The organism is Streptomyces sp. NPDC008092 (assembly GCF_042957285.1).
GTDB lineage: Bacteria > Actinomycetota > Actinomycetes > Streptomycetales > Streptomycetaceae > Streptomyces.
In genome coordinates, this window is sequence record NZ_JBIBHY010000001.1 from 557,864 (window position 1) to 665,905 (window position 108,042).

81 protein-coding genes and 4 pseudogenes (1 of these 85 running past the window's edge) are annotated in these 108,042 nt (G+C 71.5%); 53 read left to right on the forward strand and 32 right to left on the reverse strand.

Annotation, left to right across the window (positions count from 1 at the left end; translation table 11 throughout):
- The 3 genes from ACFZB3_RS02280 to ACFZB3_RS02290 form a co-directional block, all read left to right on the forward strand.
- Positions 1-796 carry the 3' portion of an AIM24 family protein gene (locus ACFZB3_RS02280; RefSeq protein ID WP_391368314.1) on the forward strand. Its footprint begins 17 nt before the window's first position, so the window shows 796 of its 813 coding nt (coding positions 18-813); the start codon falls outside the window, past its left edge; it ends in the stop codon at positions 794-796.
- Between the two features lie 104 nt (positions 797-900).
- The gene (locus ACFZB3_RS02285; protein ID WP_391368317.1) at positions 901-1,527 is read left to right on the forward strand and encodes a dihydrofolate reductase family protein; all 627 of its coding nucleotides are present in this window, start codon (positions 901-903) and stop codon (positions 1,525-1,527) included.
- A 106-nt stretch (positions 1,528-1,633) separates the two neighbouring features.
- Positions 1,634-2,029: a ribonuclease domain-containing protein gene (locus ACFZB3_RS02290; protein ID WP_391368320.1), complete on the forward strand. Its 396-nt coding sequence runs from the start codon at positions 1,634-1,636 to the stop codon at positions 2,027-2,029.
- A 245-nt stretch (positions 2,030-2,274) separates the two neighbouring features.
- Here ACFZB3_RS02290 and ACFZB3_RS02295 read toward each other — a convergent pair whose 3' ends face one another.
- The 3 genes from ACFZB3_RS02295 to ACFZB3_RS02305 all read right to left on the reverse strand — a co-directional run bounded on the left by ACFZB3_RS02295 (position 2,275) and on the right by ACFZB3_RS02305 (position 4,861).
- On the reverse strand, positions 2,275-3,183 hold the full coding sequence (locus tag ACFZB3_RS02295) for a DMT family transporter (RefSeq protein ID WP_391368323.1): 909 nt from the start codon (positions 3,181-3,183) through the stop codon (positions 2,275-2,277).
- Between the two features lie 224 nt (positions 3,184-3,407).
- Positions 3,408-4,508 (reverse strand): NADH:flavin oxidoreductase/NADH oxidase, encoded by a 1,101-nt coding sequence (locus ACFZB3_RS02300; RefSeq protein ID WP_391368326.1) that lies wholly within the window; start codon positions 4,506-4,508, stop codon positions 3,408-3,410.
- A gap of 152 nt (positions 4,509-4,660) precedes the next feature.
- Entirely contained in the window at positions 4,661-4,861 is a 201-nt protein-coding gene (locus tag ACFZB3_RS02305; protein ID WP_391368329.1) for a hypothetical protein, read from the reverse strand.
- A gap of 171 nt (positions 4,862-5,032) precedes the next feature.
- On the opposite strand from ACFZB3_RS02305, the gene ACFZB3_RS02310 reads away from it, so the two are divergent.
- The 3 genes from ACFZB3_RS02310 (at position 5,033) to ACFZB3_RS02320 (ending at position 8,279) form a co-directional block, all read left to right on the forward strand.
- Positions 5,033-6,304 carry a histidine kinase gene (locus ACFZB3_RS02310; protein WP_391368332.1) on the forward strand — a complete coding sequence of 424 codons (1,272 nt, stop codon included), beginning with the start codon at positions 5,033-5,035 and terminating at the stop codon, positions 6,302-6,304.
- 45 nt (positions 6,305-6,349) lie between these two features.
- On the forward strand, positions 6,350-7,012 hold the full coding sequence (locus ACFZB3_RS02315; protein WP_391368335.1) for a response regulator: 663 nt from the start codon (positions 6,350-6,352) through the stop codon (positions 7,010-7,012).
- Positions 7,013-7,097: 85 nt separating this feature from the next.
- Positions 7,098-8,279, forward strand: a complete 1,182-nt coding sequence (locus tag ACFZB3_RS02320) for a cytochrome P450 (RefSeq protein WP_391368338.1) — start codon at positions 7,098-7,100, stop codon at positions 8,277-8,279.
- A 78-nt stretch (positions 8,280-8,357) separates the two neighbouring features.
- On the opposite strand, the gene ACFZB3_RS02325 is transcribed toward ACFZB3_RS02320, so the two are convergent.
- Positions 8,358-9,368, reverse strand: a complete 1,011-nt coding sequence (locus ACFZB3_RS02325; RefSeq protein ID WP_391368341.1) for a Gfo/Idh/MocA family oxidoreductase — start codon at positions 9,366-9,368, stop codon at positions 8,358-8,360.
- A gap of 130 nt (positions 9,369-9,498) precedes the next feature.
- Here ACFZB3_RS02325 and ACFZB3_RS02330 point away from each other — a divergent pair, with 130 nt between their 5' ends.
- The 5 genes from ACFZB3_RS02330 to ACFZB3_RS02350 all read left to right on the forward strand — a co-directional run bounded on the left by ACFZB3_RS02330 (position 9,499) and on the right by ACFZB3_RS02350 (position 17,063).
- Positions 9,499-10,236, forward strand: a complete 738-nt coding sequence (locus ACFZB3_RS02330) for a UTRA domain-containing protein (protein ID WP_391369706.1) — start codon at positions 9,499-9,501, stop codon at positions 10,234-10,236.
- A gap of 247 nt (positions 10,237-10,483) precedes the next feature.
- Entirely contained in the window at positions 10,484-11,629 is a 1,146-nt protein-coding gene (locus ACFZB3_RS02335) for an ROK family glucokinase (protein ID WP_351707931.1), read from the forward strand.
- Entirely contained in the window at positions 11,626-12,207 is a 582-nt protein-coding gene (locus ACFZB3_RS02340) for a sugar kinase (protein ID WP_391368344.1), read from the forward strand. The genes ACFZB3_RS02335 and ACFZB3_RS02340 overlap by 4 nt, the downstream gene beginning before the upstream one ends.
- A 96-nt stretch (positions 12,208-12,303) precedes the next feature.
- Positions 12,304-15,114 carry an SNF2-related protein gene (locus ACFZB3_RS02345; RefSeq protein ID WP_391368346.1) on the forward strand — a complete coding sequence of 937 codons (2,811 nt, stop codon included), beginning with the start codon at positions 12,304-12,306 and terminating at the stop codon, positions 15,112-15,114.
- Positions 15,111-17,063 carry an SWIM zinc finger family protein gene (locus ACFZB3_RS02350; RefSeq protein ID WP_391368349.1) on the forward strand — a complete coding sequence of 651 codons (1,953 nt, stop codon included), beginning with the start codon at positions 15,111-15,113 and terminating at the stop codon, positions 17,061-17,063. The genes ACFZB3_RS02345 and ACFZB3_RS02350 overlap by 4 nt, the downstream gene beginning before the upstream one ends.
- Positions 17,064-17,109: 46 nt before the next feature.
- On the opposite strand, the gene ACFZB3_RS02355 is transcribed toward ACFZB3_RS02350, so the two are convergent.
- The 8 genes from ACFZB3_RS02355 to ACFZB3_RS02390 form a co-directional block, all read right to left on the reverse strand.
- Positions 17,110-19,212 carry an ABC transporter substrate-binding protein gene (locus ACFZB3_RS02355; protein WP_391368351.1) on the reverse strand — a complete coding sequence of 701 codons (2,103 nt, stop codon included), beginning with the start codon at positions 19,210-19,212 and terminating at the stop codon, positions 17,110-17,112.
- Positions 19,213-19,217: 5 nt separating this feature from the next.
- Positions 19,218-21,413 (reverse strand): ABC transporter substrate-binding protein, encoded by a 2,196-nt coding sequence (locus ACFZB3_RS02360; protein ID WP_391368353.1) that lies wholly within the window; start codon positions 21,411-21,413, stop codon positions 19,218-19,220.
- Complete coding sequence (locus ACFZB3_RS02365) at positions 21,406-22,284, reverse strand: hypothetical protein (RefSeq protein WP_391368356.1); 879 nt, start codon at positions 22,282-22,284, stop codon at positions 21,406-21,408. Before ACFZB3_RS02365 ends, ACFZB3_RS02360 begins: the two co-directional genes overlap by 8 nt.
- A 155-nt stretch (positions 22,285-22,439) precedes the next feature.
- The gene (locus ACFZB3_RS02370) at positions 22,440-22,865 is read right to left on the reverse strand and encodes an OsmC family protein (protein ID WP_391368359.1); all 426 of its coding nucleotides are present in this window, start codon (positions 22,863-22,865) and stop codon (positions 22,440-22,442) included.
- A gap of 45 nt (positions 22,866-22,910) precedes the next feature.
- Positions 22,911-23,645, reverse strand: coding sequence for a hypothetical protein (locus tag ACFZB3_RS02375; RefSeq protein WP_391368362.1), 735 nt, complete (start codon positions 23,643-23,645; stop codon positions 22,911-22,913).
- A 154-nt stretch (positions 23,646-23,799) separates the two neighbouring features.
- On the reverse strand, positions 23,800-24,468 hold the full coding sequence (locus ACFZB3_RS02380) for a dihydrofolate reductase family protein (RefSeq protein ID WP_391368365.1): 669 nt from the start codon (positions 24,466-24,468) through the stop codon (positions 23,800-23,802).
- Positions 24,468-24,974 (reverse strand): SRPBCC domain-containing protein, encoded by a 507-nt coding sequence (locus ACFZB3_RS02385; protein WP_391368368.1) that lies wholly within the window; start codon positions 24,972-24,974, stop codon positions 24,468-24,470. Before ACFZB3_RS02385 ends, ACFZB3_RS02380 begins: the two co-directional genes overlap by 1 nt.
- 3 nt (positions 24,975-24,977) lie before the next feature.
- Positions 24,978-25,319 carry a metalloregulator ArsR/SmtB family transcription factor gene (locus ACFZB3_RS02390; protein ID WP_391368371.1) on the reverse strand — a complete coding sequence of 114 codons (342 nt, stop codon included), beginning with the start codon at positions 25,317-25,319 and terminating at the stop codon, positions 24,978-24,980.
- A 592-nt stretch (positions 25,320-25,911) separates the two neighbouring features.
- On the opposite strand from ACFZB3_RS02390, the gene ACFZB3_RS02395 reads away from it, so the two are divergent.
- The gene (locus ACFZB3_RS02395; protein ID WP_391368374.1) at positions 25,912-26,346 is read left to right on the forward strand and encodes a GNAT family N-acetyltransferase; all 435 of its coding nucleotides are present in this window, start codon (positions 25,912-25,914) and stop codon (positions 26,344-26,346) included.
- Positions 26,347-26,599: 253 nt separating this feature from the next.
- Positions 26,600-27,844 carry an exo-alpha-sialidase gene (locus ACFZB3_RS02400; protein ID WP_391368377.1) on the forward strand — a complete coding sequence of 415 codons (1,245 nt, stop codon included), beginning with the start codon at positions 26,600-26,602 and terminating at the stop codon, positions 27,842-27,844.
- Between the two features lie 44 nt (positions 27,845-27,888).
- Here ACFZB3_RS02400 and ACFZB3_RS02405 read toward each other — a convergent pair whose 3' ends face one another.
- Positions 27,889-30,243: an MMPL family transporter gene (locus ACFZB3_RS02405; protein WP_391368379.1), complete on the reverse strand. Its 2,355-nt coding sequence runs from the start codon at positions 30,241-30,243 to the stop codon at positions 27,889-27,891.
- 149 nt (positions 30,244-30,392) lie between these two features.
- Between ACFZB3_RS02405 and ACFZB3_RS02410 the strand changes: the two genes are divergently transcribed.
- Positions 30,393-31,031, forward strand: coding sequence for a TetR family transcriptional regulator (locus tag ACFZB3_RS02410; protein WP_391368382.1), 639 nt, complete (start codon positions 30,393-30,395; stop codon positions 31,029-31,031).
- Positions 31,032-31,091: 60 nt separating this feature from the next.
- Here the strand turns inward: ACFZB3_RS02410 and ACFZB3_RS02415 are convergent, their stop codons facing one another.
- Positions 31,092-32,096: an AsnC family transcriptional regulator gene (locus tag ACFZB3_RS02415; RefSeq protein WP_391368385.1), complete on the reverse strand. Its 1,005-nt coding sequence runs from the start codon at positions 32,094-32,096 to the stop codon at positions 31,092-31,094.
- 206 nt (positions 32,097-32,302) lie between these two features.
- Here ACFZB3_RS02415 and ACFZB3_RS02420 point away from each other — a divergent pair, with 206 nt between their 5' ends.
- Together ACFZB3_RS02420 and ACFZB3_RS02425 are read left to right on the forward strand one after the other, a co-directional pair.
- On the forward strand, positions 32,303-33,250 hold the full coding sequence (locus ACFZB3_RS02420; protein ID WP_391368388.1) for a zinc-binding dehydrogenase: 948 nt from the start codon (positions 32,303-32,305) through the stop codon (positions 33,248-33,250).
- A gap of 872 nt (positions 33,251-34,122) precedes the next feature.
- Entirely contained in the window at positions 34,123-35,049 is a 927-nt protein-coding gene (locus tag ACFZB3_RS02425) for a S8 family serine peptidase (protein ID WP_391368391.1), read from the forward strand.
- Between the two features lie 306 nt (positions 35,050-35,355).
- On the opposite strand, the gene ACFZB3_RS02430 is transcribed toward ACFZB3_RS02425, so the two are convergent.
- The 5 genes and pseudogenes from ACFZB3_RS02430 to ACFZB3_RS02450 form a co-directional block, all read right to left on the reverse strand.
- Entirely contained in the window at positions 35,356-37,110 is a 1,755-nt protein-coding gene (locus ACFZB3_RS02430) for a hypothetical protein (protein WP_391368394.1), read from the reverse strand.
- Positions 37,111-37,615: 505 nt separating this feature from the next.
- Positions 37,616-39,643, reverse strand: a complete 2,028-nt coding sequence (locus ACFZB3_RS02435; RefSeq protein WP_391368397.1) for a S8 family serine peptidase — start codon at positions 39,641-39,643, stop codon at positions 37,616-37,618.
- A 409-nt stretch (positions 39,644-40,052) separates the two neighbouring features.
- Positions 40,053-40,217 (reverse strand): annotated as a pseudogene (locus ACFZB3_RS02440) (transposase family protein); the annotation flags it as partial.
- 43 nt (positions 40,218-40,260) lie between these two features.
- Positions 40,261-40,933: pseudogene (locus ACFZB3_RS02445) on the reverse strand (transposase family protein); the annotation flags it as partial.
- 110 nt (positions 40,934-41,043) lie between these two features.
- On the reverse strand, positions 41,044-41,238 hold the full coding sequence (locus ACFZB3_RS02450; protein WP_391368400.1) for a hypothetical protein: 195 nt from the start codon (positions 41,236-41,238) through the stop codon (positions 41,044-41,046).
- 280 nt (positions 41,239-41,518) lie between these two features.
- Here ACFZB3_RS02450 and ACFZB3_RS02455 point away from each other — a divergent pair.
- A pseudogene (locus ACFZB3_RS02455) lies at positions 41,519-41,620 on the forward strand (3-oxoadipate enol-lactone hydrolase); the annotation flags it as partial.
- Between the two features lie 470 nt (positions 41,621-42,090).
- Here the strand turns inward: ACFZB3_RS02455 and ACFZB3_RS02460 are convergent.
- Positions 42,091-48,021, reverse strand: a complete 5,931-nt coding sequence (locus ACFZB3_RS02460) for a LamG-like jellyroll fold domain-containing protein (RefSeq protein ID WP_391368402.1) — start codon at positions 48,019-48,021, stop codon at positions 42,091-42,093.
- A gap of 864 nt (positions 48,022-48,885) precedes the next feature.
- Between ACFZB3_RS02460 and ACFZB3_RS02465 the strand changes: the two genes are divergently transcribed.
- Both ACFZB3_RS02465 and ACFZB3_RS02470 read left to right on the forward strand, forming a co-directional pair.
- Positions 48,886-55,755: an RHS repeat-associated core domain-containing protein gene (locus tag ACFZB3_RS02465; protein ID WP_391368405.1), complete on the forward strand. Its 6,870-nt coding sequence runs from the start codon at positions 48,886-48,888 to the stop codon at positions 55,753-55,755.
- Positions 55,756-55,810: 55 nt separating this feature from the next.
- Positions 55,811-56,323 (forward strand): DUF4265 domain-containing protein, encoded by a 513-nt coding sequence (locus ACFZB3_RS02470; RefSeq protein ID WP_391368408.1) that lies wholly within the window; start codon positions 55,811-55,813, stop codon positions 56,321-56,323.
- 17 nt (positions 56,324-56,340) lie between these two features.
- Here ACFZB3_RS02470 and ACFZB3_RS02475 read toward each other — a convergent pair.
- Positions 56,341-57,267, reverse strand: a pseudogene (locus ACFZB3_RS02475) (IS701 family transposase); the annotation flags it as partial.
- Positions 57,268-57,415: 148 nt separating this feature from the next.
- Between ACFZB3_RS02475 and ACFZB3_RS02480 the strand changes: the two are divergent.
- From ACFZB3_RS02480 to ACFZB3_RS02520, 9 genes are all read left to right on the forward strand, one after another.
- Complete coding sequence (locus ACFZB3_RS02480) at positions 57,416-57,964, forward strand: hypothetical protein (RefSeq protein ID WP_391368410.1); 549 nt, start codon at positions 57,416-57,418, stop codon at positions 57,962-57,964.
- Positions 57,965-58,361: 397 nt separating this feature from the next.
- Positions 58,362-59,681, forward strand: coding sequence for a 4-carboxymuconolactone decarboxylase (gene pcaC, locus ACFZB3_RS02485; RefSeq protein WP_391368413.1), 1,320 nt, complete (start codon positions 58,362-58,364; stop codon positions 59,679-59,681).
- 98 nt (positions 59,682-59,779) lie between these two features.
- On the forward strand, positions 59,780-60,415 hold the full coding sequence (locus ACFZB3_RS02490; protein WP_391368416.1) for an MBL fold metallo-hydrolase: 636 nt from the start codon (positions 59,780-59,782) through the stop codon (positions 60,413-60,415).
- 71 nt (positions 60,416-60,486) lie between these two features.
- Positions 60,487-61,266 (forward strand): exodeoxyribonuclease III, encoded by a 780-nt coding sequence (locus tag ACFZB3_RS02495; protein WP_391368418.1) that lies wholly within the window; start codon positions 60,487-60,489, stop codon positions 61,264-61,266.
- 16 nt (positions 61,267-61,282) lie between these two features.
- A complete protein-coding gene (locus ACFZB3_RS02500; RefSeq protein WP_391368420.1) occupies positions 61,283-61,690 on the forward strand; it encodes a DUF6278 family protein in 408 nt (135 codons plus the stop codon).
- A gap of 194 nt (positions 61,691-61,884) precedes the next feature.
- On the forward strand, positions 61,885-62,628 hold the full coding sequence (locus tag ACFZB3_RS02505; protein WP_391368423.1) for an ATP-binding cassette domain-containing protein: 744 nt from the start codon (positions 61,885-61,887) through the stop codon (positions 62,626-62,628).
- Positions 62,629-62,644: 16 nt separating this feature from the next.
- Positions 62,645-63,580, forward strand: a complete 936-nt coding sequence (locus ACFZB3_RS02510; RefSeq protein ID WP_391368426.1) for a transporter substrate-binding domain-containing protein — start codon at positions 62,645-62,647, stop codon at positions 63,578-63,580.
- Positions 63,581-63,591: 11 nt separating this feature from the next.
- Entirely contained in the window at positions 63,592-64,236 is a 645-nt protein-coding gene (locus ACFZB3_RS02515) for an ABC transporter permease subunit (protein WP_391368429.1), read from the forward strand.
- Positions 64,233-65,081, forward strand: a complete 849-nt coding sequence (locus tag ACFZB3_RS02520; protein WP_391368432.1) for an ABC transporter permease subunit — start codon at positions 64,233-64,235, stop codon at positions 65,079-65,081. Before ACFZB3_RS02515 ends, ACFZB3_RS02520 begins: the two co-directional genes overlap by 4 nt.
- 45 nt (positions 65,082-65,126) lie before the next feature.
- Here the strand turns inward: ACFZB3_RS02520 and ACFZB3_RS02525 are convergent, their stop codons facing one another.
- Positions 65,127-66,695, reverse strand: coding sequence for an alpha/beta fold hydrolase (locus ACFZB3_RS02525; protein WP_391368434.1), 1,569 nt, complete (start codon positions 66,693-66,695; stop codon positions 65,127-65,129).
- Positions 66,696-66,811: 116 nt separating this feature from the next.
- A complete protein-coding gene (locus tag ACFZB3_RS02530) occupies positions 66,812-67,576 on the reverse strand; it encodes a hypothetical protein (RefSeq protein ID WP_391368437.1) in 765 nt (254 codons plus the stop codon).
- A gap of 143 nt (positions 67,577-67,719) precedes the next feature.
- Here ACFZB3_RS02530 and ggt point away from each other — a divergent pair, with 143 nt between their 5' ends.
- A complete protein-coding gene (gene ggt / locus ACFZB3_RS02535; RefSeq protein WP_391368439.1) occupies positions 67,720-69,507 on the forward strand; it encodes a gamma-glutamyltransferase in 1,788 nt (595 codons plus the stop codon).
- Positions 69,508-69,587: 80 nt separating this feature from the next.
- Here the strand turns inward: ggt and ACFZB3_RS02540 are convergent, their stop codons facing one another.
- Together ACFZB3_RS02540 and map are read right to left on the reverse strand one after the other, a co-directional pair.
- Positions 69,588-72,137: an AAA family ATPase gene (locus tag ACFZB3_RS02540; protein WP_391368442.1), complete on the reverse strand. Its 2,550-nt coding sequence runs from the start codon at positions 72,135-72,137 to the stop codon at positions 69,588-69,590.
- A gap of 242 nt (positions 72,138-72,379) precedes the next feature.
- The gene (gene map, locus ACFZB3_RS02545) at positions 72,380-73,180 is read right to left on the reverse strand and encodes a type I methionyl aminopeptidase (RefSeq protein ID WP_391368445.1); all 801 of its coding nucleotides are present in this window, start codon (positions 73,178-73,180) and stop codon (positions 72,380-72,382) included.
- A gap of 44 nt (positions 73,181-73,224) precedes the next feature.
- On the opposite strand from map, the gene ACFZB3_RS02550 reads away from it, so the two are divergent.
- The 9 genes from ACFZB3_RS02550 (at position 73,225) to ACFZB3_RS02590 (ending at position 84,282) form a co-directional block, all read left to right on the forward strand.
- Positions 73,225-73,476, forward strand: a complete 252-nt coding sequence (locus tag ACFZB3_RS02550; protein ID WP_351707725.1) for a helix-turn-helix transcriptional regulator — start codon at positions 73,225-73,227, stop codon at positions 73,474-73,476.
- A gap of 126 nt (positions 73,477-73,602) precedes the next feature.
- Positions 73,603-74,961, forward strand: coding sequence for a hypothetical protein (locus ACFZB3_RS02555; protein ID WP_391368448.1), 1,359 nt, complete (start codon positions 73,603-73,605; stop codon positions 74,959-74,961).
- A 222-nt stretch (positions 74,962-75,183) separates the two neighbouring features.
- On the forward strand, positions 75,184-76,026 hold the full coding sequence (locus tag ACFZB3_RS02560; RefSeq protein ID WP_391368451.1) for a nitrilase-related carbon-nitrogen hydrolase: 843 nt from the start codon (positions 75,184-75,186) through the stop codon (positions 76,024-76,026).
- Positions 76,023-77,306, forward strand: a complete 1,284-nt coding sequence (locus ACFZB3_RS02565) for an aminotransferase class III-fold pyridoxal phosphate-dependent enzyme (protein WP_391368454.1) — start codon at positions 76,023-76,025, stop codon at positions 77,304-77,306. Before ACFZB3_RS02560 ends, ACFZB3_RS02565 begins: the two co-directional genes overlap by 4 nt.
- Positions 77,307-77,496: 190 nt before the next feature.
- Positions 77,497-79,077 (forward strand): PucR family transcriptional regulator ligand-binding domain-containing protein, encoded by a 1,581-nt coding sequence (locus ACFZB3_RS02570; protein WP_391368457.1) that lies wholly within the window; start codon positions 77,497-77,499, stop codon positions 79,075-79,077.
- Between the two features lie 155 nt (positions 79,078-79,232).
- Positions 79,233-80,075, forward strand: coding sequence for a nitrilase-related carbon-nitrogen hydrolase (locus ACFZB3_RS02575; RefSeq protein WP_391368459.1), 843 nt, complete (start codon positions 79,233-79,235; stop codon positions 80,073-80,075).
- Between the two features lie 121 nt (positions 80,076-80,196).
- Positions 80,197-81,600 carry a dihydropyrimidinase gene (gene hydA, locus ACFZB3_RS02580; RefSeq protein WP_391368461.1) on the forward strand — a complete coding sequence of 468 codons (1,404 nt, stop codon included), beginning with the start codon at positions 80,197-80,199 and terminating at the stop codon, positions 81,598-81,600.
- Positions 81,601-81,611: 11 nt separating this feature from the next.
- Positions 81,612-82,631, forward strand: a complete 1,020-nt coding sequence (locus ACFZB3_RS02585; RefSeq protein ID WP_391368464.1) for a TIGR03842 family LLM class F420-dependent oxidoreductase — start codon at positions 81,612-81,614, stop codon at positions 82,629-82,631.
- A gap of 130 nt (positions 82,632-82,761) precedes the next feature.
- On the forward strand, positions 82,762-84,282 hold the full coding sequence (locus ACFZB3_RS02590) for an NCS1 family nucleobase:cation symporter (RefSeq protein ID WP_391368467.1): 1,521 nt from the start codon (positions 82,762-82,764) through the stop codon (positions 84,280-84,282).
- Between the two features lie 40 nt (positions 84,283-84,322).
- On the opposite strand, the gene ACFZB3_RS02595 is transcribed toward ACFZB3_RS02590, so the two are convergent.
- Complete coding sequence (locus ACFZB3_RS02595) at positions 84,323-85,006, reverse strand: hypothetical protein (RefSeq protein WP_391368469.1); 684 nt, start codon at positions 85,004-85,006, stop codon at positions 84,323-84,325.
- Between the two features lie 260 nt (positions 85,007-85,266).
- Complete coding sequence (locus tag ACFZB3_RS02600; protein ID WP_391369709.1) at positions 85,267-85,518, reverse strand: GlsB/YeaQ/YmgE family stress response membrane protein; 252 nt, start codon at positions 85,516-85,518, stop codon at positions 85,267-85,269.
- 276 nt (positions 85,519-85,794) lie between these two features.
- Here ACFZB3_RS02600 and ACFZB3_RS02605 point away from each other — a divergent pair, with 276 nt between their 5' ends.
- From ACFZB3_RS02605 to ACFZB3_RS02655, 11 genes are all read left to right on the forward strand, one after another.
- The gene (locus ACFZB3_RS02605) at positions 85,795-86,157 is read left to right on the forward strand and encodes a metalloregulator ArsR/SmtB family transcription factor (protein ID WP_391368472.1); all 363 of its coding nucleotides are present in this window, start codon (positions 85,795-85,797) and stop codon (positions 86,155-86,157) included.
- Between the two features lie 236 nt (positions 86,158-86,393).
- Entirely contained in the window at positions 86,394-88,097 is a 1,704-nt protein-coding gene (locus tag ACFZB3_RS02610) for an LCP family protein (RefSeq protein ID WP_391368475.1), read from the forward strand.
- A 114-nt stretch (positions 88,098-88,211) separates the two neighbouring features.
- Entirely contained in the window at positions 88,212-90,008 is a 1,797-nt protein-coding gene (locus ACFZB3_RS02615; protein ID WP_391368478.1) for a gamma-glutamyltransferase, read from the forward strand.
- 131 nt (positions 90,009-90,139) lie between these two features.
- Positions 90,140-90,988 (forward strand): inositol monophosphatase family protein, encoded by an 849-nt coding sequence (locus ACFZB3_RS02620; protein WP_391368480.1) that lies wholly within the window; start codon positions 90,140-90,142, stop codon positions 90,986-90,988.
- 84 nt (positions 90,989-91,072) lie between these two features.
- Positions 91,073-92,482, forward strand: coding sequence for an FAD-dependent oxidoreductase (locus tag ACFZB3_RS02625; protein WP_391368483.1), 1,410 nt, complete (start codon positions 91,073-91,075; stop codon positions 92,480-92,482).
- Positions 92,479-92,988 (forward strand): O-acetyl-ADP-ribose deacetylase, encoded by a 510-nt coding sequence (locus ACFZB3_RS02630; protein ID WP_391368486.1) that lies wholly within the window; start codon positions 92,479-92,481, stop codon positions 92,986-92,988. The genes ACFZB3_RS02625 and ACFZB3_RS02630 overlap by 4 nt, the downstream gene beginning before the upstream one ends.
- A 183-nt stretch (positions 92,989-93,171) precedes the next feature.
- A complete protein-coding gene (locus ACFZB3_RS02635; protein ID WP_391368488.1) occupies positions 93,172-94,248 on the forward strand; it encodes a YhjD/YihY/BrkB family envelope integrity protein in 1,077 nt (358 codons plus the stop codon).
- Between the two features lie 94 nt (positions 94,249-94,342).
- Positions 94,343-97,036, forward strand: a complete 2,694-nt coding sequence (locus ACFZB3_RS02640; RefSeq protein ID WP_391368490.1) for a LuxR C-terminal-related transcriptional regulator — start codon at positions 94,343-94,345, stop codon at positions 97,034-97,036.
- Between the two features lie 135 nt (positions 97,037-97,171).
- Complete coding sequence (locus ACFZB3_RS02645; protein ID WP_089107713.1) at positions 97,172-97,369, forward strand: hypothetical protein; 198 nt, start codon at positions 97,172-97,174, stop codon at positions 97,367-97,369.
- 125 nt (positions 97,370-97,494) lie between these two features.
- Entirely contained in the window at positions 97,495-97,971 is a 477-nt protein-coding gene (locus ACFZB3_RS02650) for an SHOCT domain-containing protein (RefSeq protein ID WP_391368493.1), read from the forward strand.
- Between the two features lie 33 nt (positions 97,972-98,004).
- The gene (locus ACFZB3_RS02655; protein ID WP_391368496.1) at positions 98,005-98,463 is read left to right on the forward strand and encodes a hypothetical protein; all 459 of its coding nucleotides are present in this window, start codon (positions 98,005-98,007) and stop codon (positions 98,461-98,463) included.
- Positions 98,464-98,634: 171 nt separating this feature from the next.
- Here ACFZB3_RS02655 and ACFZB3_RS02660 read toward each other — a convergent pair whose 3' ends face one another.
- Positions 98,635-99,558 (reverse strand): LysR substrate-binding domain-containing protein, encoded by a 924-nt coding sequence (locus ACFZB3_RS02660; protein ID WP_391368499.1) that lies wholly within the window; start codon positions 99,556-99,558, stop codon positions 98,635-98,637.
- Positions 99,559-99,718: 160 nt separating this feature from the next.
- Between ACFZB3_RS02660 and ACFZB3_RS02665 the strand changes: the two genes are divergently transcribed.
- The 3 genes from ACFZB3_RS02665 (at position 99,719) to ACFZB3_RS02675 (ending at position 102,688) form a co-directional block, all read left to right on the forward strand.
- Positions 99,719-100,609 (forward strand): NAD-dependent epimerase/dehydratase family protein, encoded by an 891-nt coding sequence (locus tag ACFZB3_RS02665; RefSeq protein ID WP_391368502.1) that lies wholly within the window; start codon positions 99,719-99,721, stop codon positions 100,607-100,609.
- A 109-nt stretch (positions 100,610-100,718) separates the two neighbouring features.
- A complete protein-coding gene (locus ACFZB3_RS02670; RefSeq protein ID WP_391369712.1) occupies positions 100,719-102,185 on the forward strand; it encodes an AlkA N-terminal domain-containing protein in 1,467 nt (488 codons plus the stop codon).
- A gap of 20 nt (positions 102,186-102,205) precedes the next feature.
- Positions 102,206-102,688, forward strand: a complete 483-nt coding sequence (locus ACFZB3_RS02675) for a methylated-DNA--[protein]-cysteine S-methyltransferase (protein ID WP_391368505.1) — start codon at positions 102,206-102,208, stop codon at positions 102,686-102,688.
- A gap of 7 nt (positions 102,689-102,695) precedes the next feature.
- On the opposite strand, the gene ACFZB3_RS02680 is transcribed toward ACFZB3_RS02675, so the two are convergent.
- The 3 genes from ACFZB3_RS02680 to ACFZB3_RS02690 form a co-directional block, all read right to left on the reverse strand.
- On the reverse strand, positions 102,696-103,424 hold the full coding sequence (locus ACFZB3_RS02680) for a Sir2 family NAD-dependent protein deacetylase (RefSeq protein ID WP_391368508.1): 729 nt from the start codon (positions 103,422-103,424) through the stop codon (positions 102,696-102,698).
- A 218-nt stretch (positions 103,425-103,642) separates the two neighbouring features.
- Entirely contained in the window at positions 103,643-104,137 is a 495-nt protein-coding gene (locus tag ACFZB3_RS02685) for an NUDIX domain-containing protein (protein ID WP_391368511.1), read from the reverse strand.
- Positions 104,134-105,228, reverse strand: a complete 1,095-nt coding sequence (locus ACFZB3_RS02690) for an ADP-ribosylglycohydrolase family protein (RefSeq protein ID WP_391368514.1) — start codon at positions 105,226-105,228, stop codon at positions 104,134-104,136. The genes ACFZB3_RS02685 and ACFZB3_RS02690 overlap by 4 nt, the downstream gene beginning before the upstream one ends.
- A gap of 159 nt (positions 105,229-105,387) precedes the next feature.
- On the opposite strand from ACFZB3_RS02690, the gene ACFZB3_RS02695 reads away from it, so the two are divergent.
- Positions 105,388-106,506 carry a glycerate kinase gene (locus ACFZB3_RS02695; protein WP_391369715.1) on the forward strand — a complete coding sequence of 373 codons (1,119 nt, stop codon included), beginning with the start codon at positions 105,388-105,390 and terminating at the stop codon, positions 106,504-106,506.
- 102 nt (positions 106,507-106,608) lie between these two features.
- Here ACFZB3_RS02695 and ACFZB3_RS02700 read toward each other — a convergent pair whose 3' ends face one another.
- The gene (locus ACFZB3_RS02700; RefSeq protein WP_391368518.1) at positions 106,609-107,700 is read right to left on the reverse strand and encodes an alpha/beta fold hydrolase; all 1,092 of its coding nucleotides are present in this window, start codon (positions 107,698-107,700) and stop codon (positions 106,609-106,611) included.
- Positions 107,701-108,042 lie beyond the last annotated feature (342 nt).

The following is a 108,042-nucleotide window of genomic DNA, read 5'->3' on the forward strand; positions in this document are numbered from 1 at the left end:
AATCGTCGGCAACGCCATGCAGATGGCGATCGTCAACCTGCACCCCGGCCAGACCGTGTACTGCGAGGCCGGCAAGTTCCTGTTCAAGACGACGAACGTGACCATGGAGACCCGGCTCGGCGGCCCGAACGGCGGCGGCCGGCAGCAGGGCGGCGGCGGTGGCGGCATGGGCGGCATGCTCCGCCAGGCCATGGGCACAGCCATGCAGGTCGGCCAGCGCATGCTCGCCGGCGAGTCGCTGGCGTTCCAGTACTTCACCTCCCAGGGCGGCGAGGGCACCGTCGGCTTCGCGGGCGTGCTCCCGGGCGAGATGCGCGCGCTGGAGCTGAACGGCACACGCGCGTGGTTCGCCGAGAAGGACGCCTTCGTCGCGGCCGAGTCCACCGTCGAGTTCGGCATCGCCTTCGCCGGCGGCCGTACCGGCATGAGCGGCGGCGAGGGCTTCATCCTGGAGAAGTTCACCGGCCACGGCACGGTGATCATCGCCGGCGCGGGCAACTTCATCGACCTGAACCCCGCCGACTTCGGCGGCCGCATCGAGGTCGACACGGGCTGCGTCGTCGCCTTCGAGGAGGGCATCCAGTACGGCGTCCAGCGCGTCGGCGGCCTCAACCGCCAGGGCCTCATGAACGCCGTCTTCGGCGGCGAGGGCCTCTCCCTGGCCACTCTGGAGGGCAACGGCCGGGTGATCCTGCAGTCCCTCACCATCGAGAGCCTCGCCAACGCGCTGAAGAAGGCGCAGGGCGGCGACAAGCAGGGCCCGACCGGCGGACTGTTCTCGACGCACGCGGGGTGAGGGCACACAGGGCACACCGGAGACCGGCCGACCGATGAGTTGCCGGTGCCCCAGGGGTCTGAGCCGATGACAACGGACCGCACCCCCGGGAAGCAGGCACCGCCATGGGCAAGCTCGTCTCCACCATGTTCGTCACCCTCGACGGCGTCTACCAGGCGCCCGGCGGCCCCGAGGAGGACCCCGGCGGGGGCTTCACCCACGGCGGCTGGAGCTTCACCTACGGCGACGAGGACTTCGGCCGGTTCGTCGCCGAGGTCTTCGAGCGGGCCGGCGCCTTCCTGCTCGGCCGCCGCACGTACGACATCTTCGCGTCCTACTGGCCGAGGATCACCGACCCCGGCAACCCGATCGCGGCCAGGCTCAACGCACTCCCCAAGTACGTCCCGTCCGCGACCCTGACCGACCCCGGCTGGTCCGGCACCACGGTCCTCGCCGGCGACCTCGCGAAGGAGGTCACCGCTCTCCGGGAGCGCACCGAGGGCGAGCTCCAGGTGCACGGCAGCGGTGCCCTGGTCCGCTCCCTGCTGGACCTCGGCCTCGTCGATACCCTCCACCTGGTGACCTTCCCGGTGGTGCTCGGCTCCGGCCGCCGGTTCTTCCAGGAAGGCGCCCTGCCGACGAAGTTCCGGCACACCGACGGGCGGATCACCACGGCGGGCGTCTCCATCCAGTCGTACGACAGCGCGGGCCGCCCCGACTACGGCTCGTACATCGCGGAGCAGAACGGCTAGCGGCGCGGCCGCCCAAGTTAACTCCCTGAAAACTCGGGGGACTCGGCGGCAAATTCTTCGAACTTGTCATTGACATGCCACACTCTACGCGCGTCATCATGGAGCCATGAGATTCCCCCCACGAATCACCCGCATCGGCGCCGCCGGCGCCCTGCTGTCCGCCCTCCTCGTGGGCGGCACCGTCTCCGCCGTCACGGCGGACGCCGCTGCCAGCTCGGTCGGCAGTATCTGCTACGGCGACCTGCCGTCGCAGGCGTACGACACGCTCGACCTGATCGCGTCGGGCGGTCCGTTCCCGTACTCGCAGGACGGGACCGTCTTCCGCAACCAGGAGGGCGTGCTGCCGAGCGAGCCCAGCGGCTATTACCACGAGTACACCGTGAAGACGCCCGGTTCCTCCACGCGCGGTGCACGGCGCATCGTGACCGGCGAGGAGTACCAGGAGGACTACTACACGGCGGACCACTACGTCACGTTCGACCTGATCGACTTCGACTGCTGAGCGGCTTCCCCACCTAGCCGGCAGGCCGAAGAGATCACGGTCCGCCGAGGAACGGCGCGACCCGCCGCAGGTCCGGTGCACGCTCGTCCGGACCTCCGGCCCCTGCCAGGGCCTCGTCCCGCGGTCACCCCCCCACGTTGTCGACCGCGGGACGAGGCCCCCTTCGCGCACCGGGTCGCCACGCGCGGTCCCGGCGCTCCACGCCATGCCGTGCTGCCCCGCCGCGCCGCTCCCGGCCGCATCGCCTACATCGCCGTCGCCGCCGGACGTGCCGCCTGCTGTTCCGCTTCCTCCGTGTCCCGGTCGACGCACTTCGCCAGGCAGCGGGTGCGGGAGAGCGTGACCACGCCGTACGAGAGCAGGGCGACCCCGAAGAGGGCCGGCAGCAGCCACATGCCGCGCCGCGGTGACTCCGCGTACAGGGTGACTCCGAGACAGAAGCTGACCACGGCGTCGCCCAGGGTGAGCGCCGGCTGGGAGGCGATGAGGGGGCCTCCTTGCATGGCGTAGCCCAGCAGGACGATGGAGCACGAGCCGACGAGTGCGAAGCCGTAGGTCTGCCACGCGAGGAAGAACGCGGTGGCTCCGTGCCGGGACAGGATCTGCATCGCGGACTTCACCAGCGCCGCCGTGAGCGCGTTGCCGACGGCGGCGGCCGCGGCCAGGCAGGCCGCGCGTGCCAGGCCGTGCGGGCGTCGCAGGCCGACGAGGACGAGCGCGGCACCGACCGCGCCGGTGGCGGCGATCGTGGGTATCCACCACATGCCGGGGACCTGGGCGCGTCCGCCGGCGGGAGCGGCCGAGAAGAGGCTGATCGCCAGCCCCGCGAAGATGGCGGCGACGCACCCCCAGGCCTTCCGGGAGACCTGGACCCGGAATACGAGGCTGCCGAAGACGAGTGCGAGCGGCAGTTCGAGAATGAAGACCGGCTGGACGGCGGCCAGGGTCCCGTAGTCGAGCGCGAGTGCCTGGAACAGCGCCGCGCCGACGACTCCGAGAATTCCGCCGAGCCAGACGGGGTTGCGCACCAGGTTCCCGACGAGGCCGAGGGGGGAGTGCGATTCGGGCGTGGTTGTGGCGGCACGTCGCTGCAGGACCGTGCCCCATGCGTTGCTGCAGGCGGCAAGCACGGCACAGGTGATCGCGACGATCATGTCGATCGCGTCGCTTCCGGACCGGCGGCCGCGTTCCGCGGGCGCGGCCGCCCGGCCCCGGAGCCGGCCCGGGGCCGGACGGTCCGGATGCGGTTGACGACCGGCAACGGCGAAGGCACGAGCGGCGCACTCACCTTTCAAGTGTCCGGCCCGGGCGCGGGGCGGGCGAACGGTGACGCCTCCTTCGCCGCCACCGCCGATGCTGCCGCCGGCCGGCGCCGGTGTCAGGCCCGGTGGTACTGGACGGGCGAGCCGACGCCGGCACCGAGCCGGTCGGCGGCGTGCCGGGCCCAGTAGGGGTTGCGCAGGAGTTCCCGGGCCAGCAGGACCGCGTCGGCGCTGCCGGAGGCGATGACCTCGTCGGCCTGCGCGGGCTCGGTGATCATGCCTACGGCGGCGACCGGCATGCCGGTCTCGTTGCGGACGCGGTCCGCGAAGGGGACCTGGTAGCCAGGACCGCTCGTGATCTTCGCGTCGGGGACGATACCGCCGGTGGAGATGTCCATCAGGTCGACGCCGTGCGCCAGCAGTTCCGCGGCGAGGCGGACGGTGTCGTCGGCGGTCCAGCCCGTCCGGCCGTCCTCGGGGTTCTCCGACAGCCAGTCGGTCGCGGAGATGCGGAAGAACACCGGCAGTTCCTCGGGCCACACCGCGCGTACGGCGTCGACGACCTCCAGGGCGAAGCGGGTCCGGCCCTCGAAGGAACCGCCGTACTCGTCGGTGCGCCGGTTGCTCTGCGGGGAGAGGAACTGGTGGATCAGGTAGCCGTGGGCGCCGTGGATCTCGGCGATCTGGAAACCGGCCGCGAGAGCGCGGACGGCGGCGTCGGCGAACTGCTGGACGATCTCGCGGATGCCGTCCGTGGTCAGTTCCTCGGGCACCGTCGACGTCGTGTCGAAGGCCACCGCGCTGGGGCCCACCGGCGTCCAGCCGTGCGGCTCGTGCGGGGCGATCGGGCGCCCGCGGTCGACCCAGGTGCGCTCGGTCGACGCCTTGCGCCCCGCGTGCGCCAGCTGGATCCCGGGGACCGTGCCCTGCGACTTGAGGAAGGCGGTGATGCGCCGGAAGGCGGCGACCTGCTCGTCGTTCCAGATGCCGAGGTCGTAGGGGGAGATCCGGCCCTCGGGGCTGACGGCCGTGGCCTCGGTGATGATCAGGCCGGTGCCGCCGGCGGCGCGTGCGGCGAGGTGGGTGAAGTGCCAGTCCGTCGGTACGCCGGCCGCTTCGCCGTCGGGCTCGGCGCTGTACTGGCACATCGCCGCCATCCAGATGCGGTTGGGGATCGACAGCGACTTGAGGTCGAGGGGGGTGAAGAGCGGGTTCAACGCGCGACTCCTTGCGAGGTCGGTAGGCGGGTGCCAGGCGTCCGGGCCACCGGAGGCGGGCCTTCGCGCACGGCACGGGAGTAATAATTGCATACGCGGGTATTTTATTTCCGCCCTCTATCGGCCCTCGCATATATCTTGCCCGGCTCCGCTCAGCCGGACCTCCGGCTCCCCGCGGCGGCGAACAGCGCGCCCGCCAGGGCGATCAGCGCGATGCTCGCGTAGACCCCGTAGCCGTCGAGGAAGCCGAGGCGTTGCAGGAGGCCCACCCGCCAGTGGGTGAACTCGTGCAGCAGTCCCAGCGCACCCTGCACAAGAGCGATGAATCCCAGCAGTTCCAGCAACTGTTTCACGGCACGACCCTCGCCCCGCGGCCGCCCGCCACACCATCGGCCGTGGGGCGCGCCGTGTCCGCCGGAAGGCTCGTCCGCACGCGCGCGTGGCGCACCGAAAGTCCACAGGGGCCCAACTTTGGTCGACGATCCCGTGCACGAGTAGGTGTCGCCGGCCGGTCCTGCGTAGATTTGTCGACCGTGAGCGGTGACATCTCTATACGGACGTTCGAGGGGCGGCGGTGGCTGTTCCCCTCCGCCGTGATCCATGAACTCGACCCCGACGCCGGTCCGGCCGGCCGGCGGCCCCGGCGCACCGCGCGGGACTGGCTCGTCGACTTCAGCTGCTTCCTGCTGGCCGTCCTCCTCGGGGTGGCGGCCGCCAACACGATGCGCCAGGACCCGAACGTCTCGCACGGCCTCGCCGTCGCCGACCAGCTCATCGGCGGACTGGCCTGTGCCGCGGTCTGGCTGCGCCGCCGCTGGCCGACGGGCCTGGCCATCGCCATGATCCCGGTCGGCTTCGTCTCCGACACCGCGGGCGGCGCCGCCATGGTCGCGCTGTTCACGCTCGCCGTGCACCGCCCGTTCCGGCACGTCGCCTGGATCGCCGGCATCAATCTCGCACTGGTCCCGCTCTTCTACTGGCTGCGCCCCGACCCCGACCTGCCCTACCTGGCCGTCGTCATCCTGGTCGTGCTCTTCAGTCTCCTGGTCGTCAGCCTCGGCATGTTCGTGCGCTCCAAGCGGCAGCTGATGGTCAGCCTGCGCGACCGGGCGCGACGGGCCGAGACCGAGGCCGGGCTGCGCGCCGAGCGGGCCCAGCGGCTGGCCCGGGAGGCCATCGCCCGCGAGATGCACGACGTCCTCGCCCACCGGCTCACCCTGCTCAGCGTGCACGCCGGGGCGCTGGAGTTCCGGCCCGACGCACCGCAGGCGGAGATCGCCCGGGCGGCCGGGGTCATCCGGGAGAGCGCCCACGAGGCACTCCAGGACCTGCGCGAGATCATCGGCGTGCTGCGCGCCGCCGACGGCGACGAGGCGGGCGGCCGCCCGCAGCCGACCCTGGCCGCGCTGGAGTCGCTGGTCGCCGAAGTACGGGAAGCCGGCATGAAGGTGGTGCTGGACAGCCACGTCGGCGACCCGGCCGCCGTTCCCGCCTCCGTCGGCCGCACCGCCTACCGGATCGCCCAGGAGGGTCTCACCAACGCCCGCAAGCACGCCCCCGGCGCCGAGGTCACCGTCCGCGTCACCGGCGCCCCGGGGGACGGCCTGGACATCACCGTGCACAACCCCGCCCCCGCGACCGAGGCCGCCCACGTCCCCGGCTCCGGCCAGGGCCTGATCGGCCTGACCGAACGCGCCACGCTGGCCGGCGGGCGGCTGGAGCACCGGGCCACCGGCGACGGCGGCTTCGAGGTGCGGGCCTGGCTGCCCTGGGCCGCCGCTTCGACCGTCGTCTGAACGACCGGCCACGTGACGTCGTACCCGCGTGATTACGTAGGAGCCATGACCGCGATCAGACTGCTGCTCGTCGACGACGATCCGCTGGTGCGGGCGGGGCTCGCCCTCATGATGGGCGGGGCCGGGGACATCGAGATCGTCGGGGAGGGCGCCGACGGCGACGAGGTCGAGGCGCTCGTGGACCGCACCCGCCCGGACGTCGTCCTGATGGACATCCGGATGCCGTCCGTGGACGGACTGACCGCCACCGAGCGGCTGCGCGCGCGTGCCGACGCCCCGCAGGTCGTCGTCCTGACCACCTTCCACGCCGACGAACAGGTGTTGCACGCCCTGCGCGCCGGAGCCGCCGGGTTCGTCCTCAAGGACACCCCGCCGGCCGAGATCGTGGCCGCGGTGCGCCGGGTCGCGGCCGGCGACCCCGTGCTGTCGCCCGCCGTCACGCGGCAGCTGATGGCGCACGCGGCCGGCGCCCGGGCCGACACCCGGCAGGTACGCGCGCGTGGCCGGCTCGCCGCCCTCAACGACCGCGAGCGCGAGGTCGCCGTCGCGGTCGGCCGGGGCCTCGCCAACGCCGAGATCGCCACCGGCCTCTTCATGAGCGTCGCCACCGTCAAGACCCACGTCTCCCGCATCCTCGCCAAGCTCGGCCTCAACAACCGCGTCCAGATCGCCCTGCTGGCGTACGACGCGGGACTGCTGGAGGAATAGCGCGCCTCCGGGGCACCTGTGGGGCGGCCCGTGCGTTCTCCGGACACGGGACGGCCTCGGGGACCTCCTGAAGGGGGAGCAGAGCATGCAGGTGACCGACCTCGGCGAGTACGGCGACGGTCTGCGCACGGACCCGCACACCGTGTACGCGCGGCTGCGCGAGCGGGGCCCGGTGCACCGGGTCCGGTGGCCCCTGCCCGACCAGTACCACGAGACCTGGCTGGTCGTCGGCTACGAGGAGGCGCGCGCGGCGCTCGCCGACCCCAGACTGGCCAAGGACACCGAGAAGATCGGCTTCCGGTTCCTCGACGAGGAGCTGATCGGCAAGTACCTGCTGGTCGCCGACCCGCCCCAGCACACCAGGCTGCGCGGTCTGATCACGCGCGCGTTCACCGCCCGCCGGGTGGCCGGCCTCGAACCGAGGATCCAGGAGATCACCGACCGGCTGCTCGACGAGATGCTCCCGCGCCGCCGCGCCGACCTCGTCGACGCCCTCGCCTATCCGCTGCCGATCACGGTGATCAGCGAACTGCTCGGCGTCCCCGAGCTGGACCGCGCGCGGTTCCGGAAGCTGTCCAACGAGGTGGTCGCGCCCAGCAGTCCGGGCAGCGAGTACGACGCCTTCGCCGCGCTCGCCGACTATCTGGCCGAGCTGATCGAGGACAAGCGGTGCACGGGCCCGAGCGACGACCTGCTCAGCGACCTGATCCGCACCACCGCCGAGGACGGCGACCGGCTCTCCGTCGGGGAACTGCGCGGCATGGCCTTCGTCCTGCTGATCGCCGGCCACGAGACCACCGTCAACCTCATCGGCAACGGCGTCCTCGCCCTGCTCACCCACCCCGACGAACTCGCCGCCCTGCGCGCCGACACGGGGCTTCTGGACGGCGCGGTCGAGGAGACCCTGCGCTGGGAGGGCCCGGTGGAGAACGCCACGTACCGGTACGCCGCCGAGCCCCTGGAGATCGCCGGCACCGCCATCGGCCGGGGCGACTCCGTGATGATCAGCCTCGCCGGCGCCGACCGCGACGCCGACCGCTATCCCGAGCCCGACCGGTTCGACATCCGCCGCGACCACCGCGGCCATCTCGCCTTCGGCCACGGCATCCACTACTGCCTGGGCGCACCCCTGGCCCGCCTGGAGGGCCGGATCGCCCTGCGCACCCTCCTGGAGCGCGCGCCCGGCCTCGCGCTGGACGGCCCGCACGGCGAGTGGCTGCCGGGCACCCTGATGAGAGGAGTGCGCAGCCTCCCGGTGCGCTGGTAGCCGCACGCCACGGCCGGGGCGGGTCCAGGCGGGCCGGACCGGTCAGGCGGGTCGGACGGGTCGGACGGGGCGGGCAGGTCAGACCAGGCGGTCCGGGACCTCCGCGAGCGCCACCGATCTGCGCTCGTGCCGGGAGATCTCGCAGGCCTCCGCGATCCGCAGCGCCTGCAGCGCCTCCCGCCCGTCGCAGGGGTTGGCCAGCTGACCCCGCACCACGTCCACGAAGGCGCACAGCTCGGCCTCGTAGGCGGGCCCGAACCGCTCCAGGAAGCCGGGCCACGGCTTGTCCGCGGGCGGCGGCCCGGTCGGCTCGGTCGAGGCCACCGGCGTCCGGTCGTCCAGGCCGACCACCACGGTGTCCCGCTCGCCGGCCAGCTCCATCCGCACGTCGTACCCGGCGCCGTTCAGCCGGGTCGCCGTCGCCGTGGCCAGCGTGCCGTCGTCCAGGGTGAGCACCGCCGCGGCCGTGTCGACGTCACCGGCCTCGCGGAACATCGCGGGGCCCGCGTCCGAACCGGTCGCGTACACGTCCACGACCTCGTGGCCGGTCACCCAGCGCAGCACGTCGAAGTCGTGGATCAGGGTGTCCCGGAACAGCCCGCCGGACAGCGGCAGCCACTCCGGCGGGGGCGGGGACTGGTCGGAGGTCAGCGCCCGCACGGTGTGCAGCCGCCCGAGCCGGCCCGAGCGCACCGCCTCCCGCGCACCGGCGTACCCCTTGTCGAAGCGCCGCTGGAAGCCCATCTGCAGCACCGTCCCGGCCTTCTCCACCTCCGCCAGGGCCTGAAGCGTGCCCGGCAGGTCGAGGGCGATCGGCTTCTCGCAGAAGACCGGCAGCCCGGAGCGGGCCGCCCGTCCGATCAGGTCGGCATGGGCGGAGGTGGCGGCGGTGATCACCACGGCGTCCACGCCCCACTGGAAGATCTCGTCCGTCCCGGGCGCCGCGGTCTCCCCGAGCCGGTGCGCCAGATCCTGGGCCCGCCGGGGATCCACGTCCGTGAGGATCAGCGATCCGACCTCGCGATTACGGCTGAGCGTGTTCGCGTGAATGGTGCCGATGCGGCCCGTCCCGATGACCCCGATGCGCATGGGAACAAGGTGCTGGTGTACCCCGCGCGCTGTCAATCCGTATGTCCGGACAATCGAACTACACAACTTCCCGTCAACCCGTCACGGGGATACGCTCGGCCCCGTGCCGAAACCAGATGTGGACCCGACCGTGACGCTCGACCTCAGTGTGGACCGGAGTTCCCCGGTGCCGTTGTACTTCCAGCTCGCCCAGCAGCTGGAAGCGGCCATCGAGCACGGCTCGCTCACCCCCGGCAGCCTGCTGGGCAACGAGATCGAGCTCGCCGCACGGCTCGGCCTGTCCCGCCCGACGGTCCGCCAGGCCATCCAGTCCCTGGTGGACAAGGGTCTGCTCGTCCGCCGCCGGGGTGTCGGCACCCAGGTCGTGCACAGTCAGGTCAAGCGCCCGCTGGAACTCAGCAGCCTCTACGACGACCTGGAGTCGGCCGGCCAGCGTCCCGCGACGAACGTCCTGGTCAACACCGCCGTCCCGGCGTCCGCGGAGGTCGCGGCCGCGCTCGGGGTGGCCGAGGGCAGCGAGGTGCACCGCATCGAACGGCTGCGGCTGGCGCACGGTGAGCCCATGGCGTACCTGACCAACTACCTGCCCCCCGGCCTGCTCGACCTGGACACCGCCCAGCTGGAGGCCACCGGCCTCTACCGCCTGATGCGGACCGCCGGGATCACCCTGCACAGCGCCCGCCAGTCCATCGGCGCCCGCGCCGCCACGGCCGCCGAGGCGGACCGGCTCACCGAGCCGGAGGGCGCCCCGCTGCTCACCATGCAGCGCACCACGTACGACGACACCGGCCGCGCCGTCGAGTTCGGCGACCACATCTACCGCCCGACCCGCTACTCCTTCGAGTTCCAGCTGCTGGTGCGGTCCTGAGGATGCCGACGTTCTGGTCCTAATGTCCGGACAATGTGACCGAAGTGTCCCGGCGGGCGGCGGCGACCCGGACTTTCCACACCACGAGCTGCAGCGCCCCGAAGGGGCGCTGGGGGTACCCCCGGCCGAAGGCTGGGGGAGGAACTGCGCGACCAGCCACGACGGACCGGCACCCGGCCGCGGTCCGCGCGCCTCCTTATCTCCCCCGAACGGCACCGCACGCGCGCGTACGGCAGAATCGAGCCCGATGAGCACCTACCGCGACCTCACCGCCCCCATCGGCTCCCGCCGAGCCCCGGTCCTGCGGACCGTCGGCACCCGGGAACGCCGCTCCCACCTGACGGCACCCCGGGTGCCCACGGTCGGCATCGACATCGGCGGCACCAAGGTCATGGCGGGCGTCGTGGACGCCGACGGCAACATCCTGGAGAAGCTCCGCACGGAGACCCCGGACAAGTCCAAGAGCCCGAAGGTCGTCGAGGACACGATCGTCGAACTGGTCCTGGACCTGTCCGACCGGCACGACGTGCACGCCGTCGGCATCGGCGCGGCCGGCTGGGTCGACGCCGACCGCAACCGCGTGCTGTTCGCCCCCCACCTGTCGTGGCGCAACGAACCGCTGCGCGACCGCCTGGCCGGCCGCCTCGCCGTGCCCGTCCTGGTCGACAACGACGCCAACGCCGCCGCCTGGGCCGAGTGGCGCTTCGGCGCCGGCCGCGGCGAGGACCACCTGGTCATGATCACGCTCGGCACCGGCATCGGCGGCGCGATCCTGGAGGACGGCCAGGTCAAGCGCGGCAAGTACGGCGTCGCCGGCGAGTTCGGCCACATGCAGGTGGTGCCCGGCGGCCACCGCTGTCCGTGCGGCAACCGCGGCTGCTGGGAGCAGTACAGCTCCGGCAACGCGCTGGTCCGCGAGGCCAAGGAGCTGGCCGCGGCAGACTCCCCGGTCGCGTACGGGATCATCGAGCACGTCAAGGGCAACATCAACGAGATCTCCGGCCCGATGATCACCGAGCTGGCCCGCGAGGGCGACGCGATGTGCATCGAGCTGCTCCAGGACATCGGCCAGTGGCTGGGAGTCGGCATCGCCAACCTCGCCGCCGCCCTCGACCCCTCCTGCTTCGTGATCGGCGGTGGTGTCAGCGCCGCCGACGACCTGCTGATCGGCCCCGCGCGCGACGCGTTCAAGCGCCAGCTGACCGGCCGCGGCTACCGCCCCGAGGCCCGGATCGCCCGCGCCCAGCTGGGCCCCGAGGCCGGCATGGTCGGCGCCGCCGACCTCGCCCGCCTGGTCGCCCGGCGCTTCCGCCGCGCCAAGCGGCGCCGGGTCGAAAGGTACGAGCGCTACGAGCGGTTCGCGGAGGCCCGCCGCACCCGGGACACCGCATGACCGCTGCACTGCCCCGTCAGGCCGCCTCCCCGGAGGAACCGCAGCGCCCGCCGGAGACCCCGGGCCACAAGGCAAAGCGCAGGGCGCTGACGCTGCTGATCATCGTGCTGCTCATCGGGGTACCGGCCGGGTATCTGGTCATCTCCGCCGCCCAGAGCCGCAACAGCGGCAAGGACAAGGAGTCCAAGTACTCGGCGACCGGCCTCTCCGAGGGCTGGCCGTCGAAGGTGCAGCGGCGCCTCTACCAGGTGCCGGTACCGCATCCGGCCGACCGGATCGCGTACTACGAGACGAACAACTGGAAGACCAGCCGTCTCTACGTCCAGTTCCGCACCAACACCGCCGGACTGGACAGCTTCCTGGAGGGCATGGGCGTCAACCGGGACGCGCTCGAGAAGGACGACATCAGCATCAGCTCCCGCGACCAGAAGATCACCGGCTGGAAGTTCAGCGGCCCCGGAACCTGGTCGGGCCTGACGCACAAGCAGAAGAACCCGGCGCCCACCCAGGACGTGGTCGTGAACACGGCCGACCCGAACTACCCGATGATCTACGTCGTCTCCCGCACCGTGCCGTAGCGGCGCCCCCGGCAGGCCGCCGGGGCCGGTTGTCAGACCCCGCCCGTACAGTCGAAGACGTCTGATCCGACAGGTGGGCGGGAGGTGGCAGAACGTATGAGCGGCACGACGGCCGAGGCCGGCGCGGACGTCCCGGTGCGCCTGGCGGCGGTCTACCTGCCCGCCGACCTCCCCCGCCACGGCCGCATCGCCTTCTGGGACCCCGAAGGCGACCCGCTGCCCGCCGCCGCGACCGAGGAGCTGACGGTCGTACGACGGCACGGCGCCGCCGGTGTCCGCCGCCGGCAGGTGCCCGCGCTCAGCCTGCCGCTCGCCGCGGCCCTCCCGCTGCTCGTCCGGGCCCGCCGCGACCCGGCCGCCCATCCCGCCACCGCCTGCTGGGGCGCGGCCGCCCTGCACGCGCTGCGGCTCGCCGCCCGCGGCCGGCTGCTGCCCGGCCTCACCCCGGCCGGTCACGACGCCTGGCGGGCCGGCCCGCTGGAGCCCGCCGACATCGCCCACCTGCGCGCGGTGGCCGCCGCGCTGCCCGCCGAAGGCCACGCCGTCCCGCTGCCCGGCCCCGGCCCGCTCCTGCTGCCCGAGCCGGAGGCACTGGTCCGCTCCTTCCTGGACGCGGTCGCCGACACCCTGCCCCGCACCCCGGCCGCCCCGCACACCGTGGGCAGGCCCTTCGCCGCCCGCGAGGCCCAGCGGCTGCCGGACGCCCAGGAGTGGGCCGCGGAGGTCGCGGCGGGCATGGACGCGGGCGTGCGGATCTCGCTGCGCCTGGACCTGTCGGCGTACGACCTGTTCGACGACGGCGAGGACGCGCGCCGCGCGGGCGCCGCGATCGTCCAGGTGCACAGCCTGGCCGACCCCACCCTGGTGACCGACGCGGCGGCGCTGTGGTCGGGGGCCTCCGACGCCGCCTTCGGCCCCCGCGCGCGCGTGGACGCGGCGCTGGCCGTGCGCCGGGCCGCGCGGGTGTGGCCGCCGCTGGACCGCCTGGCCGAGCAGGACGTACCGGACGTACTGGCCCTGTCCGAGGAGGAGCTGGGGGAGCTGCTCGGGGTGGCGGCGACCAGGCTCGCGGCGGCCGGGGTCGCCGTGCACTGGCCCCGGGACCTGGCCCAGGACCTGACCGCGGCCGCCGTGGTCCGGCCCGCGCCCGGCTCGGCCACCGACGGCACCGGCTTCTTCGAGAGCGAGGAACTGCTCCAGTTCCGCTGGCAGCTGGCCCTCGGCGGCGACCCGCTCAGCGACGCCGAGATGGACGCCCTCGCCGAGGCCCACCGCCCGGTCGTACGGCTGCGGGACCGCTGGGTGCTCGTCGACCCCGCCCTCGTCCGCAAGGCCCGCAGGCGCGAACTGGGCCTGCTCGACCCCGTCGACGCGCTCTCCGTGGCACTCACCGGCGAGGCCGAGGTGGACGGCGAGACCGTCGAGGCGGTCCCCGTCGGCCTCCTCGCGGCCCTGCGCGACCGCCTCACCGCCGGCATCCGCCCGGCCGAACCGCCCGCCGGCCTGCACGCCACCCTGCGCGACTACCAGCTCCGCGGCCTGGCCTGGCTCGACCTGATGACCTCCCTCGGCCTCGGCGGCTGCCTCGCCGACGACATGGGCCTCGGCAAGACGATCACCGTCATCGCCCTGCACCTCAAGCGGGCCCGCACCGAACCGACCCTGGTGGTCTGCCCGGCCTCGCTGCTCGGCAACTGGCAGCGCGAGATCGCCCGGTTCGCGCCCGGCGTCCCGGTCCGCCGCTTCCACGGCCCCGACCGCACCCTGGACGGCCTCGACGGCGGCTTCGTCCTCACCACGTACGGCACCATGCGCGCCACCGCGGCCAGGTTCGCCGAGCAGCCCTGGGGCATGGTCGTCGCCGACGAGGCACAGCACGTCAAGAACCCCTACTCGGCCACCGCCAAGGCCCTGCGCACCATTCCGACCCCCGCGCGGGTGGCCCTCACCGGCACCCCCGTGGAGAACAACCTCTCCGAACTCTGGGCCCTCCTCGACTGGACCACCCCCGGACTCCTCGGCCCCCTCAAGTCCTTCCGCGCCCGGCACGCGCGGGCCGTCGAGAACGGCGAGGACCAGGAAGCGGTGACCCGGCTGGCCCGGCTGGTCCGCCCGTTCCTCCTGCGCCGCAAGAAGTCCGACCCCGGGATCGTCCCCGAGCTTCCGCCGAAGACGGAGACCGACCACCCCGTCCCGCTCACCCGCGAACAGGCCGCGCTGTACGAGGCGGTGGTGCGCGAGTCGCTGCTCGCCATCGAGACGGCGGACGGCATCGCGCGCCGCGGCCTGGTGCTCAAGCTCCTCGGCGCCCTGAAGCAGATCTGCGACCACCCCGGGCTGTATCTCAAGGAAAAGTCCCGCATCGAGGGCCTGGCCGTCCGCTCCGGCAAACTCACCCTGCTCGACGAGCTGCTGGACACCGTGCTCGCCGAGGACGGTTCGGTGCTCGTCTTCACCCAGTACGTCGGCATGGCCCGCATGATCACCGCGCATCTCCAGGCCCGCGCGGTCCCGGTCGACCTGCTGCACGGCGGCACCCCGGTGCCGGAGCGGGAGCGCATGGTGGACCGCTTCCAGAGCGGCGCGACCCCGGTCCTCGTGCTGTCCCTGAAGGCCGCAGGCACCGGCCTCAACCTCACCCGGGCCGGTCATGTCGTCCACTTCGACCGCTGGTGGAACCCGGCGGTGGAGGAGCAGGCCACCGACCGCGCCTACCGCATCGGGCAGACCCAGCCGGTCCAGGTGCACCGCCTGGTCACCGAGGGCACCGTCGAGGACCGCATCGCCGAGATGCTGGAGGCGAAGCGGGCCCTCGCCGACGCGATCCTCGGCTCCGGCGAGGCCGCCCTGACCGAGCTGACGGACCGCGAGCTGTCCGACCTGGTGTCGTTGCGGAGGGCGTCATGAGCGGCGCGGGCGAGCAGCGGCCGGGGGACGCGGCACGGCGTGCGTTGCGGGCGGCGCGCGGGCACGGGGCGGAGCCCGGGGACGACGGGACCGTCCCGGACGGCCAGGAAGGTACGGCGGCCGGCTCGGGCGAGGCGCCGGGGGAGCGGACGGAGCGGGTGCGGCGGCCGGGGGACGCCGCGCGCCTGGCGCTGCGGGGGGCCGCCGCCGCGAAGGAGGCGGAGCAGCGGGACGCCGAGCCCGAGGGCGAGCCCGACGCCGGTACCGACCGGACCGAGCAGCCCGGCACCGGTACCGGCGCCGTTGCCGCCGTACCGCCGGGCAGCCGTCCCGGTGACGTCGCGCGGGCGGCGCTGCGGGCGGCGCGCGCGGAGGCGAGGCGGGCCGAGGAGGCCGCGGCGACGGAGGCCCCGGAGCGGCCCCCGGCCCGTGCGGTACGACGGCTGCCCGCGCCTTCGCCCTCGCAGGCCCCGGGCCCGGAGTCCGCGGCTCGCGGCCGCACCGCCCGTGACCTGAAGCAGTTCCTGACGACCGCGTTCCGGATGCCCAGCGACCAGGCAGAGCCGGAAACCCCCGACCCCGAGCCCGTGCCAGAGCCCGCCGCCGTGGCCGTCACCGACCACCTGGAGCCGGAGCCGGAGCCGGATCTCCCGGCTCCCGCACCCACCGCCACCCCTCACCTCCCGCGCACCATGGCCACCCCCCACCGCGACACCGAACTCCGCCGCACCTTCCCCTCCCTCCCGTCCCGCGCGTCCGCCGCAGCTTCCGGCTTCGCCGAGACCTGGTGGGGCAACGCCTGGGTGCGGGCGCTGGAGGAGGGCGCGCTGGACGCGAAGCGGCTCGCGCGCGGCCGGGGCTACGCCGAGCGCGGGCACGTGGACGCCATCACCGTGACCCCGGGGCTGGTCCTGGCGTACGTGCAGGGGAGCCGGCCCCGGCCGTACCGCGTGCAGCTGCGGCTGCGGACCTTCGGCGAGGACGAGTGGGAGCGGCTGCTGGAGGCCGCCGCCGACCGGCCCGCCGACATCGCCGCGCTGCTCGACAAGGAGCTGCCGCAGACCCTCGCGGACAGCGGGATCGCGCTGCTGCCAGGGCCCGGTGAACTCGAACCCCGGTGCAGCTGCCCGGACTTCGGCCACCCCTGCAAGCACGCGGCCGCCCTCTGCTACCAGACCGCGCGGCTGCTGGACGCCGACCCGTTCGTGCTGCTCCTGCTGCGCGGCCGCGGGGAGCGCGAGGTGCTGGACGCGCTGTCCCGGCGCAACGCCGCCCGCGCGGCCCGGGAGCGGCGCCCGGCCGCACTGCCGGGCGTCCGGGCCACCGAGGCCCTCGCCGCGCGCCGACTGCCCCCGCTGCCGCCCCCGTTGCCGGTTCCGGCCCACCCCGAGCAGCCCCCGGTGTATCCGGGGGTGCCCGGCGGCCCGGACCCGTTCGCGCTGGACCAGCTGGCCACCGACGCGGCGGCCCGCGCCCACGCCCTGCTCGCCACCGGACACGACCCGGTCGGCGGCCTGACCCTCTGGCAGGACGCGGTGCGGCTCGCCGCGGCCCGCCCCGGTTCCGGCCTCACCGCCTCCACCCGCGCCCTCTACGCCACCCTCGCCGACGCCGTCGGCCGCACCCCGGGCGACCTGGCGCGCGCGGTCGCCGCCTGGCGGCAGGGCGGCCCCGAGGGGCTGGCCGTGCTGGAGGAGCCCTGGGACCCGCCGGCCGGCCGCTTCGACCGGGCCCGGCCGCTGCTGCTCGCCGCCGACCTCCCGGCCTTCCGGCCGTGGCGCAACCACCTCACCCACCCCGGCGGCCATCTCCAGCTCCGCTTCGGCCGCGACGGCCTGTGGTACGCCTACGAGTCGGAGCCGGGCCACGACGACTGGTGGCCCAGAGGCACCCCCGACCTGGACCCGGTGGGCGCGCTGACCGGCCTGGGCGCGGCGGACGACCTCTAGACCGGCGGCTGCCCCGGACGCCCTGGCTCGCGGCCGCTCCGGACGTCTACGCCGTCTTCTTCCCGATGTCGTCGTACCGGGCCACGAACCGGGCCCTGCCGTCCTCGACGCGGTAGAGGAACCACCCGCCGTCCTGGCCGGTCTCCAGGTACTGGACCTGGCTCTCGTAGCTGTACCGGCGGGTGATGCCCTGCCAGGGCTTGCGCAGCAACTCCGCGCGCAGCGACTCACGTTGGTCGGAGCCGGGCGCGGCGAGGCCCTGGGCGGCGAAGCCGACGCCGTCGTACGCCTCGGCCGCCCACGGCGGCGGAGCCGTGCGGTAGCGGCTGCGGTAGGCGGCGGCGAACGCCCGGGTCTTCGGGTCGGTGGCCGCGTCGCAGTACCCCGTGCTGATCCACCAGCCGCCGCCCGCCTTCAGGAACGGCGTGCCGAGGATGTGCTCGTCGCCGCCGCGGAATCCGCGGTGCCCGGCGTCGGTGAGGGCCCGGGCGCAGGCGGCGGCGCGGGCCGGGAGGCCGCCCGCGAAGAGGACGGCCGTGTCCGGGCGGGCGGCGAGGCCGTGGGCCACGTCGGTGAAGGCGGCCCCCTTGGCGACCTCGGCCACCTCGACGGTTCCCACCGTCACGTTCCCGTACACGGTGGCGCCCCGGACGGTGGCCTCGCCCTCGTCGGCGTCGGTGAGGTCGTGCACGACGACGGTGCGGGCCGGCCGTGCCACCCGGTTGAGGTACCTCAGGACGGAGCCGGGCCCCGGGGTGCGGGTGGAGCGCAGGATCAGGGAGCTGGTGACGTTCGTGACGTCGAGCGCGTTCGTGTCGGCGCGGGTGATCAGCAGGCAGAGCCCGGCCTCGGTGCACACCGGCACGGCGGCGGGCACGGCCGTGTTGGTGCCGGCGCCGATCACCGCGTACACCTCGCGGGCGGCGACGAGGCGGGCGGCCGCGGCGGCGGAACCGGCCGCGGTGCCCTGGTCGTCGGCCGTCCGCAGGGTCAGGTCGAAGGCCCGGCCGGAACGGGCGTTGTGTTCGTCGACCGCCACCCGGGCACCGCGCGCCTGGGCCTGGACGACGGCGGTGGACAGGTCGCCGAGCAGCGCGATCGCACGGGTCGGCAGCGGGCTCCTGCCGGCCCCGGGCGTCCCGGGCCGCCCCCAGCGCCACCAGGCGCCGACGCCGCCCACCGCGGCGACGCCGGCCGCCGCCGACGCGATCAGCAGCCCCCGTCGTGCCGGGGTGCCGCCGAAGGGCGCCTCGGAGAGCGTGGTGGGCTCGGGCACCGGCAGGTCCAGGACGCGCGCGGCACGGTCCGCGACCAGCGCCGGCAGGCCCGCGGGCAGCCACGACTCCGGACTGAACTCGCCGAAGAAGAAGCGTAGTTGAGGCACCGTGGGCCGGTCGCCCGGTCTCTTCGCCAGGCAGGCGCGCAGGGTCGGTGCGAGGTCCTCCGGCAGGCCGTCCAGGTCCGGGTCCTCGCGCACCGTCCGGTACAGGACGGCCGCCGCGCCCCCGGTGCCGAACGGCGGCCGTCCGGTGGCGGTGTGGGCGAGTACGCAGCCCAGCGAGAAGACGTCGCTGGGCGGCCCCACGGTCCCGCCGCGGGCCTGTTCCGGTGACAGATAGCCGGGGGAGCCGATGACCGAGCCGTCCGTGGTGAGCGCCGTCGCGCCCACGGCGCGGGCGATCCCGAAGTCGATCAGGCGCGGTCCGTCGGCGGCGAGCAGGACGTTCGCCGGTTTCACGTCACGGTGGACGAGACCGGCCCGGTGCACGTCGTCCAGGGCCGCGGCGAGCGCGGCGCCGAGGGTCCGGAGCCGGTCGGCGGGCCACGGGCCGTGCAGCGCGAGGGCCTCGGACAGCGGCAGACCGGGCACGTAGGCGGTGGCCAGCCAGGGCGCGCGGGCATCCGCGTCGGCCGTGAGCACGGGTACCGTCCAGCGGCTGGTGAGCCGGGACGCCAGCTCCGTCTCCCGGCGGAACCGGGCCCGGAAGCCGGGGTCGCCCGCGTACTCCTCGCGGATCACCTTCAGCGCGACCCAGGCACCGTGCGGCGACCGGGCCAGGTACACCACGCCCATGCCGCCGGCCCCGAGCCGGCCCACCAGCCGGTGGCCGCCGACGGACGAGGGGTCGGCGGCCTGGAGCCGCTCCAAGTCCGCTACCCCTTCGTCTGCTTGGCCATGACCGGCCCGACCTGCCGGAACCGCCCGTCGTGCACCTGGTGGACATAGGTCTCGGGGCCCATGGTCCGCACGTCGATGTTGAACTGGTTGTAGGTGTTGAAGGTGTAGGTGCGCGCGATGCCCTGGTAGGTGGCCTTGTGGAGGCGCAGGGCGAGCGCGAGCCGGTTGGGGCGGCCACCGCCGGACGGTACGGTCCGGGCGAACTCGCGCAGCACCATCAGGACACTGTCGTACGCCTCGGCGCCGTACGGGTCGGGGACACCGCCGTACCGCTTCCGCCAGGCCGCCGTGAACTGCTCGGCCGCCTTGGTCCTCAGGGCGCTCGCGTCGACGGCGGGCGTCACCACGAACCAGCCCTCGCCCGCCGCCCCCGCGAGCTTCGGGAACTCGGAGCCGTACAGCAGATGGGACATCCAGCGCGGTCCGGTGAAGCCCGCCGCGGACAGCTGCCGCGCCGCCCGGACCGTCGCGTCCAGCGGGCCCAGGTACACGAAGTCGCGGACACCGCGGGCGAGGACGGAGGCCACCGCCGCCGGGGCGTCGTCGGTGTCCTCGGCGACGACGTCCGGGACCACCTGGGCGCCGAGATGCCGCCACTGGGTGACGAGGAGACCGCCCTGGTTGTACTCGACGGAGCCCCCGGAGCGGTCGATGACGATGCCCGCCGGGGCGGTCAGTCCGCTCGCCAGCGCGTGCAGGGCGATCGCGGTGCCCGACGCCTGGTCACCCGCCCCGGTCTGGAAGGTGACCGTCGGCGACCAGACGAAGTAGTCGTTCTGCCCGGTGGTGCTGGTGACATGGGTGAGCTTGGCCGACGCGTAGACGCGTGAGGCCGCCAGCAGCGTCAGCTCGGTGACCGGGCCGAGCACGGCCACGACGGCGCGGTCCGCGGCCAGTTCGTGGGCGGCCGAGGTGGCCCCGGCGAGGGTGCCGTGGTCGTCGACGACCCGTACGCCCAGGTCGAAGGCGCGGCCCGCGGTCGCGTTGTGCTGGGCGACGGCCAGCCGCGCGGCCCGTTCACAGGCCCGCGCCAGGGGCGCGGCCGCCCCGCTCCTCGTCACCTGCACACCGAGCACGTACGACGGCCGGGCCGGCGTCTTCCGTCCCGGACCGTCGTCGCGGCCGGCCGCCCAGAGCGCCGCCCCGGTACCGCCGCCCGCCAGCAGCAGCGCGCCCCCGGCCAGCAGCAGTCGCCGCCGGGCCTGGCGGGCCGGCTGTCCGGTGCCGGGGTCGTCGACCACCGTGGGTTCGATGTCCGGCAGGGCGAGGCTCTCCGCCGAGCGGGCCGCCACCATGCGGGCGACCGGGTCCGGCAGCCAGGCCGACGGCGGCTGAGCCGCGTCGGCGACCGGCCCCACCCGCGGGTCCCGGGCCGGCCGCAGTCGCACCCGCAGTCCGTCGGCGTCCGGCCGCTCGCCGGGGTCCTTGGCGAGGCAGGCGTCCAGTGCCGCGCGGAGTTCGCCGGTGACGCCGTCGAGGCCGGGCTCGTCGTGCACGGTCCGGTAGAGCAGCGCGTCCGGGGCGCCGGTGCCGAACGGCGGGCGGCCCGTGCTCGCGTACGCCAGCACACAGCCCAGCGCGAAGACGTCGCTCGCCGCGGTGGCCCCTTCGCCGCGCGCCTGCTCGGGGGCGAGGAAGCCCGGGGTGCCGACCACCATGCCGGAGGCGGTCAGGGCGGTGTCGTCGGCCGCCCGCGCGATGCCGAAGTCGATCAGCCGCGGGCCGTCGACGGCGAGCAGCACATTGCCCGGCTTCACGTCCCGGTGGACCAGTCCCGCCGCGTGCACGGCGGCCAGCGCCTCGCCGAGCAGCGAGCCCAGTACGCGTACGGCGGCCACCGGCAGCGGTCCGTGTGCGGCGACCGCCTCCGCGAGCGAGGGACCCGCCACGAAGCCGGTCGCCAGCCATGGTTCGCGGGCCGTGGCATCCGCGCCGAGCACCGGTACCACCCAGGGGTTGTCGACCCGGGCCGCCAGCTCCGCCTCCCGCGCGAACCGGGCCCGGAAGCCGTCGTCGGCGCCGCTCCCGGCCCGGATCACCTTCACGGCGGCCAGCGCACCCGTCTCGGAGCGGCCCAGGTAGACCACGCCCATACCGCCGGTGCCGAGCCGTCTCAGCAGCCGGAAGCCCCCGATCGCCGACGGGTCGGACGGCCGCAGCGCCTCACTCATCGCCCGCTCCCTTCACCTCGGCGGACGCGGTGCCGGACGGGGTGGCGGAGGCCCGGTTCCGGCCGTAGTTGTCCACGCTCGCCGTCACGTAGCCGACCCCCGACAGCGCGGCCTCGCTGAGGGACGTCTGCTCCTGTTCGCTCTCGCCGGCGGCGTGCCGCACGGTCGCGGCCACGGTCACCGGGCCGAGCCGGTGCTTGTACCAGTCGAAACCGCGCGGCTTCGCGTCGCCGTCGACGACGTACTCGCCGAACTCGGTGAGGTCGTCGTCGGTGGTGGCGTTGCGCTGCTCGCCGAACGGGTCGCCGCGTGAGGCCATGTCCTGCACGGTGTCGGTCGCGTTGAGCCGCTCCTGCGGGCAGCGCAGCGGCTCGTTCAGCGAGGACGCCATGTCCCGGCGGGCCTGGCGCGTCGAGACGTGCACGGTGACGGTGAGGGACACGTACACCGCGCCCTTGCCGTCGGTGCCCGGCCGGACGAACATTCTGGTCAGACTGGCCAGCACGGTGGACGGCAGCGCCTCGCGGCGCCACAGGCAGTCCTCGCCGAGCACGGCCCAGCTGGTCGGACCCAGTTCGTACGGGTCGCGTCTGCGGTACCCGGTGCCGAAGTAGTCGGGCTGCACGGTGAGCTCGCGGACGAACGCCACGGCCTCGGCCCGTGTCTTCGGTGCGACGGCCTCGGCCAGGGTGTACGGCTCGCTCGACGCAGACGGGGAGGCACTCGCGCCCCCCGAGGCGCTCGGACTCCCCCCGGCCGTCGTGCCCGCCGTGTCCTTCGGTGTCGCCCTGTCGTCGCCGTGCCCGCCGTTCGTGCAGCCCGCGAGCAGCAGTGCCACCGCCGCCGCGGACAGGGCCGCTCCCCGTTCCACCACGTTCACCCCAGCAGACCGCCCTACGGCCCTCTGGTGGGGGCCGCAGTTCGAACGCTAGCGCCATCCGGTGTCAACTGGGCCTGCTGGAAAGAGAGTTGATGCGAACGGTAACCCCTTGGCCATCAGCCGGTGACAGTTCGCCCCATGCGGTGTCATCCCCCGACCGACACGGCGACCGGGGTCCCCGCCTCGACCGTGCGGCTGACCGTGCACAGCCGGTCGTGGGAGACGGCGACCGCCCGGGGCAGGATCGCGCGGGCGCGGTCGCCGGCCGCGCCCTCCGGGAAGGCGACGGAGAAGGCGACCGCGAGGTCCGTCATCCGGTTGCCGTGCTCGTCGCCCACCTTGTGGCCGCTGACGGTGACGGTGAACGTGGCCGGCTCCACGTGACGGCTCGTGGACACGTCGACGTCCGCCGCCGTACAGCCCCCGATCGCGGCGAGCAGCAGCTCGACCGGGGTGAATTCGGCGCCGTCGCCGGTGCCGAAGGAGATCGTGCCGCCGCGGGCGTTGGTGGCGGTGAAACGGCCGGTGCCGGTGCGCTCGACCGTGACCAGGCGCAGGGAGTCTTCGCTCATGGAGACGAACCTAAGCCAGCCCGGCCGCCGGTGCCGTCACCGCCGTCACTGCAGGATGTTGACGGCCCGTGCCACCACCAGGACCACCGTCACCAGGGAGACCGAGGACTGCAGCATCATCAGCATCTTGGCCCAGTGCGACAACGGCATCACGTCGGTCGGGCTGAACGCGGTGGAGTTGGTGAAGGACAGGTACAGGTAGTCGAGGAAGCCCGGTTCCCAGTCCTGCGGTGCGGTCTCCGGGCTCTGCATCTGCACGAAGAGGAAGTCCGCGTACTGGTGCCGGCCGAGGACCCGGGCCATCGGTCCGCCGCGGTCCCACTCCCAGTACCAGAGAGCGAACACGATCACGTTCGTCAGCCAGATGCCCCCGCCGGTCAGCAGCAGCGGCCCGGCGTCACGGCCCTCGGTGCCGTTCACGAGCCCCGCCACCAGCCGCACCGCCGACCAGCCGTTGGCCAGGCTGATCACGCCCATCAGCACCAGTCCCAGCAGCCGCAGCCACCGGGTGCGGGGCTCGACCCGCCGGGGGTTGCCGGCGATGACGCCGGCCAGCAGCACCACCTCCAGGACCGGCAGGACCCAGTACGGCTGGAAGGCGAGCCGGTGCGGCAGCATCAACTGGAGGACGACCGCGACCAGGATCACGGCGGTCACCGCCCACCGCGGCTCGCCCTGCGTGGCCCTGCGCCATGCGGGCACCACGTCGTGCTCGCCGCTCTCCAGCAGCCCCTCGATCCTGGACAGCCGGTTCTCGGCATCGGACATTCGGTCGCTCATGCCCATGATTGTCCCGAGACCCGCCACCGATCCGGCGCCCGGCCCGGCCGTTGCCCCAGCCGTGATCCGCCCGGGAACGCGCGAGCCGGCTCGCGGCGGGCCCGACGGCCGGCTTCGACGGGAACCGGGCCGCCGGGGTGGAGCGGCTTCCCGGCTAGCGCGGGTGCACGGCGTAGGTCAGGTGGGTCACCCGCGAGGACGGCTCCGAGCGGACCGGCTCCAGCGCGACGGCGGACGCGTCCACGCCGTCGAACAGGCGGGTGCCGCTGCCGAAGAGCACCGGCGACAGCGTGATCGAGAACTCGTCGACCAGGCCGGCGTTCAGGTACTCCAGGATCGTCGCGCCGCCGCCCGCGATGCGGACGTCGCGGTCGCCGGCGGCCTGGCGGGCCCGGTCGAGGGCGTGCTCGATACCGTCGTCGACGAAGTGGAACGTGGTGCCGCCGGGCCGCTCCCACGGGGCGCGCCCGGTGTGCGTCACGACGAAGACCGGGGTGTGGAAGGGCGCCTCCTCCGGCCATGACCGCTCACCCAGGTCGAACATGCGCCTGCCCATGACGCTCGCGCCGGTGCGCTCGAAGGTCTCCCGCGCCACGTCGTTGTCGCGGCCCTCCTCGCCGCCCTCGCCCAGCTTCAGGTTCTCCCGGAAGAACCGCAGCGGGAAGACCCACTGCTGCAGCTCCGTCCACTGCGCCATCCAGCGCCGGACGTCCGGGTCGCCCTGTCTGCCGGGGGTGAACAGCTCGTCCTGGGCGGGCACGGGCTCGGGCGCGATGAAGCCGTCCAGCGACATCGACACGCTGAAGAACACCTTCCCGGCCATCAGCCCTCCACCTCCCTGCCCGCGAGGTCGGCGACGTAGGCCGCCAGGCTGCTCAGGGTCTGCCGGCCGCCCTCGACCGCGTGGTACTTCTCGACCGCCTCGTCGCGCAGCTCCCTGGTCGGGAACACCGTGCGCATCACGATCCGGGTCGCCGCGCCGGCCGGTGCGAAGGACAGGGCCGACTCGAAGGCATCCGGGTCGTCGCGGTGCTCACCGTGCAGCAGCTCGATCAGCTCCGGCGGGACGATGCGCGTCCAGCGGATCCACTCGGGGTAGTCGGTGCCGTCCGGCCCGTGCAGCACGAAGACCCACTCCCCGCCCTCGCGGAACTCGAAGGACCGCGTGGTGGTGCTGAACCCCTCCGGACCCCACCACCGCGACAGGTGCCGGACCTCGGTGAACGCCTCGAACACCAGCTCCCGGGGGGCGTCGATGACCCGGGAGATCACGATCTCCCGGTCGGCCGTCGCCGCCTCCGCCCGCGTCTCCTGCCCTGTCCCTGCCATGGGTCATCCCTCCTGCCGCGTCTGCTTGAGGTCCTGCACGTAGGTGTCCAGCCGGTCGAAACTCTCGTTCCAGAACCTCTCGAATCCGCCGACCCACTCGTGGACCGGCCGCAGCCCGCGGGCGTCCAGTCCGTAGAGGCGCTGCTTGCCCGCCTCGCGGACCCGCACCAGCCCCACCTCCCGGAGCACCCGCAGGTGCTTGGAGGCCCGCGGCTGGCTCATCCCCAGCTCCTGGGCCAGGTCGGTCACCGGCCACTCACCCGCCCGCAGCAGCGCCAGGATGTCCCGGCGCTGCGGCTCGGCGATCGCGTTGAACGCGTCCGACGTCGTCGCTGCTCGTGCCATGACAGCATCGTATGCCTATATCGGCATGCGTCAAGCCGACTGGGAACCGGGCGGTTCCTGCCGGATGACGACTGCCGTACCCCCGCTCGTGCCGCACCCCCACTCGGCCACGGCCGTCCGGGTCCGTTCCGCGGAAGTTCCGCCGGCGCAGTCGCGACGCCACGGGGACACCGGTCTGATTCACCGTCAATTCCCTTTCCGCGCAAGGTAATCTCGGCGAGGTGAATGCTCTGCCACCCGTCGGTCCACCGGAGATCCGCGCCTCGCGCGGCGCGCCGGCATGCGTCACCCCCGAGGCCCGTCCCCTGCCGGCGGCTCTGCCGGGCCATGCGCGGCTGCGGTACGGCGCACGCGTCCGCGCGGCCGGGATCCACTGGGGCGACCTGTCTCCCGCCGGTGCCGGGCGGCCGGCGTGGGCGGGGACGCGACCGGGAGGGGCGCGCCCGGTGTCCGCGGACCGGGCTGCGGTGGCGGTGTGCGAGGAGACGGCCGGCGGCGTGGGACGTGTCCGCTGCGGCAGCGGTCGGCCCGGCAGCGGCATCGAGACCGGCGCGGCGGAACTCGCAAACGCCGTCCCGGCGGAGGGCCCCGCATGACCGCCGTCCGCGACGCCACGCCGCTGGACGCCGATGACATCTACCGTCTGCTGAGCGGGTTCGTCACGAGCCACCGGCCCGACCGGGCAGTCTTCGACGACGCCACGTTCCCCCGCGTCGTCGAGGCCGCCGCGGCGGGCGGCGCCGAGTTCCTCGTCGCCGAGGAGGACTCGTGTGTGATCGGGTACCTGCTCGCGGTGCGCATGCCCACGCTGTTCGCCGGCGGGACCGTCCTCGAACTGCTCGAACTCACCGTGGCCGAACCCCTGCGCGGCCGCGGTACGGGGGCCGCGCTGATCCGCGCCGCGCAGGCAAGGGCCCGGGAGGCGAAGGACGTCGAGGTGACCGTGCCGACCCGCAGAGCGGCCGGCTTCTACCGCGCGCTGGGGTTCCACGAGACCGCCGTTCATCTCAAGTGGTCCACCACGTGACCGGGAAGGTGCCCACGAACCGGCCGGCGGGACGGGAGCCGGTACCGAGGTCGCACGCCGGGCCGGATTCCCGCCGGTTTCCGGCGTCGTCGGTACCGGCCATGCTCAACGCCACGGTGTGGCCCGGGAGTCGCGTCGATGCCCGCTGCGGCCGCGTCGCCCGTTCCCTCATCTCCCGTTCGCCACAAAGGTGTTGCCGCGTCACGGCCGCGCCTCTAGGTTCGGCTGGGTCGTCCCGCCGACCTGGAGAGCAATGATCCGCCCCATCCCGAGCCGTCGTGCGTCCGTGCTCGGCGCCGTCGTGATCGGCATCGCCGCGTTCGTGGTCCTCGTCCGGCCCTGGGCGGACGGGGCCGACCGGGCGGACGCCCGGCCGGGCCGAGGCTGCGTCTCCTCCGTTCCGTACGTCTCGGGCGCCGGAGGCTATGTCAGTTACCGCATACCCGCCGTCGTCCGCAGCCGCGGCGGGACCCTGCTCGCCTTCGCCGAAGGCCGGGTCGACGGCAGGGCGGACCACGGGGACATCGACGTCGTGCTCAGGAGGTCGTGGGACGGCGGCTGCACCTGGGGGCGGTTGCAGGTCGTCGCAGCGGGCGACGGGAACACCCGGGGCAACCCGTCCCCGGTCGTCGATCCCCGGACCGGGAACATCGTGCTCGTCACCTCCTACCACAGCGGTGACGTCACCGAGGCGCAGATTCTGCGCGGCGAGGCCACGGGCGCGCTGGGCCGGCGGGTCTTCGTGCAGACCAGCGAGGACGACGGACGCTCCTTCTCCGCCCCGCGGGAGATCACGTCGGCGGTGAAGAGGCCCGGCTGGCGCTGGTACGCCACCGGGCCGGGGCACGCCGTCGCGCTGACACGGGGTGAGCACGCGGGGCGGCTGGTCGTCCCGGCGAACCACTCTTCCGCCCCGCCCGCGGGATCGGCGGACACCGGCCAGGAACCCAGGTACTACGGCGCGCACGCGATCTACAGCGACGACGGGGGGACGTCCTGGCACCTCGGCTTCGCCGACGACTCCTACGACGGCGTGTACAACGCCAACGAGTCGACGGCGGCCCAACTTCCCGACGGACGGCTGTATTTCAACGCCCGCAACCAGAAGGGCACGAGTTCGGGGAACCGCCTGGACGCCTACTCCAGTGACGGGGGCGCCGACTTGGACCGGGGCTACGCGGAGCAGCGTTCGCTGAACGACGTGCCCTTGGTGGAGGGCAGCGTGCTGCAACTCGCCGGGGAGAGCGGGGACCTGCTGTTCTCGGGGCCCTCCGTACCGACCGACCGCGCGGCGATGGCGTTGTGGAGCAGTACGGACGGAGGGCGGTCCTTCGCCAAGGCACTGACCTTGTCCGCACGCAAGGCCGGGTACTCGGACCTCGTACAGGCCGACGGCGACAGGGTCGGCATCCTGTACGAAACGGGTGCGCGGACGGCGTATGAATCGATCGTGTTCCGGCGGGTTCCCCTGACGGAGCTGTCGGCTGCCGGTCGGTAGGGGCCCACGCTGTCACGCGGGCCTCTACCGACCGGTGCCGCCGGTCAGCCCGAGGTCTCGGTCCGCTGGACCGGGGCGGGCGGCCGGGCAGCCACGGGGCGGGGCAGGGGGATCCGCTGGGCGAGCTTGTCGCCCTCGACGTCCAGGTCGGGCAGCAGGCGGTCCAGCCGGGCGGGGAGCCACCAGGCTTTCTCCCCGGCGAGTGCCATGGTGGCCGGGATGAGGGTCATCCGGATGACGAAGGCGTCGATGAGGATGCCGGCGGCGAGCGCGAAGCCGGCCTGTTTGATCATGGGCTGGGCGTTGAAGACGAAGCCGGCGAAGACGGAGACCATGATGGTGGCCGCCGCCAGGACGACGGAGCTGGCGCGGGCGAAACCGGTGACGGTGGCGTCGCGGGCGTCGGCGCCGTGGACGTGTGCTTCGCGCATGGAGGTCACCAGGAACATCTGGTAGTCCATCGCGAGTCCGTAGAGGACGCCGGTGATGATGACGGGCAGCAGGCTCACGACCGGCGCCGTGGCGTCGAGTCCGATGAGGTTCTGCAGCCAGCCCCACTGGAAGACGGCCGTGGTCAGGCCGAAGGTGGCGCCGATCGTCAGCAGGAAGCCGACGGTGGCCGTCACCGGGACCATGAGGGAGCGGAACACCAGGAGCAGGATGATCAGCGAGAGCCCGAGGACGGTCGCCACGTAGAGCGGCAGGACGTCGGCGAGCCGGTCCGAGACGTCGATCGCGAGCGCGGTGAAGCCCGTGACGCCCACCGTGACACCGTAGGCCGTGCTCAGCCGTGCCCCTTCGGCCCGTACGGCGGTGACGAGGGTTTTGGTGGCGTCGTCGTTCGGGCCGCCGGCGGGGACCAGGCTGAGGACGGCCGTGCTGCCGGTCCTGCTCATCCCGGCCAGGGAGACCGAGGTCGCGCCCCGCACCCCGCGCAGGTCGGAGGCGACCGCCGCGAGGGTCCCGGGAGTGAGGGACCGACCCTTCACGCCGGAGCCGACGGCGATCAGGAGCGGGCCGTTGTAGCCGGGACCGTACGCCTTGCCGGTCAGCTCGTAGCTGCGGCGCTGTCCGGTGTCGGGGTTGTAGCTGGCGCCGGAGGGCAGGCCCAGTTTCATGCCGGCGGCGGGCACGGCCAGGACCGCGGGGACCAGGACCGCGGCCGTGAGGGCGGCGTACCTGTACCGGACCAGGCGCGCTCCCCAGCGGGTGGCGCGTCCGCGGTCGGCGGCGGATTCGTGCCGCTGCGTCCTGCGGCGGATCCGGGCGGGGCAGATCCGCTCCCCGACCAGACCCAGCAGCGCCGGCAGCAGGGTCAGCGCGAGCAGCACGGCGACGGCGACCGTGGCGGCCGCGACGACGGCCATGGTGCTGAGCAGGGTGATTCCGATGACCAGGAGTCCGGCGAGGGCGATGACGACGGTGGTGCCGGCGAAGAACACGGCGCTCCCGGCGGTCCCGACGGCCCGGCCGGTCGCCTCGTGGGCGTCCAGACCGTCGTCCAGGATCAGCCGCCGCTCACGGTTGACGATGAACAGGGCGTAGTCGATGCCCACGGCCAGGCCCAGCATCAGGGCCAGCACCGCGGCGAGCGAGTGGATCTCGAACACGGTGGAGAGGGTGAACGCGCCGCCCACTCCCACGGTGACCCCGACCAGGGCGATGACCAGGGGCAGACCGGCCGCGACGACCGACCCGAGGGTGACCAGCAGGACGACGGCCGCGACGCTGACGCCGACGATCTCCCCGACGCCGGCGATCTCGGGTATCTCCAGCATCGACGCCGACGGCAGCACCTCCAGACCGCCGCGTGCGGCCTGCCGCTCGGCGGCCCTGATGGTGCCGTCGATCGTGCCCGAGGGAAGTTCGTAGGTCTGCTGGTCGAACTGGAACTGCAGCAGCGCCGTCGAGCCGTCGGCGGAGACGATCACGCCCGGCACCGGCCGGCCTTCCGACTGCAAGGGGACGGGTGACCTGCTGGAGGACGGCGTTCCGGAGGCCTGGGCCACCGCGGCCTGGGCCCGCACCAGCAGGCTGCTCCGGCCCTTGGCGGCTTCCGCGGCCAGGGCCTTCCGGGCGTCGATGACGTGGTCGTGGCGGTAGACGGCGTTCACCGCCGCCAGCAGGGCGGACCGGACCCGCGCGTCCTCGATCCGGGCGCCGGCCGGAGCCTTGAAGAGCAGCATGCCCTGGCCGCCGGACGCCTCCGGCAGGGACGTGGCCAGGTCGTCGATGACCTGCTGGGACGGGGTGCCGTCGATGCGCACCTCGTTGCTGAGCCTGACCGGGTTGGTCACGAGCATGGCCACGACCGCGGCCAGCACGGCCAGCCAACCGCCGATGACGTACCACGGCTTGCCGTAGGCGAACCTTCCCAGCCGGTACAGCAGAACGGACACAGTTCTCCCCTTTTGTCCGGCGGCCCCGAGGACCGGACCGCGCCACGAAATGAGAGGGTACTACCAAAGCGATAGTCAACTATCACTACGATAGGATGCTATCGCCGCTGGAGAGACGGCCTCAGTCGCAGGACAGGGAAGAGTCACGCATGGCAAGCACCAACGACCGCGCTCCCCGGCGTCGGGTCGACGCCCGCTCCAGCGTGGAGCGCATCACCGCCGCCGGACGCGCGGTGCTCGGCAGGGGCGAGGGCTCGCTGGAGCAGATCGCGGCCGAGGCCGGCGTGGGCATCGCCACGCTCTACCGGCATTTCCCGAACCGCGAAGCCGTCGTACGGGCCGTCCTGAACGACATCCTCGAAACCGACCTGCTCCCGCTGATCGACGGTGCCGCCGACGCTCCCGACACGCGCCGGGCGCTCCAGGACGTCGCCACGCGGCTGCTCGACCTGATCACCGAGGAACGGGGCCTGGTCACCTTCGCCAGCAACTTCGCCGACGTGGCGGTGGACGTCCTCCAGCACTTCAGCGCCTCGCTCCACCCGCTCCTGGTGCGCGGTCAGCAGGCCGGGGAGATCCGCCCCGACCTCACCGCCGAGGACATCCCGCACTTCCTCGTCATGGCCGTCGCCGGGCTGGCCCTCCCCGGAACCGCGCCCTCGCTGCGCGCCCGCTTCGTCGCCCTGCTCTTCGACTCGCTCGACCCCGCCGGCGCAACCCCGCTGCCCGCGCTGCTCGCCGGGGAAGAGGACCTGCGTACCGCCGTCGGCAACGTCACGCGCACCTGAGCCGACGGCTTCGCCGCATACCAGGGCTTCGCCGCATACCGGGGCTTCGCCGGCTACCGGTCAGGCCGGCACGAGGCGGCCGTCGTGGAGCCGGGTGCCCGCCTGCTTGACGCGGCGCAGCACGGGGACGACGTCGACCTGGCGCACGGCGTCGAGGGCGCCGACCTTGGTGGTGACGTAGGAGTAGAGGTCGTCCATGGTGCGGCAGGTGACGGTCACCAGGAGGTTGGCGGACCCGGTGACAGCGGCGGCGAAGGTGGTCTCGGGATGGGCGGAGAGGATCTCGCCGGTGGCGCTCAGCCCGCCCGGGGCGACGGTGAGCCACAGGTAGGCGGGGGAGTGGAAGCCGAAGCGCGGGTAGGCCAGGTCCACGGCGATGCGCAGGGCCCCTGCCGCGAGGAGTTCCTCCAGGCGCGCGGAGACCCGGGACTTGGACCAGCCGCAGGCGCGGGCGAGTTCGACCACTCCGGCACGCCCGTCGCGGGCGAGTTCGGCCAGCAGCGCGTCGTCCTGCCCGTCCGGCATTCCCGCGTCCCGGACTTCCTGGACCGCTTCCCCGACGGTGGCGCGCAGCTGGCGGCCGGAGGCGTCGAGCAGAGCCGCCTGGCCGTCGGTGAGGGGGTCGTCGAAGGCGAGCCATTTGGAGCCGCTGCCCAGGTACATGTGCATCACCGCACAGGCGTCGAAGCCCAGGACCTTGGCGGTGCGTGGCAGGCGTTGCAGCACTGATCCGTGCTGCCGGCGCAGGCCGGTGTGGGCCTGGCACACGATCTCGGAGCCGCCGGAGGTGACGCTGACGTAGGAGGTGTCCTCGCGGGCGGCGAGAGCATCGGCCAGGGCATCGGTGGCGTCGGGACGGCACCGGACCCGGACGAACCAGGTCTGGTCGCCGGGCAGCGCGTGGCGGGGCAGGCCGCGCACGCGGACGGTCCCGTCGGCGACCAGTGCGCGATAGCGGCGGGCCACGGTCTGCTCGGAGACCTCGGCCACCTCGGCGATACGCCGGAAGGACGCCCGCCCGTCGCGCAGCAGGCATTGAACGATCCGCCGGTCTGTGCGATCCATGACGGAAGTATAGAAGCGTCTCTCCGGTCGTGATGGAGTTTCGGCCGCGGTGTGGCGGTACCGCTAGGGGGCGGGGCCGGGCCGGGGGACAGTGGCGCCATGGCCCACCGCGCCGGTCCGCCGGGACCGGCGCGCTCCCCGACACCGTCGCCTGCGCACGGAGTCCCGCCATGCCGAAGTCCCTACACACAGAGCTGGTAGACGTTATGCGCGCCGTTACCTTCACCGCGTTCGGCGGCCCGGATGTCCTCACCGTGGGCGACCGCCCGATCCCCGAGGTCACCGCCGGTCACGTTCGAGTCAGAGTCCACGCAGCCGCCGTACACCCGCTGGACGTGGTCGCCAGAGCGGGTTACCTGGGGCCGATGGTGCCCGCGGGGCCCACCTACGTACTCGGTGTCGACGCCGCCGGCACCGTCGACGCGATCGGGCTGGGCGCGTCCGGCTTCCACATCGGGCAGCCCGTGCTGGCGATGTCCGACTGGCCGGAGACCAAGATCGGTACGCAGGCGGAGTTCGTGGTGCTGCCCGCGGCCGCTCTCGCGCCTGCGCCGGCCGGCGTGGCGTTCGAGGCCGCGGCGACACTGCCGCTCAACGCCCACACGGCGGCGCAGGCGCTGCGGATCCTGGGGCTCGGGGCCGGTGACCGGATCGCCGTCACCGGAGCGGCCGGCGCCGTCGGCGGCTTCGCGGTCCAGCTGGCCCGGCACCAGGGCCTGCGGGTGGTCGCCGTCGCCGCTCCGGAGGACGAGCCGTTCCTCACCGGCCTCGGGGCGACCTTCGTCGCCCGCAGTGACAATGCCGCCGCCGCGGTGCGCAAGGCCGTCCCGGGCGGGGTCGACGGACTCCTCGACGCCGCGTCGGCCGGGCACTCGGCGATCGGGGCCGTGCGTGACGGTGGCTCCTTCGTCGCGGTGACGCCGCCCGGCACACCGCCTTCGGAGCGCGGTGTCAGGGTCGGTCTGGTGCAGGCGCGGGCGGACGGCGCCGAACTCACCGAACTGGCCCGCCTGGTCGAAAGCGGTCGGCTGAACCTGCGCGTTGCCAGGACGTTTCCGTTCGAGCGCGCCGCCGAGGCGCACGCCCTGCTGGCGAAGGGCGGACTCCGCGGCGGTGTCGTGCTCGTCGCCGGTCGGGAGAAGGCGGACCGCTGAACACCGGGCCCGGTGCGCCGAGCGCGCCCGCGGCCCATGGCGGCCTCGCCCGAGCTCGTAGAATCACGACGTGGCATTCATGAGCACCCCGCACTGCTGCTTCCTGTGACCGGAAGACACTGAGGGCGATGCCGGACGGCGTCGCCCTCCTCGGTGTGCCTGCCGCGTGCACCACGCCCCCGTCGCCGCGCGTTCCTTCCCCGGGAAGTGACGCTCCGAGCGCGTGCAGGCACGGTCTCCTCCCTTCACCGTTGCCAGGAGTGCCTCGTGCCCGTGTCGCTTCCCCCTGCCCTCGTACGCTCCCTCGACCTGCTGCGCTGCCCGACGTGCCCTGGCCTCGTCCGAATCGCCCAGCCCCGCTCCACCAGGCGTTTCACCTTCGACCGGGGCCCCTCGACCTTCGCCGGGACCGCCTGAAGGTCCAAGGCTGTGGCCAACTGCTGACAACGCATGCCTTCCCGGACCGCTTCCGACTCCAGCAGCGACCACAGTTCATCCGACACGATCCACAGCCGCGACTCCCCCTTCACCACGGCCGGACCAACGACCACCCAAGCCGGAAGTCGCGTGATCAACAACTTCTGTCAGGACCTCTGAAGCCCCGCCGGAACCGCCCATCCCTTGTGGTCGTCTTGTGCGCTGACTGTGTGCGAAGCAGGGGTGTGGGGGACGTAGTGACGCGGAACGTGACGAAGGCCGGTCTCATGGCGGTCGCCATGGCGACGTTGCTCGGGGCCTCGGCCTGCGGCGGGGAAGCCGGCGCGGCCGCCGGTAGTGGCGGCGGAACGCTCTCCGCGCACGGGACGGGGCAGTCCGTGGCGCCCTCCGGGGGCAGGGCGTCGTCCAGCCCGGCGCCGAGGTCTCCCGGCACCATGAGGAACCTGTCCGGGATCGCGCAGACCGCAGCTTCGCGCGTCACCCGGCACGTGCCGTGGAACCTGGACATTCTGGATCAGCGGTCGCGGCCCTTGAACGGGAAGTTCACCACCTCCGCCACGGGCAAGGGCGTTCACGTCTACGTGATCGATACCGGGATGGACATCGCCCACAAGGAGTTCGGCGGACGCGCTCACCTCGGCGCCGACTTCGTGGGCCCGCACGACTCCGGTGACTGCTTCAGCGAGGCGGGCGTCGGCCACGGCACGTTCGTCGCGGGCATCATCGGCGGGGCGAAGTACGGGGTGGCGCCCAAGGCGGAGCTCGTACGGGTCCAGGGCATCCTGTGCGAGAGCGAGGGCGGTGGCTCCCCGGCAGCGGCCGAGGCGGCCTTGGTGAAGTCGGTCAAGTGGGTGACCGCGCATGCGCAGAAGCCCGCGGTGGTGAACATGTCGCTCAACCTTGACCACCGGTCGGCGGCCCTGGAGTCCGCCGTGAAGAAGATGGTCGACGTGGGGATCCCGACGGTGGTGTCGGCCGGCAACTTCCATGACGACGCCTGCAAACACTCGCCGGCCGGCGTCCCCGGCACGATCGTCGTCGCGGCTTCCACCTCGAACGACCGCGCATGGAGCGACGGCGGCTCCTACGGATCGGGGTACGGACGGTGCGTGGATTTGTACGCCCCCGGCCAGAAGGTGACCGCCGCCCTCGCCGGCGGCGGTACGACCACGGAGAACGACGGCGCCACATCCTGGGCCGCGCCGCACGCGACCGGCGTGATCGCGCTGTACCTGTCGGCACACCCCCACGCCACCGCCAACGAGGTCCACGTCTGGCTCGACCACACGGCCACCCGAGGTGTCGTGCTCGGTGTCCGCTCCGACACCCCCAACCGGTTGCTCAATACCGGTGGCCTCTGACCTGCCCCGTTCGCCCCAGTCGCACGGTCACCCATGCTCCGCGCCTCACCGGAATGGCGGGCGCAAGTCGCCCGGCCCCCGTGCCATCGTCTTCCCCGTGCCACACGGCTTGCGCCGGCCTGCGCAGACATTCGCCGCAGTACCGCCCGGCGGGCCGTTGATGCTCTCCGGTGAGTCTGCAGCCATGCGGTGCTGTGGCTTCAGCGGGCATGGCCTGGTGGTTTGTCGGGCGCACTGGAAGCTGAGGGTTGTCCCGTATCCCGACCGGAGCCAGGCGGCGCTCGTCGGATGCGTCCGGCGTCGCCGTCAGTACGGGTGGGGACGCCGGTTGGGGTCGAACTGCTGGACCCTCTTGGCGAGATTGGAACCGTCGATGGCGACTCCGTACCGGCCGCGGACGTACCGCATCGCGGCGGCGATGCATGCCACGGGGTCGTAGATGTTCAGCGAGGTACCGGGAGCGTGGCGCTGGGCGAATGTCTGCGGGATGCACTGCACGATGCCGCGGGAGCACTGGAAATGTGTGAGCGCGCCGTTCAGCCTCATGATCCGTCCATCGTGCAGATAGCCGTCCCCGAAGTCCTTGACCTTACTGAAGGCGGGCGGCGTCTTGGCGTTGGAGTCCCACAGATTGCAGGCGTTGGGATTGCCGGACGACTCGCGCGCGACGGCTGTCCTGAAGCCCTTCACCCAGTAGCTGCTCGCCTGGACTCCGGCCGCCGTACTCGCCTGCGCGATCCAGTCATCCAGCGTGCCCTCGGATGTATACCGATGGAACGTCACCTGCTTCGGGTCGACCTGCCCGATGGCATCGACGCCGGTACCATCCGTCGTCCCGCCCGCCGGGAAACCGGTGCGCACCCGGAACAGCCCGGCGCGCTGTCCGAGTTCCGTCAGCGACTGCGCTCCGGGTGTCCCGACGGCGTCACTGCCGGAGAAGTGCAGCACCGTACGACGAAACTCGTCGTAGAGGGCCTGAGTGGCGGTCTCGAAGATCCCGCGTTCATCGGCCACGTCCGTGTGCATGACCCTCTCCAGCCCGTCCTGTACCAGAGCCACGTCGGCCTTCGGGCTGGCGCCCCCGCCCGGCTGCGCCAGCTCCTCCTGGGCACTGTGCGTCGAGGCCCAGACCACCTGGTTCAGGCTGACCCAGGGCTGCTCTGCGGCCGGGGACGAACCCGCCCTGACGTTGAACAGCTCTGACTGCTTGCCCAGTTCGGCCAGCTCCAGCGTGCTGGGAACGCCATGGCCGTCCGCCTCGGAGTGGCCCAGCTTCTCCGTGCGGAAGCGCTCGAAGAGCTCCTGTGTCTCCGCCTCGAACACGGAGTGCGGGTCGTCCGGGGCGACGCCCATGACCTTCTCCAACGCATCCTGTACGAGAGCGACATCGTCCGCCGTGGTGCCGCCGCCGTTTCCCGCGGCCTGCTCCTCGGCAGTGGGGTGAGCGGCCGCCCAGGAGAGCTGGTCCGAGGACACCCACGGCAGCGCCTCTTCGACCTCTGGCACGGGCAGTGCATCGGACGCACGGGACGAGGCAGTGGCCATATAGGTATATCCTGGCTTGTTCTTCAAACCCGGATCAGCCGTGACGATTCCCTCCGCGAATTTCGGCAGTCCGTATCCGTAGAGAAAACTGTCCCGGCGGGCACGCTTTTTCAGGTACACCCCGTCGCCCTCGGACGAACCGTTGGCGTTGGTGTTCCCTTCGACGGTGTACGCATAATCTGCGTCGTACTTGTAGACGAGTCCGACGTGTGCGCCTCCCGAGTGGCCGAAAAATACCAGCGCCCCGATCGCCGGATAGTACGAGAACCTGCCGCGGCTCTTGTACCAGTTGACGGCCGTCGGGCAGGAAGCGGTCACGGGTGCCAGGCTCTTCACGCCGGCCTGTTGGAAGGCCCAGGACTGAAAGGTCTGACACCACGACTGGTTCTGTGACCACTCCAGTCCGGGAACGGCGGGGGAAAACTTCTGATGGTTGTTGTAGTGGCCGTTCGAGAAACCTTCGTGGTATCCCACCTGGGTCTTCTCGATGGCGATGAGGGTGTCCGTCTGACTCATCGTGTTCCATCTCCTTTCCCGCAGTCTGCGGGCCCAGGGAGCGAAGGAACGCGAAGGCGCACGAAGGAACGCAAGGAACGCAAGGAACCATGAACGCTAGGGGAATTCGGCCACCGTTCACTGGGCTCGCGCGGCCGTTGTGTCCATGCTATCGCCGGTGGTGTGGTACTGCATCTCACCCCTCGTGGATCGCCAGGGGCTACTCCGAGCGCCACCCGCAATCGTGCCGCTGGCCGGGAATCCGGTGCCCCGGCTCCTGCGCGATCTCCCGGCATTGACCACGTACGCAGACTCAACCGTCGTCGCGAGAAAGGCCCCAGCCCTGCTCGGCTCCCCGCGGATCAGCTTCAGCCGGTTCTCGTTCACACTGGAGGACCGTCGTGCCGGGGCAGTTCTGTCCAGGTGCGATTCGCACAACCTGCCGCGGCCGCGCTGCAGCCAGGCCGGGCGCTGTACATGCTGAGCCCGGCCAGGACCCGCGTCTTTGATGGACGCGGTACACGAGTCAGAGGATGCGCCAGGCGACGGCGTACGGCTGGGCGAACTGGGTGATCCGGAAGGCGCGAACGACGACTTCGGCCTCCCCGGCGGGGATCTCCAGCCAGTGCACTTGTTCGACGTTGTTGACGCGGTCGAACCCGGGATCCGTGCCCATGTTGCCGTGGCGTTCCTGACCGCCTGCGCGGACGACAAGGTCGAGGTCGTTCTGCAGTGCCGGGCCAGGGGGGTCCGTCCAGACGAGGGTGACCTTCAGGGCGGCGGGCGCGCCCTCGGGGATCGTGATGCTGAACGCGCGCTCTTCTCCCTGCTCCAGTTCCTTGGCGTCGGTGAAACCCGCCCGGCCGGCATCTGCCGGGAGGACGACGGCCCGCTGGAGATTGACGATGCCGAAGCCCGAGTTGTTGTTGGGGGAGGGGCCCGCCTCGGAGGGGATGTACTGGCCCTTGAGCTCATCGGCACCATTGATCAGCATGGCCTTGATGAGCGCGGCACTGGGCTTCGGCGTGCCGTTCTTCACCAGCGTCTCGCGCAGCACCGCCACACAGCCGGCGACCAGCGGGGTGGCCATGCTGGTGCCGCTGTCGAACATGAACGCGGGGTCCGTGGAGACGCCGAAGTGACCTTCGTCGGGCGCGATGCGCGAGCGCGTCGAGAGGATCGCCGTGCCGGGAGCGACGACAGTGGGCGCGATCCGGCCTTCCTGGGTGGGGCCACGGCTGCTGAAGGCCGCCAGCCCGGCGGGGTTGTCCGCCATCCTGTCGCCGCGGATCGGCGGGGCGGGATACGAGAGCGGCCTCAGTTCGTCATAGGTGTGGGGGATCAGGGGGCGGTCGCCCTCGCTGGCGCCGACGGTGATGATGTTCTTGGCCCCGGTCTCCCCGCTGACGGCCCTCAGGTTGATCCGGCCGTCACCGTCGCGGTCCGTACCGTCGTTGCCCGCGGCGAAGCAGATGACGAAGTCCTTGTTGTCCCAGACGAACTGATCGACCTCGCGTGCGGCCTTGTTGTACGGCAGGCCCGGGGTGACCGGACCCCACGAGTTGGTGTGGATCCGTGCCCCGTCCTCCAGGAAGGGCGGCTCGAAAAGGTTACGCAGGTTCGGCGGGATGCCGGACAGCGAGCCGTCGTCGGCCAACAGGGATTGCAGGACCAGTCGCGCCTCGGGCGCCGTGCCGGTGATGGCTCCGCCCATCGACGCCGACGTCCCGTCGCCGAGGACGGAGCCCGCCACGTGGGTACCGTGTCCGTCGGGGTCGTCCGTCCGCGCGGGGCTCGTACGGCCCAAGGCGACCAAGCGCTTGACCCGGCCGGTGAAGGCGGGATGCACATTGGTGGTGGACCCCTTGTCGAGCCCGGTGTCGGCGACACACACGATCTGGCCCTCGCCCCGGAACTTCGTGCCGTTGAGAGACACGTGGGCGTTCATGATGTTCGCCGAGACGGTGTTGTACAGCACCCTTTCGGGGACTTCCTCGATGTCCTTCACCTCATCGAGCGCGGCCAGAGCGGCCAGGTCATCGTCCCGGATCGTCATGCGCACCTTGTCGCCTTCGGGGTGTACGTCGCCGGGGCTGACACCGGCCGCCGCCGCGATCCGGTCCCGCAGTCCGTCCGTGGTCACGTCGACGTCCTCGTGCAGGACGACGTCGACGGTCCAGGTCTGGGGACCCACCGCCTGCGTAGGGTCGGCCAGCACCGCGACCCCCGGGCGCAGCCGGTTCGACCGGAGCGACTGGGCGATCTTGAAGCCCTTGAAGTACACGTCCGCCCAGGCCACGAAAGGCAGGGCGCGCACGGCGTCAAGATCCGTGGGCCGGAAGCCGCACAGATAGGTGTCGTCCGGAACGTATTCGTAGATCACCACCCCGAGCGCCGCGAGTTCTTCCTTCTCCTCGGCTGTGGGTGGGTGTGTGGTCTGGACGAGGAGGTAGTTGGACGCGGAGGCGTCCGCGGACACCAGCGATGCGGTGGCTAGGTCGTCGGCCTGGGCCAGCGGGTCCACCGTTACGCCGTTGATGGTGATACGGGACATGCCGAACTCCCGGAGGGGGTGGGGAAGACGCGCACCGGGCAGCCCGTGGCACCCCGGCACTGCCCATGCCGACGCCCAGACGGCCGAAGCCCGACTGAACCGGTGTCACGCCAAGCCGCGTGGTGCTTCCGTTCGGCCAACACGCTAGGCGGGCGGCTGTCCACCTGCACGTCGAGCCTGGAGGAAGGCCCCCATACGGGCTCGGCATCACTCCGGAGGGCGCTCGACAGCGGCGTCGGCCTGCGCCTCCACGTCTACGCGGAGCCGGCGACGACAGTCCGGATTCGCATCAGGCCCCACTTCCCTGCCCTGGACCAGCTGAGGAACCTGCGCTGGGCTTCGTGAGCTGAACCGGAGCGGTCCAGTACCGCTATGACCTGATCGACGGATGCCGCGCCGTAACAGGGTTGTCGGCCGTCTCGGCGACGTAGCGGTAGACGGTGGCAACGCCGACGCGGAACCCGGCCGCGAGCTGGGCGCAGGAGTGGCCGCACCGCAGGTGGACCGGGGTGAGCACGGACTGCCGGCCGCAGGCCGGCCGACGCCACCGTCTCCCGCGCTCCCGGCGCCGAGTAGGCCGGACAGGTAGCGCGGGGGCGCCGGTCGGATCGATCCCCGGCGATTGACGTCATGAGGTTTGGGCTGCGTCGGGATCTGCGGAAGATGCGCCAGGCTTTCAGGCGTGCGACACCGCGTTCGACCGGTGCCCGTGCCGCGGCCAGGGCACGGTTGACGGTTGTCTCGGTGGGGGTGGGTTCCTGCCGGGGCCTGCGTTTGATGCCCGTGGTCACCCAGGGGCCGCCGCCCTGGTGGGCGAGATCGGCCAGGACGGGGACGCCCTGGCGGTCGCAGATGTGGCTGATCCGGTGGGTGCGGGCCGTGGTCAGGTCGTGGGTTCGGCCCGGCGAGGCGGGTGAGAGCCACAGCAGCCCGCCGCCCGGATCGGTGAGCACCTGCACGTTCACCCCGGGGCAGCGGTGCTTGTGGGAGCAGTCGGGCCGTCCGTCACCGACCCGGTCGCACTCGGCGAGCGTGCCGTTCCAGCAGGACGAAGTCCGTATCGGCCTTGCGCAGGACCTTCAGCGGTCCCGGCGCCCGTTCGGCGAGCAGGTGGATGACTGCGCTGGTGCAGGCGTGGGCGGTGGACTCGCTGATCCCGAACCGTGCCACCATCGCGCGTTGAGACGGGCGGAGCTTGCAGAACCGGTCGCCCGCACGGGTGACGACGAGCATGACGACCCACTCCACGAGTGCATGGGGCAGGTCGAGTGCGGCAGGACAGATGACCAACGAGGCTGCCGAGCAGCGTTGTTGAGATGTCAGACATCTCGATCAACACGGGGGCCTTGCTCGTTGTGCTTCGTGGTCCGTCACCTGATCGGTGGCCGGCTCGAAGAAGCTCACTGATTCTGGAAGGCGACCGCTTCGGGGTGGTCGGTGAGCCACCAGTGGCACACGTTCCAGTGGTTGTCGTTGCAGTGGGGACTCGGCGGGGTGTGCATGCTGCACCTGAGGTGGTTGTCCGGCGATACCTCGTTGACGGCCGTGATGACGGATTTCAGACATGAGCCCACGGCGGTGTCGTGCAGGTGCATGCCTCCTCGTTGTCAGCGGGCCCAGCCGCGGCGAAGAGCGACGAAAGCGGTGAGGCGTACGTCGTGGAGCTCTGCAACCACGTGCAGGGTGAGACGGTCCTGACCCTGCACCGGTGCGACTGGCTTCCGGGAGACCGGGGTACGAACCGGCGGTGGGCCAGGCTGCCCGCCGACGCCTGCTGGGAGCGCCGCCAGCCCTGGAGGTCTTCCAGCCGGTCAAACAGCTGCAGCCAGTACCCCGCTCATAGGGTCTGTCGCGACAGATGAGAGGGTCAGGCGGGTGAGTGAGACACCGATGAACACCCTGCAATACCGCTTTGACGGGCCGGAAGACGCACCGGTCCTGATCCTCGGTCCCTCACTGGGTACCACATGGCACATGTCGTAGAAGCCGTCCAGGGCCGTCCATCCAGTCCTGTGCGGGCGTATATGTCTTATTTCAGGATCCTGTGCCGAGAGGGTGTCCACGGGGTTTGTGACTCGCCCGTGACAGCTGGCAGCGTGACGAAGCCCCCGTCGGCTGGTGGTGTTTTGGTTTGGCTCGGCGGCATGGCTGGCGCGATGGTGGATATCGCGCGCTGAGCCTCGACGTACTTGATGCGGGCCTCTTCTGTGGCGCCTTCCCGGTGGATGCGCCTGTGGTGTGCCGCTTCGATGTTTGCAACGCGCCTGTGCTCGGAGGTTGCGCCGGCGGATGTGATCTCCTGGGCGGTCCCCGCAAGCCGGTTTTCGGTGGAGCCTTCGACGGTGTCGGTCCGTTCGCTGGCTGGGCGCGGCTGGCGGCTGCTGCGGACGTGGGCGGGCCCGCCCCGCTCCTGACGGAGTCGGCGCGGGCCCTGTTTCGGCGGTGGGTCAGTGCAGTGTGCTGACTTCGGTCGCCGAGAGTGTGCGGGGGTAGACGTGGACGTCGGCGACGGAGCCGGGGAAGGCCAGGTAGGGGGTGGTGGCGGAGGCGCTGTTGATGCAGCCGCCGATGGTGAGGGGCATGGAGGAGTCGTACTGGGGGCTGAGGTTGGTGGCGGTCCCGATGAGGGTGCCGTTCTGGTAGAGGGCCATGTTGCCGCTGCTGGAGCTTCCCGGGACTGGTGCCCGGAAGGTGGCGACGAGGTGGGTCCAGGTGCCGATGGGGCCGCTGCTGGGGTCGCCTTCGGCGGTGGGGAAGTCGGAGTTCTCGTCGTTGGTGGTGGTGGTCTGGAACATCCAGGCGGCGCTGGGTTTGTCGTAGGAGAGGTAGAAGGCTTGGTGCTGGGTGGTGCCCTGGCAGACGGCGGTGGTGCCGAGGGCTGAGTTGATCTTCACCCAGGCGGAGACGGTGTAGTCGCCGAGGGTGTTGACCGCGCTCTGCTTGCTCTTGAGGAAGCCGGTGCTGCCGTCGAAGGCAACGCTGCCGGACATCCCGCTCGGCGCGCTGGTGCCGAAGGTGGCGCTGCCGGTCGGGGTGAGCGGGTTGAGAGAGGCGGTGTCGGTGCCGTTGGTGGCGAGTTTCCAGTCGTCCTCGGGCATGCCGTTCTGCCAGCCGCTGGGCACGATCACGCTGGCTGCGTCGGCGTCGCTGGCCGGCAGCGCGTAGGGGTAGACCTGGACGTCCGAGACGGAGCCGGGGAAGGCGTTGTACGGGGACGTTGCGGCAGGGTCGTTGACGCAGCCGCCGATGGTCAGAGGCATGGAGGAGTCGTACTGCGGGGTGAGGTTGGTGGCGGTCCCCATGAGGGTGCCGTTCTGGTAGATGGACATGACGCCGGTGCTGTCGTCGCCGTCGACGGGTGCGGTGTAGGTGACGAGGAGGTGGGTCCAGGTGCCCAGGGCTCCGGTGCCGGCGTCTCCTTCGGCGGTGGGGAAGTCGGAGCTGTCGTCGTTGGTGGTCGTGGTCTGGAACATCCAGCCTTGGTTGCCGCGGTCGTAGCCGAGGTAGAACGCCTGGTGCTGGCTGGTGCCTTCGCAGATGGCGGTGGCGGGGCCTGCTGCCGAGTCCAGTTTCACCCAGGCGGAAACGGTGTAGTCGGCGAGGGTGTTGACGGCGGTGTGGTCGCTTTCCAGGAATCCAGTGCTGCCGTCGAAGGAGGTGGCGGCGGCGGGGGCGTTGACCGCATCGGGTCCCGCAGCGTTGGAGGTCGCGCCACCGACCGCCGTGAACGGGTTATCGCCGCGCTGGTCGGTGCCGTCGGCGGCCAGCTCCCACTCGTTGTCGGGGGTGTCGCTGCCGGTGGCGACGGGGACGATCAGGTTCGGAGCGATGTCGATTGTGTCAGTGTTGTTCGTGTCGCGGAGGTAGCGGGCGGCCAAGTCGTCGTAGTACGTGCTGGAAGGATTGCCGTTGGACAAGTCGGCGGCTTTGACGGTGGAGGACGTTGCCGTGCCGTCCGTGGAGACTGCCCCGGCGAAGTCAATGACTTGGCCGGAGAAGAGATCGGACAGCTGGCTGTTGACCTGCTCGCGTGCGGCTTCCTGCGTCGCTGTGCCTGGGTGGGCGGCGGTGAATGGCGGGATGGTGGTGACGTAGACAGTGATGTTGGAGTTCTCCGTCACCGGTTGTTGGCCGTCGTGGGGCTGCCCGTCGTCGGTGTAGTACGAGCTGAGCTGGCTGTTGAGCGACTGCAGGCCGTTCTCGACGCTGGTGGCGCAGGTGTCGGCAGTACCGGTGCAGTTGAGCAGGTCGGTGGCGCCGGTGGAGACGAGGACGGTGCGCACATTGCCTTGGGCCAGGACGTTGCGGTCCAGGGGATTAAGCGCGTTACTCGGGGTGCCACTATTGGTGATCTGCGGTAGCAGGTTGTTGCTGAGGCTGTTGCTGTTGGACCCGGCGTTGAGCACGCCGTAGTCCACGGAGTCGTCTCCGTCGGATTCGTTGACGAGGACGTTGGTGATGGCGTCGCTGAGATGATGCTGACCGTCGTTGCTCGCGGTGTCCCCGTTGATGCTCTGGTCCCCGTAGAGGACCACCGAGCCGGTAGGAACGGCGGAAGGGGTGGTGACGTCGATTCCGGTCACATAGGGCACGCCGGTGAACGACGTCTGCGTGTAGTTCGCGGCCGAGGTGTCGAGCGTACGGTTGGCCGCGTCGGCACTGATCCACACGGGCGTCTGGGCAATGGCGTGACCGGGGAGGGCGGTGACCGAGCCGTGCACCTGCAGACTGACCAGCACTGTCGCCTGCTGCGCGACGGCCAAAGTCACAGGGTCACTGGTGACGTCAGCGCCTGCGGGGATGGTGACGGACGCATGCCCGCCGAAGGCCAGCGCCGTGGGCCCCGCGGCCGTGGTGGCGGCACCGCCCGCGGTGGTGTCCTGCAGGGCTACCGAGGCAGCGTCGAAGGTCACCGGCGTGGTGCCCAGGGCGTTGGACAAATGGATACGCGCACCGTTGCCGGTGTCTGTACCGATGCTGACGTGAGCCGGGATGCGCAAAGTCTGCCCGTTGGCGACGGCGGTACTGCCGCCGGACTGCTGCACCTTGGCGGTGTCCTGGACGGAGGACCAAGTGCCGACCCAGTGTCGGGTGTTGGATCCGCTGCCGGTGAGGGCCATTGGCCGTAGGCCCATGCCGAGGATGTGCAGGGCCGGCTGGTTCGCCTGGACGCCGTTCGTGAAGAGGGGCAGGGTGATGCTGCTGATGACTGAGCCCGGGCATTTAAGCGGGACACTGATTGCGTAGATCTTGGGGCCGGGAGCCGGGCTGGTCTGGGTGTTGTTGCGGTGGTTCTCGTGGACCAGCGTGAGCGCGGCAGCGGAGGGGGGGCCGCTGAGCCAGTCGGGCACGGTGTCCAGATGGTAAACCTGGTCGGCTGGAGCGCCGCCGGCATCGATGCAGTTGTCCTTGGCGTAGGAGATGGTGCCGAAGGTCTCCTTGGCGGGGCCGCCGGTGGCGAATGCGAGAAAGACCAAGGCGTCACCGGTGTTCACTGTGCCGCTGTCCGGCAGGGTGACGGTCTGGCCGGAGGCCAGCATGTTGTCGTAGGTGCCGGTGCCGAACTTCGGGAGGGTGATGGTGGCGCCGTCGATGGTCACCATGCTGCCGCTCTGCCAGCCCGAGGTGCTTGTCAGGTCGGCGGAGTTGATGCTGTTGCCGGAGCCGTCGGCGTCGGCCGGGCTGGTCGTGGTGGTGAAGGTGCTGGTTGCGGTGTTGTTCAGGCAGCTGCTGGTGTCGTTGATCGTGCAGGTCAGTGCCGGTCCCAGCCGCAGCACGTCGAGGCCCGCCTGGTACCCGGCCGACTTGGAGTTCTTGCCGGTGAGGGTGAGGGTGAGGGTGTGCATACCTTGGTTGAGGGTGAGCAGTTGTCCGTTGGCGTCCTTGGGCATGCCGAGGTTGATGAAGTGGGTGGTGGTGTAGGTGCTGTAGGCGTCGTAGTCGCTGAGCAGTGTTGTCTGGGTGCTCTTGCCCGCGTCCAGGACCAGTCGGTAGATGCCGTAGTCCTTGGCCTTGGTCAGGTTGGCTCCGAAGCTCCAGGGGCCGTCCTTGGGGATGTCGAAGCTGAAGGTGGCGCTGTCGCCGCTGACGACCTTCGAGGTGGTTGACTTGTTGGCGAGCCAGGCTTGGTAGCCGTCGGCGAACTCGTAGCCGCTGCCAGCGGCCTGGCTGATCAGCTGGCCGCCCTTGGTGGTTGTGGTCGCTTTGGGTACGACTGTGGTGGTGCCGTCGGTGTTGGTCGCGGTCCAGCCGCTGATCATCTTGTCACCGAAGGCGTAGGTCGGGGTGCTGGTGCCGGCGTAGAAGGCGTAAGACGCCTGGATGGACGTTGAGCCGGCCTGGTCCACCGCCTTGGCGTACAGCGTGTGAGGGCCTGTGGTACCGGGGGCGAAGGCGGGTGAGGCACTGCCGTTGAGGACCGACGTTCCTGTCCCGGGGCCGTTGTCCGACGTGACGTAGTACGCCTGACCCGTCGTGATTTTGGTCGTGCTGGCCACGTGGACGACGTTGCTGCTGCTGTACACCGTGTTGCCGAGTGTGGCGTCCAGAGCGAACAGGTATCCGGTGATGTTGTTGGTGTGGTTGTTGCTGAGTGTGAAGGTGCCCTTGTCGCCGTAGGCGGCACCGATCTGCCCGGCCGGAAACTGGCTGGAGGTCACGGTGGGCATGGGCGGCGCGGTCGTGTCCACGGTGAAGGTCTGGGTCTTGGTCCAGATACCCGATCCGGTGCCGACCCAGTAGCCCGCGGCATTCTGAGCGGTGGCCTTCCAGGTGTAGGTGCCGTCGGGCAGGCTCGGGGTGGTCCAGTCGCTGCCGTTGGTGTTGTACCGGGCGCGTTTCTTGGAGTCGGTGCTGGGGCCGAAGCCCTGGTGGATCAGAGTGCCGGAGGAGTTGTAGACGTTGTACTCGATGCGTACCAGCTCGCTGCCCCCGGCCAGGTCGGGGTCGACCGCACGCGCAGACAGCGTCGGAGTGTGGGTGGTGGTCATCGTCTTGCCCAGGTTCACCGTGGACGGCTTGATGGCCGGGGTGCCGGTGCCGTTCTTGAGTTTGGGTCGGTAGCTGTAGGTGACCGACATGGTGGCGCCGCCGCCGTAGGCCAGTTGCTTCCATTGGGAGGCGTCGTTCATGTTGGGTGACTGGACCATCAGCGTCATGCTGCTCCAGCTGCCGGCTGCTGCGCTCTGGGCCCGGGAGGTCACGTTGAATTCGAGCGAGGGCGGGCTGACCCAGGAGTTGGCGCCGTCGGTGACGGGGCAGGTGCCGGCTTCGTGGCTGACCGGGTTGGTCTTGCCGAGTGCGTCGGTGCGTACGGTGGGTTCGTGGCCCCAGTACAGGTTGGAGGAGTTCCATGCTGCGGGCCGGTCGGTGCCGTAGGCGGCGGCGGGTGTGTCGGAGCAGGAGGCGGCGGAGAGCTGCTTCACGTACAGGGAGGCGTGGCTGACCACGGCGCCTTTGATGCCGCTGGTGTTGATCTGGTAGTAGGTGCGGGCCCGTTCGCCGTTGCCCGGGGTGTTGTTGTCCCATCCTTCCCGGGCGTTGGTGGCGCCTGTGGTGGATGTCGAGTTGTAGACGTTCCACCCGTTGTCGGAGATCCGGGCCCAGTCCAGCTGGGAGGGCCTCCCGCTCCACTCCGGGTCCACATAGACGGGGTAGACGGTGCTCTTGGAGGAGAGCAACTTCGCATCGGGTGACAGTAGTTGCCGACCGGATTTCAGGTGTACTCGGACCTGGGAGCGGTGGGCACCGACCTTGCCCGACGCCTGGTGCTCGGCTCGTGCCGACGAAACGGTCTTGGTGTGTGCCCGGGGGGTGTGCGCGGTTTTCTGCCCTGCGCTGTCCCACATCAGCGCGGTGTCGCTGTGGAAGACGGTCTCGCTCGTGTGCTTGTCCGTGGCCTGCACACCACCGTCGGGGGTGGCGGAGAGCTTGAGGCCGGACGAGGCCGTGTTGAGCGTGAGGCTTTTCAAACGGGGATCGGCTGCGGCCTTGGGGGTCTTGACCACCAGGATCGAGGAGTATCCGGAGGCGTCCGCGGTCAGCTGGAGGTCGACCTGTGGCAACACGTCCGGGTAGGTGGCGGTGTCACCGGAGACCACCGGTCTGGGCAGGGCGGTCGGCCAGGAGAAGCCCAGCCTGTCGGCCCCGCTGCGCAGGGTGACCAGTGCACCCGAGCCGCCACCGGAGAACGTCACATCCGTGACGGCGGCTTTGGGGCCCCAGGTCCCGTTGGCGTGCTGTACCAGGGTGGGGTCGATGGGGACCCATTTCCCCTGCTGCAGGGTGCGTTGGGGCATGGATGAGTCGGTCCGGGTGAAGGTGCCGTCCGGGTTGGCCACCACTTGCGTACCGGTGCCAGTGAGCGCGTCGATGGTCACCGGCTGGCCAGTCGCCTTCGCTTGCGCGGACGCCCACTCTGTTGGGTTGAGGCTGCGGGCGGCGGATGGCGAGTCGTCGCGCTTCGAGGTGGTCTTGGACGAGGAGCTAGGCGCATCCAGTGGCGCGGCATGGACGGGTGTGGTGGAGGCCAGTGATCCGGCCGCTAGGACCGCGACTATAGCGGCCGCAATGGGTCTGGACGCGAGGTGTCTGGCTGGCAGGGGTGTGCGAGAGGCAGACATGTGAGGTCGGAGTCCTTCGCAGATGTCGTGCGGTTCCCCCCGTGGGCCCCGCGCCGTTCTGCATTCTGTGGGGCCGGTGTGAAGACGGTCCATCATCAATTGATCGACAAGTACGCGCACAGAGTCCGCTTTTGACGAATACAGACCAACTTGGGTTCCGGTCTGTGGAGTTCCTTTGCTTTCCCTCTGGGAATGCTTTGCCTTCGGGTTTGAGGTCAAGCCCTAGCGTGATCGTGTGCGGGGGATGTGATCGACGTGTGCCTCCGCTGTGACGTGCACTCAAGTCACCTGACACGTAGGAGAGTTGGGTGGTCTGGGGTCTGGGAGGGAACGCACAGCATGGCGCGGATTTCGGCATGGAGTCGCGGGCGGGCGTCCTGGACGGCCCGGAAGGTTCGGCATACGGCAGCGGTGGCGGTCGGCGCCCTGCTGGTGGGCCTGCTGCCCGCTGGTGTTGCTGCGGCAGCAACCTCGGAGCAGCGGCATGTGACGGCTCCTGCCGCACCGCAGAACAAGCGGGTCCCCTTGGTCCACTCCAGACCAAGGTGGGGTTCAACCTCGAAGCGTTTCAAGCACTTCGATCCCAGCGGCCATGCGAAGCTACCTGGGGCGGGCAGCTCCGTGGTCACTCTGCCGGTCGGCGCCGGCTCCGCGCGGCTTACCTCCAAGGCGACCGAGGTCCGGGCCAAGGGCACGCCTGTCCTGTTGGGTGACGTGGCAGGAGCGGGGGCCAAGGCGGCCGTCGTCAGCGGATCGCAGCGGGTGCGGGTGACCGTGCTGGACCAGAAGACCGCACAGACCGTCGGCGTGCACGGTGTGCTCTTCACTCTCCAGCGCACCAGCCCTGGGGGCGGAAAGGTCGCACTGCGGGTCGATGACTCATCCTTCCGTTACGCCTTCGGCGGTGACTTCGCCGCGCGCCTGCACCTCGTGCAGCTGCCCGCCTGCGCCCTGACCACGCCGAAGCTGGCGAAGTGCCAGATCCAGAGAGCGGTGCGCACCGCCCCCGGAACACCGTTGTCCGCCCAGGTCACCGTCCCTGGCCCAAAGGCGGTGGCAACGAATGCCGTCGGCTCGGCCCGCTCTGCGGCCGCGTCCTCCGGCACGACGGTCGTCATGGCGGCGGCCGCGGGCACGTCCGGTTCGGCGGGTGACTACTCGGCGACCAGCCTGTCGCCCGGCGGCTCCTGGTCGACCTCCGGTAACACCGGCGCATTCACCTACAGTTACCCGATCTCGGTTCCGCCGGCGATCGGCGGCTCGGTCCCGAACGTCGACCTCTTCTACAACTCCTCCAGCCAGGACGCGCGCACCGAGGGGACCAACAACCAGTCCTCGTGGCTGGGTGACGGCTGGAGCTCGGCGGAGAACTATGTCGAGCGCACGTACAAGTCCTGCAAGGACGACTCGTCGTCCGGGGCTCCCGACAACGACGGTGACCAGTGCTGGGCGGGTCAGATCCTCACGCTCTCGCTGAACGGCAAGTCCACCGAGGTCGTCTACGACGACTCGACGAAAACGTTCCACCCCGTCGACGACAGCTCCACGATCAAGATCGAGGACCTGACCGGCGCCACGAACGGCACCAAGAACGGGGAGTACTTCAAGGTCACCGAAGGAGGAGTGCAGTACTTCTTCGGCCGCAACCGCCTGCCGGGCTGGACCAGCGGCAAGGACGAGACGAAGTCCGTGTGGACCGAACCCGTCTACCACGCGCACGGCAGCGTCTCAGACTGCCCGGACAGCACCGACTTCGCCGCCACCTCCTGCACACTCGGCTACCGCTTCAACCTCGACTACGTGGTCGACACCCACAGCAACGCCAGCGCCTGGTACTACTCACAGGAAACGGGCTACTACGGCGCGGACATGAAGAACACCGCCGTCGCCTACACCCGCGGCGGCACGCTGGCCCGCATCGACTACGGCATGACCGCCTCGACGATCTACTCGGCCACCGCGCCGGAGCAGATCGTCTTCGACGCCTCGGCCGAACGCTGCATCCCGGGCACCCCGTCCGGAAACACGTGCGCGGACAGCCAGTTCACCACGGCCAATGCCGCGTACTGGCCGGACGTACCGGTGGACCTGAACTGCACCTCGGGCTCGACGAACTGCACCAATCACGGCCCCAGCTTCTGGTCCCGTAAACGCCTGACCTCGATCACCACCCAGATCCAGACGGGCGGTGCGACCCAGCAGGTCGACAAGTACACCTTCACCCAGTCCTTCCCCGACGGAGGCGACCACGCCCCCACCCTGTGGCTGGACTCCATCAAACGCACCGGCCTGGACACCTTGGGCGGCGCCACGAGCAGCACTTCGACCCCGGCGGTGAGCTTCGACCCGCCGCTGCAGCTGCCCAACCGGGTCGGGACCATTCCGCAGATGCCGCTGATGTACCACGACCGGATCCAGGTGGTCACCACCGAGGCCGGCGCCCAGACGACGGTCACCTACGACCGCCCCGACTGCTCCAAAGCACCGGCGAGCGACCCCAACGACCCGACAGACGCGGCCGCCAAGACGTTCGCCTCCACCAACACCTTGTCGTGCTTCCCGGTCTACTGGACCCCTGACGGACAGCCCGCGCCGTGGATGGACTGGTTCTACAAGTACAAGGTCACCTCGGCCGTCACGATCGATCCGAACAACTCCTATCAGGACGGCACCCAGCCCAAGCTGGAAACGGACTACGCCTACAAGGGCAACCCCGGCTGGCACTACGACGACAACGAGACCGTCAAGGCCAAGAACCGCACCTGGGGCCAGTTCCGCGGCTACCCCGAAGTGGACGTCACCACCGGCGACACCACCGTCCTCCACTACACGGACAAAGCCGCGGTCCACGACCAGAAGACGCTGACGAAGACGTACTACTTCCTGGGCATGAACGGCGACACCCTGCCCGGCGGCAAGACCCGTTCGGTCCCGGCACTGACAAGCCAGGACGGGACCACCTCGGTCGCCGACGACAACGCCCTGGCGGGGCAGACCTTCGAGACCGACACCTACACCAGTGCCACAGGCAGCCTAGACAAGGCCGAGGTCACCGTGCCCACGATCATCGGTCCCACGGCCAGCCGCAGCCGCAGCGGGCTGCCGGACCTCACGGCCCAGATGGCCCGTCCTGCGAAGACGCTGACCCGGCAGGCCGTGTCGTACGGCTGGCGCAGGACCGAGTCCGACACCTTCTACAACACAGCTCTGGGCAAGTCGACCACGGGCATGGCCGTGCAGGTCGACGACCGCGGCGAGACCACAGCAGCCGTCAACGTCGCCAAGTGCACCTACAACCGCTACCTCACGGGTAGCGTCGCCACTCTGGTTCTCGCCGCCGAGACCCTCACCACGGCCCAGGACTGCTCAACCGCGGGAGCCACCCCCAGCGGCACCCTGATCTCCGACACCCGCACCTCATACGACAGCAACGCCTTCGCCTACGACGGCGATGGACAGACGGATCCCGCCCTGCCCGCGACAGGTGACGCCACCCTCGTCCAGGGCGCGTCCGACGCGAGCGGCGCCACCGCGACCGCCTTTGTCGACAAGACCGCCACCACGTACGACTCCTACGGGCGCACGACGAAGGTCACCCGAACCCCCCGCTCCACGTCACCGAACGGCAAGAGCCTCGCCCAGTCCGTCTTCACCTCTTACACCCCAGCCACCGGTGCGCTGCCCACCAGCAGCACCACCATCACCCAGGTCACACCCGGTGCGGACTGCTCCACGGTCACCACGTCCTCCTTGGACTGCCAGCTCGCCAGCAGCACCCTGGACCCCGCCCGGGAGCTGCCCACCGCAAAGACCGACGTGGCCGGCAAGCTCACCTCGCTCACCTACGACGCGCTCGGCCGCCTGACCGGTGTATGGCTGCCCAACGAGATCAAGGTCAACGGCGCACCGGCGAACACGACCTACACCTACAGCGTCTCCCAGACCGCACCGACGGTCGTTGCCTCCAACTCCCTCCTTGACAACGATAGTTACCGGGTTAGCGAGACGCTGTACGACGCGATGCTGCGCCCCCTGCAGGTCCAGAAGACCGGGGAGAACTCCACCACCATCGTCACGGACATCCAGTACGACTCCCACGGCTGGACGGTCCTCACCAACAATGCCTTCGCCGAGCCAGGCAGTCCCCGCAGCATCCCGTACTCGATCTCCCAGGTCTCCGCGCCCGACACCACGGTCACCGACTACGACGGGGAGGGGCGGGCCGACCTGGTCACCGAGGAAGCCCAGGGAGTCAAGACCTGGAACACCACCACCGCCTACACCGGGGACAAAACCACCGTTCTGCCCCCCAAGGGGGGCGTGGCCTCCACAACGGTCGTCGACGCACGCGGCCAGACCACTGAACTGGACCAGTACACTGTCCCGCCCACCGTGTCCGGGTCCGCGGCAGCCGGCTTCACCGCCACCGGCGGCACCACCTCGGCCACCACCTACCAGTACACGGCCGCCGGTCAGCAACACCAGGTCACGGGCCCCGACAAGATGGTCTGGACGTTCGACTACGACCTGCTGGGACGCAAGAGGACCCAAACCGACCCGGACACGGGCGGGAGCAAGTACGGGTACGACGACGCCGGGAACCTGATCTCCACCACCGATGCGAAACAGGTCGAACTCGACTACACCTACGACCTGCTGGGCCGCAAGCTCACCGCCACCGACAAGGCCAAGTCCGACTTCCAGTTCGCGTCCTGGACCTACGACACCAAGCGTATCGGGATGCCGACCTCGTCCACCCGCTACGTCCAGGGCACCACCGGTGGCTACACGGTCGCGACCACTGGCTACAGCAGCCTCGGTAAGCCGACGGGCACTCAGATCACTTTGCCGACGTCCGAGGTACCGCTGCCCTCGACCTACAAAACAACCTATTCCTACACGACGCGAGACCAGCTGCTCGCCTCGCAAAGCGACCCTGGCACCCAGGGGCTCAGCAGCGAGCTCATCAAGTACACCCGCGACGCACTGGGCAATCCGACCATTTCGGAGAACAGTACCTCCGCCTACGTCAGCAAGACCGCGTACAACGAAGACGGTCAGCCGTCGCAGGTCATCATGGGGGCCCAAACCAACTCGGTCTCGGTCACGTATGGATACGACGCGCAGACCCTCCGGCTGAATGAACGTAAGGTCGACCGGACCCAGGCGCCCGGCCCGACGGTCGACGACACCAAGTACTTCTACGACGCCTCCGGCAACCCCACCTCCACCGTCGACCAGCAGTCCGAGACCGGCAACACCGTCACCGACCAGCAGTGCTACGGCTACGACGCCCTGGACCGGCTCACCGACGCCTGGACAGCCAACAACTGCAACGTCAAACCGCCCACCAGCAGCACCCTGACCACAACACCCGGCTCCTACTGGCAGACGTTCAACTACGACCCCATTGGCAACCGCCACCAGAGCATCGACCACGCCATCGGCACCACCGGCAGCACCGTCACCACCACCTACAACGACGGCTGCACCGCCAACTGCAACTCCACCGGAGCCCAGCCCCACACCCTGACCGCCACCACAGGCGGCACCAACCCAACGCACTTCGGATACGACGAAGACGGCAACCTGCACACCCGCACCCCCACCACCGGCCCCGGCCAGACTCTCACCTGGGACGACGAGGGCCACCTGGCCCAAGTGGACACCACCGGCGCCAGCCCCACCAGCACCAAGTACCTCTACGACGCCGACGGCAACCAGCTCATCCGCCGCGATCCAGGCCAGACCACACTCTTCGCCGACGACACCGAAATCGTCGTCAACACCAGCGTCACCCCCAACACCCTGCTCGGCGCCGTCCGCATGTACACCCACGGCGGCACAGGCGCCCCCGTCGCCATGATCTCCAGCCTCCCCGGCGGGGGAGCGAAGTACCTCTTCAGCGACCCCCACGGCACCTCGACCCTGTCGATGGACATCACCACCCAGCAGGTCGCCCGCCAGCAGTACACCCCCTACGGACAACCACGCAGCGGCGCCAACACCGTCACCTGGCCCGACCCCACCCACTCCTACCTCGGCAAACCACAGGACAAGAACACCGGCTACACCGACGTCGGCGCCCGCAAGTACGACCCCACCCTCGGCAGCTTCATCAGCGCCGACCCCATCTTCGAAGCCACCAGCCCTCAGCAGATGGGCGGCTACACCTACGCCGCCGACAACCCGGTCACCGGCAGCGACCCGACCGGGCTCACGCTGCACTGGACCGAGGGCGGCGGCGACGGCACAGAGTCGGCCCACATTCTCGACGGCTCGAACACGGACAGCAGCAGCGGCCATCATGGTTGGAAGAGCTTCGTCGGTACTGTCGCGCATACCGTGCTCGACCAGACCAAGAAGTCCATCGTCGGGATGGTGGAGGCCCCTTACCTCCAGATTCAAGCCGACAAGCAGTGCTTCACCAGCGGCGACAACTGCACACAGCTGATCTCCCAAATCGACCCCAGCTTCGCGTTCTCGAATGCAGTGACCGGACGCGGATCCGAGATCTACGGCGACTTCGCCCACGGCAGAACCGCCGAAGGCACCGGAAAGCTGCTGTTCGACGCAGCCTCGCTCGCCCTCACGCGCGGTGAGGGCGAAGCGGTCGAAGCCGAAACCGCAGAAGCTAGAACCGCGATCAAACCCGAGGGCTGCAGCTTCGCCCCCGCCACTCCCGTCCTCCTGGCCCACGGCAAAACCAAGCCCATCAAGGCCATCAAACCCGGCGACAAGGTCCAAGCCGCAGACCCCAACACCGGCAAGCACCAAGGCACCCGCACCGTCCAGCACGTCTGGATCAACCACGACCACGACCTGCTCGACCTCACCATCCGCACCAAGAACGGCCACACCGCCACCCTCCACACCACCGCCAACCACCCCTTCTGGGACGACACCACCCACACCTGGATCCCTGCCGGCCTACTCCACCATGGCGACGCCCTCAACACCGCCACCAACGGCCACGCGCACGTCGTCGCCGCCCAGCCCACCCCCGGCACGGCCAACCGCTGGAACCTCACCGTCCAGCAACTCCACACGTACTATGTCGTGGCGGGCGGCATCCCGATCTTGGTGCATAACATCAATGCACCGAATCCGGCAGCTTGTTCGGTGCCGGGATACTCGGTTCATGACATTCCAGCCGGATCCAGCGGTGGTCCAGGCGCCTATCAGGCCATCCCGGCAAGTATGCGCGCCGAATATGGAACTGGTGTACAGTGGCACCCGCCGCTTAGTCGCCCACTGTGTTCATACTGCCGGATAAATCTTGCAGTGCCGATCGATCACGTGGAGCCAAGGATCAATGGGGGAGACCTGACGGATGCGAATACTACGCCTGCTTGTGGATTCTGTAACAGTTCAAAGCGCGACAGAGTGGCGCCGATGAATCCGCCACCGAATTATAGCGGACAGTGGCCGCCGCCGTGGTGGCCGGCAAATATGCAGGCTACTGTTTCTAATCCCAGGACAATTCCATAACTTGGGTGCGGCGGGTCGTAATGCGGCCCGCCGCATATCTGTTTTTCATTTAGTGGTGGAGGGCATCTTGCAGGTCGCGGTCGATGGAATCACCTACGTAAGCCACGAAGATCCAGCATGGCGGGGCGAAACTCACTACATGGCCATGGTCGATCTGACTCCGTTCGATCTCCCGGGAATGCTTGAGCAGCTTTGGCTACGGGAGGTTAATGGTGAAGGCGTGTATGAGATTTGTTGCATCCCTTTTTACGCCTATGGAGTCGCGCTAGGCGACGTGATCGAGAAAGGGGGATCGGGCTCGGTGGATCGAGTGATTGAAAAGTCGGGCCGTCGAGTTCTTCGAGTTCTTTTCTCCGAGCCGCGCCCTGCGGATGACAGTCGACTCGCTTTGCGTAGGGCTGTGGATTCTGCCGGTCTCCTCAGTGAGTGGAACGGCGACAGGCACGTCGCGATTGATGTGCCTGACGAGTCGGCAATGCAGCCAGTTTACGATTCTGTCCGGAATGAGATTGAGAGGATGACGGCTTTTTGGGAGTGGGGGGACTCCAGGGTCTATAGCTCTAAGTGACTATCCGCGAGAAAACATCGGAACGTCTCTTCCACCCACCACCTTGATCCAGCAACGCGCACCAGGGTGGTCAGCGGCACTGGTGCGGGCGAGTAGCAGCGGTAGTAGGCGAGTTCGCCGGTGCTGCGGTTTCGGCGGATGAGTAACTGGCGACTCCCGGGCCGGGGGTCGACGAGGTCGATGACGGCCCAGTCGTAGAAGCGGTGGCCCTTGGCTCCGGCCCCTGCGGACAGCTTCTGCCAGGCCTGCTTGGGCACCTTCTTGGCCAGGGCGTCCGCGCGGAACTTCCCGGCGCCGGTGGTGACTTCGTGCGAGCAGGCCACCGCGAGGACGTAGCCGGTGCCGCGTTCCTCCAGCGCGGTTCGCAGCGGCGGGTTGCCGCCGTAGACCTCGTCTCCGGCCACCCAGGGGGCGTGGTGGCCGGAGTCCGGGAAGCGGGTGATCATGCGGACGGCCAGTTCGGGTTTGGTGGCGAACGCGGTGTCCGGGTTGAGTCCGGCCGCCTGGCAGCGGTCGGGCTGGTCGGTCCACGAGCGCGGGATGTACAACTCCCGGTCCAGTGCGGCGTGTCCGCGCCGGCTTGCGTAGGCGAGGTAGACGGCGACTTGGGAGTTCTCGATCCTGCCCGCGGTGCCGGTGTACTGGTGCTGGACCCCGACGGTGTGGGTGCCCTTCTTCACGTCGCCGGTCTCGTCGACCACGAGGACTGCCTGGTCGTCGTGCAGGTGCTCGACCACGTAGACGCGTAGGTCGTCACGGACGGCATCGGCGTCCCACTTGGCACGGCTCAGCAGGTGCTGCATGGCGTCGGGGGTCGCCTCCCCGGCCCATTCGGCGATGGTCCAGCAGTTCTTCCGCGGCAGGTCCGCGAGCAGTCCCAGTACCAGGTGCCGTATTCGGCGACGGGGTTCGACCCGGGCGAACCTGCCTGCGATGCGGTCCATCAGGCTCTCGAGCGTTTCCTGCCAGTGGGCAGCGTCTACGCTGTGGCCTGCGGCCACCGCGTGATCGTTTGTCTTCACACGCCGATGATCAACGGTGGCCGCGTCTACGAGTGCCAGCGGGATGGAAAGGCTCGTCGAAGGAGACGCAGTGCTGGGATTGCTGGGCTTCTACGACGAACTGGACAACAGCTGCGGCCAGCCGAACGGATCGATACGCGATGCCGTCCAGCCTGTCGGTGAGCCGGATGAGATGGACCTGGTGGCCTACCTGGACGCCGGCCATGCCCTCATCGACGTCATGGAAGGCGGACGTGACGTCATCACCGGGAGCGCCCACCGGCACTCTGCGGGGTGCTCTTCCCTGGTGACCGACGGTTCCTGGCTGTGGCGCCAGGACTTCCCGCACTACGTGGAAACGCACCATGTTTCGCTGCCCGGCGCGTTCATCGAACACGTTCGCAGCCTGAACTATCAGATGCCCACCATCATCGTCGCGCAGTTCGCTCCGCACTACGACGAGACCATGCCCGTGGTCGGCTGGGCCTCGGCTGTCCCGTGGCGATCAACTGCGACCACGCTCGTACCTGAACCACGAGCAGTGACCAGCAAGACCCAGTTCGACGCCGCGACGCAGGCCCAGGAACGAAACCGTCCGCACGGCGGCTGGGGCAGGCCACGCAAACCGCGGAGAACATAGCCGCCACCAGCCAAGAGCTATCTACAGCTGGAGTACTAAGAACATCCGGCTACGGTCAAGCCTTCTACCAAGCGTTCACCGTGTGGTGTTCAAGCCGCTGTTGAGCGGGATTCCGGAAGGTTTCCACGTGAGTCACGCCGAGCCTCGTCCGTGCCACCACACTTGATGCTGCAACCCGAGCCGCTTGGAGGCCGTGATCGAAGTGGAAAGCGTTGCTCGTAGCGACTGAAGGAGCCACGCGCCCGTAGGGCCCACTGCTGATACGGCCACGAGTACATGCCCGGAGAAGGTATACCTGGGCTCTCGGCGGCAGGTCCGGCACTGCCGGAGCGGGGCAAAGCCCGCCAGGTCCACCCCGGCGATGTGACATCTCGTGACAGATGAGAGGCTCAGACGGGTGAGCGAGACATCACCGAACACCCTCCAATACCGCTTTGACGGGCCAGAAGACGCTCCTGTCCTGATCTTGGGTCCCTCACTGGGTACCACATGGCACATGTGGGACCGCCAGATCCCGGAGCTGGTCCAGCAGTGGCGGGTCTTCCGCTACGACCTGCCCGGGCACGGCGGCGCCCCGGCGCACCCGGCCGGTTCCGTCGCCGAGCTGACCGCGCGGCTGCTGGCCACGCTGGACTCCTTCGGTGTGCAGCGGTTCGGCTACGCGGGCTGCGCGCTCGGCGGGGCCGTCGGCATCGAGCTGGCGCTGCGGCACCCGGAGCGGATCGCCTCGCTGGCGCTGGTCGCCACCTCCCCCCGGTTCGGGACGGCGGACGAGTTCCGGCAGCGCGGTGTGATCGTACGGACGAACGGCCTCGACCCGATCGCCCGCACCTCGCCCGAACGCTGGTTCACCGGCGGGTTCGCCGCCGCCCAGCCCGCGATCACCGAGTGGGCCGTACAGATGGTCCGCACCACCGACCCCGGCTGCTACATCGCCGCCTGCGAGGCGCTGGCCGGCTTCGACGTACGGCACGAACTCGCCCGGGTCGGGGTGCCGACGCTCGTCCTGGTCGGTTCGGACGACCAGGTCACCGGCCCCGCCGAGGCCCGCACCCTGGTCGCCGGGATCCCGGACGCCCGGCTCGCGGTCGTACCCGGCGCCTCCCACCTGGTTCCGGTCGAGCAGCCCGCCGCCGTCACCGACCTGCTGGTGCGGCACTTCTCCACCGCCTGGCAGCCCGCCTACGACTCGACCACCGGCCAGATCGCCATCCCGGCGGCCCCGGTGAAGCCGGTGCTGCCCGCCGCGCCCCAGGCCGTGCCGCAGGTCGCGCCCCAGTTCACGCCGATCGCCGAGATAGCCCCGCCGGTCCTCGCGCCGCAGCCGCTCGGGCGGCCCGACCCGTACGAGGCGGGGCTGAAGGTCCGCCGGGAGGTGCTCGGGGACGCGCACGTGGACCGGGCGCTGGCGCAGGCCGACGAGTTCTCCGGGGACTTCCAGGAGTTCGTCACCCGCTACGCGTGGGGCGAGATCTGGGACCGGCCGGGCCTCGACCGGCGTTCGCGCAGCTGTGTCACGCTCACCGCACTGGTCGCGGGCGGCCATCTGGAGGAGCTGGGCTTCCACGTCCGGGCCGCGCTGCGCAACGGCCTCACCCCGGTCGAGATCAAGGAGGTACTCCTCCAGGCGGCCGTGTACTGCGGAGTGCCGGCCGCGAACAGCGCGTTCCGGGTGGCACAGGAGGTCATCCGGGAGGAGACCACTCCCGAGGGCTGAGAGACCACCGGGCGGGGGAGGCGGGCCGCCGACCGGGGACACGGGGGACCGAGGAGTCCCCGAGGACCGCGGGGCGGCCCGGGGGCAGGATGGTGACCATGAAGCTCACCAAGAAGTCCCACGCGTGCGTACGCCTCGAAAAGGACGGGCGCACGCTCGTCCTCGACCCCGGCGGGTTCAGCGAGCAGGACGCGGCCGTCGGCGCGGACGCGATCCTGATCACCCACGAGCACCCGGACCACTTCGACGAGGGCCGCCTGCGGGCCGCGCTGGACGCCGACCCCGGCACCGAGATCTGGACCCTGAAGTCCGTCGCCGACCAGCTGACGGCGGCCTTCCCGGGCCGGGTGCACACCGTCGGCCACGGCGACACCTTCACCGCCGCCGGCTTCGACGTCCAAGTGCACGGCGAGCTGCACGCGGTGATCCACCCGGACATCCCGCGCATCACCAACGTCGGCTACCTGATCGACGGCGGCCGGGTCTTCCACCCCGGCGACGCCCTCACCGTCCCCGACCACCCCGTGGAGACGCTGATGCTCCCGGTGATGGCGCCCTGGAACAAGATCTCCGAGGTGATCGACTACGTCCGCGAGGTGAAGCCGCAGCGCGCCTACGACATCCACGACGCCCTGCTCACCGACCTCGCCCGGCCGATCTACGACCGCCAGATCGGCGCCCTGGGCGGCGCGGACCACCAGCGGCTGGCGCCGGGGGCCTCGGCGGACGTCTGAGGCCGGAGGCCGGCTGTCCGAGGCCGGCTGTCTGAGGCCGGTTGTCAGAGGGGCCCGGTAGGTTGTGGAGCATGCGCATCGCGACCTGGAACGTGAACTCGATCACCGCCCGCCTGCCGAGGCTCCTCGCCTGGCTGGAGAGCAGCGGCACCGACGTGCTCTGCCTCCAGGAGGCCAAGGTCGCCGAGGAGCAGTTCCCGTTCGAGCAACTGCGCGAGCTGGGCTACGAGGCGGCGGTCAACGCCACCGGGCGGTGGAACGGCGTGGCGGTGCTGTCGAAGGTCGGCCTGGCGGACGTCGTCAAGGGGCTGCCCGGCGACCCCGGCTACGACGGGAGCGTGGAGCCCCGCGCGATCTCGGCGACCTGCGGGCCGGTCCGGGTCTGGTCGGTCTACGTGCCCAACGGGCGCGAGGTGGACCACCCGCACTACGCCTACAAGCTGCAGTGGTTCGAGGCGCTGAAGGCCGCCGTCGCCGGGGACGCGGGCGGCAGCCGGCCCTTCGCGGTCCTCGGTGACTACAACGTGGCGCCGACGGACGACGACGTCTTCGACACGGCCGCCTTCGAGGGCCTCACCCATGTCACCCCGGCCGAGCGCGCCGCGCTCACCGCCCTGCGCGGGACCGGCCTGACCGACGTCGTCCCGCGCCCGCTGAAGTACGACCACCCCTACACCTACTGGGACTACCGCCAGCTCGCGTTCCCCAAGAACCGCGGCATGCGTATCGACCTGGTGTACGGCAACGAAGCATTCGGCAAAGCCGTGAAGGACTCCTACGTCGACCGCGAGGAGCGCAAGGGAAAGGGCGCTTCCGATCATGCCCCGGTGGTGGTGGACCTGGAGGTATGAGTGTCAACCTGGGGCCATGGACTTCCCCTTTCTGGGTAACAGGCACGGCAGGACCGGTGACGTCCCGCACCACGCCGACCCCGACCTGCTCGCCGAGTGCGAGTTCCTGCGATCCCAGGCGGCCGAGGAGGGTGTCGCGCTCGACGACACCCCGGCCTCGCTGGAGGCCCTCGACCAGCTGCTCCCGCGCTGGCGGGACGACGAGGAGACCCTGACCTGGCTCGGCACCGACGCCGGCCTGTATCTGGGCACCGTCCTGACCCGGACCGTGCCCGGCGCCGAGTGGGAGATCAGGGCGGACGGGGAACCGGTCGTACGGCTCGCGTCCGGGCGGGAGTTCGAGGTCGTCGAGTCGGGGCACGACTGGGCCGAGAGCGGGGTCCCCGAGCTCTCCCAGCTCTACGCGGAGGTCGCCGAGGCCTGAACGACGGCCGTTCGCGCGGCGATCAGGGCGGTCGCGGGGCGGTGGCAGGACGGTGACGGGGCGGTGGCAGGGCCGCCCATAAAGACGGCGTAAATACGGCTTATGCCCGAAAAGTGCGTGTCGTGCCTCAAGCCCGCTCGCGGCTGGATAGTTTGCGGCAACCACGACACAGCTGAGAGCGGGTAGGGCTGCGGATGGCCGTCGATCCTCTGATCGAACTGCGGGACGTCAACAAGTACTACGGCGAGCTCCATGTCCTCCAGGACATCGATCTCACCGTCGGCAAGGGAGAGGTGGTCGTCGTCATCGGCCCCTCGGGGTCGGGAAAGTCGACGCTGTGCCGGACGATCAACCGCCTGGAGACCATCGAGTCCGGGACGATCACGCTCGACGGCCGGCCGCTGCCCCAGGAGGGGAAGGCCCTCGCCAAGCTCCGTGCCGAGGTCGGCATGGTCTTCCAGTCCTTCAACCTGTTCGCCCACAAGACGGTCCTGCAGAACGTCTCCCTCGCCCAGGTCAAGGTCCGCGGGCGCAAGAAGGAGCAGGCCGACCGCCGCTCGCGTGAGCTCCTCGACCGGGTCGGCCTGTCGGCGCACACCGGGAAGTACCCCGCACAGCTCTCCGGGGGCCAGCAGCAGCGCGTCGCCATCGCCCGCGCCCTCGCCATGGAACCCAAGGCACTCCTCTTCGACGAACCCACCTCCGCCCTCGACCCCGAGATGATCAACGAGGTCCTGGAGGTCATGCGGCAGCTCGCCCGGGACGGCATGACGATGGTCGTCGTCACCCACGAGATGGGCTTCGCCCGCTCCGCCGCCCACCGGGTCGTCTTCATGGCCGACGGCCGCATCGTCGAGGACCGCACCCCGGAGGAGTTCTTCACCGCCCCGCGCAGCGAACGCGCCAGGGACTTCCTGTCCAAGATCCTCAAGCACTGAGCGGGGAGTGCCACCCATGGTCCGTACCACCCGTGTGCCCGCCGCCCTGGCCCTGCTCACCGCGCTGCTCGTCGGCGCCGCCGCCGGATTCGGCCTCGTCGGCTGCGGCAAGGAGGGCAGCCCGCCGCGGAAGGGCCCCGCGGCCGACCGGCTCCCCCACTACCAGGTCGCCGAGGGCTTCCGGCTGCCGGACTCCCCGACCTGGACCCGGGCGAAGAAGCGCGGCCACTTCGTCGTCGGCGTCAAGGAGGACCAGCCCTACCTCGGTGAGCGGGATCCGGCCACCGGCGTCTACTCGGGCTTCGACATCGAGATCGCCAGGATGATGTCCGCCTCCCTGGGCCTCGACCCGAAGACGATCCGCTTCCGGACCATCGCCTCCGCCAACCGCGAGACCGCCCTGCAGAACGGCCAGATCGACTTCTACGTCGGCACCTACACCATCAACGACAACCGCAAGAAGCTGGTCGGCTTCGCCGGGCCGTACTACCTGGCGGGCCAGTCCCTCCTCGTGCGCCACGACGAGAACGACATCCACGGCCCCGAGGACCTCGCCGGCAAGCGCGTCTGCTCGGCGGCCGGCTCCACGCCGTACCAGCGGATCAGGGCCGAATACCCGAAGGCGGTCCTCGTCGCCTACGACACCTACTCCGTCTGCGTGGACAACCTGCTCACCTACCAAGTCGACGCCGTCACCACCGACGACGCCATCCTCATCGGCTACGCGGCGAAGGCCCCCGGCGAACTCAAGGTCGTCGGCAGGCCCTTCTCGAAGGAGCCCTACGGCATCGGCGTCCCCCGCGGCGACACCGCCCTGCGCTTCGCGATGGACGACGCATTGGAGGCACGTGAGAAGAACGGCGACTGGAAGAAGGCGTACGAGGCGACGCTCGGCCTGTCCGGCCTACCCGCCCCCGCGCCGCCCCCGATCGACCGCTACCCGGCGAGCTGAGCGAGGACGGCATGAACGTACTGACCGACAACTTCCACACGTACGCCGAGGGTTTCCTCGGCACCCTCGAACTGACCGTCTACTCCTCGGCGCTCGCCCTCGTCCTGGGCTTCCTGACGGCGTCCTTCCGGGTCGCGCCCGTCGGCCCCCTGCGCGTCTTCGGCACGGCCTGGGTCACCGTGCTCCGCAACACCCCGCTCACCCTCCTGTTCTTCGCGGTGCTGCTCGGCCTGCCCCGCTTCGGACTGGTCCTGCCCTTCCAGGTGTTCGCGGTCCTCGCCCTCGGCTGCTACACCTCCGCCTTCGTCTGCGAGGCGCTGCGCTCCGGCATCAACACCGTGCCCAGGGGGCAGGGCGAGGCGGCCCGCAGCCTCGGCATGACCTTCGGGCAGACCCTCCGCCTGGTGATCCTGCCCCAGGCGTTCCGGTCGGTGATCCCGCCGATCGGCTCCACCCTCATCGCGCTCGCCAAGAACTCCGCGATCGCGGGCGCCTTCAGCGTCACCGAACTCCTCGGCACCTACCGGACACTGAGCGAGCTCGGCTACAACATCGTCTGGACGTTCGTCTGGATCGCCATGGGCTACCTGATCATCACCCTCGCCATCAGCGCCCTGTTCCACGTGATGGAGCGTGCGTGGGGAGTCGCCCGATGAGCGGGACCACCGCGCTCTACGACATCCCGGGCCCCGTCACCAGGAGACGGCACACGCTGTACGGCGTCCTGGCGACGACCGTCCTCCTCGCCCTGCTCGCCTGGATCCTGTATCTCCTCTTCGACACCGGCCAGTTCACGTACACGAAGTGGATGCCCTTCGCCTACCAGGGAATCCAGGAACTCCTCCTGCGCGGCCTCGGCAACACGCTGAAGGCCTTCGCGATGGCGGCCGTCCTCTCCCTCGCGCTGGGCGGGCTGCTGGCCACCGGACGGCTCTCCGAGCACCGCCCGGTGCGCTGGGCGGCCACCGCCGTGGTGGAGTTCTTCCGTGCCATGCCCGTCCTGGTGATGATCTTCTTCGTCTTCGTGGCGCTGAAGGTCCAGCCCCTGCCCGCCCTGGTCGCCGGACTCACCCTCTACAACGGCTCGGTGCTCGCCGAGGTGCTCCGCTCCGGGGTGAACAGCGTCGAACGCGGCCAGCGGGAGGCCGCGTTCGCGCTCGGCATGCGCAAGACCCAGGTCATGTCGTACGTCCTGGTGCCGCAGGCCGTCCGGGCCATGCTGCCCGCCGTCATCAGCCAGCTCGTGGTGGCCCTGAAGGACACCTCGCTCGGCTATCTCATCACCTACGAGGAGTTCCTCCATGCCGGGAAACTGATCGCATCCAACCTGGACTACGATTTGCCCTTCATCCCCGTGGTGATGGTGATCTCGCCGATCTACATCGGGATGTGCATGTTGCTCTCGTGGTTCGCCGGCTGGGTGGCCAGGCGGGAGCGGCACAGTCCCAGGACCGGGGCCGCCGAGGTGGCCCCGGCCGAACCGGGGACGCTGCTGCCGTAGGGGGCAGCAGCCAAAGGGCCAGGCCCGGCCGGCGGCAGCCGGAGATCACTGCTCGCGCAGCGGAACGGACACGTACGACGGGTCGTCCACCGGCGAGGAGAAGGTCAGCTGCGCGCCGGACGGGTTGTGCTCGATGTAGAGCGGGTCCACGGTGTCGACCACCAGCGCGAGCCGGTGCCCGGCGGGCACGTCGTAGGCCGTGGCGAACAGGTCCAGGTCCACGTCGAACGCCTTGCCGGGCGTCCGGCCGTGCCAGGTGTACGGCGCGTTGGTCACCAGCTTGCCGAGGCCGAGCGGCCCCACGTCGTAGAGGTAGGCGACGAGGGTGCCGCTCTCCGCGGTCGGGGTGAGGGTGGTGTGCAACCGGGCGGTGCCGCGCACCTGTTGCGCGCCGGCGTACCGCTCGGACTGCCAGACGGCGGCCCAGCGCCGGGGGAGCAGCGGGATCGAGGCGACCGGCGGCAGCTGGGCGACCTGGTCGAGGATGCTGGACAGGAAGACGGTCCCGCCGTCCGCGCCCGAGTCCACGTTCGCGTGCACGGTGGCCGTGCCCGCGAGGTCGATCTTGTGCCGGGTGGCGCCGACCGACTTCCAGTCCGGATAGCCCTCGTAGCCGCCCGTGGAACGGGACTTGAGCTCCACGGGCTGCTCGCGGTCGATCCCGTTGTCGGCGCCCTTGAGGTAGTGGTCGAACCAGCGCCCGGTGTCCGTCCACACGTCGTTGGGCAGCCCGAACAGTCCGGGCAGTTCGGCGGTCGCGTGGTCGCCGGGGCGCAGTTCGAGCCGCTTGGGGCCGGTCAACGTGTTGTAGAAGTCGGCGATCTGGTTGGGCGGGAAGATCGTGTCGCCCCAGGCGTTGGCGAGCATGATCGCCGCGCCGTTCTTGTTGATCTGGTCGACGTAGGTGGCAGCGGAACGTTTCTTTCCCCAGGCGATCAGTTCCTGTTCCTTGGACAGGTCGCCGGCGAAGAAGTCCTTGAGGACCTGGCTGGTCTCCGCGCTCGGGCGGCCGGTGACCTGGCCGACGCCGTCGAGGAGGGCGGTCGCCTGGGAGTGCTCGGTGCGGCCCGAGTAGATCGAGTCGATCAGGTCGGCCCAGCCGCTGAGCGAGGCGACCGCCTTGATCCGGCTGTCGTGCGCGGCCGCGAGCAGGCTGATGCCGGCGCCGTACGACACCCCCGCCATGCCGATGTGCCCGGCGTCGGACGGGGTGTTGGCGAGCGCCCAGTCGATCACCTTGGAGGCGTCGGCCACGTCGGGCGGGCCCGCCACCTCTATCCCGCCGCCGGACTGCCAGAAGCCGCGGACGTTGTAGGCCACCACGACATAGCCGGAGTCGGCGAGCTTCTGGGCCTGCGCCAGGTACTGGATCTGGGGGAAGCCCCAGCTCGTGGGCATGACCAGCAGCGGGTAGCGGTGCGAGCCGTCGGCGCCCGCGGGCGTGACGACGTTGGCCTTGAGCGTCGTACCGCCGTCGCCGGTGATGTCGACGAACCGGACGTCGTTCGCGGCGGCCTGGGCGGCGGGGGTGAACCCGAGGACGCCTCCGGCGATCAGGGTCGCGGAGACGGCGCCCACGGCGGTCGTACGCAGGGCCTTGCGATGGGTTCCCACGGGTCACTCCCCATACGTGTCAATGCAAAGTGACCCGACGGTAACCGTGACCCTTTACCGCAAGTAACCCGTCGGTAAGTTACGTGCCAGTAACGATTGTTGAAGGGTGCAGGTACTCAGGAGGCGCGGTGCGAGGCGGGTGCGGTGTCGGTCGCGGCCGGCGGCAGCGATGCCTGGGCGGCCCGGGTGACGTCCTCGACGAGTTCGACCACGTCGGGGCCGTACGCCTGCGAGTTGACGACCTTGAGGAGCAGCACGAAGGAGTTGTTGCCGTGCTTGCGGGCGAGCCGCTGGTGGTTGCGGGCGAGATAGCGGGTGGCCGCCTGGTTGGTGATCGCGCGCTGCCCGCAGAAGAGGAACACCGGGCGGGCGTCCGGGCGTTGGCCGGCGGTCAGGCGGGCCAGCAGCACGTACTCCGTGATGCCCGGATCCAGCCGGTAGCGCTCGGTGCCGATCTGGAAGGCGCCGCGGTCCGGGCCCGGCTCCGGGTCGATGTTGACGCGGACGCCGGGCAGCATCGCGGACATGTGGGCGAGCATGCGGCGGTTTGACCCGGGACCGCCGACGCAGAACTCGGTCCGCTCGCCGAAGCCCTGCTGGACGTTGTCCTGGGTGACCATCTGGAGGTTCGCGCCGCAGTCCTTGATCAGCGCGGCCAGTTCCAGGAGGGCGAACACGTCGAAGCGGTGGACCGCCGGTTCGGACGTGGCCGGATCGCGGTTGACGACCAGCAGCGACTCCGAGTTCTCCGGCAGCCCGAAGAAGGCCTGCTTGCGGCGCAGGCTGCGGCGCCACAGCGAGGTACGGGCCAGCCAGCCGAGCGCCGCGCTGATGCCGGCCGCCACGACGCCGAGGATAATGTTGCGCAGGTCGTCATTCATGGGCGCGCATGCTAGCGGTCACAGGTGGCCGGAACGTACCCGTGTTCGAAGTGTGGCAGTCATATGACAGTGCCCTGAATGTGGCTGTCGGGGCTGCGGCCCCGTCGATACGCTGCGCGGACGTTCCGGAACTGGAGGTGCGGATGCGTCGCCCTGTCGCGCGGAAACTGACCGTCCTGGCGGTCTCGGCCGCGGTGGTGTCGGTGGGGGCGGCAGCGCCTCCCGCCCCCGGCGCCGCCGCGAAAACCCCGGTGGCCGTCGGCTACGGCGGCGCGGTGGCCAGCGTCGACGCGGACGCCACCGCCGCCGGCATCGAGGTGCTCCGCAAGGGCGGCAACGCGGTCGACGCGGCCGTCGCGACCGCCGCCGCGCTCGGCGTCACCGAGCCCTACTCCTCCGGCATCGGAGGCGGCGGCTACTTCGTCTACTACGACGCCAAGTCCCGTACCGTGCACACCATCGACGGCCGCGAGACCGCGCCGCTGACCGCCGACTCCAACCTGTTCGTGGAGAACGGCCAGCCGCTCGCCTTCGCCGACGCCGTGAGCAGCGGACTGAGCGTCGGCACGCCGGGAACGCCGGCCACCTGGCAGACGGCGCTCGGCCAGTGGGGCACGGAGCGGCTCGGCACGGTGCTGAAACCGGCCGAACGGATCGCCCGCAACGGGTTCGTCGTCGACGACACCTTCCGGACGCAGACCGCCGCGAACGAGACACGGTTCCGGTACTTCCCCGACACGGCGAAGCTCTTCCTGCCGGGCGGGCAGCTGCCGGTGGTGGGCTCCACCTTCAAGAACCCGGAGCTTGCCCGGACTTACAAGGAGCTGGGGAAGAAGGGGGTCGCGGACATCTACACGGGCGACCTCGGCAAGGACATCGTGTCGACGGTCGACAACCCGCCGGTGGACCCCGCTTCGGGGTGGAAGGCGCGGGCGGGCAAGCTCTCCACGAAGGATCTGGCCGCCTACCGGGCCAAGCTGCAGGCACCGACCGAGACCGGGTACCGCGGGCTGAAGGTGTACTCCATCGCGCCGTCCTCGTCGGGTGGCACGACGGTCGGGGAAGCGCTCAACATCCTTGAGAACACCGACCTCTCCAAGGCCGACGAGGTGCAGTACCTGCACCACTACATCGAGGCCAGCCGGATCTCCTTCGCCGACCGCGGGCGCTGGGTCGGCGACCCCGCGTTCGAGGACGTGCCGACCAAGGGGCTGCTGTCGCAGCGGTACGCCGACGAGCGGGCGAAGCTGATCACCGACGACTCGGTGCTGACCAGCCCGGTCGCGCCGGGCGACCCGAACAACCCCGGGTCGACGGGCACGGCGGCGCCGACCACGTACGAGGGCGAGAACACCACGCACCTCACGGTCGCCGACAAGTGGGGGAACGTCGTCTCCTACACGCTGACCATCGAGCAGACCGGCGGCAGCGCGATCACCGTGCCCGGGCGCGGTTTCCTGCTCAACAACGAGCTGACCGACTTCTCGTTCACCCCGGCCAACCCGGCGGTGCACGACCCGAACCTGCCCGGGCCCGGGAAGCGGCCGCGGTCCTCCATCTCGCCGACGATCGTGCTCGACAAGGCGAACAAGCCGGTGGTGGCTGTGGGTTCGCCCGGTGGGGCGACCATCATCACCACCGTGCTCCAGGTGCTGACCGAGTTCCTCGACCGGCATCTGCCGCTGGTGGACGCGATCGCCGCGCCTCGGGCGTCGCAGCGGAACGCGGCGAAGACCGAGTTGGAACCGGCGCTGTACAACGACGCGGCGCTGAGGGGGAAGTTGGAGGCCATCGGGCACTCGTTCTCGTTGAATCCCGAGATCGGGGCGGCGACGGGTGTGCAGCGGCTGCCGGGCGGGAAGTGGCTGGCGGCGGCTGAGACGGTGCGGCGGGGTGGGGGATCCGCGCAGGTGGTGGATCCGGCTCCGTAGTTCGCGGGCTGCGGGTGCGTGGGGGCTGGTTGTCGCGCAGTTCCTCCCCCAGCCTTCGGCCGGGGGTACCCCCAGCGCCCCTAAAGGGGCGCCTTCGCCGGCCGGAACTCCAGATGGCCGGACGTGACATCCACCGTCACCGTGGCGCCTTCCGCGACCGTGCCGTCCAGCAGCAGCCGTGACAGCTGGTTGTCGACCTCGCGCTGGATGGTCCGCCTCAGCGGTCTGGCGCCGTACTCCGGCTGGTAGCCGTGTTCCGCCAGCCAGTCGACCGCCGCGTCCGTGAAGTGGGCGGTGATGCCCTGGGCGTGCAGCATGCGGCGGGTGTGCTCCAGGAGGAGTTCGGTGATCTGGTGCAGCTGCTCGCCGGTGAGCTGGCGGAAGACGACGATCTCGTCGATGCGGTTCAGGAACTCCGGGCGGAAGTGGTCCCGGAGCGGGCGCAGGACCCGCTCGCGGCGGGCCGCCTCCGTCGCCTCCTCGTCGCCCGGGCCGAAGCCGATGCCGGCACCGCGCCGGGTGATCACGTCCGAGCCCAGGTTGCTCGTCATCACGATGACCGTGTTGGTGAAGTCCACCGTGCGGCCCTGGGAGTCGGTGAGGCGGCCGTCGTCCAGGACCTGGAGCAGGATGTTGAAGACGTCCGGGTGGGCCTTCTCCACCTCGTCGAGGAGGAGCAGCGAGTAGGGGTGGCGGCGGACGACCTCGGTGAGCTGGCCCGCCTCCTCGTGGCCGACATAGCCGGGCGGGGCGCCCACCAGGCGGGAGACGGTGTGGCGCTCCTGGTACTCGCTCATGTCCAGGCGGACCATCCGGTCCTCGCTGCCGAACAGCACCTCGGCGAGCGCGCGGGCCAGTTCGGTCTTGCCGACGCCGGTCGGGCCGAGGAAGAGGAAGCTGCCGATCGGACGGTTCGGGCTCGCCAGTCCGGCGCGGGAGCGCATGACCGCCTCGGAGACGGCGGCGACCGCCTCGTTCTGGCCGATGACCCGCTGGTGCAGATGGGCCTCCAGGCCCAGCAGCCGTTCCTTCTCCTCCTGGGTGAGGCTGCTGACCGGGATGCCGGTCTGGCGTGACACCACCTCGGCGATCGCCTCGGCCGTCACCTCCAGGTGCTGGCCCTCGTCGACCTCCTCCTCGCCGGAGAGTTCGGTGATACGGGTCTTCAACTCGCCGACGCGGTCCCGGAGCTGGGTGGCGCGCTCGTACTGCTCGTCGGCGACCGCCTGGTCCTTGTCCCGGGTGAGCTGCTCGATCTCGCGCTCCATCGCGCGCACGTCGGTGCCCTTGGTGCGGGCGCCGAGGCGGACCCGGGCGCCGGCCTGGTCGATCAGGTCGATCGCCTTGTCCGGCAGCCTGCGGTCGGTGAGGTAGCGGTCGGACAGCTCGACGGCGGCGACCAGGGCCTCGTCGGTGTAGCGGACCTGGTGGTGGGCCTCGTAGCGGTCGCGCAGGCCGCGCAGGATCTCGATGGTGTCCGGGACCGTCGGCTCGGGCACCAGGATCGGCTGGAAGCGGCGGGCCAGCGCCGCGTCCTTCTCGATCTTGCGGAACTCCTCCAGGGTGGTCGCGCCCACGATGTGCAGCTCGCCCCGGGCCAGCGCGGGCTTGAGGATGTTGGCCGCGTCCATCGCGCCGCCCTCGCCGCCGCCTCCGGCGCCGACCACGGTGTGCAGCTCGTCGATGAAGACGATCAGCTGGTCGGAGTGCGAGCGGATCTCGCCCACGATGTTGTTGAGCCGCTCCTCGAAGTCGCCCCGGAACCGGGTGCCGGCGACCACGCCGGACAGGTCGAGGGCGACCACCCGGCGCCCGGCGAGCCCGTCCGGCACGTCTCCGTCGGCGATCCGCTGGGCCAGCCCCTCCACGATCGCGGTCTTGCCGACTCCGGCGTCACCGATCAGGACGGGGTTGTTCTTGCCGCGCCGGGAGAGCACCTCGATGGTCTGCTCGATCTCGTCGTCGCGGCCGATCACCGGGTCGATCCGGCCCTCCCCGGCCAGCTCGGTCAGATCCCGGCCGTACTTGTCGAGGTTCGGGGTGCTGCTCGTACGGCGCCGGGTGTCCGGGCCGGCGAGCGAGCGGTCGGTCTCGGTGGCGTCCGGCGGCAGGCCGGCGGCGGCGAACCGGGCGGCGTTCAGGATGTGCCCGGCGGCCGAGTCCGGGTTGGCGGCCAGCGCGCCCAGCACGTGCTCGGGCCCGATGTACCCGGCTCCGCCGGCCCGGGCCAGGTCGTGCGCGTCAAGGAGGGCCCGTTTCACGGCCGGGGTGAGGGAGAGCGACGTCGGCGGGGGAGCCTCGCCGGGCGGGTGCTGGACCGGTCCCGCGCGGCCGTCGATCTCCGTCGCCAGCGAGTCGGGATCGGCGCCGGACCTGCTCAGCAGGGAGCGGGTGGGCTCCGCGGTGAGCGCCGCGCGCAGCAGGTGCTCGGTGTCGAGGTCCCGGCTGCCGTGCTCGGCGGCGTACTGGGCGGCGCCCTTGACCAGTTCCCTGGCCGGCTGGCTCAGCAGCCTGCCGATGTCGATCTGCCGGGGTCCCTGGCGGGCTCCGCCGCCGCCGAAGAAGCGCGCGAGGAACTCCCCGAAGGGATCCTGTCCGTAGTCGCCCGGTCCGGGGTAGCCGCTGTTCATGAGCGTTCGTTCCGTTCCGGCGTCCCGGCGCCTTGGGGGACGCGCTCGCTGGTCGACGTGCCGGTCCACGCGGGTGCCCCTGCAGGGCCCGGTCACACCACCTTCGCACGCCCGCCGGAGGGGGGCACGTCCAGCCGTTCGGGCGACGGCCAGGGCCGTGCCCTCCTCGTGCCGCGCTGTCCCACCCGCCGGACCCGGAGCCCGGGGTGTGCCCCCCCCCGGGCGAGTGGGCCGCCCCGTGATCAGCGGCCGGGACGCACCTCCGACAGCTCCGACTGCCTGGCCGTGAGAATCCGCGGCCCCGACTCCGTGATCGCCACCGTGTGCTCCGCGTGCGCCGCCCGGGAGCCGTCGTTCGTCCGCAGGGTCCATCCGTCGTCGGCCGCGTGGTATCCGTCCCGGCCGCTGCCGATCAGCATGGGCTCGATCGCGAGGACCAGACCGTGCCGGAGCGGGAGGCCGCGGCCGGGGCGGCCCTCGTTCGGCACCCCGGGGTCCTCGTGCATCCGGCGGCCGATGCCGTGCCCGCCGAAGTCCTGCGGGATGCCGTAGCCGGCGTCCCGGCACACCCGGCCGACCGCGTGCGCGATGTCGCCGATGCGGTTGCCGACGACCGCCGCCGCGATGCCCGCCGCGAGCGCCCGCTCGGCCGTCTCGACGAGCCGTACGTCCGCCGGCCGCGCTCTGCCGACCGTGAAGCTGATCGCCGAGTCACCCGCCCAGCCGTCCAGCACCGCACCGCAGTCGATGGAGACCAGGTCGCCGTCGCGCAGCCGGTAGCCGGTCGGGATGCCGTGCACGATCGCGTCGTTCACGGACGCGCAGATGACGGCGGGGAAGGGGGTGGGCGCGAACGAGGGCCGGTAGCCGAGGAACGGGGAGGAGGCACCGGCCTCGCGCAGCACCTCCCGCGCCACCTCGTCCAGTTCGAGCAGGGAGACGCCGATGCCGGCGGCCTCGCGTACGGCGGTCAGGGCCCGCCCGACGACCTGGCCCGACGCGTGCATGGCGTCGATCGATGTGTCTGTCTTCAGTTCCACCATGCCAATTAATATACCGGTTTTCTCGACCGGGTTAGAATGGCGGCATGGTACGCACCCCTCTCACCCCGGAAGAACGCGAACGCGGCGAGCGGCTCGGGCGGTTGCTGCGCGAGGCGCGCGGCGGGCGGAGCATGACGGAGGTGGCGGCCGCGGCGGGCATCTCGGCCGAGACCCTCCGCAAGATCGAGACCGGGCGGGCCCCGACCCCCGCCTTCTTCACCGTCGCCGCGCTGGCCCGCGCGCTCGGCCTGTCGATGGACGACCTGGTGGAGCGCTGCGCCCTGGTCGTCGTGTGACGCGCATCGGTCAAGATCGGGCAATGAGGGCTCCGCGCGCCCGCTGAAAACTCCCCGTAGCAGCCCCGTAACACAACTGGTGTTGCCTACGGAACCGGAGTGTTCCGGTCTGGCGGGAGTCGAGCGATGACTGTGGATCAGCTCCCGGGCCGGGTGCGGGAGTTCGCGAACTACCTGAACGGCCTGCTGGCGCGGCTGGACCAGGGCGGCGGCTGGTGTGCCGTCTTCTGGCAGCGCGACCCCGACGGCATGCAGGCCTGCCTCGGCGGGCGCGAGGTGCCCCCGTGGGACGTCGTGGCGGCGCTGCTCCAGGACCTGGCGACCGTCTACGGCGCCGAGGCCGCCGCGCGTGAGGCCGAGCAGGCCCGCCGGCTGCACGCGGACGCGCTCGCGGCGTACGACACCCGGCCGGGCGCCCGGGAGGACCTGGGCGACCGCCTCGACGTCACCCTCCGCGAACAGCGGTACGCCGCGGAACGGCTGGCCCAGCTCGGCCGCGCCCTCGACTCCGCGCACTCCCGCGAGGAGGCCGAGGTCCTGCACGTCGACCTCGCCTGGGCCCGCGACGACCACGAGCGGGCAGCGGCCCGGTGCGCCGAGCTCCGGGCCCGGATGGACCGGCTGGAGCACCGGGCCGCGCCCGCCGGGCGCCCGCAGGGCGAGACCCTCGCCGCGACTCCCGAGCCGGTGCCCGCTCCGGATCCCGCCCCGGATCCTGCGCCTGACCCGCTCCCGGCCCCGGCTCCCGCCCCGGCCAAGCAGCGCAAGCGGCGGCGGGGCAGCGCCCGGTTCGCCGGCCTGGCGGAGGACGAGGCCGTGCCCGCCGCCGTACCGCAGGCACCGGAGGTGGCCGAGCCCGCGGCCGCCACCGGCCGTCGTACCCCGCGCGGCGCCCGCTTCGCCGGGGCCGTCGAGGCACCGGCGCCGCCGGAGCCGGTACCCGCGGAGTCCGACGAGGAGTCGGGGCGGGCCGTGGCGGCGGCCGCGGAGCGGCTCCAACGGCTCCGGGCGGAGGGCCGCACCGGGGAGGCGCACGCGCTGCTGGCCGAGGTCGCGCACTGGCCAGCCGCGCGTTTCCCGCTGCTCGCGGACGCCCTCCAGCGGGCCGGGCTCGGTGCCGACTGGGCCACGCTGCTGTGGGAGGCGGCCTCGCTGCCGCCCGCCCCGCTCGTCGCGGCCGCCGACGCCCTGACCGCCGCGGGCCGGACCGAGGACGGACGGCAGATCCTGCGCCAGGGCGTCGTCCGCCCCGCCCCGGAGATCGGCGCGGCCGTCCTCGCCCTGGACGAGGCGGGCCGGCACCGCGAGGCCCGGGCCCTGCTGGACACCTACGTGCAGGTCCGCACCCCGGAGGAGGCGGCCCACAGCGCGGAACCGGACCCCCAGCGCCTGGTGCCGCTGCTGCTCCGCTCGGCCCAGCAGATCTCCGACCAGCGCCACTGGGACCTGCTGCACGCACTTCGGGTGGCGGGCCTCGCTTCTTGAGGGGTGTGACCGGGGCGCGCCCCGTAGGGGAACTGCGCGACCGGCCACGACGCACCCGCAGTCCGGAACGGCGCCGAGTTGGGACGGCGCTTCCGGGACGGCCCCCGCATCCGCCAGCCAGGTAAGAAACGCGATCGACTCGGCGGCTTAACGACGATGGTCTTGGCAAGGAATCCGAGGAGGCTTACTTTCGACCCTCTACGGGCGTAGAAGGAGCAGCTCATGGCCAACGTCGTACGCGCCGCTCTGGTCCAGGCCACCTGGACCGGCGACACCGAGTCCATGGTGGCGAAACACGAGGAGTACGCCCGCGAGGCGGCCCGCCGAGGCGCGAAGATCATCGGATTTCAGGAAGTCTTCAACGCCCCCTACTTCTGCCAGGTCCAGGAACCCGAGCACTACCGCTGGGCCGAGCCGGTCCCGGACGGCCCCACCACCCGCCGGATGCAGGAACTCGCGCGCGAGACCGGCATGGTGATCGTCGTCCCGGTCTTCGAGGTCGAGCAGTCCGGCTTCTACTACAACACCGCCGCCGTGATCGACGCCGACGGCACCGTCCTCGGCAAGTACCGCAAGCACCACATCCCGCAGGTCAAGGGCTTCTGGGAGAAGTACTACTTCAAGCCCGGGAACGCCGGCTGGCCGGTCTTCGACACCGCCGTCGGCAAGGTCGGCGTGTACATCTGCTACGACCGCCACTTCCCGGAGGGCTGGCGGCAACTCGGCCTCAACGGCGCCCAGTTGGTCTACAACCCGTCGGCCACCTCACGCGGCCTGTCGGCCTACCTCTGGCAGCTGGAGCAGCCGGCCGCGGCCGTCGCCAACGAGTACTTCGTCGCCGCCATCAACCGGGTGGGCCAGGAGGAGTACGGGGACAACGATTTCTACGGGACGAGCTATTTCGTCGATCCACGTGGGCAGTTCGTGGGGGAGGTCGCGAGCGACAAGGGCGAGGAACTCGTCGTCCGGGACCTCGACTTCGACCTGATCGACGAGGTGCGGCAGCAGTGGGCCTTCTACCGCGACCGCCGTCCCGACGCCTACGAAGGGCTGGTACAGCCGTGAACGACCTCTTCGCCCGCCACCGCCAGGTGCTGCCCGACTGGCTCGCGCTCTACTACGACGAGCCCCTGGAGATCACCCACGGCGAGGGCCGGCACGTCTGGGACGCCGACGGCAACCGCTACCTCGACTTCTTCGGCGGCATCCTCACCACGATGACCGCGCACGCGCTGCCCGAGGTGACGAAGGCGGTGAGCGAGCAGGCCGGCCGGATCATCCACTCCTCGACGCTCTACCTCAACCGCCCGATGGTCGAACTCGCCGAGCGTATTGCCCAGTTGAGCGGCATCCCGGACGCCCGGGTCTTCTTCACCACCTCCGGCACCGAGGCCAACGACACCGCCCTGCTGCTCGCGACGACCTACCGGCGCACCAACACCGTCCTGGCGATGCGCAACAGCTACCACGGCCGCTCCTTCAGCGCGGTCGGCATCACCGGCAACAAGGGCTGGTCCCCGACCTCGCTGTCCCCGCTGCAGACGCTGTACGTCCACGGCGGCGTCCGCACCCGCGGCCCGTTCGCCGAGCTGAACGACCGGGACTTCATCGCGGCCTGCGTCGACGACCTGCGCGACCTCCTCGGCCACACCCGCCCCCCGGCCGCGCTGATCGCCGAACCGATCCAGGGCGTCGGCGGCTTCACCTCCCCGCCCGACGGGCTGTACGCGGCCTTCCGCAAGGTCCTCCAGGAGCAGGGCATCCTCTGGATCGCCGACGAGGTGCAGACCGGCTGGGGCCGCACCGGCGAGCACTTCTGGGGCTGGCAGGCGCACGGCCAGAACGGCCCGCCGGACATCCTCACCTTCGCCAAGGGCATCGGCAACGGCAGCTCCATCGGCGGCGTGGTGGCCCGCGCCGAGATCATGAACTGCCTGGACTCCAACAGCATCTCGACGTTCGGCGGCACCCAGATCACCATGGCCGCGGGCCTCGCCAACCTGTCCTACCTCCTGGAGCACGACCTCCAGGGCAACGCCCGCCGCGTCGGCGGCCTCCTCATCGAACGCCTCCGCGCGGTCGCCGCCCAGCTGCCCGGCGTACGCGAGGTGCGCGGCCGCGGCCTGATGATCGGCGTCGAACTCGTCAGGCCCGGCACCGACGAGGCCGACCCCAAGTCCGCGTCCACCATCCTGGAAGCGGCCCGCGAGGGCGGCCTCCTGATCGGCAAGGGCGGCGGCCACAACACGAGCGCGCTGCGCATCGCCCCGCCCTTGTCACTGACGGTGGCGGAGGCGGAGGAGGGCGCGGCGATTCTCGAACAGGCGCTGCGGAGTGCCTATTAGGCGATCCGCGGGAAGTGCCGCGACATGCCGTGGTCGACTGCGGCGCCGTCGTGGCCGGTCGCGCAGTTCCCCGCGCCCCTGAAGCAGGGGGCTGCAGGGCGCCCCGTCAGGGGCGCGGGGAACTGCGCGACCAGCCCCCACCGGGCCCGCAGGCTCCGGACGCACCGAACCGACCAAGGGACCACGCAAGATGACCGCCACTTGGGATCCCCCGAACACCACAGACCCCATACTGTCGGTCCGTCAGATCCTCGCCCTGGAACGGGTCCTGGCCGGCGACCCCGAGGTGGTCGCCGGCTCCGCCCACCTCGACCGCCCCGTCCGCTGGGTGCACGTCGCCGAGGCCCCCGACGTCGGCGTCATGCTCACCGGCGGCGAGATGGTCCTCACCACCGGCGTCCTGCTCGCCGGCGACGACCACAAACAGGCCGAGTACATCCAGTCCCTGCACCGCTCCGAGGCCGCCGCCGTGGTCCTCGGCCTCGGCCGCGCCTTCCCCTCCCCGCCCGACGCCATGCGCCGCGCGGCGGACCGCTGCGGCCTCCCCCTGGTGGTCCTGCACCGCCCCTTCCCGTTCGCCGAGCTGACCGAGGAGGTACAGTCCCGCCTGGTGCGGCGGAAGTTCGCCGCCGTCAGCCTCTCCGAGTCGGTCCGCACCGCCCTCACCGGCCTCATCACGGCCGGCGCCCCCCTCCAGCGGCTCCTCGACGAAGTCGCCGTGCACAGCGCCTGCCCGGTCGTCGTCACCAACCTCGCGCACCGGGTCCTCGCCACCGCGGGGGAGCGTTCCGCGGTGGACGACGTGCTCCGCGACTGGGAGCGCATCGCACGCCAGGCAGGCGGCGGCACCGGCGACGGCTGGATCCGCGCCGAACTGGGCGGCCGGGGCGAGCGCTGGGGCCAGATCATGCTCTGCGGTCACCGTGGCGACACCGCCACCGGCCGGCTGCTCGCCGACCGCGCCGCCGAGGCCCTCGTCCTGCACCGCATGCTCGGCGGCGGCTCCGCCCACACCTGGGAGGAGCAGTCCGCGCAGAGCCTGCTGACCGACCTGGTCTCCGGGGTCGTACCGGCCCGCCAACTCCTGCCCAGGGCCCGGGCGGCCGGGCTCCCGGTCAACCGGCGGACCTTCGTCCCGCTCGTCGTACGGGACGCGGAACCGGCCCAACTGGAGCGGATCCTGCGGCTGCTGGGCCTGCCCGGACTCGTCGCCGAACTCACCGAGCGCATCACCGCCGTCCTGCTCAGCCTCGCCCGCGACCAGGACGCCGACGCCCTCGCCGCGCACTTCGCCGCCCGGCTGCACGGCGAGTCGGCCGGGCCCCGGGCGGTGGTGGCCGCCGCGGGCGCCCGTACCGCCTGGGACGACGTGCCGGTCGGCCTGCGCGAGGCCCAGCACGTCGCCGACGCGGTCGCCGACACCGCGGCCGCCCTCGACCTCCCGGCCGTCGTACGCCTCAAGGACGTCCACCTGCGCGGCCTGATCCGGCTGCTGCGCGACGACCCGCACGTCCAGTCCTTCGCCGAGCGCGAACTGGACGGGCTGCTGTGCCCGAACGGCGCCGACCAGGACCTGCTCGGCGTGCTGCGGACGTACCTCGCCACCGGGCGCAACAAGTCCCGCACCGCCCAGCTCCACCATGTCTCCCGCCCCGCGCTGTACCGCCGCCTGGAGGCGATACAGACCCGGCTCGGCGTCGACCTCGACGACTTCGAGCAGGCGGCCTCCGTGCACATCGCACTCCTCGCGCACGACGCGCAACAGCAGTGAAACATGCGACGACCTGGGAAAACGGCGGTGAAACATGGGCCATCGGCAGCGTGACACGGTGGCACGCCGGGCGCCCGCAGACGTGACACGATGCAACTCAAACAGGACTTCGGGGCTTTCTAGCCTTCTCGCACACCGAGCGACCGGAGGTCCCGATGAGCCGAGTGATTCGTGCCGCCCTCTTCCAGACCGCCTGGACCGGCGACAAGGAGTCGATGATCCAGGTCCACGAGCAGGCGGCCCGCGACGCGGCCGCGCAGGGCGCCCAGGTCCTGTGCTTCCAGGAGCTGTTCTACGGGCCCTACTTCTGCCAGGTCCAGGACAAGGCCTTCTACGAGTACGCCGAACAGGTCCCGGACGGCCCGATCGTCCAGCGCTTCCAGGCCCTCGCCCGCGAACTGGGCCTGGTCATGATCCTGCCCGTGTACGAGGAGGAGCAGCCCGGCGTCCTCTACAACACCGCCGCGGTGATCGACGCCGACGGCTCGTACCTCGGCAAGTACCGCAAGCACCACATCCCCCAGGTCCCCGGCTTCTGGGAGAAGTTCTACTTCCGCCCGGGGAACGCGGGCTGGCCCGTCTTCGAGACGGCCGTCGGGAAGATCGGCGTCTACATCTGCTACGACCGCCACTTCCCGGAGGGCTGGCGGGCGCTGGGCCTCGGCGGTGCCGAGATTGTCTTCAACCCGTCGGCCACCTCGCGCGGACTCTCCCGCTACCTCTGGCAGTTGGAGCAGCCGGCGGCGGCCGTGGCCAACGAGTACTTCGTCGGCGCGATCAACCGGGTCGGCGTGGAGGACCTGGGCGACAACGACTTCTACGGGACGTCCTACTTCGTCGACCCGGAGGGCCAGTTCGTCGGCGAGGTGGCCTCCGACAAGGAGACCGAACTGGTCGTCCGCGACCTGGACCTGGCCAAGCTCCGCGAGGTCCGCGACCGCTGGCAGTTCTTCCGGGACCGCCGCCCGGACGCGTACGGCCCGCTGACGGCGCCGTAACAGCGCCCGTCGTAGGAGCGCCCCGTAAGGGGCGCTGGGGGTCCCCCCGGCCGAAGGCTGGGGGAGGAACTGCGCGACCAGCCACGTCGGACCCGCACCTGACCACGAAGGAGAGGACCCCATGACCGGCCGGACAGTAATCCGTGGCGGACTCGTCATCACCGCGTCCGACGAGATCCACGCCGACGTCCTGATCGAGGACGGCCGCATCGCCGCCCTCGCGGCGACCGGCACCCCCGCCGCCGAGGCCTTCACCGCCGAGCGCACCATCGACGCCACCGGCAAGTACGTCATCCCGGGCGGCGTCGACGCCCACACCCACATGGAGCTGCCGTTCGGCGGCACCTTCGCCTCCGACACCTTCGAGACCGGCACCCGGGCCGCCGCCTGGGGCGGTACGACCACCATCGTCGACTTCGCCGTGCAGAGCGTCGGCCACAGCCTGCGCGAGGGCCTGGACGCCTGGCACGCCAAGGCCGAGGGCAACTGCGCCATCGACTACGGCTTCCACATGATCGTCTCCGACGTGAACCAGGAGACGCTCAAGGAGATGGACCTCCTCGTCGAGGAAGGCGTCACCTCCTTCAAGCAGTTCATGGCCTACCCCGGCGTCTTCTACTCCGACGACGGCCAGATCCTGCGCGCCATGCAGCGCTCCGCCGAGAACGGCGGCCTGATCATGATGCACGCCGAGAACGGCATCGCCATCGACGTGCTGGTGGAACAGGCGCTGGCGCGCGGCGAGACCGACCCCCGCTACCACGGCGAGGTCCGCAAGGCCCTCCTGGAAGCCGAGGCCACCCACCGCGCCATCAAGCTCGCCCAAGTCGCGGGCGCGCCCCTCTACGTCGTGCACGTCTCGGCGATGGAAGCGGTCGCCGAACTCGCCCGGGCGCGCGACGAGGGGCTCCCCGTCTTCGGCGAGACCTGTCCCCAGTACCTCTTCCTGTCCACCGACAACCTCGCCGAGCCCGACTTCGAGGGCTCGAAGTACGTGTGCAGCACCCCGCTGCGCCCCAAGGAGCACCAGGCCAAGCTCTGGCAGGGCCTCAGGACCAACGACCTCCAGGTCGTCTCCACCGACCACTGCCCCTTCTGCTTCGTCGGCCAGAAGGAACTCGGCCGCGGCGACTTCTCGAAGATCCCCAACGGCCTGCCCGGCGTCGAGAACCGCATGGACCTGCTCCACCAGGCCGTCGTCGACGGGCACATCACGCGCCGCCGCTGGATCGAGATCGCCTGCGCCACCCCGGCCCGGATGTTCGGCATGTACCCGAAGAAGGGCACCATCACCCCGGGCGCCGACGCGGACGTCGTCATCTACGACCCGCATGCGGAGCAGGTCGTCTCCGCCGAGACCCACCACATGAACGTCGACTACTCGGCGTACGAGGGCAAGCGCCTGACCGGCCGGGTCGAGACGGTCCTCTCACGCGGCGAACTCGTCATCACCGAGCGGGAGTACACCGGACACGCCGGACACGGCGTCTACACCCCGCGCTCCACCTGTCAGTACCTCAACTAGGAGAGGCGCCCATGGACTTCGGACTCGTCCTGCAGACCGACCCGCCGGCCTCCCGGGTCGTCAGCCTGATGAAACGGGCCGAGCGCAACGGCTTCCGCTACGGCTGGACCTTCGACTCCGCCGTGCTCTGGCAGGAGCCGTTCGTGATCTACAGTCAGATTCTCGCGAACACCAGCAAGTTGACGGTCGGGCCGATGGTCACCAACCCGGGCACCCGCACCTGGGAGGTCACCGCCTCCACCTTCGCCACCCTCAACGACATGTTCGGCAACCGCACCGTCTGCGGCATCGGCCGCGGCGACTCCGCGATGCGGGTGGCCGGCCGCAAGCCCAACACGCTCGCCCGGATCAGCGAGGCCATGAAGGTCATCCGGGCCCTCGGCAGCGGCGGCGAGGCCGACCTCGGCGGGACCGTCGTCAAGTTCCCGTGGGTCAGGCCCGGCGCCGAACTCCCCGTCTGGATGGCCGCGTACGGGCCGAAGGCCCTCAAGATGACCGGTGAGGAGGCCGACGGGTTCATCCTCCAGCTCTCCGACCTCTACCTCACCGAGTACATGGTCAAGGCGGTGAAGGACGCGGCCGTGGCCGCCGGACGCGACCCGTCCGAGGTGACCATCTGCGTCGCCGCCCCGGCCTACGTCACCGAGGACGACTCGCCCGAGGCCCTCGCGCACGCCCGCGACCAGTGCCGCTGGTTCGGCGGCATGGTCGGCAACCACGTCGCCGACCTGGTCGCCAAGTACGGCGAGCACTCCGCCGCCGTACCCGAGGAACTCACCGACTACATCAAGGCCCGGCAGGGCTACGACTACTCGCACCACGGACGCAGCGGCAACCCCGACACCGAGTTCGTGCCCGACGAGATCGTCGACCGCTTCTGCGTCATCGGTCCGGCGGAGAAGCACATCGAGAAGCTGAACGCCCTGCGCGAGCTGGGCGTCGACCAGTTCGCCGTCTACGACATGCACGACGCGCAGGAGGCGACCATCGACGCGTACGGGACGAAGGTCATCCCGGCCGTCAACGGCTAGCACCCTCCTGGCAGTTGGTCTCCCCCTTCCCGCCGTCCCGGGAAGGGGGTCAGGGCGCCGCCCCACCCGCGTACCCCCCGCCCCGCCCGCACGGCCTTTCCCGTCCCACCTCACCCCGATTGGCCTGCCCATGACCGACACCGCTCCCACGGCCATACCTCTGTCCGGCCAAGTCACCACCTCCGACGGGCGCGTCGAGCTCACCCCGGGCTCCCCGCCGCCCAGCGGTCCGTACGCGAACGAGGACCTGCTGCCGGTCCCCGTCGTCAAGCGCACCTGGACCACGTACAACTTCTCCGCGCTCTGGGTCGGCATGGCCCACAACACGGCGTCCTGGACCCTGGCCTCCGGGCTCATCGCGGTCGGCATGGACTGGAAACAGGCCGTGTTCACCATCGCCCTCGCCAACCTGATCGTCCTCGTCCCGATGCTGCTCACCGGGCACGCCGGACCCAAGTACGGCATCCCCTTCCCGGTCTTCGCCCGCGCCTCCTTCGGCGTGCGCGGCGCCAACCTGCCCGCCGTCGTACGGGCGTTGGTGGCCTGCGGCTGGTTCGGCATCCAGACCTGGATCGGCGGCGAGGCCATCTACTTCCTGGCCGGCAAGCTGATCGGCGACAGCTGGGCCAACGCCTCGCACATCGGCGGCTACGCCTGGACGATGTGGCTGTCGTTCCTGCTCTTCTGGGTGCTCCAGGTCGCGATCATCTACCGGGGCATGGACACCATCCGCCGCTTCGAGAACTGGGCCGCGCCGTTCGTCATCGTCGGCGCCGTCGTGATGCTGATCTGGATGAGCAACAAGGCCGGCGGTCTCGGCCCGCTCTTCGACCAGCCCTCCAAGCTCGGCTGGGGCGGCGGCTTCTGGAAGATCTTCTGGCCGTCGCTGATGGGCATGATCGGCTTCTGGTCGACGCTGTCGCTGAACATCCCCGACTTCACCCGGTACGGCAAGAGCCAGAAGGCGCAGACCTGGGGCCAGGCCCTCGGCCTGCCCACCACCATGACCCTCTTCGCCTTCCTCTCCGTCCTGGTGACCTCCGGCTCGCAGGCCGTGTACGGGCAGCCGATCTGGGACCCGGTACAGCTCGCCGCGAAGACGGACAACGTGGTCGGCCTGCTCTACGCCCTGGTCACCGTGCTCGTCGCGACGCTCTCCGTGAACATCGCGGCCAACCTGGTCTCGCCCGCCTTCGACTTCTCCAACATCGCGCCCCGGAAGATCAGTTTCCGCACCGGCGCGCTGGCCACCTGCGTCCTCGGCGTGCTGATCTTCCCGTGGAAGCTCTACTCCGACCCGCAGGGCTACATCTTCACCTGGCTCGGCCTGGTCGGCGGTCTGCTCGGCACGGTCGCCGGCATCCTCATCGCCGACTACTGGATCCTGCGCCGCACCAGCCTCGACCTGACCGACCTGTACCGCACGGGCGGCCGCTACTGGTACGACGGCGGCTGGAACTGGCGGGCGGTCGTGGCCTTCCTCGTCGGCGGCGTCCTCGCGATCGGCGGCGCCAGCTTCAAACCGCTGATCGACGGCCGTCCGATCCCGGCCCTGTCCTCGCTCGCCGACTACGGCTGGGCGGTCGGCCTCGGCACGTCCCTGGTGCTGTACCTGGGGCTGACGGCGCTGGTGCGGCCCAAGGAGGCGTGAGCAGGGGGCGTGGCGTGCGTACGGAGGGCAGCCGGTCCGGTTACTGGCTGCCCTTCAGCGCGGTCACCGCGCTCTTCGCCGCCTGGATGGCACCCTTGTTGATCACGTCCGTGCTGGGCGCCTTCTTGGACTCGAAGTCGCTGCCGTTGTAGGTGATGACCACCAGCGCGTTGGAGACCTGGGTCATCACCACGCCCTCACGGGTCTGCTGCTTGTCCTCGGTGGTGAGGTTCACGACCGAGTAGCCGGTGTCGCCGAGGCCCGGCACGGCCCCGCCGCCGCTCTTCTCGGCGACCCGGTCCTTGTACTCCTTCGCGGCCGCCGCGTCCGTGTCCATGATCTCGAAGGAGACGTCGAGCCAGCGGTAGTCGTAGCCCTTGAGCGCGTTCCAGGAGCAGGTGCGGCGCAGCTTGGTGTCGGTGGAGGGGATCTCCTTGCCGGCCGTCTTCGCGCCGGGCACCAGCGACTTGATGGTGGCCACCGGGATGCTGCCGCAGGGGGCGGGGGCTGCGGAGTACGTCTTGGTGGCCGCCGTGGACGCGGTGGAGGTCGACGGGGAGTCGTCCGTCGACTGCCCGGCCGTCTGCTGGGCCGAGGTGTCGCCTGAGCTGCTGGTGGACGCCGTCTTGTCCGGGCCCGACGCCATCACCCAGCCCGCACAGGCGAGCACGGCGACCGGCGTCAGGCGCGCGGTGAGGGCGAGCGGCAGTGGAAGAGAACGCAAGTCGCACTTCTCGCTGGGGGACGGTGTGCGGAATGGCCCGCACTGCGGACGGGACGCCAGTTTCACACGAGTCCCTGTGGGGCGGAAGTGGAATCCGTGCCTTGCCTGTGGGCCGGGCCCGGCGCGCTGTTGACAGCGGTCGCGGGCCGTCCCCCTACATCCGGAATGTCGCGCGTCCACGGTCCCTGTACATCCGGAATGTCGTGACTGCATCCGGCCTTCGAAGGTGACGGGAGTCACCGTCGCGCCGGTCCGGCCCCTCAGGCCCGGCGCGAGTTGCCGAACAGGATCCGGTAGCCGATCAGCAGGACCAGGGAGCCGGCGATCGCGGCGCCCCAGGTGTAGAGGTCGAAGAAGTGGTTCTCGACCGGGCGGTCGAGGAAGCGGGAGGAGAGCCAGCCGCCCACGAAGGCGCCCGCGACGCCGATGAGGGTGGTGCCGATCAGGCCGCCCGGGTCACGGCCGGGCAGCAGGACCTTGGCGATGGCTCCGGCGAGGAGACCCAGGACGATCTAGCCGATGATGCCCACGTGCGTTGACCTCCAGGACGAATGCTGCGTTTGCCGCGTTACGGGTACTGCTCCGCTGAGTTGCGTTGTTGCGCAAGCTTATGAACGGCGGTGGCCGTCGGCCACGCCTGACGTCGAGCCGTCGATGATCTGTCACCCGCTCATGACAATGCGGAGAACGGGTGGAGGACATTGCGGGGAGGTCGTCCGGGAAGCGGTGACCGTGCGCCTACACTGAGTGGGCGTCTGTGCGATGACTGTGACGGGAGGGAGCGGGCTGTGGGGGAGAGCGCCGATGGCTTCACGGACCCCTCCGACGGGGTGCTGACGGAGGCGGCCGCGGTGTTCGGGCTGCTCGCCTCGCCGGCCCGGTTGCACATCATGTGGGCGCTGTCCCAGGGCGAGAGCGACGTGACGCGCCTCGCCGACCGCGTCGGCGGCGCCCTGCCGGCGGTCAGCCAGCACCTGGCCAAGCTCAGGCTGGCCGGTCTGGTGCGGTCCCGGCGGGAGGGCCGGCGGCAGGTCTACTACGTGGACGACCCGGATATCGTGACCGTGGTGCGGGTGACCGTCGGACAGCTGACCGCGCGCTCCCACCAGGCCCCGGTGCCCGTGCGGCGGCTGTACGAGGCCGGTGTCTGACCGCTCGGATGCGGGTCGGTGTGCGGGGGCGGACGGCAGGTGTGTCCGGCAGGTTTCATGAGATGCCTCACCTGTGAATTCGGGTGGGGCTTGTGCTGTCGGGGCTGTGGGTTTGTTAGATTGCGCAATCACGCAACCCAAATGGGCTCACCCCGCGGCTGCCCGCAGCCCGCCACGGACGCCCGACCTGCCCGACCGTACCCGCAGACGGACCCGACCGTTCATGGGAGTGGAAGATGACCGACCCGTGGGACGGCCCGGGAGGCCAGGCCACACGCAGCCGCACCGACCGGGTGCCCGGACAGCGTGGAGCCCTGCCCGACGGGACGCGGCCGACCGGCGGCCGGGCCGCCGCCCGGCAGGCGGCCAAGACCCGCGGCGGCAGGGGCTCCCGGCGGGCCAGGACGGCGGGCCGCGGCAAGCGGGTCATGAAGATCCTGGGTCTGTGCACGGCCGTCCTGGTCCTGGTCACGGCCGGCGCCGGCTGGTGGTTCTACCAGCACCTCAACGGCAACATCAACAGCGTCTCCCTCGACGGCAAGGGCGGCACCGAGAAGGCCGACGCGTTCGGCCGGACCCCGATCAACATCCTGGTGATCGGCTCGGACGGCCGGACCAGCTCGGCCGACTGCAAGCTCGGCGGCGGCTGCAAGGAGACCGGCGTCCAGACCGGCAACGGCAACGCGGACGTGGAGATGGTCGTCCACATATCCGCCGACCGCTCCAACGCCACGGTCATGAGCATCCCCCGCGACACCATGGTCGACGTGCCCGCCTGCAAGGACAGCACGAGCGGCGAGTCCACCTCCGGCTACTACGGCCAGGTCAACAGCGCCCTCCAGTACGGCGCGGCCTGCCAGGTCGCCACCGTCCACCAGCTCACCGGCGTCCCCATCGACCACTTCGTCAAACTGGACTTCTCCGGTGTGGTCAAGATGTCCGACGCGGTCGGCGGAGTCTCCGTCTGCGTCAACAAGAACGTGTACGACACCTACTCGCACCTGAAGCTCTCCAAGGGCACCCACACCCTCAAGGGCGAGGCCGCCCTGGAGTTCGTCCGCTCCCGGCACGGCTTCGGCGACGGCAGCGACCTCGGCCGTACCGTCTCCCAGCACATCTTCCTCAGCGCGATGATCCGCAAGTTCAAGAGCGCGGGCACCCTCACCGACCCCACCGCGGTCTACAGCCTCGCCGACGCCGCCACCAAGGCGCTGACCGTCGACGACGACCTCGACAGCGTCAAGAAGCTGATCTCGCTCGCGGCCGACGTGAACAAGGTCCCCACCAAGCGGATGACCTTCACCACCATGCAGACGGCGCCCGACCCGAACAACAGCAACCGGGTGGTGGTCGGCGAGGGCGCCAAGGACCTGTTCGCCACCATGGCCAACGACCAGTCGCTGACCACGAGTTCGGGCAAGAAGTCGTCGGCGGCGTCGGCGGCCGCGAGCGCGAAGCCGACGCCCGCCGCGACCGTCCCGGCCGCCCAGATCGCCGTGACCGTCGAGAACGGCACCGACATCACGGGCCGGGCCTCCGCCATCGCGAACTCCCTGATCTCCCAGGGCTTCAGCACCGGCACCAGCACGGCCAACGCCCCGAACTCCGCGACCGCGACGACCCTGACCTACGGCAGCGGCGACAAGGCCGAGGCGCAGACCGTCGCCAAGGCCCTGGACATCCCCAGCTCGCACATCAAGTCGGGCAGCGGCACCGGCGTCACCCTGGTGATCGGCAGCGACTGGAGCAGCGGCACCTCCTACCCGGCCAGCTCCGGCGACACCAAGGCGGCCGTCTCCAACGCCAACGCGTCGACCGCCGACGACTCCAAGACCTGCGCCAAGGTCAGCACGTTCAAGACGGTCAGCCTCAACGGGATCCCCATGACACCGTCCCAGGCGTACGCGGCGGCGACCAGCAAGCCCGACTCGGACAAGTAGGCAAGTAGGGACGAGGGAGAGGCGGGCCCCCGGGAGGGGGTTCGCCTCGTCACGGCCGTGAAAGCATGTAACCGCCAGACACCTGGCCCGGCCGTGCGCACAGCGAGGTGACAGATGCAGTTCACCACCCGTCCCACCCTCCAGGGCACCTTCGGCATGGTCTCGTCCACGCACTGGCTGGCCTCCCAGTCGGCGATGGCGGTCCTGGAGAACGGCGGCAACGCGTACGACGCGGCCGTCGCCGGCGCCTTCGTCCTGCACGTGGTCGAACCGCACCTCAACGGGCCGGCCGGCGAGGTGCCGATCCTGCTCGCACCGGCCGGCGGCGAGGTGCGGGTGCTGTGCGGCCAGGGCGTGGCCCCGGCCGGCGCAGATGTCGCCCACTACCGCGGGCTCGGCCTGGACCTCGTGCCCGGCACCGGCCCGCTGGCCGCGGCCGTCCCCGGCGCCTTCGACGCCTGGCTGCTCCTGCTGCGCGACCACGGCACCAAGCCGCTCGACGAGATCCTGAAGTACGCCATCGGGTACGCCGAGCACGGCCACCCGGCCGTGGAGAACCTCGGCGCCACGGTGGAGAGCGTCCGGAAGCTGTTCGAGACCGAGTGGACGTCGTCGGCGGAGCTCTACCTGCCCGGCGGCCGGGCCCCCCGCCCCGGCGAGCTGTTCCGCAACCCCGCCCTCGCCGCCACCTGGGAGCGGCTGCTCGCCGAGACCGCGGGCGCCGGGGACCGGGAGGCCCGCATCGACGCGGCCCGCGAGGTGTGGCGCACCGGCTTCATCGCCGAGGCGCTGGTCCGCCAGGCCGCCCGCCCCACCATGGACACCAGCGGCACCCGGCACACCGGCACCCTCACCGCCGCCGACCTGGCCGGCTGGTCCGCGAGCTACGAGAGCCCGGCGTCGTACGACTGGAACGGCTGGACCGTCTGCAAGGCGGGCCCCTGGAGCCAGGGCCCGGCCCTCCTCCAGCAGCTCGCCCTGCTGCCGTCCGACCTGCCCGCGTACGGCTCCGCCGACTACGTCCACCTCCTCGTCGAGGGCTGCAAGCTCGCCATGGCCGACCGCGAGGCCTGGTACGGCGATGCGGCCGAGGTACCGCTGGCCGAGCTGCTCTCGGACGCGTACAACACCGGGCGGCGGGAGCTGATCGGCGCCAAGGCCTCCGACGAGCTGCGGCCGGGCAGCCCCGGCGGACGCGAGCCGCGGCTGCCCGGGTACGCGCGCGTGGAGGCCGCCGGAAGCACCGCCTTCGACCCGCTGGGCGCCGGTGAGCCGACCGTCGCCCAGGTCGCCGCGGACGGCACCACCCGGGGCGACACCTGCCACCTGGACGTCGTCGACCGCTGGGGCAACATGGTCGCGGCCACGCCGAGCGGCGGCTGGCTCCAGTCCAACCCCGTCGTCCCCGAGCTCGGCTTCCCGCTCGGCACCCGGCTCCAGATGGCCTGGCTGGAGGAGGGCCTGCCCAACTCCCTCACCCCCGGGCGGCGCCCCCGCACCACCCTCACCCCCTCGATCGCCCTGCGCGACGGCGTCCCGGTGCTGGCCTTCGGCACGCCCGGCGGCGACCAGCAGGACCAGTGGCAGCTGCACTTCTTCCTCGCCGTCGCACTGCGCGGCGAGGTCCGCGGCGGCCTCGACCTCCAGGGCGCGATCGACGCCCCGAACTGGCACAACGACAGCTTCCCCAGCTCGTTCTACCCGCGCGGGCGCCGCCCCGGGAGCGTGACCGTCGAGTCCCGTACGGACCCGGAGGTGGTGGCGGAGCTGCGGCGGCGCGGCCACGACGTGACGGTCGGGCCGGGCTGGTCCGAGGGACGGCTGAGCGCGGTGGCCCGGGACCCCGGGACGGGGGTGCTGTCGGCCGCCGCCAACCCGCGCGGCATGCAGGGCTACGCGGTGGGACGCTGACGCCGGCCCGCTGACCTGGTACGTCCGTCGGCGGCCCGGAGGCGGCCGGCACCGCCTGTTCCTCCGTATTCCACGTGCCGTACATCCGACGCGTGGGGATTGTTGTCAGTGGCGCGTGCTCTCATGGAGGCATGATCGAAGCAACGGAGACCATCGACGAGTTTCTCCTCCAGCACGCCGGTGACGTCGAGGACGCCGTCCGCAAGGCCGCACGGACCGAGATCCTGCCCCGCTGGCGCCGGCTCGCCGACCACGAGGTCGACCAGAAGAGCGGCCCGCACGACCTGGTGACCGACGCCGACCGGCTCGCCGAGCGGTACCTCACCGGGGCGCTCGCCGCCCTGCTGCCCGGCTCCGTCGTGGTCGGCGAGGAAGCGGTGCACGCCGACCCGGAGACGTACTACGCGCTCCAGGGCGACAAGCCGGTGTGGATCGTCGACCCGGTCGACGGCACCCGCCAGTTCGTCCGCGGCGAGGACGGCTTCTGCACGCTGGTGGCGCTCGCCCACCGGGGCGTCCTGCTCGCCTCCTGGACCTACGCCCCGGCCCGCGAGCAACTCGCCACCGCGGTACGGGGGAAGGGCGCCTTCCTCGACGGCGAGCGGCTGCTCGCCGGTGCGCCGGAGGCGGGCCGCGACCTGCGGATAGCCACCTCCCACCCGGACTACACGACCGACGCGCAGAAGCGCGCGCTGCACGCCCTGTGGACCGACGGCGTCGCCCCGCGCGCCTGCGGCTCCGCGGGCCTGGAGTATCTCGCCGTCGCCCGGGGCGAGTTGGACGCCACCGCGTTCAGCTGGGAGGCTGCGTGGGACCACGCGGCCGGGCTGCTGCTGGTCGAGGAGGCGGGCGGCGCCCACCTCACGATCGCCGGCGAGCCGTTCCGGATCACGGGGGACAACGCCCTGCCGTTCACCGCGGCCCGCGACGCCGCCACCGCCCAGCGGATCGTGGACCTGCTGCTGAACCCGCACTGGTAACCCGAGCGAGGGGAGTGTCAGTCCCCCGGCATATCCTGAACCCGAGTGGCCATCGGCTGACGAAGGGGTCCGAAGGTGCCGTCGATGCTCGATGCGGTCGTGGTGGGGGCGGGGCCGAACGGCCTGACGGCCGCCGTGGAGCTGGCCCGGCGCGGTTTCTCCGTGGCGCTCTTCGAGGCGAAGGACACCGTGGGCGGCGGCGCCCGCACCGAGGAGCTCACCCTCCCCGGCTTCCGGCACGACCCGTGTTCGGCGGCCCACCCGCTCGGCATCAACTCGCCGGCGTTCCGCGCCCTGCCGCTGGAGCGGTACGGCCTGGAGTGGCTGCACGCGGACCTGCCGATGGCGCACCCCTTCCCCGACGGCCGCGCGGCCGTCCTGGCCCGCTCGGTCGCCGAGACGGCGGCCTCCTTCGGACCGCGCGACGCCGGCACCTACCGTAGGCTGGTCGAGCCGTTCCTGCCCAAGTGGGACACCCTGGCGCGGGACTTCATGTCGCTGCCGCTGACCGCGCTGCCGCGTGACCCGGTCACCCTCGCCCGGTTCGGCCTGGCCGGGCTGCCGCCCGCCACCCTGCTGCTGCGCCGCTTCCGCGACGAGCGGGCCCGCACCCTCTTCGCCGGGCTCGTCGCCCACGTCATGGCCCCGCTCAGCGGCTTCGCCACCGGCGCCGTCGGACTGGTCTTCGCGCTCGCCGCGCACGCCCGCGGCTGGCCGGTGGCCCGCGGCGGCTCCCAGGCCATCTCCGACGCCCTCGCCGCGTACCTGACGGACCTCGGCGGCGCGATCCACACCGACTACGAGGTCAAGCGCCTCGACGACCTGCCGCCCGCCCGGTCGTACATCTTCGACACCTCGCCCACCGCCCTCGCCCGCATCGCCGGTTTCGGCACCTACTACCAGGGCTACCGCTACGGCCCGGGCGTCTTCAAGATCGACTACGCGCTGGACGGGCCGGTCCCCTGGACGGCGCCCGAGGCCCGCCGCGCCGGGACCGTGCAGATCGCCGCGGACAGCGCCGAGATCGGTACCGCCCTGCGCGCCGCCGCCCGCGAGGGCCGCGCCCCCGACCGGCCGTTCATGATCACCGTGCAGCCGAGTGTCGTGGACCCGGGCCGCGCCCCCGAGGGCAAGCAGGTCTTCTGGGCGTACGCCCACGTGCCGAGCGGCTGGAGCGGCGACCTCACCGAGGTGATGGAGCGTCAACTGGAGCGCTTCGCCCCGGGGTTCCGCGACCGCGTGCTGGCCCGCGCCACCGCCGGACCCGCCGAACTCGCCGCCCGCAACGCCAACTACGTCGGCGGCGACATCGGCACCGGCGCGGTCTCCGGCCTGCAGATCATGCTGCGCCCCAAGCTCTCCCTGTTCCCGTACGGCACCCCGCACCCCGCCGTCTTCATCTGCTCGTCGGCCACTCCACCGGGCCCGGGCGTGCACGGCATGTCGGGGCACAACGCGGCGAAGGCCGTGTGGAGGAGGCTGCGACAGTCATGACCCGTATCACCCTCGTCCAGGGCGACATCACCCGGCAGAGCGTCGACGCCATCGTCAACGCCGCCAACTCCTCCCTGCTGGGCGGCGGAGGCGTCGACGGCGCCATCCACCGCCGCGGCGGCCCCGCCATCCTCGCGGAGTGCCGGCAGCTGCGCGCCTCCCACTACGGCAAGGGCCTGCCCACCGGACAGGCCGTCGCCACCACGGCCGGCGACCTCGACGCCCGGTGGGTCATCCACACCGTCGGCCCCGTCCACTCCCAGAGCCTGGACCGCTCCGAGCTGCTGGCCTCCTGCTACCGCGAGTCCCTCAGGCGCGCCGACGAACTCGGCGCCCGCACGGTCGCGTTCCCCGCCGTCTCCACCGGGATCTACGGCTGGCCGATGGACGACGGCGCCCGGATCGCCGTCGAGACCGTCCGGGACGCGGACACCGCCGTCGAGGAGGTGCGGTTCGTGCTCTTCGACGAGCGGGCCTACGAGGCGTTCGCCCGGCAGCTGCCCTGACGGCACCGCACGGCACGGGGTGCCGTCGCACCGCCCGCCCCGCACCCTGGACGGCAGGGAAAGGAGCAGGCGATGCCGACCAGCGGGCGGAGGCCGCACGACGGGTGGAGGCCGCACGACGGGTGGAGGCCGCACAGCGGGTCCGGAACCGGGGCGTCCGAGGGCGGCGTGTCGGAGGGCGGCGTGTCGGAGGGCGGCGTGTCGGAGGGCGGCGTGTCCGAGGGCGGCGTGTCCGAGGGCGGCGTGTCCGGGGACGGCGTGGCCAAGGGCGGCCGGTCCGGGGACGGCGTGGCCAAGGGCGGCCGGTCCGGGGACGGCGTGGCCAAGGGCGGCCGGTCCGGGGCCGGCGGGTCCGGGGCCGGCGTGCCCGGGACCGGTGGGTCCCGGTGGCGCGAGCGGACCGCGCGGCTGGTCACCGCGGCGAAGGCCGCGCACCGGCGGGCGGAGACCCGCTTTCCGGTGGTCACCCACCTCGCCGAGCGCATGGTGTCCGTGAACATCTTCGACACCGCCACCCGCCTGGCCGCCCAGTGCTTCCTGACCGCCGTTCCGCTGCTCTTCGTCCTCGCCGCCTACGCCCCACCGGCCGTCCGCGACCAGCTGCTCCACTCCCTGCGCTCGGTCTTCGGACTGTCCGGCCCGGTCGACACCGGGATCCAGCAGCTGATGCAGCCGCCGAACGAGGACCTGCGGCAGACCACCGGCGTGATCGGCGGCCTCATGGCGCTGATCTCGGCCACCGCCGTCAGCCGGGCCGTGCAGCGGCTGTGCAAACGCGCCTGGGGGATCCCCCGGGGCGGCCCCCGGATCGCCCCCTGGCGCTGGGTGGCCTGGCTCGTCCTGTGGATCGGCGCCCTGCTCCTGGAAGGCACCCTGCACAACGGGTTCGGCCTGGGCGTCTGGCTGGGCGTCCCGGTCACCCTCGTCTGCCAGACCGGCCTGTGGTGGTGGACGCAGCACCTGCTCCTCGGCGGCCGGGTCAGCTGGCGGCCCCTGCTGCCCGGTGCCCTGATCACCGCGGCCGCCCTCACCGCCCTGAGCGCGACCGCCCAGCTGTACCTGCCGCGCGCCCTCGACCGCACCGTCGCCGAGTACGGCCCCGTCGGCTCGGTGTTCGTGCTGCTGTCCTGGCTGATCGTGGTCTGCCTGACCGCCACCGTCAGCGTCAGCACCGGCGCGGTCCTCGCCCAGGAGCCGTTCCTCGCCGCCCGCCTCGGCAGCCCGCCGCCCCGCCGGGACCCGGACCCGCAGCCGCCCTGATGCCCGGGCCGCGGGCCGTGCGCCCTGCACGGCGGCGGCAACACTGGGATCCTGATCGTGCGGAGCGCCGACCACGGCCGACCGGACACGGGAGGTGATCTCTGTGGCCGCGAGGGACGACAGCGCACGGGGACCGGCCCTCGGGTACGCCGACCCCCTGGGGGAGCCGTTTCTGCGCACCCGGTTCGCCGTGCCCGCCAGACCCGCCACCTTCGTCCGCAGACCCAGGCTGACCGCGCACCTGGACCAGGCCCTCGACACCCCGCTGACCATGGTCAACGGCGCGGCCGGAGCCGGCAAGACCCTCCTCGTCGCCGACTGGGCGGCCCGGCTCGGACGCCCGGTCGCCTGGCTCACCAACGAGGCGGGCGACCAGGGACCCGGCATGTTCTGGGCCCATGTGCTGCACGCCCTGCACACCGCCGGAACACCGCCGCCCGCCGGGCTCGGCGGCTCTCCCGCGGGCCTCCGCATGGTGGACCACCGGCTGCTGGCCCGCCTCGCCGACGAACTGAGCGGGCGCGACCGGCCCGCGATCCTCGTCCTCGACGAGTTCGACCGGCTGGCCGACCCGGAGACCGCCGAGCAACTGGAGTTCGTCCTGCACCACGCCGGACGGGGACTGCGGCTGGTCCTCGTCACCCGCACCGAGCCGCTGCTGCCCCTGCACCGCTACCGGGCGGCGGCGGCCATGACCGAGATCCGGAACCAGGAGCTGGCCTTCACCCCCGAGGAGGCGGCCGACCTGCTGGCCCGGCACGGTCTGCGGCTGCCCGCCGACGCCACCCGCGCCCTGGTGGCCCGCACCCGGGGCTGGGCGGCCGGGCTGCGGCTGAGCGCGCTGGCCGCCCAGCAGAGCGCGGATCCGGAGACGTACCTCAAGGAGTTCGAGGCCGGCCACAGCACCATCGCCGACTTCCTCCTCGCCGAGGTGGTCGGACGGCAGCCGCCCGAGACGCAGGACCTGCTGCTGCGGGTCAGCGTCCTGGACCGGTTCGGGCCCGACCTGGCGGAGGCGCTGACCGGCCGACCCGACCCCGGTCCGCTGCTGGCCGCGCTGTGCCGGCAGAACGCCTTCGTCGAGGACCTCGGACACTCCTGGTACCGGCTGCATCCGCTGTTCGGGGAGATCCTCCGGGTCCATCTGCGGGCCCGCTCCCCGGGGCTCGAACCCGAACTGCACCGGCGTGCCGCGTGGTGGCTGCGGGCCCACGGCGCCGTACCCGAGGCGCTGGCCCACGGCGCGGCGGCGGGCGACTGGGAGTGCGCCGCCGGCACCCTCGTCGACGACCTGGCGATCGGCCGGCTCCTCACCGGCCTGCGCGCCGACGACGTCACCGGACTGTTCGCCACGATGGGGCCGGAGGCACGCGGCGCGGCCGTGGACCTGGTGCGCGCGGCCCGGGAGCTGGCCGGGCACGACCTCGACCACGGCCTCACCCACCTGGGCCGCGCCGCGGAGAGCCTCGCCACCGGTGCGGCCGCCACCGGTGCGGCCGCCATCACCGGTACGGCCGTCGCGGCCCGGCTGAGCTGCGTGCTGCTGGAATCCCTCGCGGCCCGGCTGACCGGCGCGCCGGCCAGGGCCGAGCAGGCGATGACCGACGCCGCCCGGCTGCGCCGCGAGGTGCCCGCTGCTCTCCTCGCCAAGCATCCCGAGCTCACCGCCCTCCTCCTCACCCACCTGGGCTCGGCCCGGGTCTGGGCCGGGCACTTCGACGAGGCGCGCGCCGCCCTGACCGAGGTGGCCGAGCCGCCCGGTGCCGCCCTGACCGAACTGCCCCGGGAGGACTGCCTCGGCCACCTGGCGCTGATCGACTACTTCGACGGCCGGCTCGACCTCGCGGAACACCGGGCCCTGGCCGCGACCGATGCGACCCGGCACTGCGGCGGACGCCCGTTCCCGGGCGCCGGGCTCGGCCAGCTGGTGCTGGCCGCCGTGGCCGTGGACCGCGACGAACTGGACCGGGCCGGTGCCCTGCTGGAGGAGGCCGCCGAGTCCGGTCCGGGCCCCGGCGCGCCCGACCCGGTGACCGAGGCCTGCCGCGCCCTCGCGACGAGCCGGCTGGAGCTGGCGCTCGGCGACCCGGCCGCCGCCGCACACGCCGCCGACCCTGCCGTACAGGCCGAGGCGGGCTCGCCCTGGGCCCGGGCGAACACCGCCCTGGCCGCCGCGGCCGCCCTGCTCGCCGAGGGCCGCACCGGCACCGCCGCCCGGGTGCTGGACGGGATCGACGGCCCGGTCGGGCCCGTGTGCGCCGCGGAGCTCGCGTGGGCGCGGCTCGCCGCCGGCCGCCGCGAGGAAGCCGTTCGGGCGGCCGACCGGCTGTGCGCGGACGGCCGGACCGGCCCCGGCGCCACGGTCCGGGCCACCCTGGTGCGGGCCCGCGCGGCGGCCGGGGCCGGGGACCCCGGCACCGCCCGCAAGCTGCTCGCCCGGGCCCTCCTGGAGGCACGCCGGGACCGGCTGCGCCGCCCGTTCCTCGACGCCGGACCGGAGATCCGCCGCCTCCTGGACAGCCCGCCGCTGCACGGCCTGGCCGCGGGCTGGCTCTACGGCGACGGCCCGGGCGCCGACTCCCCGCCGCTGCTCGTCGAGGAGCTGAGCGGACGTGAGCGGGAGGTGCTCGGCCGGCTGGCGCAGATGATGTCCACGCAGGAGATCGCCGCCGATCTGTTCGTCTCCGTGAACACGGTGAAGACGCATCTCAAGAGCATCTACCGGAAACTCGGCGTGGGCCGGCGCGGCGACGCGGTGCGCCGGGCCCGCGAGCGCGGACTGCTGTGACCGCCGCCGGGCCGCGCTCCCTGCCGTCACCCGCCCCGGCCCGGTTCACCTGTGCCGGGTGAGGCCGGCCGGCGGCCGCGGGGGCAGGATCGCGGGACGGACAGACCGCAGCAGACCCGCGGCGGGAGACGGCTCATGCGCTACGAGATCCGTGTCGAAGGGACCATGTCGGAGACGCTGACCCGGGCCTTCCCGGAGATGGAACACGTGACGATGTCCGGCGAGACGGTCCTGTTCGGTCCCGTCGTCGACGAGGCACATCTGTACGGCCTGCTGAACCGCTGCCTGTCTCTGGGGCTGCGGGTCGTCGAGATGCGGCGCCTGCCGGAGTGACGCGGCCGCGGCCACCGGAGCGGCGCACGATCACCCGCACCGGGTGAGGAACCCCGGCCCCGCCGCGCGCACGCTGGGACGGCAGGGCCCGGCCGACCGGCCGGCGCCGTGGACGGAGGACGTACATGAGCGCGCAGACCTACCTCGCATACGACTATCCGCTGCTGAGCGCCTTCTGGACGATGTTGTGGCTCTTCCTGTGGATCATGTGGCTCGTCCTGCTGTTCCGGGTCATCGTCGACATCTTCCGCGACGACACGATGGGCGGCTGGGCCAAGGCCGGCTGGCTGGCCCTGTGCATCGTCGTCCCCTTCCTGGGCGTCCTCGTCTACGTGATCGCCCGCGGCAAGGGCATGGGACAGCGCGAGATCGCCCAGGCCCGCGACCAGCAGAAGGCGTTCGAGTCGTACATCCGGCAGACCGCCAAGGGCGGCCCCGACCGGACCAGCAGCGTCGACGAACTGGCCAGGCTCTCCGAGATGAAGTCCCGGGGTGACATCTCGGACGAGGAGTTCCGCAAGGCCAAGGCCCTGGTGCTGAGCGACTACGGGACGGCCGAGCGCTCCGGCTCCGGTTCGGTGCCCACCGCCCACGGGCGCTGAGCACCCCCTCCGAGAACGAATCGAGGCAGCCGTATGACTGCGACACATCCCGCGCACCACCCGCATCAGCACACCGCCAAGATGGCGTGGGCCGGAGGGCTGACCGCCTTCGCGGGCGTCATGCTCCTGATCGCCGGACTGCTCGCCGTCTTCCGGGGCATCATGGCGATCGCCCAGGACGACGTCTTCGTCACGACCCCCAACTACGTGTTCAAGTTCGACCTCACCAGCTGGGGCTGGATCCACCTGGTCCTGGGCGTGATCGCCGTGGTCGTCGGCATCGGCCTGTTCCAGCCGGCCGCGTGGGCGCGTGGCGCCGGGGTGGCCATCGCCGCGCTGGTGATCATCGCCAACTTCCTGTCCCTGCCGTACTACCCGGTCTGGTCCGTCGTGATGATCGCGCTGTCCGGATTCATCATCTGGGCGCTCTGCGTGGCGCGCGGCGACGCATCGGCGGACGCCGCGGACACGGCGGACACGCGCATGGGCTGACGGGCCGCTCGGCCGTTCCGCGTTCGGCGTGCGGGACTCCGCTCACACCGGGTCCCGCACGACGGTCCGCGCGGCCACCGGTACCGGCCCGGCGCGGTGCGGTGCGCGCGGTCTGCCGCGCCCGGACGCGGGTGGCGGCCGCGCCGTTCGGCGTGACGCGCCCGGAACCGCTCAACGGCCCGCCGCGGCGGTCCTCGGGTGCGCTCGTCCGGCCGGGGCGGTGCCGGGCGGGACGAGATGGGCCTCCGCCGCGCGGCGGAACGCCGGGAACAGCGGGTGCCGGTCCCCGGCCCGGGTGGCGAGGACCACCTGGAGGGGGACCGCGTCCTCGATCGGGACGACGACGATGTCCGGCCGCAGGTTGCCACGGAACCCGGCCGGCGCCAGGGACACCACCTCACCGCTCGCCACCAGCTCCAGCTTGTCCTCCAGTGTGTCCACCAGGGCGCCCAGGTTGGTGTGCCCGGGGGGATTGGCGCCGATCCGGTCGGCGCCGCTGAAACGGGGGAGCGGTTCGTCGGCGAAGTCGGCGAGGGTGACCGACTCCCGGCCGGCCAGCCGGTGGCCGAGCGGCACCAGGAGGACCCGCGGCTCGTCGTAGAGGACGGTGATGTCCAGGCCGTCGGCGGAGAACAGGAACCGGGTCACGACCACGTCGACCCGGTGGTCGAGGAGCGCGTCGCGCGGCTCGTTCCAGTCCACGTGCAGGGTGCGGACCTCGGCCTCCGGGTGCCGGTGGCGCAGCTCGCGGACGGCCGGGGTGACGATCTGGTGGGTCGTGTAGCCGACGGTGAACGGACCGTGCGCGGCGGCCGAGCGGGCGCTGGCGGCGGCCCGGGCGGCGGTCCGCAGCAGCTCCCTGGCCTGGGGCAGAAAGGTCTCGCCGGCCTCGGTGAGCCGGGTGCCGCGCGGGGTGCGGTCGAGCAGCCGGACGCCCAGCTCCCGCTCCAGCCGCCGGATCTGACGGCTCAGCGACGGCTGCGCGAGATGCAGGGCGTCGGCCGCGCGGCCGAAGTGCAACTCCTCGGCGACCACGGTGAAGTAGCGCACCAGGCGCAGTTCCAGGTCCACCGGCGGCAGGAAGGAATCGGGCACCCCTCGACTGTACTCCCGCCGCCTCCGCTGCCGAGGCCGTGAGCTGCGGTCATGACCGGACGGACATCACCGGGTGCGGAACAGGTCTTGGACCCGGCCCAGGGTCCGGGCGCACGCTGAGGTCATCCCAGCAGTTGCACTCTCCGTGAGGTGATTTGTCATGCGTGTGTTCGTCACCGGCGCCACCGGGTTCATCGGCAGTGCGGTGGTCCGCGAACTGCTCGGCGCCGGCCACCAGGTGCTCGGCCTCGCCCGCTCGGACGCGGCCGAGGCGGCCCTGAAGGAGGTGGGAGCGGAGGCGTACCGCGGCGACCTGAACGACACCGACGGGCTGCGGGCTGCGGTGGGCGCGGTGGACGGGGTGATCCACACCGGGTACAACCACGACTTCTCCGACATGCCCGGCGCGCTCCGCACCGAACTCGACGTGCTGAACGCCTTCGGCGACGCGCTCGCCGGGTCCGGCCGGCCCCTGGTCGTCACCTCCGTGACCGGCCTCCTGACCCCGGGGCGCCTCGGCACCGAGGAGGACACGCCCGACCCCGCGGGCCCCGGCGCCCACCGGGCCAGGGCGGAGCTCTCCGCCCTGGCCCTGGCCGACCGCGGGGTGCGGGTGTCGGCGATCCGGCTGCCCCAGGTGCACGGAGCGGGCGACCACGCCTTCGTCCCGTTCCTGATCGGCGTCGCCCGCGACAAGGGCGTCGCCGCCTACCCGGGCGACGGCACCAACCGCTGGTCGTCCGTGCACCGCCTCGACGCCGCCACCCTGTACCGCAAGGCCCTGGAGTCGGCCCCGGCCGGGGCCGTGCTGCACGCGGTCGCCGACGAGGGCGTCCCGGTCCGCGGCATCACCGAGATCATCGGCCGCCGGCTCGGTGTGCCGGTCGTGTCCCTCGCACAGGAGGAGGCGTCCGGCCACTTCGGCTGGATGGCGGCCTTCGTCGGCAACGACAACCCGGTGTCCGGCGCCGCCACCCGTGAGCGCTACGACTGGCGGCCCGCCCGGCCGGGCCTGCTGGCCGACCTCGACCAGGACCACTACTTCGGCTGACGGCTGCACAGCAGGGCCCCGGTGCCCTGAAGGTCAGGGCACCTTCGTGTCGGATTCCCGCCAGCATCGGCCCCACCCGGTGGCCGATGCTGGACCCATGCAGAACGGGATGCACCTCGACCGAGAGCACTGCGTACGGGCCGTGCAGTCGAAGGACGCGCGGTTCGACGGCTGGTTCTTCACCGCCGTCCTGACCACCCGCATCTACTGCCGGCCCAGCTGCCCGGTGGTACCGCCCAAGCCCGGGAACATGACGTTCTACCCGAGCGCCGCCGCCTGCCAGCAGGCCGGCTTCCGGGCCTGCAAGCGCTGCCGGCCCGACACCAGCCCCGGTTCCCCGGAGTGGAACCAGCGCGCCGACCTGGTCGCCCGCGCCATGCGGCTGATCGCCGACGGGGTCGTGGACCGCGAGGGCGTACCGGGCCTCGCCGCCCGCCTCGGCTACAGCCCCCGGCAGGTCGAACGCCAGCTGCTCGCCGAACTCGGCGCCGGCCCGCTGGCCCTCGCCCGGGCGCAGCGCGCCCAGACCGCACGCCTGCTGATCGAGACGACCCCGCTCCCGATGGCGGAGATCGCCTTCGCGGCCGGCTTCTCCTCGATCCGCACCTTCAACGACACCGTCCGCGAGGTCTTCGCGCTCTCCCCGAGCGAGCTGCGCAACCGCCGTCCCAAGTCGGCGAACCAGGCCCCGGGCGCCCTCGCCCTCCGCCTGCCCTTCCGCGCCCCCCTCAACCCCGACAACCTCTTCGGCCACCTTGCGGCCACCGCCGTACCCGGCGTGGAGGAGTGGCGGGACGGCGCCTACCGGCGGACCCTGCGGCTGCCGTACGGCCACGGCATCGCCGCCCTCACCCCGAAGCCCGACCACATCGCCTGCCGGCTCACCCTCAGTGACCTGCGGGACCTGCCCGTCGCCATCAGCCGCTGCCGGCGGATGCTCGACCTGGACGCCGACCCGGTCGCCGTCGACGACCAGCTGCGCACGGATCCCTTCCTCGCGCCCCTGGTCGACAAGGCGCCGGGGCGACGGGTGCCGCGCACGGTCGACGAGGCGGAGTTCGCCGTCCGGGCCGTGCTCGGCCAGCAGGTCTCCACGGCCGCCGCCCGCACCCACGCGGCCCGCCCGGTGACCGCGCACGGCACCCCCGTCGACGACCCCGAGGGCGGCCTCACCCACCTCTTCCCGTCTCCCGAGGCACTCGCGGCGGTGGATCCCGAGGCCCTGGCGATGCCCCGCACCCGCCGCACCACCTTCACCACCCTCGTCGGTCAACTGGCCGACGGCACCCTGCACCTGGGCGTCGAGAGCGACTGGGCCGAGGCGCGCGCCCGGCTCCTCGCCCTCCCCGGCTTCGGGCCCTGGACCGTCGACGTCATCGCCATGCGCGCCCTCGGCGACCCGGACGCCTTCCTCCCCACCGACCTCGGAATCCGGCGCGCCGCCGAGGAGTTGGGCCTGCCAGGCACCCCGGCCGCCCTCACCGCACGCGCGGCGGCCTGGCGCCCCTGGCGCGCGTACGCCGTCCAGTACCTGTGGGCGACCGACAGTCACCCGATCAACTTCCTGCCCGTATAAGGACGTTCAAGGACATCATCGTGAAGAACCACACCGTGACCGACAGCCCCTACGGCCCCCTCACCCTGGTGGCGGAGGACGGCACCCTCTGCGGCATCTACATGGCGGACCAGCGCCACCGCCCGCCCGAGGAGGCCTTCGGCCCCCGCGACGACGACCTCTTCACCGAGACCGAGGAACAGCTGACCGCCTACTTCGCGGGCGAGTTGAAGGAGTTCACCGTCGAACTGCGCCTGAACGGAACCCCGTTCCAGCGCAGCGTCTGGGAGCAGCTGTGCCTGATCCCGTACGGCGAGACCCGCTCGTACGGCGAACTCGCCGAGGCCCTCGGCAACCCCCAGGCCTCCCGCGCGGTCGGCCTCGCCAACGGGAAGAACCCGGTCAGCATCATCGTCCCCTGCCACCGGGTGATCGGCGCCAACGGCAGCCTCACCGGCTACGGCGGCGGCCTGCCCCGCAAGCAGCGCCTGCTGGACTTCGAGCGGGGAGCGGGCCTCTTCTGACCGGCTTCTAACCGGCCCCCAGCGCGGCGAGCAGCTTCGGCAGGGCCGTGCCGATCGGGTCCCGGACGACCTCGTCGGCCCGGTCGTCGTACGGTGTCGGCTCCGCGTTGACGACGACCAGCCGGGCGCCGTGGTCCGCGGCGACACCCGCGAGGCCGGCGGCCGGCTGGACCTGGAGGCTGCTGCCGACGGCGACGAACACCGTGCACGCCTTGCTGATGGCGAGCGCCTCGCCGAGGACGACCGGGTCGAGCCGCTCCCCGAACATCACGGTCGCCGCCTTCAGGATCCCGCCGCACTCCAGGCACGGCGGATCGGCCTCGCCGGCCGCGACCCGGGCCAGGGCGTCCGCCATCGGCCCCCGCACCTGGCACTTCGTGCACACGACACTGCGCGCGCTGCCGTGCAGTTCGAGCACCTTGCGGGCGGGCATCCCGGCGAGCTGGTGCAGCCCGTCCACGTTCTGCGTGATCACCCGCACCGGCGTCCCCGACCGCTCCAGCTCGGCGACGGCCCGGTGCGCCGCGTTCGGCTCCGCCTCCAGCGTCCGGTTCTCCCGCCGCATCTGCCAGGACCGGCGCCGGACCTCCGGGTCGTCCATGTAGTACTCGTACGTCACGAGCCTCTCGGCCCCGGGATCCTTCCGCCACAGCCCGTTCGGGCCGCGGTAGTCGGGGATCCCGGAATCGGTGGAGATGCCTGCACCGCTCAGGACGGCCACGAGAGGCTTGTTCATGGGCCGAGGGTAGGACGCCCGCTCGGACGGAGGCGAACGGATATCAGGGCCCGGCCGACGCCTCGCGGTGCTGCTGTCGGTCCAGGTTGCCGGCGGTGTCGTCGGACGGACCGGTGCAAGAGATCACGACGCTGTGTTCGGACAGTGCCGGCCACAGGCCGCTGCTGCACCCGGCCGTGTGCCCGTCCGGTGACCCGGGTGCAGCCGGGGCGGTCGGGTCAGCCGACCCGTTGGCCGTTCTCCAGCTCTGCCGTGCCCGTGCCCTCCGTGAGGACGTCCAGGGCGGCCAGGACGCGGCGGCCCAGGGAGCCCGGGAGGTATGCGGGGAGTTCCTCCCGGGGGACCAGCCGCCAGGACAGCAGTTCCTCCTCCTGGAGCCGGATCGCCCTGAGGTCGGCGGCGGAGACGACCCCGCCGTCGTACAGGTAGGCGACGATCGGCGGGCGGTCCGCGCCGTGCACCCAGTCCACCGCCAGCAGCCGGCCCATCTCGCGGTCCAGGCCGATCTCCTCCAGGGTCTCGCGGCGGGCGCCCTGGCGCGGGGTCTCCCCGTCGTCGGACTCGACGGTCCCGCCCGGCAGCGCCCAGCCCTCCCGGTAGTTGGGCTCGACGAGCAGGACCCGTCCCTCGGTGTCCCGGAAGAGCGCGGCGGCCCCGGCGAGGATCCGGGGCAGGCTCGCGATGTACGCGGCGTAGGCGTCAGTCGTGGTCACTCGGGAAGCGTAGCCAGTGCGGACTCCTCCCCGGTCCGGGCGAGGCGTACGGTGCGGGCGGCCAGGTCGCTGATGCGGGCCCCGTCGAAGCCGAAGACGGCACTGCGGACCGTGTCCTCAAGGGGGGCCTTCCAGCGGTCCGGGACGGCCGCCGCGCCGGTCAGCACCCCGGCCACCGAGCCCGCCGTCGCCCCGTTGGAGTCGGTGTCCAGGCCGCCGCGCACGGTGAGGGCGACGGTCCGGGTGAAGTCGCCTTCGCCGTACAGCAGCCCGGCGGTGAGCACGGCCGCGTTGGGGACGGTGTGGATCCAGCCGAGGCCCGCGGTCTCGGCGGCGACGGTGGTGAGGGTGTCCTCCCAGCCCATCCGGGTCTCGTACAGGGAGACGACCCGGCGCACGGTCCGGGCCAGGCGGCAGCCCGCCGGTACGACGGTGAGCGCGGTGCCGACCGCCTGCCGCGCCGTCGGCGCGGTGAACGCCGCCGAGACCAGCGCGGCCGCCCACATCGCGCCGTACACCCCGTTCCCGGAGTGGGAGAGCACCGCGTCGCGGCGGGCGAGGGCGGCGGCCCGCCGCGGGTCGCCGGGGCAGGTCCAGCCGAAGACGTCGGCGCGGATCAGGGCGCCGATCCACTCCTGGCAGGGATTGTCGTAGGTGGCGGTGAGGGGCGGCTTCAGCCCGTTGACGAGGTTGCGGTAGGCGGCCCGTTCCGCCGTGAAGGTCTGGAGGTACGGCAGCCGTTGCAGCCACAGCTCGCCGACCTGCTCGGTGCTGAAGCCGAAGCCGTGGGTCTCCAGCAGATGCAGGCCGAGGATCGCGTAGTCGACGTCGTCGTCGCGGCAGCTGCCGTGGATCCGGCCGCGCACGCACTGCCGCCACTCCGGGCGCAGCGCGAGCGCGTCGCTCTCGTCGGCGGGCTCGGGGAGGTAGTCGGTGAGCGGCAGGGCGGCGGCCCGCCGCAGGTAGCCGTCGATGCGCTCCCGGGTCCACAGGTCGCCCCGCTCCACCGGTTTGCCGAGCATGTTGCCCGCGATCCTGCCGAGCCAGCCGCCGAGCACGCGGTCGGCGAAATCGGGCGCCGGACTGCTCATGGCTGAGGTCTACCCGTTTTCGCAGGCGGTTCCCAGCCGCTTCCCAGGCTTCGGGCGGGGCATGACGGCGAGGGCGTCCTCCGGTTAAGGTCACAGCGGCGCGACTGGCCTTGACGTGCGAGAGGCCCGGAGAGCAAGGGGATACAGGTGACACAGCGCGTGCTCATCGCCGCGGACAAGTTCAAGGGCTCGCTGACGGCCGTGCAGGTCGCCGAGCGGGTCACGGCGGGGCTCAGGCGGGTCGTGCCCGGCGTCGACGTCGAGGCGCTGCCCGTCGCGGACGGCGGGGACGGCACGGTGGCCGCGGCGGTCGCGGCCGGATTCGAACGCCACGAGCGGGAGGTCGCCGGACCGCTGGGGCAGGAGGTCACCGCCGCGTTCGCGCTGCGCGACGGCACCGCGGTCGTGGAGATGGCCGAGGCGAGCGGTCTGCAGCGGCTGCCCCGCGGTGTCTTCGCGCCCCTGACGGCCTCCACGTACGGCTCCGGGGAGCTGCTGCGGGCCGCGCTGGACGCGGGTGCCCGCACGATCGTCTTCGGGGTCGGGGGCAGCGCCACGACCGACGGCGGGGCCGGGATGCTGTCGGCGCTGGGCGCCCGCTTCCTCGACGCGGACGGCGAACCGGTGCCGCCGGGCGGCGGCGGCCTCGCCGACGTGGCCCGCGCGGACCTGTCGGGCCTCGACCCGCGGCTGTCCGCCGTCGACCTGGTCCTCGCCAGCGACGTCGACAACCCGCTCACCGGACCGAAGGGCGCGCCCGCCGTCTACGGCCCGCAGAAGGGGGCCTCGCCGGACGACGTGGAACTCCTGGACGCCGCGCTCGGCAACCTCGCGAAGGTCCTGGAGACCGAGGTCGGTCCGCGCGCCGCCGAGTACGCGGTGGCACCGGGTGCGGGAGCCGCCGGGGGCATCGGGTACGGCGCGCTGCTGCTCGGCGCGCGCTTCCGGCCCGGCATCGAGGTCATGCTCGACGTGCTGGGCTTCGCGCCCGCCCTGGCGCGGGCCTCGCTGGTGATCACGGGGGAGGGCTCGCTGGACGAGCAGACCCTGCACGGGAAGGCGCCGGCCGGGGTGGCGGCCGCGGCGCGCGCCGCCGACAAGGAGGTCGTCGCGGTCTGCGGCCGCCTCGCCCTGCCGCCGGAGGCGCTCGGGCGGGCCGGGATCCGCCGCGCCTACCCGCTCACCGAGGTCGAACCGGACGTGGTGAAGTGCATCGCGGACGCCGGGCCGATCCTGGAGCGGGTGGCGGAGCAGATCGCGCGGGACTTCCTGACCTGAGTTCACCTGGGATCAACTCAGGTCAGGCGGCGCGGGGCCGGAGCGGCGGGGCCGCGGCGGCAGGGCAGGTGCGGCGGGGTCGGGTGGTGGTCGGGTGGTGGGCTAGGGCAGCGGAGTCAGGAGCCCGTCGTCGTCGCGGTAGAAGCTGCCGCTCGTTTGGTCCTCCACCCGGTGCTTGTCCAGCCACTGCATGGACATGTGGTGGACGACCTTGGCGGGACGCTCCCAGACCACGGAGTGTCCCGCGTCCGCCAGCTCGAACATCAGCTTCTTCGGTCCCGGGATCGCGTTGTACAGCGCCGGGACGGAGAACGTCAGGATCGCCGGCATCGGCGGGGTCGGCGGGGTGTTGGCCGTCCGGTCCGTCTCACCGTAGACGATCATCACGGGCACGCGGTCACCGAGGATGTACCGGCCCGCGGTGTCCTTGAGCGGAACGGTGTGGTTGTTCCAGCCCCACCAGTAGGTGTTCCGGTACCGGAGGACGCCCTCGGGCGTGCCGCCCGATTGGATCGGTCCCCAGGTGCTGCCCAGGGGGTCGTTGATCATCATCGCGTCCCACACGATGTCTCCCATGCCGGCTTCCCGCTGCAGCGGGCTGGCCTGCTCCTTGTCCCAGCCGATCTTGAAACCGTTCTTGCTGGCGACGTGCATCGGGAAGCCGAACGCGAGGGCGGGCGTGGACATGGGCAGGGTCGCGGCTTCCGCCGGACGTCCGAACGGGTTCGCGGCGGAGCCGGACCAGCGGCCGTCGGGCGGGAACATCGGGGCGAGCAGGAAGAGGCTCTTGATGTTCTCGGGGTGCTTGAGCGTGTACGGGCCCATGACAAAGGCGCCGGCGGACCACCCGACGAAGTCGATCGGGTCGGTCGTGCCGGTCAGGGTCTTGATGAACTTGACCACCGTGTCGAGTTCCGCCTCCTCGCTCTCGGAGTTGCCGAGCTGGAACGGGTACGGGGGCGGGGGCGCGCACTTGGCGGGAAGCGGGTTGGGCACGAGGACCGACTCCTGCTGCGCCGGATTGGCGTTGCAGGGCTTGTCCATGGGCAGCGGCTTCGGCGTCCGCCCGTTGCCCTGGATGTCCATCATGAAGACGTCGAAGCCGTGCTGCGCCAGCTGCTGTGCCCAGCTGTACCGGATCTCGGAGCCGCCGCCACCGGGCATCACGAGGTCGAAGCCCGTGACCGCGGGCACGCTCCGACCGTGGAGCATCAGCACGGGCGGCGGCTGGGGCCCACTGCTCTTCCGGTACTCGCGTACGAACAGCTGCACTGTTTGACCGGCGTTCGCCGGGATCGTCGAGACGTGCGGGACGGAGTGGTCCTTGACGGTGAGCGGTGTCTCGCCCTGCGCAACTCGGCTCCGGTCAGGGGTGGTTGACCGGTCAATGGCCAACGCCGTATGCCCTTGAACGCGAAACGGGCGTGGGGCCCGCCGCGCAGGCGCGGGGCCCCCCCCCCCGGGGGGCAGGGGACCGCCAGGCACGTGGGCGGCCCCCCCCCCCCCCCCGGTGTTGCGGGCGTTTTTGAGCACGCG

Excerpts from the sequence above, each read along its gene's own strand:
- ACFZB3_RS02590 (WP_391368467.1), top strand. The coding sequence starts at position 82,762 with ATGACCGACACCGCTCCCACGGCCATACCTCTGTCCGGCCAAGTCACC.
- ACFZB3_RS02335 (WP_351707931.1), top strand. The coding sequence starts at position 10,484 with ATGAGCACCTACCGCGACCTCACCGCCCCCATCGGCTCCCGCCGAGCC.
- ACFZB3_RS02380 (WP_391368365.1), bottom strand. The coding sequence starts at position 24,468 with ATGGCCGGGAAGGTGTTCTTCAGCGTGTCGATGTCGCTGGACGGCTTC.
- ACFZB3_RS02560 (WP_391368451.1), top strand. The coding sequence starts at position 75,184 with ATGGCCAACGTCGTACGCGCCGCTCTGGTCCAGGCCACCTGGACCGGC.
- ACFZB3_RS02505 (WP_391368423.1), top strand. The coding sequence starts at position 61,885 with ATGGCCGTCGATCCTCTGATCGAACTGCGGGACGTCAACAAGTACTAC.
- ACFZB3_RS02515 (WP_391368429.1), top strand. The coding sequence starts at position 63,592 with ATGAACGTACTGACCGACAACTTCCACACGTACGCCGAGGGTTTCCTC.
- ACFZB3_RS02435 (WP_391368397.1), bottom strand. The coding sequence starts at position 39,643 with ATGTCCCGTATCACCATCAACGGCGTAACGGTGGACCCGCTGGCCCAG.
- ACFZB3_RS02285 (WP_391368317.1), top strand. The coding sequence starts at position 901 with ATGGGCAAGCTCGTCTCCACCATGTTCGTCACCCTCGACGGCGTCTAC.
- ACFZB3_RS02410 (WP_391368382.1), top strand. The coding sequence starts at position 30,393 with ATGGCAAGCACCAACGACCGCGCTCCCCGGCGTCGGGTCGACGCCCGC.
- ACFZB3_RS02540 (WP_391368442.1), bottom strand. The coding sequence starts at position 72,137 with ATGAACAGCGGCTACCCCGGACCGGGCGACTACGGACAGGATCCCTTC.
- ACFZB3_RS02360 (WP_391368353.1), bottom strand. The coding sequence starts at position 21,413 with ATGAGTGAGGCGCTGCGGCCGTCCGACCCGTCGGCGATCGGGGGCTTC.
- ACFZB3_RS02375 (WP_391368362.1), bottom strand. The coding sequence starts at position 23,645 with ATGAGCGACCGAATGTCCGATGCCGAGAACCGGCTGTCCAGGATCGAG.
- ACFZB3_RS02625 (WP_391368483.1), top strand. The coding sequence starts at position 91,073 with ATGCTCGATGCGGTCGTGGTGGGGGCGGGGCCGAACGGCCTGACGGCC.
- ACFZB3_RS02450 (WP_391368400.1), bottom strand. The coding sequence starts at position 41,238 with ATGCACCTGCACGACACCGCCGTGGGCTCATGTCTGAAATCCGTCATC.
- ACFZB3_RS02290 (WP_391368320.1), top strand. The coding sequence starts at position 1,634 with ATGAGATTCCCCCCACGAATCACCCGCATCGGCGCCGCCGGCGCCCTG.
- ACFZB3_RS02585 (WP_391368464.1), top strand. The coding sequence starts at position 81,612 with ATGGACTTCGGACTCGTCCTGCAGACCGACCCGCCGGCCTCCCGGGTC.
- ACFZB3_RS02390 (WP_391368371.1), bottom strand. The coding sequence starts at position 25,319 with ATGGCACGAGCAGCGACGACGTCGGACGCGTTCAACGCGATCGCCGAG.
- ACFZB3_RS02630 (WP_391368486.1), top strand. The coding sequence starts at position 92,479 with ATGACCCGTATCACCCTCGTCCAGGGCGACATCACCCGGCAGAGCGTC.
- ACFZB3_RS02510 (WP_391368426.1), top strand. The coding sequence starts at position 62,645 with ATGGTCCGTACCACCCGTGTGCCCGCCGCCCTGGCCCTGCTCACCGCG.
- ACFZB3_RS02610 (WP_391368475.1), top strand. The coding sequence starts at position 86,394 with ATGACCGACCCGTGGGACGGCCCGGGAGGCCAGGCCACACGCAGCCGC.
- ACFZB3_RS02645 (WP_089107713.1), top strand. The coding sequence starts at position 97,172 with ATGCGCTACGAGATCCGTGTCGAAGGGACCATGTCGGAGACGCTGACC.
- ACFZB3_RS02415 (WP_391368385.1), bottom strand. The coding sequence starts at position 32,096 with ATGGATCGCACAGACCGGCGGATCGTTCAATGCCTGCTGCGCGACGGG.
- ACFZB3_RS02340 (WP_391368344.1), top strand. The coding sequence starts at position 11,626 with ATGACCGCTGCACTGCCCCGTCAGGCCGCCTCCCCGGAGGAACCGCAG.
- ACFZB3_RS02655 (WP_391368496.1), top strand. The coding sequence starts at position 98,005 with ATGACTGCGACACATCCCGCGCACCACCCGCATCAGCACACCGCCAAG.
- ACFZB3_RS02385 (WP_391368368.1), bottom strand. The coding sequence starts at position 24,974 with ATGGCAGGGACAGGGCAGGAGACGCGGGCGGAGGCGGCGACGGCCGAC.
- ACFZB3_RS02295 (WP_391368323.1), bottom strand. The coding sequence starts at position 3,183 with ATGATCGTCGCGATCACCTGTGCCGTGCTTGCCGCCTGCAGCAACGCA.
- ACFZB3_RS02425 (WP_391368391.1), top strand. The coding sequence starts at position 34,123 with ATGAGGAACCTGTCCGGGATCGCGCAGACCGCAGCTTCGCGCGTCACC.
- ACFZB3_RS02670 (WP_391369712.1), top strand. The coding sequence starts at position 100,719 with ATGCACCTCGACCGAGAGCACTGCGTACGGGCCGTGCAGTCGAAGGAC.
- ACFZB3_RS02550 (WP_351707725.1), top strand. The coding sequence starts at position 73,225 with ATGGTACGCACCCCTCTCACCCCGGAAGAACGCGAACGCGGCGAGCGG.
- ACFZB3_RS02680 (WP_391368508.1), bottom strand. The coding sequence starts at position 103,424 with ATGAACAAGCCTCTCGTGGCCGTCCTGAGCGGTGCAGGCATCTCCACC.
- ACFZB3_RS02345 (WP_391368346.1), top strand. The coding sequence starts at position 12,304 with ATGAGCGGCACGACGGCCGAGGCCGGCGCGGACGTCCCGGTGCGCCTG.
- ACFZB3_RS02575 (WP_391368459.1), top strand. The coding sequence starts at position 79,233 with ATGAGCCGAGTGATTCGTGCCGCCCTCTTCCAGACCGCCTGGACCGGC.
- ACFZB3_RS02570 (WP_391368457.1), top strand. The coding sequence starts at position 77,497 with ATGACCGCCACTTGGGATCCCCCGAACACCACAGACCCCATACTGTCG.
- ACFZB3_RS02315 (WP_391368335.1), top strand. The coding sequence starts at position 6,350 with ATGACCGCGATCAGACTGCTGCTCGTCGACGACGATCCGCTGGTGCGG.
- ACFZB3_RS02520 (WP_391368432.1), top strand. The coding sequence starts at position 64,233 with ATGAGCGGGACCACCGCGCTCTACGACATCCCGGGCCCCGTCACCAGG.
- ACFZB3_RS02650 (WP_391368493.1), top strand. The coding sequence starts at position 97,495 with ATGAGCGCGCAGACCTACCTCGCATACGACTATCCGCTGCTGAGCGCC.
- ACFZB3_RS02500 (WP_391368420.1), top strand. The coding sequence starts at position 61,283 with ATGGACTTCCCCTTTCTGGGTAACAGGCACGGCAGGACCGGTGACGTC.
- ACFZB3_RS02620 (WP_391368480.1), top strand. The coding sequence starts at position 90,140 with ATGATCGAAGCAACGGAGACCATCGACGAGTTTCTCCTCCAGCACGCC.
- ACFZB3_RS02665 (WP_391368502.1), top strand. The coding sequence starts at position 99,719 with ATGCGTGTGTTCGTCACCGGCGCCACCGGGTTCATCGGCAGTGCGGTG.
- ACFZB3_RS02370 (WP_391368359.1), bottom strand. The coding sequence starts at position 22,865 with ATGAGCGAAGACTCCCTGCGCCTGGTCACGGTCGAGCGCACCGGCACC.
- ACFZB3_RS02395 (WP_391368374.1), top strand. The coding sequence starts at position 25,912 with ATGACCGCCGTCCGCGACGCCACGCCGCTGGACGCCGATGACATCTAC.
- ACFZB3_RS02495 (WP_391368418.1), top strand. The coding sequence starts at position 60,487 with ATGCGCATCGCGACCTGGAACGTGAACTCGATCACCGCCCGCCTGCCG.
- hydA (WP_391368461.1), top strand. The coding sequence starts at position 80,197 with ATGACCGGCCGGACAGTAATCCGTGGCGGACTCGTCATCACCGCGTCC.
- ACFZB3_RS02615 (WP_391368478.1), top strand. The coding sequence starts at position 88,212 with ATGCAGTTCACCACCCGTCCCACCCTCCAGGGCACCTTCGGCATGGTC.
- ACFZB3_RS02530 (WP_391368437.1), bottom strand. The coding sequence starts at position 67,576 with ATGAATGACGACCTGCGCAACATTATCCTCGGCGTCGTGGCGGCCGGC.
- ACFZB3_RS02325 (WP_391368341.1), bottom strand. The coding sequence starts at position 9,368 with ATGCGCATCGGGGTCATCGGGACGGGCCGCATCGGCACCATTCACGCG.
- ACFZB3_RS02555 (WP_391368448.1), top strand. The coding sequence starts at position 73,603 with ATGACTGTGGATCAGCTCCCGGGCCGGGTGCGGGAGTTCGCGAACTAC.
- ACFZB3_RS02350 (WP_391368349.1), top strand. The coding sequence starts at position 15,111 with ATGAGCGGCGCGGGCGAGCAGCGGCCGGGGGACGCGGCACGGCGTGCG.
- ACFZB3_RS02490 (WP_391368416.1), top strand. The coding sequence starts at position 59,780 with ATGAAGCTCACCAAGAAGTCCCACGCGTGCGTACGCCTCGAAAAGGAC.
- map (WP_391368445.1), bottom strand. The coding sequence starts at position 73,180 with ATGGTGGAACTGAAGACAGACACATCGATCGACGCCATGCACGCGTCG.
- ACFZB3_RS02690 (WP_391368514.1), bottom strand. The coding sequence starts at position 105,228 with ATGAGCAGTCCGGCGCCCGATTTCGCCGACCGCGTGCTCGGCGGCTGG.
- ggt (WP_391368439.1), top strand. The coding sequence starts at position 67,720 with ATGCGTCGCCCTGTCGCGCGGAAACTGACCGTCCTGGCGGTCTCGGCC.
- ACFZB3_RS02420 (WP_391368388.1), top strand. The coding sequence starts at position 32,303 with ATGCGCGCCGTTACCTTCACCGCGTTCGGCGGCCCGGATGTCCTCACC.
- ACFZB3_RS02430 (WP_391368394.1), bottom strand. The coding sequence starts at position 37,110 with ATGAGTCAGACGGACACCCTCATCGCCATCGAGAAGACCCAGGTGGGA.
- ACFZB3_RS02400 (WP_391368377.1), top strand. The coding sequence starts at position 26,600 with ATGATCCGCCCCATCCCGAGCCGTCGTGCGTCCGTGCTCGGCGCCGTC.
- ACFZB3_RS02320 (WP_391368338.1), top strand. The coding sequence starts at position 7,098 with ATGCAGGTGACCGACCTCGGCGAGTACGGCGACGGTCTGCGCACGGAC.